Here is a 114,503-nt window from a genome sequence, read left to right on the forward strand (position 1 = left end):
CTTCTCCGGCAGCCCGTGGACGCTGGCGACCTATATGGTTGAAGGAGGCAGCAGCAAAGCCTTCACCATGATTAAAAAGATGATGTACGCCGAGCCGCTGGCCCTGCATGCGCTGCTCGACAAGCTGGCGAAGAGCGTCACCCTCTACCTGAACGCGCAGATTAAGGCGGGTGCGCAGTCGGTGATGATTTTCGATACCTGGGGCGGCGTGCTGACCGGGCGCGATTATCAGCAGTTCTCCCTGTACTACATGCACAAAATCGTCGACGGCCTGCTGCGTGAAAACGAAGGCCGTCGCGTGCCGGTGACGCTGTTCACCAAAGGCGGCGGTCAGTGGCTGGAAGCGATGGCGGCAACCGGCTGCGACGCGCTGGGCCTCGACTGGACGACCGATATTGCCGATGCGCGCCGTCGCGTGGGCGACAAAGTGGCGCTGCAGGGCAATATGGACCCGTCCATGCTCTATGCGCCGCCAGCGCGCATTGAAGAAGAAGTGTCGACTATACTGTCTGGTTTCGGCCAGGGTGAAGGCCACGTCTTTAACCTCGGCCACGGCATTCATCAGGATGTGCCGCCAGAACACGCAGGCGTATTTGTGGAGGCGGTGCATCGGCTTTCTGCCCAGTATCACAAGTAAGGAGTGGTTATGGATCTCGCGTCGCTACGCGCTCAACAAATCGAACTGGCCTCATCGGTGATCCGCGAGGATCGTCTGGATAAAGATCCTCCGCAGTACATTGGCGGAGCAGACGTCGGATTCGAGCAGGGTGGGGAAGTGACGCGAGCGGCGATGGTGGTACTGAAATACCCTTCGCTTGAGCTGGTGGAGTTCAAGGTTGCGCGTATCGCGACCACCATGCCGTACATTCCAGGCTTTCTCTCCTTCCGCGAATATCCCGCGCTGCTGGCAGCGTGGGAGCAACTCTCGCAAAAACCTGACCTGCTGTTTGTCGATGGACACGGTATCTCACACCCGCGCCGTTTAGGCGTTGCCAGCCACTTTGGGCTGCTGGTGGATGTGCCGACCATTGGCGTTGCCAAGAAACGCCTGTGCGGCGCGTTTGAACCTCTTTCAGCCGAGCCGGGCGCGCTGGCGCCGCTTATCCATAAAGGTGAGCAGCTAGCGTGGGTCTGGCGCAGCAAGGCACGCTGTAATCCGCTCTTTATCGCCACGGGGCACCGGGTGAGCATGGACAGCGCCCTGGCGTGGGTGCAGCGCTGCATGAAGGGCTACCGCTTGCCGGAGCCGACGCGCTGGGCAGACGCCGTGGCCTCTTCGCGTCCGGCTTTTGTTCGTTGGCAGGAAATTCAGCGATGATTCAGGTAAACTGCGCCTAATTTTCGATTCGAGAGATCATCATGCTACAAAACCCGATTCACCTGCGCCTTGAGAAAGTTGAAAGCTGGCAGCACGTGACGTTTATGGCTTGCCTGTGCGAGCGCATGTATCCCAACTATGCCGCGTTCTGTAAGGAGACGGGCTTTGGTGATGGCCATATCTACCGCCGCATTCTGGATCTGATCTGGGAAACGCTGACGGTGAAAGACGCGAAGGTGAACTTCGACTCCCAGCTGGAAAAGCTGGAAGAGGCGATTCCGGCTGCGGATGATTTTGACCTGTACGGTGTCTACCCGGCGATTGATGCCTGCGTGGCGTTAAGCGAACTGCTCCACTCCCGTCTGAGCGGTGAAACGCTGGAGCACGCTATTGAAGTGAGCAAGGCATCTATTACGACCGTCGCGATGCTGGAAATGACCCAGGAAGGTCGCGAGATGACCGACGAAGAGCTGCGTGCGAACCCGGCGGTTGAGCAAGAATGGGACATTCAGTGGGAAATTTTCCGCCTGCTGGCAGAGTGTGAAGAACGCGATATTGAGCTGATAAAAGGGCTGCGCGCGGACTTACGAGAGGCTGCGGAGAGCAACATTGGTATAATTTTTAACCAATGAGACAAGAAAACTTGAGATAACGCCCGTTTTGTCGCTCCTCGACTCTTCCCTTTCGCCCCTTGTCTGGTCTACATTTGGGGGGCGAAAAAAAGTGGCTATCGGTGCGTGTATGCAGGAGAGTGCTTTTTTGGCATTTTCGTCGCACTCGATGCTTAGCAAGCGATAAACACATTGAAAGGATAACTTATGAACAAGACTCAACTGATTGATGTAATTGCGGACAAGGCTGATCTGTCTAAAGTGCAGGCTAAAGCTGCTCTGGAATCTACCCTGGCTGCTATTACTGAGTCTCTGAAAGAAGGCGATGCTGTGCAACTGGTTGGTTTCGGTACCTTCAAAGTGAACCACCGCGCTGAGCGTACTGGCCGCAACCCGCAGACCGGTAAAGAAATCAAAATCGCCGCAGCTAACGTGCCGGCATTTGTTTCTGGTAAAGCACTGAAAGACGCTGTTAAGTAAGACGCGTGGCAGTGAACAGTTTTAGCGAAGGGGCGGCAACGCCCCTTTTGTCTTTCTGGCGTGGAACGCTCGCGCTGGCAGGCATGCTGCTGCTGTCAGCCTGCAGCCACGACACCTCCCTGCCGCCGTTTACCGCCAGCGGCTACGCGGACAACCAGGGTGCGGTCAGGATCTGGCGCAAAGATTCCGGCGGCGAAGTGCATCTGCTTTCTGCCTTCAGCCCGTGGCATAACGGCAATACGTCGACTGCGGAATATCGCTGGCAGGGAGATGACCTGTCGCTGATTGAACTGAACGTCTACAGCAAGACCCCCGAACACGTGAAAGTGCGTTTTGACGACCATGGCGAGCTGAGCTTTATGCAGCGCGAAGTCAGCGGCCAAAAACAGCAGCTTTCCAGCGATCAAATCGCTCTCTACCGTTATCGTGCCGAACAAATCCGCCAGACCAGCGATGCGCTTCGTCTGGGACGCGTTGTGCTGCGCCAGGGGCGCTGGCATGCCGATGGGACGGTGACAACCTGCGAAGGACAGACGGTCAAGCCTGAGCTCGAATCCTGGGCAACAGAACACATTCAACGCCGTCAGCGTCATTCATCAATGGAGGTGAGTGTGGCGTGGCTGGAAGCGCCGGAAGGCTCTCAGCTGCTGTTGGTGGCGAACGAAGACTTCTGCACCTGGCAACCGACGGAAAAAAGTTTTTGATTTAAGTCCCCTCTCCCTTGAGGGAGAGGGTTAGGGTGAGGGTGTGAAATTACTCGCCCTGCTCGCGCGCAATTGCACGATAACCGATATCCTGACGGCTAAAGCTGCCGTTCCAGTGAATATCCGCCATCAGCGCGTAGGCGCGTTTCTGCGCTTCTGCCACGGTATGGCCCAGCGCGGTTGCACACAGCACGCGTCCGCCGTTGGTGAGGACGCGATCGTCTTCAGCCAGCTTCGTACCCGCATGGAACACCTTCGCACCGTCAATCTCTTCCAGCGGCAGGCCGTGGATCTCATCCCCGGTGCTGTAGTTGCCCGGGTAACCACCCGCCGCAATCACCACGCCCAGAGACGCACGCTCGTCCCACTCGGAGGTTTTCTCGTCGAGCTTGCCTTCGCAGGCTGCCAGACACAGTTCCACCAGATCGGATTTCATGCGCAGCATGATGGGCTGCGTTTCCGGATCGCCAAAGCGGCAGTTGAATTCGATGACCTTAGGGTTACCCTGCTTGTCGATCATCAGACCCGCATAGAGGAAACCGGTGTAGGTGTTGCCTTCCGCCGCCATCCCTTTCACGGTTGGCCAAATGACGCGATCCATGGTGCGCTGGTGGACTTCATCAGTCACTACCGGAGCAGGGGAGTAAGCGCCCATTCCGCCAGTATTCGGGCCGGAATCGCCATTGCCCACGCGTTTGTGATCCTGGCTGGTGGCCATCGGCAGAACGTGCTCGCCGTCGACCATCACGATAAAGCTCGCTTCTTCACCGTCGAGGAACTCTTCGATCACGATGCGGTGGCCCGCATCGCCAAAGGCGTTGCCCGCCAGCATATCCTGAACCGCGGCTTCTGCTTCTTCGAGGGTCATCGCGACGATAACGCCTTTACCCGCTGCCAGACCGTCGGCCTTGATGACAATCGGCGCGCCTTTTTCACGCAGGTAGGCCAGGGCTGGCTCCACTTCGGTGAAGTTCTGATATTCCGCCGTCGGGATGTTATGACGGGCGAGGAAATCTTTGGTGAAGGCTTTGGAGCCTTCCAGCTGCGCGGCGCCTTCCGTTGGCCCGAAGATTGTCAGGCCAGCAGCGCGGAACGCATCCACCACGCCAATCACCAGTGGTGCTTCCGGGCCCACAATCGTCAGATCGATTTTCTCGCTCTGGGCAAAGCTCAGCAGCGCCGGGATATCGGTCACGCCAATAGCCACGTTCTGCAGCGCGGGTTCCAGCGCGGTACCGGCGTTGCCCGGTGCCACGAAGACTGTTTTCACCAGCGGAGACTGCGCCGCTTTCCACGCCAGAGCGTGCTCGCGTCCGCCGTTACCAATCACTAATACTTTCATTTTCTGCTCCGGGAATTAATGGCGGAAGTGGCGCATGTCGGTGAAGATCATTGCAATGCCATGTTCGTCGGCAGCGGCAATCACTTCGTCGTCGCGAATTGAGCCGCCAGGCTGGATCACACAGGTGATGCCCACTGCAGCAGCCGCGTCGATACCGTCACGGAACGGGAAGAAGGCGTCAGAAGCCATGGCGGAGCCTTTTACTTCCAGACCTTCATCGCCTGCTTTAATGCCCGCGATTTTCGCGGAGTAAACGCGGCTCATCTGGCCTGCGCCTATCCCGATAGTCATGTTTTCTTTGGCGTAGACGATGGCGTTGGATTTGACGAACTTCGCGACCTTCCAGCAGAACAGCGCGTCACGCAGTTCCTGTTCGGTCGGTTGACGTTTGGTTACCACGCGCAGGTCGGCTTCTGTCACCATACCCAGATCGCGGTCCTGAACCAGCAGGCCGCCGTTCACACGCTTGAAGTCCAGGCCCGGCACGCGTTCTGCCCACTGGCCGCAAACCAGCACGCGCACGTTCTGTTTTGCCGCGGTGATTTTCAGCGCCTCTTCGGATGCGGATGGCGCGATGATCACTTCAACGAACTGGCGGGAGATGATGGCCTGTGCGGTTTCAGCATCCAGCTCGCGGTTGAAGGCGATAATGCCGCCAAACGCGGAGGTCGGGTCGGTTTTGTAGGCGCGATCGTAGGCATCGAGAATAGAGGTGCTCACGGCAACGCCGCATGGGTTCGCATGCTTAACGATAACGCAGGCCGGCTCGCTGAACTCTTTCACGCATTCCAGCGCGGCGTCGGTGTCAGCAATGTTGTTATAGGAGAGCGCTTTGCCCTGAACCTGCTGAGCGGTCGCAACAGAGGCTTCTTTTACCTCTTCTTCTATATAGAAGGCAGCCTGCTGGTGGCTGTTCTCACCGTAACGCATATCCTGCTTCTTAATGAAGTTCAGATTCAGGGTGCGCGGGAAGCGGCCAGAAGGATCTTTGCTTTCACCGTGGTAAGCAGGCACCAGGCTACCGAAGTAGTTGGCGATCATGCTGTCGTACGCCGCGGTGTGCTCGAAGGCTTTGATGGCGAGGTCGAAACGCGTTTCCAGAGTCAGGGACCCTTCGTTGGCATCCATCTCATTAATAATGGTGTTGTAATCGCTGCTCTTTACGACGATGGCCACATCTTTATGGTTCTTGGCCGCGGAGCGCACCATGGTTGGGCCGCCGATATCAATATTCTCTACGGCATCTTCCAGAGAACAGCCTTCGCGAGCAACGGTCTGGGCAAAAGGGTAGAGGTTAACGACAACCATGTCGATTGGGGCGATGTCATGCTGTTCCATAATGGCGTCGTCCTGACCGCGACGGCCAAGAATACCGCCGTGCACTTTCGGATGCAGGGTTTTGACGCGTCCATCCATCATTTCCGGGAAACCGGTGTAATCGGACACTTCGGTTACCGGCAGACCTTTATCTGCTAACAGGCGAGCGGTACCGCCTGTAGAAAGCAGCTCCACACCGCGTGCGGAAAGTGCCTGAGCGAATTCGACGATACCGGCTTTATCAGAAACACTGAGCAGAGCGCGGCGGACTGGACGACGTTGTTGCATGGTAAATCCCCTGGATTTCACGATTACAGAGAGCGTTAGATGAATTTTCCTGCGAAAAACTCATCTAACACACCTGACGGGGCATCCTTATTAAGCGCGAGCATTTTAACGAAAACGTTTGCGCAACGCTCGCACATTTTCACTTTTTCGTATCATTGTGGATAAGTCTGTGTGTAAAAAGGTATAAGGCGGGGTTTTGCTGTGGAATGCAGCAGTCAGTCATTTTTCTGTCATTTAGCGGTTGCGGCCAGCTGAGAACTCCCTATAATGCGCCTCCATCGACACGGCGGATGTGAATCACTTCACACAACAGCCGGTTCGGTTGAAGAGAAAAAATCCTGAAATAACGGGTTGACTCTGAAAGAGGAAAGCGTAATATACGCCACCTCGCAACGGTGAGCGAAAGCCGCGTTGCAACTGCTCTTTAACAATTTATCAGACAATCTGTGTGGGCACTCAAAGTGACATGGATTCTTAACGTCGCAAGACGAAAAATGAATACCAAGTCTCTGAGTGAACATACGTAATTCATTACGAAGTTTAATTCACGAGCATCAAACTTAAATTGAAGAGTTTGATCATGGCTCAGATTGAACGCTGGCGGCAGGCCTAACACATGCAAGTCGAGCGGTAGCACAGGAGAGCTTGCTCTCCGGGTGACGAGCGGCGGACGGGTGAGTAATGTCTGGGAAACTGCCTGATGGAGGGGGATAACTACTGGAAACGGTAGCTAATACCGCATAACGTCGCAAGACCAAAGAGGGGGACCTTCGGGCCTCTTGCCATCAGATGTGCCCAGATGGGATTAGCTAGTAGGTGGGGTAACGGCTCACCTAGGCGACGATCCCTAGCTGGTCTGAGAGGATGACCAGCCACACTGGAACTGAGACACGGTCCAGACTCCTACGGGAGGCAGCAGTGGGGAATATTGCACAATGGGCGCAAGCCTGATGCAGCCATGCCGCGTGTATGAAGAAGGCCTTCGGGTTGTAAAGTACTTTCAGCGGGGAGGAAGGTGTTGAGGTTAATAACCTCAGCAATTGACGTTACCCGCAGAAGAAGCACCGGCTAACTCCGTGCCAGCAGCCGCGGTAATACGGAGGGTGCAAGCGTTAATCGGAATTACTGGGCGTAAAGCGCACGCAGGCGGTCTGTCAAGTCGGATGTGAAATCCCCGGGCTCAACCTGGGAACTGCATTCGAAACTGGCAGGCTAGAGTCTTGTAGAGGGGGGTAGAATTCCAGGTGTAGCGGTGAAATGCGTAGAGATCTGGAGGAATACCGGTGGCGAAGGCGGCCCCCTGGACAAAGACTGACGCTCAGGTGCGAAAGCGTGGGGAGCAAACAGGATTAGATACCCTGGTAGTCCACGCCGTAAACGATGTCGACTTGGAGGTTGTGCCCTTGAGGCGTGGCTTCCGGAGCTAACGCGTTAAGTCGACCGCCTGGGGAGTACGGCCGCAAGGTTAAAACTCAAATGAATTGACGGGGGCCCGCACAAGCGGTGGAGCATGTGGTTTAATTCGATGCAACGCGAAGAACCTTACCTACTCTTGACATCCAGAGAACTTTCCAGAGATGGATTGGTGCCTTCGGGAACTCTGAGACAGGTGCTGCATGGCTGTCGTCAGCTCGTGTTGTGAAATGTTGGGTTAAGTCCCGCAACGAGCGCAACCCTTATCCTTTGTTGCCAGCGGTTAGGCCGGGAACTCAAAGGAGACTGCCAGTGATAAACTGGAGGAAGGTGGGGATGACGTCAAGTCATCATGGCCCTTACGAGTAGGGCTACACACGTGCTACAATGGCGCATACAAAGAGAAGCGACCTCGCGAGAGCAAGCGGACCTCATAAAGTGCGTCGTAGTCCGGATTGGAGTCTGCAACTCGACTCCATGAAGTCGGAATCGCTAGTAATCGTAGATCAGAATGCTACGGTGAATACGTTCCCGGGCCTTGTACACACCGCCCGTCACACCATGGGAGTGGGTTGCAAAAGAAGTAGGTAGCTTAACCTTCGGGAGGGCGCTTACCACTTTGTGATTCATGACTGGGGTGAAGTCGTAACAAGGTAACCGTAGGGGAACCTGCGGTTGGATCACCTCCTTACCTTAAAGAACCTGCCTTTGCAGTGCTCACACAGATTGTCTGATGAATGATGAACTTCTGAATGTACTTTTGAGTGCATTAAGAAGTTTTGCTCTTTAAAAATCTGGATCAAGCTGAAAATTGAAACGACACATCTTTAATGGTGTGTTCGAGTCTCTCAAATTTTCGCAATCAGAAGTGAAACATCTTCGGGTTGTGAGGTTAAGCGACTAAGCGTACACGGTGGATGCCCTGGCAGTCAGAGGCGATGAAGGACGTGCTAATCTGCGAAAAGCGCCGGCGAGGTGATATGAACCTTTGACCCGGCGATGTCCGAATGGGGAAACCCAGTGCAATTCGTTGCACTATCGTTAACTGAATACATAGGTTAACGAGGCGAACCGGGGGAACTGAAACATCTAAGTACCCCGAGGAAAAGAAATCAACCGAGATTCCCCCAGTAGCGGCGAGCGAACGGGGAGCAGCCCAGAGTCTGAATCAGCTTGTGTGTTAGTGGAAGCGTCTGGAAAGTCGCACGGTACAGGGTGACAGTCCCGTACACGAAAGCACACAGGTTGTGAACTCGAAGAGTAGGGCGGGACACGTGGTATCCTGTCTGAATATGGGGGGACCATCCTCCAAGGCTAAATACTCCTGACTGACCGATAGTGAACCAGTACCGTGAGGGAAAGGCGAAAAGAACCCCGGCGAGGGGAGTGAAAAAGAACCTGAAACCGTGTACGTACAAGCAGTGGGAGCACCCTAGTGGTGTGACTGCGTACCTTTTGTATAATGGGTCAGCGACTTATATTCTGTAGCAAGGTTAACCGTATAGGGGAGCCGAAGGGAAACCGAGTCTTAACTGGGCGTTAAGTTGCAGGGTATAGACCCGAAACCCGGTGATCTAGCCATGGGCAGGTTGAAGGTTGGGTAACACTAACTGGAGGACCGAACCGACTAATGTTGAAAAATTAGCGGATGACTTGTGGCTGGGGGTGAAAGGCCAATCAAACCGGGAGATAGCTGGTTCTCCCCGAAAGCTATTTAGGTAGCGCCTCGTGAACTCATCTTCGGGGGTAGAGCACTGTTTCGGCTAGGGGGCCATCCCGGCTTACCAACCCGATGCAAACTACGAATACCGAAGAATGTTATCACGGGAGACACACGGCGGGTGCTAACGTCCGTCGTGAAGAGGGAAACAACCCAGACCGCCAGCTAAGGTCCCAAAGTCATGGTTAAGTGGGAAACGATGTGGGAAGGCACAGACAGCCAGGATGTTGGCTTAGAAGCAGCCATCATTTAAAGAAAGCGTAATAGCTCACTGGTCGAGTCGGCCTGCGCGGAAGATGTAACGGGGCTAAACCATGCACCGAAGCTGCGGCAGCGACACTTAGGTGTTGTTGGGTAGGGGAGCGTTCTGTAAGCCGTTGAAGGTGTGCTGTGAGGCATGCTGGAGGTATCAGAAGTGCGAATGCTGACATAAGTAACGATAAAGCGGGTGAAAAGCCCGCTCGCCGGAAGACCAAGGGTTCCTGTCCAACGTTAATCGGGGCAGGGTGAGTCGACCCCTAAGGCGAGGCCGAAAGGCGTAGTCGATGGGAAACAGGTTAATATTCCTGTACTTGGTGTTACTGCGAAGGGGGGACGGAGAAGGCTATGTTAGCCGGGCGACGGTTGTCCCGGTTTAAGCATGTAGGCGGAGGTTCCAGGTAAATCCGGTACCTTTTAACGCTGAGGTGTGATGACGAGGCACTACGGTGCTGAAGTAACAAATGCCCTGCTTCCAGGAAAAGCCTCTAAGCATCAGGTAACATCAAATCGTACCCCAAACCGACACAGGTGGTCAGGTAGAGAATACCAAGGCGCTTGAGAGAACTCGGGTGAAGGAACTAGGCAAAATGGTGCCGTAACTTCGGGAGAAGGCACGCTGATATGTAGGTGAAGCCCCTGCGGGTGGAGCTGAAATCAGTCGAAGATACCAGCTGGCTGCAACTGTTTATTAAAAACACAGCACTGTGCAAACACGAAAGTGGACGTATACGGTGTGACGCCTGCCCGGTGCCGGAAGGTTAATTGATGGGGTTAGCGGCAACGCGAAGCTCTTGATCGAAGCCCCGGTAAACGGCGGCCGTAACTATAACGGTCCTAAGGTAGCGAAATTCCTTGTCGGGTAAGTTCCGACCTGCACGAATGGCGTAATGATGGCCAGGCTGTCTCCACCCGAGACTCAGTGAAATTGAACTCGCTGTGAAGATGCAGTGTACCCGCGGCAAGACGGAAAGACCCCGTGAACCTTTACTATAGCTTGACACTGAACACTGGTCCTTGATGTGTAGGATAGGTGGGAGGCTTTGAAGCGTGGACGCCAGTCTGCGTGGAGCCGACCTTGAAATACCACCCTTTAATGGCTGGTGTTCTAACGTAGACCCGTAATCCGGGTTGCGGACAGTGTCTGGTGGGTAGTTTGACTGGGGCGGTCTCCTCCCAAAGAGTAACGGAGGAGCACGAAGGTTAGCTAATCCTGGTCGGACATCAGGAGGTTAGTGCAATGGCATAAGCTAGCTTGACTGCGAGAGTGACGGCTCGAGCAGGTGCGAAAGCAGGTCATAGTGATCCGGTGGTTCTGAATGGAAGGGCCATCGCTCAACGGATAAAAGGTACTCCGGGGATAACAGGCTGATACCGCCCAAGAGTTCATATCGACGGCGGTGTTTGGCACCTCGATGTCGGCTCATCACATCCTGGGGCTGAAGTAGGTCCCAAGGGTATGGCTGTTCGCCATTTAAAGTGGTACGCGAGCTGGGTTTAGAACGTCGTGAGACAGTTCGGTCCCTATCTGCCGTGGGCGCTGGAGAATTGAGGGGGGCTGCTCCTAGTACGAGAGGACCGGAGTGGACGCATCACTGGTGTTCGGGTTGTCATGCCAATGGCACTGCCCGGTAGCTAAATGCGGAAAAGATAAGTGCTGAAAGCATCTAAGCACGAAACTTGCCCCGAGATGAGTTCTCCCTGACCCTTTAAGGGTCCTGAAGGAACGTTGAAGACTACGACGTTGATAGGTCGGGTGTGTAAGCGCAGCGATGCGTTGAGCTAACCGATACTAATGAACCGTGAGGCTTAACCTTACAACGCCGAAGCTGTTTCGGCGAAGAGAAAGACACGATTTTCAGCCTGATACAGATTAACAGAATTTGCCTGGCGGCTTTAGCGCGGTGGTCCCACCTGACCCCATGCCGAACTCAGAAGTGAAACGCCGTAGCGCCGATGGTAGTGTGGGGTCTCCCCATGTGAGAGTAGGGAACTGCCAGGCATCAATTAGAAGAACCCCGTACCGTAAGGTGCGGGGTTTTTTGCTTTTGTTTTTCCCTCTCCCCCCTCCTTGAAACTTTCTCACCTTCCGCTTGCAGGCTCGACATTATGCCCGTTTCTGGGTATCGTTAGCTATCTGGATGTCTAAACGTTTATACGTATGCTGTGAGGATATAAAGCTATGCCGATTCGGGTGCAGGACGAGCTACCAGCCGTCAATTTCTTGCGTGAAGAAAACGTCTTCGTCATGACGGCTTCGCGTGCGACAGGTCAGGAAATTCGCCCGCTGAAGGTGCTTATTCTCAATCTGATGCCAAAAAAGATCGAAACAGAAAACCAGTTCCTGCGTCTTCTGTCGAACTCTCCGCTGCAGGTGGATATCCAGCTGCTGCGAATCGATGCCCGTGAATCACGTAACACGCCATCTGAGCATCTGAACAACTTCTACTGTAACTTCGATGACATTCAGGGGGAAAACTTCGACGGACTGATCGTGACCGGCGCGCCGCTCGGCCTGGTTGAATTTAACGATGTCGCCTACTGGCCTCAGATCAAACAGGTTCTGGAGTGGGCAAAAGATCACGTTACCTCCACATTGTTTGTCTGTTGGGCGGTACAAGCCGCACTGAATATTCTTTATGGCATCCCCAAGCAAACCCGCACTGAAAAGCTCTCTGGCGTATACGAACACCACATTCTTCACCCGCACGCTTTGCTGACGCGTGGTTTCGATGACTCTTTCCTGGCCCCGCATTCGCGCTACGCCGATTTCCCGGCCCAGCTGATTCGTGATTACACCGATCTGGAGATCCTGGCCGAAACGGAAGACGGAGATGCTTACCTGTTTGCCAGCAAGGATAAACGCATTGCTTTTGTGACCGGACATCCTGAGTACGATCCGCATACCCTCGCGTCAGAGTATTTCCGCGATGTCGAAGCGGGTCTTAATCCGGATGTACCGTACAACTATTTCCCGAAAGACGATCCGCAAAACAAACCGAGAGCAACCTGGCGCAGCCACGGGAATTTGCTTTTCACTAACTGGCTCAACTATTACGTCTACCAGATCACGCCATACGATCTGCGCCACATGAATCCGACGCTGGAGTAATCTTCTGCACTAAACGATCCTAAAGCGTTTCAGCTATTCAAATCAGGCACCTTCGGGTGCCTTTTTTATTTCCGAAATGTCACTCACCGTTCGATCCAACTTTAATCTCAATGAAATCAATCAATTAATCACAATTAATAATTAAAATGGAAATTGTTTTTGATTTTAGAAAAAATATAGATAGTCTTAATTCTGCTGAGCGAAAACTACCCAACGATCTTTCGTTCGCATCGGGGGCGTGATTTTGGATCTTTGATGAGGAGCAGAGTAATGACTCAACAGGCAACGACGGTCGATGAACTGGCCTTTACCCAGCCGTATGGCGAGCAAGAACAGCAAGTGTTGACGGCGGAAGCGGTAGAGTTTCTGACTGAACTGGTGACCCGCTTTACGCCGCAGCGTAATAAGCTGCTGGCGGCGCGCATTCATCAGCAGCAGGAAATTGACGATGGCAAGTTGCCTGGCTTCATTTCGGAAACCGCTTCCATTCGTCGCGGTGAGTGGAAAATCCGCGGCATCCCTGAAGATTTACAGGATCGTCGCGTTGAGATCACCGGTCCGGTAGAGCGCAAAATGGTGATCAACGCCATGAACGCCAACGTTAAAGTCTTCATGGCCGATTTTGAAGACTCTCTGGCGCCGGACTGGCGTAAGGTCATCGAGGGGCAGATCAACCTGCGCGACGCCGTGAACGGCACCATCAGCTATACCAACGAAGCCGGCAAAATTTACCAGCTCAAACCAAACCCTGCGGTGCTGATCTGTCGCGTGCGCGGCCTGCACCTGCCTGAAAAACATGTCACCTGGCGTGGGGAAGCCATTCCGGGCAGCCTGTTTGATTTCGCGCTCTATTTCTTCCACAACTACAAGAACCTGCTGGCAAAAGGCAGCGGCCCTTATTTCTATCTGCCAAAAACGCAGGCCTGGCAGGAAGCGGCCTGGTGGAGCGAGGTCTTCAGCTATGCGGAAGATCGTTTCAACCTGCCGCGCGGCACCATCAAAGCCACGCTGCTGATTGAAACGCTGCCTGCCGTGTTCCAGATGAATGAAATTCTGCACGCCCTGCGCGACCACATCGTCGGCCTGAACTGCGGACGCTGGGACTATATTTTCAGCTACATCAAAACCCTGAAAAACTATCCCGACCGCGTGTTGCCGGATCGCCAGGTCGTGACCATGGATAAACCGTTCCTGAGCGCTTACTCGCGCCTGCTGATCAAAACCTGCCACAAGCGCGGCGCCTTTGCGATGGGCGGCATGGCGGCATTTATCCCGAGCAAAGACGCAGAGCGCAACAATCAGGTGCTCAATAAGGTTAAAGCCGACAAAGAGCTTGAAGCCCGTAACGGTCACGACGGCACGTGGATTGCCCATCCTGGTCTTGCCGATACGGCGATGGAGGTCTTTAACCGCGTTCTCGGCGACAACAAAAACCAGCTGTTTGTCACGCGTGAAGACGATGCCCCAACGGCTGAAGAACAGCTGCTGGCACCGTGCGCGGGCGAGCGTACGGAAGAGGGCATGCGTGCCAATATCCGCGTCGCGGTCCAGTACATCGAAGCGTGGATCTCCGGCAACGGCTGCGTACCTATCTACGGCCTGATGGAAGATGCCGCGACGGCGGAGATCTCACGTACCTCCATCTGGCAGTGGATCCACCATCAAAAAACGCTCAGCAACGGCAAACCGGTGACCAAGACCCTGTTCCGCCAGATGCTGGCCGAAGAGATGCGGGTGATCCAGGACGAGCTGGGCGAGCACCGCTTCAGCAGCGGACGTTTTGACGACGCCGCGCGCCTGATGGAGCAAATCACCACATCAGATGACTTAATCGACTTCCTGACCCTGCCGGGCTACCGCTTCCTGGCGTAACTCACCACATAACAATATGGAGCATCTGCACATGAAAACCCGTACCCAACAAATCGAAGAGTTGAAGAAAGAGTGGACACAGCCTCGCTGGGAAGGCATCCGCCGTCCTTACAGCGCGGAGGAAGTGGTGAAATTACGCGGCTCGGTCAATCCGGAATGCACGCTGGCACAGAACGGTGCGGCGAAAATGTGGAAGCTGCTGCACGGTGGCTCTAAAAAGGGTTACATCAACAGCCTCGGCGCGCTGACCGGCGGTCAGGCGCTGCAGCAGGCGAAGGCGGGTATTGAGGCGATTTATCTCTCCGGCTGGCAGGTCGCGGCGGACGCCAACCTGGCCTCCAGCATGTACCCGGATCAGTCGCTCTATCCGGCTAACTCCGTACCGTCGGTGGTGGATCGGATCAACAATACCTTCCGCCGCGCGGATCAGATCCAGTGGGCCGCCGGAATCGAACCTGGCGATCCGCGCTTTACTGACTACTTCCTGCCGATCGTCGCGGATGCGGAGGCGGGCTTCGGCGGCGTGCTGAACGCCTTCGAGCTGATGAAATCGATGATTGAGGCCGGTGCAGCGGCCGTTCACTTCGAAGACCAGCTGGCGTCAGTGAAAAAATGCGGACACATGGGCGGTAAGGTGCTGGTTCCTACACAGGAAGCCGTACAGAAGCTGGTTGCCGCGCGTCTGGCCGCTGACGTGCTCGGCGTGCCGACGCTGGTGATTGCCCGTACTGATGCCGATGCGGCGGACCTGATCACCTCTGACTGCGACCCGTACGACAGCGAGTTCATCACCGGCGAGCGTACCAGTGAAGGCTTCTACCGCACCCATGCCGGCATTGAACAGGCGATCAGCCGCGGCCTGGCGTACGCGCCTTACGCGGACCTGGTCTGGTGTGAAACCTCTACGCCGGATCTGGCGCTGGCAAAACGCTTTGCCGACGCCATCCACGCGAAGTATCCGGGCAAACTGCTGGCCTATAACTGCTCGCCGTCCTTCAACTGGCAGAAAAAGCTGGATGACAAAACCATCGCCAGCTTCCAGCAGCAGCTGTCCGACATGGGCTACAAATACCAGTTCATTACCCTGGCCGGTATCCACAGCATGTGGTTCAACATGTTCGACCTGGCGCACGCCTATGCGCAGGGTGAGGGCATGAAGCACTACGTTGAGAAGGTGCAGCAGCCGGAGTTTGCGGCGGGCAAAGACGGTTACACCTTCGTGTCTCACCAGCAGGAGGTGGGAACCGGCTACTTTGACAATGTGACCACGATTATCCAGGGCGGAACCTCCTCCGTCACCGCCTTAACGGGTTCAACGGAAGAAGCACAGTTCTAATCTTTTCCCCCTCTCCCCTCTCGGGGAGAGGGTTGGGGTGAGGGGGAATATATGTCGCGTGGCCTGGAATTGCTGATTGCCCAAACTATTTTGCAGGGCTTCGATGCCCAGTATGGTCGTTTTCTTGAAGTGACATCCGGCGCGCAGCAGCGCTTCGAACATGCAGACTGGCATGCGGTTCAGCAGGCCATGAAGCAGCGTATCCATCTCTACGATCACCACGTGGGTCTGGTGGTGGAGCAGCTGCGCTGTATTACCGACGGTAAAAGTCCCGACGCGGATTTTTTACTGCGCGTGAAAGAGCACTACACCCATTTGTTACCCGATTACCCGCGCTTCGAGATTGCGGAGAGCTTTTTCAACTCCGTCTATTGCCGGTTATTTGACCACCGCTCACTATCTCCTGAGCGGTTATTTATCTTCAGCTCCCAGCCCGAGCGACGCTTTCGAACCATTCCCCGTCCGCTGGCGAAAGATTTCTTTCCCGATCGCGGATGGGAAAAGCTCCTGCACCGCGTGCTAACGGATCTGCCGCTGCGCCTGCCCTGGGAGAATAAAACCCGGGATATCGGCTATGTCCACGCCCATCTCAACGAAACCTTCGGCGCTGAGGTGCTCAGCCACAGCCATTTGCAGGTTGCCAACGAGCTTTTCTACCGCAATAAAGCCGCCTGGCTGGTGGGCAAACTGGTTACGCCGACCGCCATTGTGCCGTTTCTGCTGCCCATTCACCGTACCGACGACGGGGAACTGTTTGTCGATACCTGCCTGACCACCAGCGCCGAGGCCAGCATCGTGTTTGGCTTCGCTCGCTCCTATTTCATGGTGTACGCCCCGCTGCCTGCCGCGCTGGTGGAGTGGCTGCGCGAAATCCTGCCGGGCAAAACCACCGCCGAGCTGTATATGGCGATTGGCTGCCAGAAGCACGCCAAAACGGAAAGCTACCGGGAGTACCTGCGCTATGTCACCGCGGCCGATGAGCAGTTTATCGAAGCGCCCGGCATTCGCGGTATGGTGATGCTGGTCTTTACGCTGCCGGGTTTCGACCGGGTCTTTAAGGTGATTAAAGACAGATTCGCACCGCAGAAAGAGATGACCGCCGCGCACGTTCGCGCCTGCTATCAGCTGGTTAAAGAGCACGACCGCGTCGGGCGCATGGCGGATACCCAGGAGTTCGAAAACTTTGTGCTGGATAAACAGCAGATCGACCCGGCGCTCATGGCGCTGTTAATGCAGGAAGCACCTGCGAAAATCACCGATCTTGGCGACAAAATTGCCATTAGCCATCTCTACATCGAACGCCGTATGGTGCCGCTGAATATCTGGCTTGAGCAGTCCGAAGGTCAGGCGCTGCGGGATGCCATTGAAGAATACGGCAACGCGATTCGCCAGCTTGCCGCCGCCAATATTTTCCCGGGCGACATGCTGTTTAAAAACTTCGGCGTCACCCGTCACGGGCGGGTGGTGTTCTACGACTACGACGAAATTTGCTACATGACCGAGGTGAATTTCCGCGATATACCACAGCCCCGCTACCCGGAAGACGAGCTTTCCGGCGAGCCGTGGTACAGCGTCTCGCCGGGCGATGTGTTTCCGGAGGAGTTTCGCCACTGGCTGTGCGCCGACCCGCGCATCGGGCCGCTATTCGAAGAGATGCATGAGGATCTGTTCCGCGCCAGCTACTGGCGCGGGCTGCAAACGCGGATCAAAAATGGGCATGTCGAAGATGTGTACGCTTACCGCCGCAAGCAGAGGTTTTGCATTAGGTTTGCACCCTCTCTAGCAGGGTGAGGGCATCAGATTTTCTCCCTCTCCCTGTGGGAGAGGGCCGGGGTGAGGGAATCAGGCCGCACTCAATCTCAACGAATCCCACCGTACGCCAGCGTCACCTCTTTCGCCGCCTTAATCACCAGCGCGCCCAGCTCGGTCACGCGGTCGTCGGTCATGCGCGAAATCGGCCCGGAGATGGAGATGGCGGCAAACGGCTCGCGGTGCTCGTCAAAAATACAGGCCGCGAGGCAGCGCAGGCCCAGGGCATGTTCTTCATCATCAAACGAATAGCCGCGCTTGCGGGTCAGGGCCAGATCTTCTTTCAGATGCACGGGCGATACCAGCGTGGCGTGGGTATAGGCGTGCAGACCTTTACGGTGCAGCAGTCCCGTCACCTGCTCTTCGCTCAGCTGCGAGAGAAACGCTTTCCCCGCCCCGGAGGCATGCATCGGCAGCTTGCCGCCAATCGGTGCGGACATGCGCATCAGCTGCGTGCACTGCACCTGGTCGATGATAATCGCCTGGTGGTCGCTCTGGTCCAGCACCGCCAGGTTTACGGTCTCGCCGGACTCCTCCATCAGCTTACGCAGAATCGGGTGCACAATTGCCAGCAGGTTGCGGCTCTGCAGGAAGCTGCTGCCGACGATAAACGCGTGCGCGCCCACCGCCCAGTGCCCCAGCTCGCCGACCTGGCGGACAAAGCCCAGCTGCTGCATGGTGGTCAGCAGGCGGTGCGTCGTGGAGTTCGGCAGGCCAGCCTGCTGGGCCAGCTCGGTCAGGGCCACGCTGCTGTGCGACTCGGCTATCCACTCCAGCAGCTTCAAACCGCGCGTGAGCGATTGAACCTGTCCGCCCTGTTGTGCGGCGGCGGTGGTGGCAGCAGGTTTTCTGCCGCGTTTAGCGGGAACGGTCGCGACCATGACGATCTCCTTTTTCTGTATCGTGGAAATCATTTTCGTTTTATTTGGTGAATTTGCAACCGTTATCCTGACTGATCGGAGGAGTGATGGTGAACATGTCTCATGTTACCGCTGTGCGGCTTTTCCACCCTGCGAGATTGTGCCAGTATGGAACGCAGCCTTTTGGCCTTGTTGAGCGTTGTCGGGAGCAAGTGTGAGCAGCAAAGTAGAGCAACTGCGTGCGCAGTTAAATGAACGAATTCTGGTGCTGGACGGCGGCATGGGCACCATGATCCAGGGGTATCGTCTGAGTGAAGACGATTTCCGCGGCGAACGCTTTGCCGACTGGCCCTGCGACCTGAAAGGGAACAACGACCTGCTGGTGCTCAGCAAGCCGTCCGTTATTAAGGATATCCACAACGCCTACTTCGAAGCGGGTGCGGATATCGTTGAAACCAATACCTTTAACTCGACAACCATCGCCATGGCGGATTACCAGATGGAATCCCTGTCGGCGGAAATCAACCTGGAAGCCGCGAAGCTGGCGCGCGCCTGCGCCGACGAGTGGACGGCCCGCACGCCGGACAAGCCTCGCTACGTTGCCGGGGTGCTTGGCCCGACGAACCGCACCGCGTCGATTTCACCGGACGTCAACGACCCGGCGTTTCGTAATATCACCTTCGATCAGCTGGTCGCGGCCTACCGTGAATCGACCAAAGCGCTGGTGGAAGGCGGTTCCGATCTGATCCTGATTGAAACCGTATTCGACACCCTCAATGCCAAAGCCGCGATTTACGCGGTGAAAGAGGAGTTTGAAGCGCTGGGCGTTGACCTGCCGATCATGATTTCCGGCACCATCACCGACGCCTCCGGCCGTACCCTGTCCGGTCAGACAACCGAAGCGTTTTATAACTCCCTGCGCCACGCCGAAGCGCTCTCCTTTGGCCTGAACTGCGCGCTGGGGCCGGATGAGCTGCGTCAGTACGTGCAGGAGCTTTCCCGTATCGCGGAATGCTACGTCACCGCCCACCCGAACGCCGGTCTGCCGAACGCGTTCGGTGAATACGATCTCGATGCCGACACCATGGCGGCGCAAATCCGCGAGTGGGCCGAGTCTGGCTTCCTGAACATCGTCGGCGGCTGCTGCGGCACCACGCCGGAGCACATCGAGGCCATGAGCAACGCCGTGGCCGGTCTGCCGCCGCGCAAGCTGCCCGAGCTTCCGGTTGCCTGTCGCCTTTCCGGCCTCGAGCCGTTGACCATCGGCGAGGACAGCCTGTTTGTGAACGTGGGTGAGCGTACTAACGTCACCGGTTCTGCAAAGTTCAAGCGCCTGATCAAAGAAGAGAAATACAGCGAAGCGCTGGACGTTGCCCGCCAGCAGGTGGAAAGCGGCGCGCAGATTATCGATATCAACATGGACGAGGGGATGCTCGACGCCGAAGCGGCGATGGTGCGTTTCCTCAACCTGATCGCCGGCGAGCCGGACATCGCCCGCGTGCCGATCATGATTGACTCCTCCAAGTGGGAGGTCATCGAAAAAGGGCTGAAGTGCATTCAGGGTAAAGGCATCGTCAACTCCATCTCGATGAAAGAGGGTGTCGATATCTTTATCCACCACGCGAAGATGGTCCGCCGCTACGGTGCCGCCGTGGTGGTCATGGCCTTCGACGAAGTGGGTCAGGCGGATACCCGCGAGCGCAAAATCGAGATATGCCGCCGCGCGTACAAGATTTTGACCGAAGAGGTGGGCTTCCCGCCGGAAGACATCATCTTTGACCCGAATATCTTCGCCGTTGCGACCGGGATTGAAGAGCACAACAACTACGCCCAGGACTTTATCGGCGCATGTGAAGACATCAAGCGCGAGCTGCCGCATGCGCTGATCTCCGGCGGCGTATCGAACGTGTCGTTCTCGTTCCGCGGCAACGACCCGGTGCGCGAAGCGATCCACGCCGTGTTCCTCTACTACGCCATCCGCAACGGCATGGACATGGGGATTGTTAACGCCGGCCAGCTGGCGATATACGACGACCTTCCTGCCGAGCTGCGAGATGCCGTCGAGGACGTGATCCTTAACCGCCGCGACGACGCTACCGAGCGCATGCTGGACCTGGCGGAGAAATACCGCGGCAGCAAATCGGATGAGGCGGCAAACGTTCAGCAGGCCGAGTGGCGTTCCTGGGACGTGAAAAAGCGCCTGGAATACTCGCTGGTAAAAGGCATCACCGAATTTATCGAGCTCGATACCGAAGAGGCGCGCCAGCAGGCAGCCCGCCCGATTGAGGTGATCGAAGGCCCGCTGATGGACGGCATGAACGTGGTCGGCGATCTGTTCGGCGAGGGCAAAATGTTCCTGCCGCAGGTGGTGAAATCCGCCCGCGTGATGAAGCAGGCAGTGGCCTATCTGGAGCCCTACATCGAAGCCAGCAAAGAGAAAGGCTCCAGCAACGGCAAGATGGTTATCGCCACCGTGAAGGGCGACGTGCACGACATCGGCAAGAATATCGTCGGCGTAGTGCTGCAGTGTAATAACTACGAAATTATCGACCTCGGCGTGATGGTCCCGGCGGACAAAATCCTCAAGACAGCGCGCGAAGTGAACGCCGACCTGATTGGCCTCTCCGGGCTGATTACGCCGTCGCTCGACGAAATGGTCAACGTGGCAAAAGAGATGGAGCGACAGGGCTTCACCATTCCGTTATTGATTGGCGGGGCGACCACCTCGAAAGCGCACACGGCGGTGAAAATCGAGCAGAACTACAGCGGCCCGACGGTCTACGTGCAGAACGCCTCGCGCACGGTGGGCGTGGTCTCAGCGCTGCTCTCCGACACCCTGCGCGATGACTTTGTGGCGCGCACCCGCAAAGAGTACGAAACCGTTCGCATCCAGCACGGCCGTAAGAAGCCGCGCACCCCGCCTGTTTCACTTCAGGCGGCGCGCGACAACGATCTGGCCTTCGACTGGTCCAGCTACACGCCGCCGGTCGCACACCGTCTGGGCGTGCAGGACGTGACGGCCAGCATCGAGACGCTGCGCAACTACATCGACTGGACGCCGTTCTTTATGACCTGGTCGCTGGCGGGCAAATATCCGCGCATCCTGGAAGACGAGGTGGTTGGCGAGGAGGCGAAGCGCCTGTTTAAAGATGCCAACGACATGCTCGACACGCTGAGCGCAGAGAAAAGCCTCAACCCGCGCGGCGTGGTGGGCCTGTTCCCGGCGAACCGCGTGGGCGACGACATCGAAATCTATCGCGATGAAACCCGCACCCACGTGCTGGCGGTCAGCCGCCATCTGCGCCAGCAAACCGAGAAAGTGGGCTTTGCCAACTACTGCCTGGCCGATTTTGTCGCGCCGAAGCTGAGTGGTAAAGCCGACTATATCGGCGCTTTTGCGGTAACCGGCGGTCTCGAAGAAGACGCGCTGGCGGACGCGTTTGAAGCGCAGCACGATGATTACAATAAAATCATGGTGAAAGCGATTGCCGACCGCCTGGCGGAAGCCTTCGCCGAGTACCTCCACGAGCGCGTGCGTAAGGTGCACTGGGGCTACGCGGCGAATGAAAACCTCAGCAATGAGGATCTGATCCGCGAAAACTACCAGGGGATTCGCCCGGCGCCGGGATACCCGGCCTGTCCGGAACACACCGAAAAAGGCACCATCTGGAAGCTGCTGGACGTGGAAGCCCATACCGGCATGAAGCTCACCGAGTCGTTCGCCATGTGGCCAGGCGCGTCCGTTTCCGGCTGGTACTTCAGCCATCCGGACAGCAAGTACTTTGCCGTGGCGCAGCTGCAGCGGGATCAGATTGAAGATTACGCCCTGCGCAAAGGCATGAGCGTGTCTGAAGTGGAGCGCTGGCTGGCGCCTAATCTCGGCTACGACGCCGACTAAAATCACTTTTCCTTACAACAAACAGGGCGCTCATTGGGCGCCCTGTCTCTTTCTTACGTTTAAACCCTTATACTGAACCTATGGAAAACGAATAACGATAAGGAGGAAAACCTTCCGTGCTGACCCTGTTACACCTGCTTTCTGCAGTCGCACTGCTCGTATGGGGCACCCATATCGTCCGTACCGGCGTGATGCGCGTATTTGGCGCGCGCTTGCGTACCGTTCTCAGCAGCAGCGTTGAGAAGAAGCCGCTCGCCTTCTGCGCGGGCATTGGCGTAACGGCACTGGTGCAGAGCAGTAACGCCACGACACTGCTTGTGACCTCCTTTGTGGCGCAGGATCTGGTGGCGCTGGCCCCGGCGCTGGTGATTGTGCTGGGGGCGGATGTAGGTACCGCGCTGATGGCGCGTGTTCTGACCTTCGATCTCTCCTGGCTGTCGCCGCTGCTGATTTTTCTCGGCGTCATCTTCTTCCTCGGCCGCAAACAGACGCGCGCCGGGCAGCTCGGGCGCGTAGGAATTGGCCTCGGGCTGATCCTGCTGGCGCTGGAGCTGATTGTGCAGGCGGTCACGCCAATCACCGAGGCCAATGGCGTTCAGGTCATCTTCGCCTCCCTGACCGGGGACATCATGCTGGACGCGCTCATTGGCGCGGTGTTTGCTATCGTCAGCTACTCCAGCCTGGCGGCGGTTCTGCTGACGGCCACGCTTACCGCCGCAGGGGCGATCTCTTTCCCGGTAGCGCTGTGTCTGGTGATCGGGGCCAACCTCGGCTCAGGCCTGCTGGCGATGCTTAACAACAGCGCCGCCAACGCCGCCGCCCGCCGCGTGGCGCTGGGCAGCCTGCTGTTTAAGCTGGTGGGCAGCCTGATTATCCTGCCCTTTATCCACCCGCTGGCGAACCTGATGGACAATCTCCCGCTGCCGAAGGCGGAGCTGGTGATCTACTTCCACGTGTTCTACAACCTGGTGCGCTGCCTGGCGATGGTGCCGTTTGCCGCGCCAATGGCCCGCTTCTGCGAACGCCTCATTCAGGACGAACCGGAGCTGGATGCGCGCCTGAAACCGAAGCACCTGGATACGTCCGCGCTGGATACCCCGGCGCTGGCGCTGGCGAATGCCGCGCGCGAGACGCTGCGCATGGGCGACGCAATGGAAACCATGCTCGAAGGCCTGCAAAAGGTGATGCACGGCGAGCCGCGTGAAGAGAAAGAACTGCGCAGACTGGCGGACGATATCAACGTGCTCTATACCGCCATTAAACTTTACCTGGCGCGTATGCCGCAGGACGAGCTGGCGGAAGAGGAGTCCCGCCGCTGGGCGGAAATCATCGAGATGTCGCTTAACCTTGAGCAGGCCTCGGATATCGTTGAGCGTATGGGCAGCGAGATCGCCGACAAATCCCTTGCCGCGCGTCGTGCGTTTTCAGGTGAAGGCCTGAAGGAGCTGGAAGCGCTGCACGAACAGCTGGTCAGCAACCTCAAGCTGGCGATGCTGGTCTTCTTCTCCAGCGACGTGCCGAGCGCGCGCCGCCTGCGCCGCAACAAGCATCGTTTCCGTATTCTGAACCGTCGCTACTCGCACGCCCACGTTGAGCGTCTGCACCAGCAGAACGTGCAGAGTATCGAGACCAGCTCCCTGCATCTGGGGCTGCTGGGGGATATGAAGCGTCTCAACTCGTTGTTCTGCGCGGTGGCGTACAGCGTGATGGAACAGCCGGATGAAGACGACGAGCGGGATGAGTATTAATCTCCAGCGTGTTTGATTGTTAGCCCAAGACCCAATGCTTTCATGACCGCCAGAGTGGTTTTAAGCGTTGGGTTTCCTTTATCACTGAACGATCGATACAGTTGCTCTCGTGATAGGCCAGTTTGCTGTGAAATGGTCGACATTCCTTTCGCGCGCGCGATGACGCCCAGCGCTTTAGCAATATACGCTGAGTCGCCCGTTTCTAAGGCATCAGCCATAAACACGGCGATTTCCTCGTCATCCACCAGCGCATTGGCTGGATCGTAGGGTGTTAATTTATGCATGCTCATTCACTCCTGCCATTGGGATACATTGCTCAGCATTTTTGCCATAAGTATGTCTCTGGCCTGGCTGCTTTTGTCACCACCACACAACAGCACGATGATGCAATTGCCCTGGTCTTTAAAATAGATTCTGTAGCCCGGACCATAGTGGATCCTCAGCTCACTTATACCTTCGCCCACGGGTTTAATGTCGCCCGCTAAACCATTTGCCAACCGAAAGAGGCGGGAAGCGATAATGGTTTTCGCTCGCCGATCTTTTAAGTTTTGCTCCCAGCGTTGGAAGGATTCTGTCTGAACGATCTCCTTCATATTACTCCATGTGATTTATAAACTACAAATAGTTGTCTCTGGAGAGTAAAGCTAAAAGGAGGTAGCTCAAGGATAAATGGCCTGACGCTAAATCCTGAAAGCGTCTCGCAAAATAAAAAACCCGTCTCAGTAACCGTCGGCTAATCTTTTTTTCCAGCCCATACCTAAGGTATATTTCGCCCTTCACAGGAGAAACTATGCTGCAAACTCAATCAACCCGATTAAACAAATACATTAGCGAGAGCGGGATCTGCTCACGTCGCGAGGCTGACCGTTACATTGAACAAGGTAACGTGTTTCTTAACGGCAAACGCGCCACCATCGGCGACCAGGTGGTCCCTGGCGATGTGGTTAAAGTGAATGGTCAGGTCATCGAACCGCGTGATGCTGAAGACCTGGTGTTTATCGCGTTGAACAAACCGGTTGGGATTGTCAGCACCACGGAAGACGGTGAGCGGGACAACATCGTTGATTTCGTGAACCACAGCAGCCGTATCTTCCCGATTGGCCGTCTGGATAAAGACTCTCAGGGGCTGATTTTCCTCACCAACCACGGCGATCTGGTCAACAAAATTCTGCGTGCCGGTAATGACCACGAGAAAGAGTATGTCGTTACGGTGAACAAGCCGGTGACGGACGAATTTATTCGCGGCATGGGCGCGGGCGTGCCGATCCTCGGTACCGTCACGAAAAAGTGTAAGGTGAAGAAAGAAGCGCCGTTCGCGTTCCGCATTACGCTGGTGCAGGGCTTAAACCGCCAGATCCGCCGTATGTGCGAGCACTTCGGTTATGAAGTGACGAAGCTGGAACGCACGCGCATCATGAACGTCAGCCTGTCCGGTATCCCGCTGGGCGAGTGGCGCGATTTAACGGATGACGAGCTGATTGAGCTCTTCAAGCTTATCGAGAATTCCTCGTCCGAAGCGAAGCCGAAGGCCAAAGCCAAACCGAAAACCCAGGCGATTAAGCGCCCGGTGGTGAAGGCGCCTCAGGCGGAAGATAAGGGGCGAGGCAAGCCGGGTAATGGAAAACGCTTTACCCAGCCGGGGCGCAAAAAGAAAGGGCGCTGATTAGCGCCTTCCACGGGTAGACGTTGTGGCGGACCAGGAAAAGGTCGCCTCTGCATCGGGTTTATAAGCCTGCTCTTTTTTAAGCTTGCGGGCTTTTTTCGCCGCGGCGTCACGCTGCGCCATCAGCTTATCGATGTACTCTTTTTTCACCTGATTGGTTTCGGCGTTCGTCAGCGTGCGGCCATGTGCGATACGGGCGCGGTCGAGAAGCGTTTTCAGTTCGCGCTGCTCGGCTTCCGTCATGTCTTTCTGGGTCAAACGTGGTGTAGCCATTGCTGAAGCCTCCTGATAGAGAGGCTTCAGTGTAAAGCAAGCCGCGTAAATTAACCCTGCTTCACCGCATCTTTTTTCGTTTGTTCATCAATCGGTTTGCCGGACCAGTAGCCCGCCAGCAGCGAGCCGGAGAGGTTATGCCAGACGGAGAACAGCGCGCCGGGCAGGGCCGCCAGCGGGGAGAAGTAAATTTTACCGAGTGCCGCCGCCAGGCCGGAGTTCTGCATGCCTACCTCGATTGCCAGCGTGCGGCAGGTCGACTCGTCAAAACCAAAAAGCTTGCCGCCCCAGTAGCCGCCCAGCAGGCCAATAGTGTTATGCAGCACCACGGCGATAATCACGACAAAGCCCACGGAAGCAATGTGCGATGCGGAACCCGCCACCACGGCACTGATGATCGCCAGAATGCAGACCATCGAAAACGCGGGCAGGTACGGCTCAACGGCCTTCACCACGCGCGGGAAAAGATGGTGAATGACCAGCCCCAGCGCAATCGGGATCACCACAATCTGCAGAATGCTGAGCAGCATGCCCGTCACGTCCACCTGAATATGCGCGTCCACGTACAGGCGGGTTAACAGCGGCGTGGCAACGACGCCAACCAGCGTTGAAACGGAGGAGATGGTGACGGAGAGCGCCACATCTCCTTTTGCCAGGTAGATCATGACGTTGGAGGCCGTGCCGCTGGCCACGCTGCCCACCAGCACCATCCCGGCGGAGAGATCGGGCGGCATCTTAAAGGCCATCGCCAGCAGCCACGCCGCAAGCGGCATCACCAGGTAGTGCAGGAAGATCCCTGCCGCGACGGGCGCAGGGCGAGACAGCACGCGTTTAAAGTCGTCGACTTTCAGATGCACGCCCATACCGAACATGATCAGCATCAGCAGCGTGGCGACCCACGGACCAATGCCCGTGAACGTGGCGGGGGTGTAATACGCGAGTACGGAGAGCAGCAGCGCCCATAACGGGAACAGCCGCGTAACGGCGGATAACATAGTGGATTCCTTGCAGTATTGTCGTGTTGTTTAGTTATGAAAAAGCCGGGTCTGTGCCCGGCTTATAGGTATTGTTTATCCTGCTAACGAATTTTATTCAAACAAATTCTGATGAAGTTTCTGCACGACCTGCTCGGCCTGATCGGCAGGCACCAGGAAGCAGAGGTTGTAGCTGGATGCGCCGTAGCAGATCATGCGGATGCTGAACGGGTCGAGCACGCCGAACACCTCTTTACCCACGCCGCAGGCGCGCGACAGCTTGTTGCCGATGATGGCAACCAGCGCCAGGTCTTCTTCTACTTCCACGCGGCACAGCTCAGACAGCTCAATCAGCAGCGACTGCGTCAGCAGCGTGTCGCCGGTGGAGGTAGAGCCGGTGGTGTCCAGCGTAAGCGCAATGCTCACTTCAGAGGTGGTGATCAGATCCACCGAGATATTGTGGCGCGCCAGAATGCCAAACACTTCCGCCAGGAAACCGCGTGAATGCAGCATATTGTGGCTGTGGAGCGTCACCAGCGTCTGGCGACGGCGCAGGGCCAGGGCGCGGAACAGCGGTGGGTTTTCCGTTTTCTTGCAGACCAGCGTCCCGCCCGCTTTCGGATCTTTGCTGGAGCCGACGAAGACCGGAATATCGCTGCGTACGGCCGGCAGCAGCGTTGCCGGGTGGAGCACTTTTGCACCGAAGGTGGCCATTTCAGCCGCTTCTTCAAAGGCGATCACATCAATACGTTTAGCCGCAGAAACGACGCGCGGGTCGGTGGTGTAAATGCCCGGAACATCCGTCCAGATATCCACGCGCGTTGCATGCAGGGCTTCGCCCAGCAGCGCGGCGGTGTAGTCGCTGCCGCCGCGGCCAAGCGTGGTGGTGCGGCCTTTCGCTTCACTGCCGATAAAGCCCTGGGTAATCACGATACCGTCTGCCAGGCGTGGTGCCAGCTGCTGATTGGTCAGCTCCGCCAGCGTCTCAACGTCCGGCTCGGCACGACCAAAGCGATCGCTGGTACGCATCACTTTACGCACGTCAAACCACTGCGCCTGAACGTTACGCTCGCGCATGATTTCGACAAACAGCAGGGTGGACATCAGCTCGCCGTGGCTGACCAGTTCGTCGGTCAGGGCGGTGGAGGTAGCCAGAGACGCCGCTTCTGCCAGAGTGGTGATATTTTCCAGCAGACGTTCCACTTCCTCGCGGATGACGTTTGGGTTCTGCAGACGTTCAAGGATGTCGAACTGAATTTTGCGCAGTGCATCCAGCTTCACGAAACGTTCTGTCGCTTCCAGTCCTTCAGACAGAGAAACCAGCAGGTTCGTCACGCCGGCGGAGGCAGACAGCACCACCAGGCGGGTATTCGGATCGGCCAGCACCACATCGGCGCTGCGGTTCATGGCATCGTAATCGGCCACACTGGTGCCGCCAAATTTGGCGACCACAAAACTCGTCATAACAACCTCGTGTCAGGGAATGAATAAGCGACCATGGCACAAGAATGAAATGAAAACAGGTGCAGGCGCAAAATACGGCCCTATAAATAAAATGCGGGGGAGGTCCTGTCAATGCTGGGATTATGCGGATTTTTTATGGGGGGGTACCCCTGAGAAACAGGACTTATAACAGCGCCAGATTTTATGCTCCGTTTTAGGGCTTTTTGACCGACATTTCGCCGCCCCGGGAGAGCGCTTCAGCAGCTATACTTTTCGGGTCTTTTCACCTGTGTTTGATGCAGGCCAGGGCAATGGCATAAAAACCATCACAATTTTTATTTGCAGGCGCTACAATCGACCGCAGTCACAATTCTCAAATCAGAAGAGTATTGCTAATGAAAAACATCAACCCAACGCAGACCGCTGCCTGGCAGGCACTCCAGAAACATTTTGATGAAATGAAAGACGTCACCATCGCGGACCTGTTCGCGAAAGATGCCGATCGTTTCTCTAAGTTCTCCGCGACCTTCGACGACCTGATGCTGGTGGATTTCTCCAAAAACCGCATTACCGAAGAAACGCTGGCAAAACTGCAGGATCTGGCGAAAGAGACTGAGCTTGCCGACGCCATCAAATCCATGTTCTCCGGCGAGAAGATCAACCGTACCGAAGACCGTGCCGTGCTGCACGTGGCCCTGCGTAACCGTAGCAATACGCCAATCATCGTTGACGGCAAAGACGTCATGCCGGAAGTGAACGCGGTGCTGGAAAAGATGAAAACCTTCTCCGAAGCGATCATCTCCGGTAGCTGGAAAGGCTACACCGGTAAAGCAATCACCGACGTGGTGAACATCGGTATCGGCGGCTCTGACCTCGGTCCGTTCATGGTGACCGAAGCGCTGCGCCCGTACAAAAACCACCTCAATATGCACTTTGTGTCTAACGTCGATGGTACCCACATCGCCGAAGTGCTGAAGAACGTGAACCCGGAAACCACCCTGTTCCTGGTTGCGTCCAAAACCTTCACCACTCAGGAAACCATGACCAACGCCCACAGCGCGCGCGACTGGTTCCTGAAAACCGCGGGCGACAACAAGCACGTGGCGAAACACTTCGCGGCGCTGTCTACCAACGGTAAAGCCGTCAGCGAGTTCGGCATTGATACCGCGAACATGTTCGAGTTCTGGGACTGGGTTGGCGGCCGCTACTCCCTGTGGTCTGCGATCGGTCTGTCCATCATCCTGTCCGTGGGCTTCGACAACTTCGTCGAGCTGCTCTCCGGCGCGCACGCGATGGACAAACACTTCTCCACCACCGCACCAGAGAAAAACCTGCCGGTGCTGCTGGCGCTGATCGGTATCTGGTACAACAACTTCTTCGGCGCTGAAACCGAAGCGATTCTGCCATACGACCAGTACATGCACCGCTTTGCTGCTTACTTCCAGCAGGGCAACATGGAATCTAACGGTAAGTACGTTGACCGTAACGGCAACGCGGTGGATTACCAGACTGGCCCAATCATCTGGGGCGAGCCGGGCACCAACGGCCAGCATGCTTTCTACCAGCTGATCCACCAGGGCACCAAAATGGTACCGTGCGATTTCATCGCCCCGGCTATCACCCATAACCCGCTGTCCGACCACCATCCGAAGCTGCTGTCGAACTTCTTTGCGCAGACCGAAGCGCTGGCGTTCGGTAAATCCCGCGAAGTGGTTGAGCAGGAATACCGTGACCAGGGTAAAGATCCGGCAACCCTGGACCACGTTGTGCCGTTCAAAGTGTTCGAAGGCAACCGCCCAACCAACTCCATCCTGCTGCGCGAAATCACGCCGTTCAGCCTGGGCGCGCTGATTGCCCTGTACGAGCACAAGATCTTCACGCAGGGCGCCATCCTGAACATCTTCACCTTTGACCAGTGGGGCGTTGAGCTGGGCAAACAGCTGGCAAACCGTATTCTGCCAGAGCTGGGTGACGATAAAGCGATTGGCAGCCATGACAGCTCGACAAATGGTTTGATCAACCGTTATAAAGCCTGGCGTGCGTAATTAAAACGTCATGAAAACGTGCCGGCTTAATGCCGGCATTTTTTTATCGGATAATTCCTGATGTCTGTTAGTTAACTCAAATTCTGAATCTGAGTTTAATCCGAAAAAGACGCTTAACCCGTTAATTCCTGCGGTTTATTTTAAGAAAATACGTAGTGGTTCATTAATATGCTTATATTATAAGTTCTTGATTTATAGTCATTATATATTTATGTCATTTGTCTTTCATTTCCCTTTTAACCATTAGTCCGAAAACTCCATCCCTATTTCCCCTTACGGCAAACCCACGGCAGTAGTTGTGTATACTCGATTCCGCCTGAAATTCTTTTCGGGCAAATCTCCATTCATTCATTGAAGGGAAATTGTTATGAAGAAAGTACTGTATGGCATTTTTGCCATATCTGCGCTTGCGGCGACATCTGTCTATGCAGCTCCGGTTCAGGTCGGGGAAGCGGCAGGTTCGGCTGCGACGTCTGCGTCTGCGGGAAGTTCTACCGCAGCCAGCGCCAGCACCGTAAGTTCAGCCGTGGGTGTCGCGCTGGCGGCAACCGGTGGCGGTGATGGCTCCAATACCGGAACCACGACCACCACGACAACCAGCACCCAGTAATAGCGGGTGTTTTAATCATAACCACACTTCGGTGTGGTTATTTCGCCCCTTCGGAGAAGAGTCGTGAAGCGACCTGCAATCATTCTGATTTGCCTGCTGCTGCAGGCGTGCTCGGCCACCACCAAAGGGCTGGGAAACTCACTGTGGGAAAGCATGTTTGGCACACCGGGCGTGCATTTGACCGATGACGAACTTCAAAACATGCCCTATGCCAGTCAGTACATGCAGCTTAACGATGGCCCGCAGCTGTTTGTGGTGCTCGCTTTCGATGAAAACGGGCAGCAGAAATGGGTGACGCAGGATCAGGCCACCATCGTGACGCAGCATGGTCGTATCGTGAAAACCCTGTTGGGCGGCGACAACCTGCTGGAGGTGAATAACATCGCTGCCGATCCGCTGATCAAGCCGAACCAGATCGCCGACGGCGCAAGCTGGACGCGCACGATGGGCTGGACCGAACATAAGCAGGTGCGTTACGCCACGGCACGCTCGACCTTCCGCTGGGACGGCACGGACAGCGTGAAAGTCGGCAGCGACGAAACGCAGGTTCGCGTGCTGGATGAAGAAGTCACTACCGACCAGGCCACCTGGCACAACCGCTTCTGGATCGACGAGGAAGGGCAGATCCGCCAGTCCCTGCAGTATCTCGGTGCCGGATTCTTCCCGGCGAAAACCACCCTGATCAAGGCGGCGAAATCATGAAAACGCTCATCCACGTTGCGCTTCTCGCCAGCCTTGCCGCGCCGCTGGCATGGTCCGCAGGGACGGTGAAGGTCTACACGCCGGACAGTGAAAAACCCAAAACCTTAACCCACGCCGAGCATCTGCTCGATCTCGTCGGACAGCCAAGGCTCGCCAACAGCTGGTGGCCGGGGGCAGTCATCGCTGAACGTCAGAAGACAGCTGAAGCGGAACAACGGCACAAGGCGCTCCTTGCCAGGCTGACGGGGTTAGCGGAGCAGGAAGATGGCGACGACGCGGCGGCGATTAACAGCGTTCGCCAGCAGCTGCAGGCGCTGAAGGTGACTGGCCGTCAGAACGTGAACCTTGATCCCGACGAAGTGCGCGTCACGGAAAAGGGCAACCCCACGCTTGAAGGGGAGTATACGCTCTGGCTGCCGGAGAAGCCGACGACGGTGACCGTAATGGGGCTTATCAGCAGCCCGGGTAAAAAGCCCTTTACGCCCGGTCGTGACGTGGCGAGCTACCTCGACGAGCAGAGCCTGCGGAGCGGTGCCGATAACAGCTACGCCTGGGTGGTTTACCCTGACGGGCACACACAAAAAGCCCCCGTCGCTTACTGGAATAAACGGCATATCGAACCTATGCCGGGCAGCATCATTTTTGTCGGTTTTGCCGACCATTTCTGGACGAAGGCGTATGACGGGCTTAACGCCGATATCCTTCACTCCCTGATTCAGCGGATACCGGAATAATGAAAAGAACCTATCTCTACAGCATGCTGGCGCTCTGCGTGAGTGCCGCCTGCCATGCAGAAACGTATCCGGCACCCATTGGCCCGTCTCAGTCAGACTTCGGCGGCGTCGGTTTACTGCAAACGCCCACCGCGCGGATGGCGCGCGAAGGCGAAATTAGCCTTAACTACCGTGATAACGACCAGTATCGCTACTACTCCGCCTCGGTGCAGCTGTTCCCGTGGCTTGAAACCACGCTGCGCTATACCGACGTGCGTACGAAACAATACAGCAGCGTAGAGGCGTTCTCCGGCGATCAGACTTACAAAGATAAAGCCTTCGACGTCAAGCTGCGCCTGTGGGAAGAGAGCTACTGGATGCCGCAGGTGTCCGTGGGCGCCAAAGATATCGGTGGTACCGGTCTGTTTGATGCGGAATACATCGTGGCCAGTAAAGCCTGGGGGCCGTTCGACTTCTCGCTCGGTCTGGGATGGGGCTATCTGGGCACCAGCGGAAACGTGAAAAACCCGTTTTGCTCCTACAGCGATAAATACTGCTACCGCGATAACAGCTATAAGAAAGCGGGCTCCATCAACGGAGACCAGATGTTCCACGGTCCGGCATCGCTGTTTGGCGGCGTGGAGTATCAAACGCCCTGGCAGCCATTACGCCTGAAGCTGGAATATGAGGGGAATGACTACTCGCAGGACTTCGCCGGAAAGATTGAGCAGAAGAGCAAGTTTAACGTCGGCGCCATTTATCGCGTCACCGACTGGGCCGACGTTAACCTCAGCTACGAGCGCGGCAATACGGTGATGTTTGGCTTCACGCTGCGCACCAACTTTAACGACATGCGGCCGCACTACAATGATAACGCGCGCCCTGCATACCAGCCGGAGCCGCAGGATGCGATTCTGCAGCACTCCGTGGTGGCAAACCAGCTGACGCTGCTGAAATACAATGCCGGCCTGGCGGATCCGAAAATTCAGGTGAAAGGCGATACGCTGTACGTGACCGGCGAGCAGGTGAAATACCGCGACTCGCGCGAAGGGATCGAACGCGCTAACCGGATCGTTATGAACGATCTGCCGGAGGGGATCCGCACGATCCGCGTGACGGAGAACCGTCTCAACCTGCCGCAGGTCACAACCGAAACGGATGTTGCCAGCCTCAAGCGCCATCTGGAAGGTGAGCCGCTCGGGCATGAAACCGAGCTGGTGCAAAAACGCGTAGAGCCGATCGTGCCGGAAACCACCGAGCAGGGCTGGTATATCGACAAATCGCGCTTCGATTTCCATATCGATCCGGTGCTGAACCAGTCCGTCGGCGGGCCTGAAAACTTCTACATGTATCAGCTGGGCGTCATGGCGACGGCGGATCTGTGGCTCACCGACCACCTGCTGACCACTGGCAGCCTGTTCGGCAACATCGCCAATAACTACGACAAGTTCAACTACACCAACCCGCCAAAAGACTCGGCGCTGCCGCGCGTGCGTACCCGCGTGCGTGAGTACGTACAAAACGATGCCTACGTGAATAACCTGCAGGCCAACTACTTCCAGTACTTTGGCAACGGCTTCTACGGCCAGGTGTACGGCGGGTATCTGGAAACCATGTACGGCGGCGCGGGGGCGGAAGTGCTTTATCGTCCTGTCGACAGCAACTGGGCGTTCGGGGTGGATGCCAACTACGTCAAACAGCGTGACTGGCGCAGCGCGCAGGACATGATGAAGTTCACCGACTACAGCGTCAAAACGGGCCATCTGACCGCCTACTGGACGCCGTCGTTCGCGCCTGACGTGCTGGTGAAAGCCAGCGTCGGCCAGTACCTGGCGGGCGATAAGGGCGGTACGCTGGACATCTCTAAACACTTCGACAGCGGCGTCGTGGTGGGTGGCTATGCCACCATCACCAACGTTTCGCCGGACGAGTACGGGGAAGGGGACTTCACCAAAGGGGTCTACGTGTCGATTCCGCTGGATCTGTTCTCGTCAGGCCCAACCCGCAGCCGTGCGGCAGTGGGCTGGACGCCGCTGACGCGTGACGGGGGTCAGCAGCTTGGACGTAAGTTCCAGCTGTATGACATGACGAGCGATAAGAACATTAACTTCCGCTGATGCTTCTTTGCCCGGTGGCGCTGCGCTTACCGGGCCTACGTTAGTGTTTTTGTAGGCCGGGCAAACGCAGTGCCGCCCGGCAAGAATGCTCATGCGGACAAAACATAAACAAAAAATATAGATCCCCGTCACATTTTTGCGTTATACAGGAACCTCGCCCTGGAGAATGAGGTGCTGTATGACATCCCTGACTCGCCCGCGCGTTGAGTTTATCTCAACGATCCTCCAGACCGTGCTGAACCTCGGTCTGTTGAGCCTTGGCCTGATACTGGTCGTCTTTTTGGGTAAAGAGACGGTGCATCTTGCGGATGTACTGTTCGCCCCTGAACAAACCAGCAAATATGCGCTGGTGGAAGGCCTGGTGGTCTACTTTCTCTACTTTGAATTTATCGCCCTGATTGTGAAGTACTTTCAGTCCGGCTTTCACTTTCCGCTGCGTTATTTTGTCTACATTGGGATCACTGCGATAGTGCGGCTGATCATCGTCGATCATAAATCCCCGCTCGACGTGCTGATCTACTCGGCGGCGATCCTGCTGCTGGTGATCACCCTCTGGCTGTGCAACTCGAAGCGGCTGAAACGCGAATAAAAAAATGGCGCTCCGAAGAGCGCCTAACAACAGTCACAAGTTGGGTCAATACAATACGTCTAAAGTTGAGGGTTGCAGTGGCATAACAAAATGAAACTTAACCTTTCACACCGCCCGCCGTCAGGCCGTTGACCAGCCAGCGCTGCGCCAGCAGGAACACCACGGTAATCGGGATGGCGGAAAGTACGGCCGCCGCGGCAAAGTCGCCCCACAGGTAGTTTTGCGGGTTGAGGTATTGCTGCATACCTACGGCCAGGGTGTAGCTGTTCACATCACGCAGTAACAGTGAGGCAACCGGTACTTCGGTGATCGCAGCGATAAACGACAGGATAAACACTACCGCCAGAATCGGCACCGACAGCGGCAGCAGCACCAGGCGGAACGCCTGCCACGGGGTTGCGCCATCCAGCGCGGCCGCTTCTTCCAGCGAGCCGTCGATAGTTTCGAAATAGCCTTTGATGGTCCACACATGCAGTGCGATACCGCCAAGATAGGCGAAGATCACGCCGCCGTGGGTGTTCAGGCCGATAAACGGTACGTACTGGCCCAGACGGTCAAACAGGGCATACAACGCCACCAGCGACAGCACGGCCGGGAACATCTGGAAAATCAGCATCCCTTTCAGCAGCGTCGCTTTGCCCGGGAAACGCATGCGGGCGAAGGCATAAGCACAGGTGGTGGACAGCGCCACGATACCAATGGCGGTAATGCCTGCGATTTTCACCGAGTTCCACAGCCACAGCAGGACCGGGAACGGCGGCGGCGTGACGCGGCCATCCGCGTGTTCCACGCTGAAGCCCAGCGCGAGCTTCCAGTGCTCCCAGGAGATTTCGTCCGGGATCAGGCTCCCTGTCGCGAAGTTACCCGAACGCAGGGAGATGGCGATAACCATCAGCAGCGGGAACATGATCGCCGCGATGAAAATCAGCAGGCCTAAGTGCGTCGCCAGGAGGCGCAACTTCTGAGATTTGGGTTGTACCATTGCCATGATTGATGCCCTCCTTAATCAAATTTCATACGTGTGGCTTTCAGGTTCACAATCGCCAGAGCGCCTACCAGCAGGAAGATCAGGGTGGCAATCGCTGCCGCCAGACCGAAGTCCTGGCCGCCGCCGCCTTCGAAGGCGATACGGTAGGTGTAGCTCACGAGCAGGTCGGTATAGCCTGCTGGCGTCGTGGTGCCAAGGCGGTCCGGGCCGCCGTTGGTCAACAGCTGAATCAGCACGAAGTTGTTAAAGTTAAAGGCGAAGCTGGCAATCATCAGCGGCGTCAGCGGCTTAATGAGCAGCGGCAGCGTAATTTTAAAGAAGTTCTGGAACGGGCCAGCGCCGTCCATCGCCGAGGCTTCGTACAGATCGTCCGGGATAGCCTTCAGCAGGCCCATGCACAGGATCATCATGTACGGATAACCGAGCCAGGTGTTCACGATGATAATCATCGAGCGAGCGGTGGTCGGGTCGCTGAACCAGGCCGGTTTGATGCCGAACAGGGCGCTCAGCATCATGTTGATTTCACCGAAGCTCTGGTTAAACAGCCCTTTGAAAATCAGAATCGAGATAAACGACGGTACGGCATACGGCAGGATCAGCAGCACGCGGTAAATCGCTTTGCCTTTCAGGGATTCCCACTGGACCAGACAGGCCAGAACCATGCCCACGGCCACGGTCAGGATCACCGTCAGCACCGAGAAGACCACCGTCCAGACGAAGATGGCGAAGAACGGTTTCTGAATGCCTTCATCGGTAAACACGCGGGTAAAGTTGTCCCAGCCGATGGTGACGGTATAGCCCGGGCTGAGCTTGTCATCACCCCATTTGCCGTCGGCAGTAATGGACTGATAGAAACCAATGTCGTTATTCGGACGATATTTCACGCCGCTCTGGTTGTTGGTCAGCGTGCCGTCGTCCGCCAGGGTATACAGCGGCTGCGTGCCGGAGAACTGGCGCAGCGAGCTCATGGTCACCTTGCTTTCGTCTGGCAGCACGGCGGTGAGCTGTGTCAGCGCCTGACGATTCTGGGTAATAACGCGCAGGTTGGCACGTTCACCTTCCGGCAGGGCCTGTGCCTCTTTTAAGGCCAGCTTCTGCTCGCCGCCAAATTTGAACGCGTCGGAGACATAGTATTTGCTGCTTGCTTCGTCAGTAAGCGCTAACTTCCAATCGTTCCCGGCAGGATAGAGGCCGAAGTTAAAGGTCTTGCCTGCCTGATATGAGCGATCCAGCAGGACCTGCTGCGCACGTTCCTGCGCAAGCTGGTTGGTGCTGCTGTAGTTGGTAAACGCAATGGCGATGGTACAAATCAGCGGGAACAGGACAAACAGCCCCATCCCGGCCACGCCCGGGTAGACATAGCGCCAGGCATAGGCTTTACGATTAGCGAAAATATACAGGCCAGCAGAGCTTAAAATCAGCGTCATGATGGCAAACAGATATTCCCCTTGTACGTACATTAAAACAACAAGGTAACCCACCAGCAGGCACAGCAGACCTATCGCTGACCACTTCAGCGCGTCGCTTTGCCACCAGCGTTTCTTTTTAATGACATCCATGGGGTTTTTCCTCTACAACGTTTGATCTTTTCTCCCTCTCCTGGGGGAGAGGGCCGGGGTGAGGGCGTGCGGATAGCGCCAACCCTCACCCTAACCCTCTCCTAAAGGGAGAGGGGACTACGTCATTACTTAGTAATACGACCCTGAGCATCTTTCAGCGCGGCATCGACAGTCTGACGACCGCTTGCAGCGTTGATGACCGCGGTACGCGTGGCGTACCAGAACGCAGCCATCTGTGGGATGTTCGGCATGATTTCGCCTTTCTGGGCGTTATCCATGGTGGCCGCGATACGTGGATCTTTCGCCAGCTGATCCTGGAAGGATTTCAGCGCGACGGCGCCCAGCGGTTTGTCCTTGTTCACTTCATCCAGACCCTGATCGGTCAGCAGGTAGTTTTCCAGGAACTCTTTCGCCAGCTCTTTGTTCGGGCTGGCGGCGTTGATGCCCGCGCTCAGCACGCCAACGAACGGTTTAGACGGCTTGCCTTTGAAGGTTGGCAACAGCGTCACGCCGTAGTTGACTTTGCTCTTGTCGATGTTGGTCCAGGCCCACGGACCGTTGATGGTCATCGCGGTTTCGCCTTTGTTGAACGCCGCTTCCGCGATGGAGTAGTCAGTATCCGCGTTCATGTGTTTGTTCTTGATCAGATCAACCAGGAAGGTCAGACCCGCTTTCGCGCCCGCGTTGTCCACGCCCACGTCTTTCACGTCATATTTGCCGTTTTCAAACTTGAACGCGTAACCGCCGTCGGCAGCAATCAGCGGCCAGGTGAAGTACGGCTCTTGCAGGTTGAACATCAGCGCGGATTTACCTTTCGCCTTCAGCTCTTTATCCAGTTTCGGGATCTCTTCCCAGGTTTTCGGTGGGTTTGGTACCAGGTCTTTGTTGTAAATCAGAGACAGGGCTTCAACCGCGATAGGGTAAGCGATCAGCTTGCCGTTATAGCGAACGGCATCCCAGGTGAACGGGAACAGTTTGTCCTGGAAGGCTTTATCTGGCGTCACTTCAGCCAGCAGGCCAGACTGCGCGTAACCCCCGAAACGGTCATGCGCCCAGAAGATGATGTCCGGGCCGTCGCCGGTTGCTGCAACTTGCGGGAACTTCTCTTCCAGCTTGTCAGGGTGTTCTACGGTAACTTTGATGCCGGTATCTTTTTCGAATTTTTTGCCCACTTCGGCCAGGCCGTTATAGCCCTTGTCGCCGTTAATCCAGATAACCAGTTTGCCTTCTTCAATTTTGGCGAGCGCCGGTGCGGAAATCATCATTGCTGCGAGGGCGGACAATGCGAAAACGCGTGCGCCAGTCTTGATATTCATAGCTGCCATCCTTTTTGGTGATGTCTCATGGTATGACTTCAGTGGTTCAACGTGTCTCAGTCTCCTTATTTGACATCCTCTTTCCATCCTCCCAACCCCTACGCCCCACCCCCCGTTTGTGTGATCTCCGTTGCATAAATTTAAGTTATGAGTGCTGGCGCACATAAAAACCCACCGAATTTTGCAGGCGGCTTCACGAATTTTGCCTCAGCCCGCCCACGGCGGTCGCAGAGCCTGCTCCCTCATCCTCCCGCCTCCTCCCCCATAAAAAAGGCGGGGGGTGGAGGATTCGGGAAAGTAATGGATACCCCATAGTGAACTTATCTTGAATGTTTCTGTCGGTGACAGGTTGTAACGAAGGGAGAAGGGCATGGCGAGCGTACAGCTGCGTAATGTAACGAAAGCCTGGGGTGACGTTGTGGTGTCGAAAGACATCAATCTGGACATCAACGAAGGTGAATTCGTGGTGTTTGTTGGCCCATCAGGCTGCGGTAAATCTACTCTGCTGCGTATGATTGCCGGTCTTGAAACGATTACCAGCGGCGACCTGCTGATTGGTGATACCCGAATGAACGACATCCCGCCTGCCGAACGTGGCGTCGGTATGGTGTTCCAGTCTTATGCACTCTATCCACACCTTTCCGTTGCCGAAAATATGTCCTTCGGCCTGAAGCTGGCCGGCGCGAAGAAAGAGGTCATTAACCAGCGCGTGACGCAGGTAGCGGAAGTGTTACAGCTGGCCCACTTGCTGGAGCGTAAACCAAAAGCGCTTTCCGGTGGTCAGCGTCAGCGTGTGGCGATTGGCCGTACGCTGGTGGCCGAACCGCGCGTGTTCCTGCTCGATGAACCTCTTTCTAACCTGGATGCCGCCCTGCGCGTCCAGATGCGCATTGAAATCTCCCGTCTGCACAAGCGTCTTGGCCGCACGATGATTTACGTCACCCACGATCAGGTGGAAGCGATGACCCTCGCCGACAAAATCGTGGTGCTGGATGCCGGCCGCGTGGCGCAGGTGGGTAAACCGCTGGAGCTGTACCACTACCCGGCAGACCGCTTTGTTGCGGGCTTCATTGGCTCGCCAAAGATGAACTTCCTGCCCGTCAAAGTGACCGCGACAGCCATTGAACAGGTTCAGGTGGAGCTGCCAAACCGCCAGCAGGTCTGGCTGCCGGTCGACAGCGCCAACGTACAGGTCGGGGCAAACATGTCCCTCGGTATTCGTCCTGAGCACCTGCTGCCGAGCCACATCGCTGATGTGACCCTGGAAGGTGACGTTCAGGTCGTCGAACAGCTTGGTCACGAAACACAGATTCATATCCAGATCCCCGCCATCCGTCAGAACCTGGTCTACCGCCAGAACGACGTGGTGTTGGTAGAAGAGGGTGCCACATTCGCTATCGGCTTGCCGCCAGAGCGTTGCCATCTGTTCCGTGAGGATGGCACTGCATGTCGTCGGTTGCACAAAGAGCCAGGCGTTTAAGCAATCCCAAAAGAAGACACGAAACCGACAGGTGAAGTGTTCAAAGAAAAGCAATGATCTCAGGAGATAGAATGATGATTACTCTGCGCAAACTTCCTCTGGCAGTTGCCGTCGCAGCGGGCGTAATGTCTGCTCAGGCAATGGCCGTGGATTTCCATGGTTATGCTCGTTCCGGTATCGGCTGGACGGGTAGTGGCGGCGAACAACAGTGCTTCCAGGCAACCGGTGCTCAAAGTAAATACCGTCTGGGTAACGAATGTGAAACCTATGCGGAACTGAAACTGGGCCAGGAAGTGTGGAAAGAGGGCGATAAGAGCTTCTACTTCGACACCAACGTCGCGTATTCCGTGGCGCAACAGAACGACTGGGAGGCCACTGACCCGGCGTTCCGTGAAGCCAACGTGCAGGGTAAAAACCTGATTGAGTGGCTGCCAGGTTCGACTATCTGGGCCGGTAAGCGCTTCTATCAGCGTCATGACGTCCACATGATCGACTTCTACTACTGGGATATTTCAGGTCCTGGTGCAGGTCTGGAAAACATCGACGTAGGTTTTGGTAAGCTCTCTCTGGCTGCAACCCGTTCTTCTGAAGCCGGCGGTTCTTCATCCTTCGCCAGCAACAGCGTTTATGACTACACCACTCGCACGGCGAACGATGTCTTTGACGTGCGTTTAGCCCAGATGGAAATTAACCCGGGCGGTACCCTGGAGCTGGGGGCTGATTACGGCCGTGCAAACCCACGTGATGATTATCACCTGATCGACGGCGCATCTAAAGATGGCTGGATGTTCACCGCTGAACACACGCAGAGCATGCTGAAAGGCTACAACAAATTCGTTCTGCAATATGCAACTGACTCTATGACCTCTCAGGGTAAAGGTCTGTCGCAAGGTTCGAACATTGGCACCACTGACGATATCAACTACGGCATCAACAACAATGGGCACCTGTGGCGCGTACTTGACCACGGTGCTATCTCGCTGGGCGATAGCTGGGATCTGATGTACGTCGGTATGTACCAGGATATCAACTGGGATAACAACAACGGTACGAAATGGTGGACCGTAGGCGTTCGTCCTATGTACAAATGGACGCCTATCATGAGCACTCTGCTTGAAGTGGGCTACGACAACGTCAAATCTCAGGAAACTGGCGAAACCAACAACCAGTATAAAATCACCCTGGCACAACAGTGGCAGGCTGGCGACAGCATCTGGTCACGTCCAGCAATCCGCGTCTTCGCCACCTATGCCAAGTGGGATGAGAAATGGGGTTATGCGCCTTCAGGTAAAAACTCCGTTGCGGGTTACACCCCAGGCATGGCCTATAGCGATACCACTGCGAAAAGCTTCAGCCGCGGCGACAACGATGAGTGGTCCTTCGGCGCTCAGATGGAAATCTGGTGGTAATCCCGTCTTAACCTGACGTAATGACCAAACTGAGGGGCGCAAGCCCCTCAATCCTTGGAACGGCGCGCTATTGCCTGGCTACCGCTGAACCTGTGCATTTTGAGGTGATAACAATGAAAATGAACAAAACTCTCCTTGCCCTTTGTTTAACCGCAGGGCTGCTGGCAAGCGCGCCTGCTGTAACGCTCGCTAACGTCAATTTCGTTCCGCAAAACACAACATCCGCGCCAGCCATTCCGACAGCTGCATTGCAACAGCTTGTCTGGACCCCTGTCGATCAGTCTAAAACCCAGACCACCCAGCTCTCAACGGCTGGTCAGTCACTTAATGTTCCGGGTATTACCGGCCCTGTCGCTGCGTATAGCGTACCCGCCAATATTGGTGAACTGGCCATTACCTTGACCAGTGAAGTTAATAAGCAGACGAGTGTATTTGCACCAAACGTGTTAATTCTCGATCAGAACATGACGCCATCTGCCTTTTTCCCAAGTGAATACTTTACGTATCAGGAACCCGGCGTGATGAGCGCTGACCGTCTGGAAGGCGTCATGCGCCTTACGCCAGCGCTGGGCCAGCAAAAACTCTACGTTCTGGTCTTTACCACTGAGCAAGATCTTCAGAAGACCACCACGTTGCTCGATCCGGCTAAAGCCTACGCAAAAGGTACCGGTAACGCGATTCCTGATATTCCAGACCCGATTGCTCATCACGTCACCGACGGAACGTTAAAGCTGAAGGTGAAAACGAACAGCGGTTCAAGCGTGCTGGTCGGCCCGCTGTTTGGCTCTTCCGGTTCCGGCCCTGTCACTGTAGGTAACACAGCTGCTCCTGCCTATACCGCGCCAGCTGCCACGGCAGCCGCACCGGTAGCGACCGCAGCGCCTGCCCCGGCGAAGAAAGCCGAGCCGGTACTGAACGACACCGAAGAGTACTTCAACAACGCCATTAAGCAGGCGGTGAAGCGCGGCGATGTCGATAAAGCGCTGAAACTGCTTGATGAAGCCGAACGTTTAGGTTCAACCACTGCCCGTTCCACCTTTATCAGCAGTGTAAAAGGCAAGGGGTAACCGTTTCCCCACAGTGCTGATTTGTTAGTAGTTTGGTGCGCCTGAGTGGGCGCACTTTTTTTCGTATCCGCCAGGCTGTTGCGCCCATGTTGCGATCGTGATCGTTAAATAACGTTTGGCCCCCCTCAATCCGTGTTTCTGCGATACAATGCCATTACGTTATGTATCGGAGAGTCTGGCATGTCACACCCTGCGCTAACGCAACTGCGTGCGCTGCGCTATTTCGACCAAATACCTGCGCTTGATCCGCAGCAACTGGACTGGCTGTTGCTGGAAGATTCCATGACGAAACGTTTTGAGCAACAGGGTAAAACGGTCACGGTGACCCTGATTCAGGAAGGGTTTGTCTCGGGCGATGAGATCGCCAGCGAGCTGCCGCTGCTGCCGCAAGAGCCACGCTACTGGCTGCGCGAAATTTTACTCTGTGCTGATGGTGAGCCGTGGCTTGCCGGGCGGACGGTGGTCCCCGAGTCCACCCTTTCCGGGCCAGAGCTCGCGCTGCAACGTCTGGGGAAAACGCCTCTGGGGCGTTACCTTTTTACCTCGTCTGAGCTTACCCGGGATTTTATTGAGATTGGTCGTGATGCCGAACTCTGGGGGCGTCGTTCCCGCCTTCGCCTGAGCGGTAAACCGTTAATTCTGACGGAGCTTTTTTTACCGGCATCACCGTTGTACTAAGAGGAAGAAAAAAATGGAGTGGAGCCTGACGCAGAATAAGCTGTTGGCGTATCACCGCTTAATGCGTACCGATAAACCCATTGGCGCGTTACTGCTGCTGTGGCCGACCCTGTGGGCGCTGTGGCTCGCCACGCCGGGCGTGCCGCCGCTGTGGATCCTGGCCGTGTTCGTTGCCGGCGTCTGGCTGATGCGCGCGGCGGGCTGCGTGGTGAATGACTATGCCGATCGTAAATTCGACGGTCATGTTAAGCGTACTGCCGGACGTCCGTTACCCAGCGGGCAGGTCACCGGGAAAGAAGCCCGCGTGCTGTTCATTGTTCTGGTGCTGCTCTCTTTCCTGCTGGTGTTAACCCTCAACACCATGACCATTCTGCTTTCCGTTGCGGCGCTGGCGTTGGCCTGGGTATATCCCTTTATGAAGCGCTATACCCACCTGCCTCAGGTGGTGCTGGGCGCGGCGTTTGGCTGGTCGATTCCGATGGCGTTTGCGGCGGTTAGTGAGTCCTTACCGCTAAGCTGCTGGCTGATGTTCCTGGCGAACATTCTCTGGGCCGTGGCGTATGACACGCAATACGCGATGGTAGACCGCGACGATGACCTGAAGATTGGCATTAAATCCACCGCCATCCTCTTTGGTCGTCAGGACAAGCTGATTATCGGTATCCTGCAGGTCGCGGTACTGGCGCTGATGGTCGCCATCGGTCGCCTGAACGGGCTGAACTGGGAGTTTTACTGGTCCGTGCTGGTGGCGGGGCTGCTGTTTGCTTATCAGCAAAAGCTGATTGCGAAGCGTGAACGTGAAGCCTGTTTTAAAGCGTTTATGAACAATAACTACGTTGGTCTGGTGCTGTTTTTAGGCCTGGCGATGAGCTATTTCTTATAAAAAAGTCGGGTGGCGGCTTCGCCTTACCCGACCGATGAGTTAGCAGGACATGGAGGCCCGGTAAGCGTTAGCGCCACCGGGCTTTTTTTATCGGCGACGCAGCAGCCGGAGCGCGTTCGCCGTCACCAGCACCGTTGCCCCGGTATCCGCCAGCACCGCCAGCCACAGTCCGGTCATGCCGAGCAGGGTCGTCACCAGGAAAATCCCTTTCAGCCCGAGCGCAATGCCGATGTTCTGACGGATGTTGGCCCGCGTCGCCCGCGCCAGGCTAATCATCTGCGCCAGCCCGGTCAGGCGGTTGTGCGTCAATGCCGCGTCGGCCGTTTCCAGCGCCACGTCGGTCCCGCTGCCCATCGCAATACCAATGGTGGACGCTTTCATCGCCGGGGCGTCGTTAATCCCGTCACCGACCATTGCCAGCGGCCCGCGAGCGTTCAGTTCCGTCACGGCGCTGACCTTATCCGCAGGCAACAATCCGGCTTTAAACTCCAGCCCCAGCTCACCGGCAATCGCTGCCGCCGCGCGAGGGTTATCACCGGTGAGAATAACGCCCTGCACGCCCAGCTTGTGCAGCGCCGCCACGGCTTCTTTTGCGTCATCGCGCAGGGTATCGCGCAGCGCCAGCATCCCTTTCGCGACGCCGTCCTGCAGGACGGTCACGACGGTTTGTCCGGTCTGTTCTAACGCCTCAACCTCTGGATTGGAAGACTTGCCTGCCGCGACAATCAGCACCTTTTTACCGTCAACGGTGGCCTCAATCCCTGACCCGACAAGCGCCCGCTGGGCGGTTGCCGGAGGGATATTCAGCCCGCGCGACTGCGCTTCTCGCACAATCGCCTGCGCCAGCGGGTGAGTGGACCCCTGCTCAACGGCGGCGGCCAGTGTAAGCAGCTCATTTTCACTGATTTCCTGCGGATATACGCCGGTCACCTGCGGCTTGCCCACAGTTAACGTACCGGTTTTATCGAAGGCGATATGCTGGACCTGGCTCAGCTGTTCCAGCGCCGCGCCGCCCTTAATCAGCGCGCCGTGACGCGCCGCCGCCGCCAGACCTGAGGTAATTGCCGCCGGGGTGGAAATCACCAGCGCGCACGGGCAGCCAATCAGCAGCAGCGTCAGCCCTTTATAAATCCAGCCCTCCCACTGCGCGCCAAAGAACAGCGGCGGGACGACGGTGACCAGCAGGGCAACCAGCATGATGGCAGGGGTATAAATCCGGCTGAAGCGATCGATAAAGCGTTCGACCGGCGCGCGGCGCTCTTCGGCCTCTTCAATCAGCTTGAGGATACGGTCGATGGCGCTGTCGCCCGGCTCGGAAAGCACGGTGAGCTGCACCAGACGGTCGACGCTGGTGGCGCCAGCAGGCACTTTTTCACCCGCGGCACGCTCTACCGGAATGGATTCCCCGGTCAGGGCGCTTTCATCAAAGCTCGCGGTGGCGGTAAGCAGCGCGCCGTCTGCGGGCAGACGCCCCCCTGCGGCCACCTCAATCACGTCGCCCGGGCGCAGCGTGTTGATAGCGACCGTTTCACGCGTGCCGTTTATCACGCGAGTGGCGGTTTCCGGCTTCAGCGCCATCAGCGCGCTGACCCCTTTACGCGCCCGGCTCGCTGCCCAGCCCTCAAGACGTTCGCCGATTAAGAACAGCAGCAGCACCATCGCCGCTTCTGCCGTCGCGCCAATAAACAGCGCGCCGATTGCAGCCACGCTCATCAGCGTTTCGATGGCAAACCAGCTGCCGCTTTTCATCAGGCGCAGCGCCTGACGGGCAATCGGGAACAGCCCGACCAGCGTGGTGGCGATAAACGCCAGATTGCCGAACGGATGGTTAACCTGCTCCAGAGCCCAGCTCAGGGCCATCATGATGATGAGGGTAATGAGCGGCAGGTTTTCTTTCAGGGAGGAGGCTTTTTCAACGGGCGCCGTTTCGCTACGCAGGGTATAGCCCGCCTGGCTGACGGCGGCTTCAACCTGCTTGCTGACGTCGCTATCGGCGCTGACCAGCAGCTTTTCGGTGGCGAACAGCACCTGAACGTGACTCACGCCCGGCACCTGCTTGACGGCGTTTTCCACCTTGCGGGCGCAGGCCGCGCAGTCCATGCCGTTGACGACCCAGCTGAAGCGGTTGCCGCTTTCAGGAAGGGGTTGAGCTGGCGTTTCGCACGCGCCTTCGCAGCAGCAGTCGTCTTTCGACGGAGCCGGGATGAGCTTAAGTGCCGAGAATTTAGGAACTTTTTTAGGTATTTCTGGAGTCGACATGGCAGTCTCCGGCAATGATAATTTTCTCATTAACCGCAGCATACACTCTGGAGTCGACTCCAGAGTCAAGCGCTATTTAGATATACAGCGAACGCACAATCAGGAAATGCCCGGCAAAGTAACAGGCGGCTGCAATCGCGTTATCCGCCCGGAAGCGGCGGCGATAGTGGCTGCCCAGCCAGACGACGTTGCCGATCAGCAGCAGCGCGGCGCCGAAGAACGCTGACATCGCCGGAGCGGTCGGGCGGAAGAACCACAGTTCACCTGCCAGCCACACCATCACCAGCGTCATGGCGATAAAGGTACAGACCGGCAAACGCATCTCTTCCAGACGCGACCAGATCACCGCAATCAGCAGGGCGCCAATCACCAGCAGCACCAGCGGCAGCGGCCAGAAGAAGGAGAGCGTCATCTGGCTGGCAAAGTAGATGGTATACAGCAGATGGGAGAGGAAGAACGCCCCAACGGCGTACAGCAGGCGCTGGCGCGGCAGCAGGGTTAAGGCATCGCCAATCAGGGATGCACACAGCCCGGCGAGCACCAGATAGCTGACGGCGTTAAACATCGGCGCTTGCCAGGCCAGCAGCAGCAGGAGCAACAGCGTGACCGGTTTAAACAACCAGCGCTGCCAGGTGGGACCGCGGTACGATGCATCGACATAAAGCCATGCGGAAAAACAGACAGCGATAAATGACCAAAGCATATTAACTCCCTGTATCTGTTAAGTCTGAATAATCAGTTTCTGATCCAGTGTAGTGACGCGGGCGGGCGTTTGGCAATGGCGGGGGAGGCAAGGTATCCTGAATTCCGCAAAATCTGATGGGATTGTCGAATGAGCAAGATGCCGCTTTTTTTCATTATCGTGGTGGCGATTATCGTCATTGCCGCCTCGTTCCGTTTCGTGCAGCAGCGCCGCGAGAAGGCGGATAACGATGCCGCACCGCTGATGCAAAAGCGCGTGGTGGTGACCAACAAACGCGAGAAACCGCTCAATGACCGCCGCTCGCGCCAGCAGCAGGTGACGCCTGCGGGCACAGCAATGCGCTATGAAGCGAGCTTTAGGGCGGAAACGGGCGGCCTGGAGATGACCTTCCGCCTGGAGGCGCAGCAGTACCATCAGCTGATGGTGGGTGAGAAAGGAACGCTGAGCTACAAAGGGACGCGGTTTGAAGGGTTTGAACCGGAGCGGTAATTTTCCCCTCACCCCGGCCCTCTCCCACAGGGAGAGGGTGTAATCATTCCCTCTCCCTGTGGGAGAGGGTTAGGGTGAGGGCATCAGACCGCGCCTTACTTCTTCACCTGCGCCTTAAACTTCTTCATCCACACCAGCAGTTCAAACACGCCGAAAATAAACACGCGCAGCTGCTGCCAGCCCGTCATCTGCGGGCCGTCTTTCGGCAGGCCGTTTTTCAGCATCACCATCTGCAGGGCATGCATAAACGACGTGAAAATCAGCGCGACGTTAACGAAAATATTCATCGGGCGCGGGAAGGGGTGTACCAGGTTGAGAATTAAAAACGCCCAGACGCCCAGCATCAGCAAACGTCCCAGGTTAATCAGTACCGGCATCGGAGCCTCCTTGTGCCTGACGGTGATAAAGACGGTAAGCGACCTGGCCTGCGACCTTTTCGCGGTGCAGATCCCAGTGGGCGGGAACCGGCGGTAAACCGTTTTCCACTTCGCTTTCAACGTAAATTAGCGCGTCATCCGCCAGCCAGCCGTTTTGCTCCAGCAGGGATAACGTCTCTTCCAACAGCCCCTTGCGGAACGGCGGATCGACAAACACCACGTTATGCGGCGTGCCTTTCTGCGCAAGAAAACTCAGCGTGTTGGTGTTCACGACTTTGGCGTTGCTCGCTTTCAGCGTCGCCAGATTTTGCTGCAGCGTCTGCGCAACGCCGCGCTCCATCTCCAGCAGCGTGGCGCTGGCGGCATAGCGCGACAGCGCTTCCAGGCCGAGCGCGCCGCTTCCGGCGAAGCAGTCCAGGCAGTGGGCGTCTACCATTGACGGGGCCAGCCAGTTAAACAGCGTCTCGCGCACGCGGTCGGTAGTAGGGCGTAAACCGGGGCTGTCCGGCACCGGTAATTTCCGGCCTCGCCACTGACCGCCGATAATACGAATTTGACCGGCCGGGGCGCGGTTGGGTTTCTTCATCTCAGGAAAGCTCTGTTAACAATTGGCCTGCGATTGCGGGCGGTGATGTCAATTAAGTAAAGTGTTAGACTATTTCATCATTTTTTTAGCTTCCATGTATATAGCGCCGCGAGGAGTGTAGTCGCAGATGGCAAAACAAAAAAAACGTGGCTTCTTTTCCTGGCTGGGCTTCGGTGAAAAAGAGCAAGAAACAGAACAGAAAACCGAAGAGCAACAAGCCGTTGAAGAGCAGTCACAGCCTGAAACGCCTGTAGAAACCGCCGCGGTTGTCGAAGCGGAAGAAACGGCGCACAGCAAAGAAGAGATTGAAGCCTTTGCTGAAGAGGTGGTTGAGGTCACTGAACAGGTTCAGGAGAGCGAGAAGCCAGAACCGGTTATCGTTGAGGATATTACCGAAACGCCACAGGCCGTTATCGAGCACGAAGAGCTGCCGCTGCCGGAAGAGGTGAAAGCCGAAGAGGTTTCTGCCGAAGAGTGGCAGGCGGAAGCGGAAACCGTTGAAATTGTTGAGGCGGTGGAAGAAGAAGCGGCACTCGAGCCAGAGCTGACCGACGAAGAGCTGGAAGCCCAGGCGCTGGCGGCAGAAGCCGCGGAAGAGGCGATTATCGTCGTGCCGGTAGAAGAGCAGGCCGAAGAAGAGAGCGTCCAGGAGCAGGAAAAACCGACCAAAGAAGGTTTCTTCGCGCGCCTGAAGCGCAGCCTGCTCAAAACCAAAGAAAACTTAGGTTCCGGATTTATCAGTCTGTTCCGCGGCAAGAAGATCGACGACGATCTCTTTGAAGAGCTGGAAGAACAGCTGCTGATTGCGGACGTCGGCGTGGAAACCACCCGTAAGATCATCGCCAATCTGACCGAAGGGGCGAGCCGCAAACAGCTGCGCGACGCCGAAGCGCTGTACGGCCTGCTGAAAGACGAGATGGGTGAAATTCTCGCAAAAGTTGACGAACCGCTTAATATTGAAGGCAAAACGCCATTTGTTATTCTGATGGTTGGCGTGAACGGCGTGGGTAAAACTACCACCATCGGCAAGCTGGCGCGTCAGTTCGAACAGCAGGGCAAATCGGTGATGCTGGCGGCGGGCGATACCTTCCGCGCGGCAGCGGTTGAGCAGCTGCAGGTTTGGGGCCAGCGCAACAACATTCCGGTGATTGCCCAGCATACCGGCGCGGACTCCGCGTCCGTGATCTTCGATGCCATCCAGGCGGCGAAGGCGCGCAACGTGGACGTGCTGATTGCCGATACCGCAGGGCGTTTGCAGAACAAATCGCACCTGATGGAAGAGTTGAAGAAAATCGTCCGCGTTATGAAGAAGCTGGACGAAGACGCACCGCATGAAATTATGCTGACCATTGATGCCAGCACCGGACAGAACGCCATCAGCCAGGCGAAGCTGTTTAATGAAGCGGTAGGACTGACCGGGATCGCGCTGACCAAGCTGGACGGCACCGCGAAAGGCGGGGTGATCTTCTCCGTGGCCGACCAGTTCGGCATTCCTATCCGTTACATCGGTGTGGGCGAGCGTATTGAGGATTTGCGTCCGTTTAAGGCGGACGACTTTATTGAGGCATTATTTGCCCGAGAGGACTAACAATGATTCGCTTTGAACACGTCAGCAAGGCCTATCTCGGTGGGAGACAAGCGCTGCAGGGGGTGACATTCCACCTGCAGCCGGGCGAGATGGCATTCCTGACCGGCCATTCCGGCGCGGGGAAAAGTACCCTGCTCAAGCTTATCTGTGGGATCGAGCGGCCAAGCGCCGGGAAAATCTTTTTCGGCGGCCATGAGATCAGCCGCCTGAAAAACCGCGAAGTGCCGTTCCTGCGTCGTCAGATCGGCATGATTTTCCAGGATCACCACCTGCTGATGGATCGCACCGTTTTCGATAACGTGGCCATTCCGCTGATTATTGCCGGCGCCAGCTATGACGATATCCGCCGCCGCGTTTCTGCGGCGCTGGATAAGGTCGGGCTGCTGGACAAAGCGAAGAACTTCCCGATCCAGCTCTCCGGCGGTGAGCAGCAGCGCGTGGGCATCGCCCGTGCGGTGGTGAACAAGCCTGCCGTACTGCTGGCGGATGAACCAACCGGTAACCTGGACGATGCCCTGTCCGAAGGGATTTTGCGTCTGTTTGAGGAATTTAACCGCGTAGGAGTCACCGTATTGATGGCGACGCACGACATCGGGCTCATTTCCCGTCGTTCGTACCGCATGCTGACCCTGAGCGACGGGCATTTGCACGGAGGCCACGGTGAATAAGCGTGATGCAATAAACCAGATTCGGCAGTTCGGAAACCGGTTTGACCGTTTCCGTAAGCCGCAGGGCGGTGGTGACGGCAATCGTAATGCGCCGAAGCGCCAGAAGGCCGCGCCAAAACCGGCCTCCCGTAAAACCAACGTGTTTAACGAGCAGGTGCGCTACGCCTTCCATGGCGCGCTGCAGGACCTGAAAAGCAAACCGCTGGCGACGTTCCTGACGGTGATGGTGATCGCCATCTCCCTGACGCTGCCAAGCGTCTGCTATATGGTCTATAAAAACGTCAACCAGGCGGCCTCACAGTATTATCCGTCTCCGCAGATCACGGTCTATATGGATAAAGCGCTCGACGATAACGCCGCGGCACAGGTGGTCGGGCAAATCCAGGCCGAGCAGGGCGTGGAGAAGGTCAACTATCTCTCCCGTGAAGACGCGCTGGGCGAGTTCCGTAACTGGTCTGGTTTTGGCGGCGCGCTGGATATGCTCGAAGAGAACCCGCTGCCCGCCGTGGCGGTGGTGATCCCGAAGCTGGATTTCCAGGGGACCGATTCGCTTAACACCCTGCGCGATCGCATCACGCGCATTAAGGGCATTGATGAAGTGCGCATGGACGACAGCTGGTTTGCGCGCCTTGCTGCCCTGACCGGGCTGGTAGGACGCGTCGCGGCGATGATTGGCGTGCTGATGGTGGCGGCGGTCTTCCTCGTCATCGGTAACAGCGTGCGCCTGAGCATCTTTGCCCGTCGCGATACCATTAACGTGCAGAAACTGATTGGTGCGACGGATGGTTTCATCCTCCGACCGTTCCTTTACGGTGGCGCATTGCTCGGTTTTTCCGGTGCATTTCTTTCACTGATATTGTCAGAAATTTTGGTGATGCGGCTCTCTTCTGCCGTGACTGAAGTGGCGCAGGTTTTCGGAACGAAGTTTGATATCAGTGGCTTAGGCTTCGATGAGTGTCTGTTGCTGCTGCTGGTTTGTTCGATGATTGGGTGGGTGGCAGCCTGGCTGGCAACCGTTCAACATTTACGTCACTTTACTCCCGACTAATAAAAGCGTGATATAATCTTTCCCTGCACCGAGATGCTCGCTCTGCAGGGAAAGCGTCCCTGTTGTCGCTTCCCCTGTTATCATCTTCATGTCACAATTTGTGCGTAATTTATTCACCGTTGCACCTGGAACTTGTGGATAAAATCACTGTCTGATAAAAGAGTGAATGCTAATCTCGTTGCTCAAACGCTTTGGCATGGTTGTTGCCTGACGGGGACGACCAGGACCAGAAGAAACATTGAGAGGAATGAATGACCAAAGAAATGCAAACTTTAGCTTTAGCCCCTGTTGGTAACCTGGAATCTTATATCCGGGCTGCGAACACCTGGCCGATGTTAACGGCCGAGGAAGAAAAGGAGCTTGCTGAAAAGCTGCATTACCAGGGCGATCTGGAAGCAGCGAAAAAGCTGATCCTGTCTCACCTGCGCTTTGTTGTTCACATTGCTCGTAACTATGCGGGCTATGGCCTGCCGCAGGCGGACTTGATTCAGGAAGGCAACATCGGCCTGATGAAGGCTGTGCGTCGCTTTAACCCGGAAGTGGGTGTGCGACTCGTCTCCTTCGCTGTGCACTGGATCAAAGCAGAAATTCATGAATACGTGCTGCGCAACTGGCGTATCGTGAAAGTCGCCACGACAAAAGCGCAACGCAAACTGTTCTTCAACCTGCGTAAAGCCAAGCAGCGTCTGGGCTGGTTCAACCAGGATGAAGTGGAAATGGTGGCGCGCGAGCTGGGCGTAACCAGCAAAGACGTGCGTGAGATGGAATCCCGTATGGCCGCGCAGGACATGACCTTTGATATGTCCTCCGACGACGACGCATCTGACAGCCAGCCAATGGCGCCGGTTCTGTATCTGCAGGATAAAACCTCTAACTTTGCTGATGGCATCGAAGAGGATAACTGGGAAGATCAGGCCGCGAACAAGCTGACCCATGCGATGGAAGGCCTCGACGAACGTAGCCAGGATATTATTCGCGCCCGCTGGCTGGACGAAGACAACAAGTCCACGCTGCAGGAGCTGGCCGACCGCTACGGCGTTTCTGCGGAACGTGTCCGTCAGCTTGAAAAGAACGCCATGAAAAAACTTCGCGCCGCTATCGAAGCGTAATTTCCGCGAAGTACACCGAGAACCCCTGGATGAAAGTCTGGGGGTTTTGTTTTTTTAGCGCCCGCTCTGGCGAATTCCCTCCCCCTGGCAAACACTTACTGATGCGCTAAGCAGGCGACTTTCTCAGGGGGACAGGGTGAAAAATAACGAACTGAACGACCGGCGTTTACAGGCGACGCCGCGCGGCATCGGCGTGATGTGTAACTTCTACGCCGATAAAGCTGAAAACGCCACGGTGTGGGACGTGGAAGGTAACGAGTATATCGACTTCGCCGCCGGGATCGCGGTGCTGAATACCGGCCATCGCCATCCAAAAGTCATTTCCGCCATTGAAAAACAGCTCCACGCGTTTACCCATACGGCGTACCAGATTGTGCCGTACGAAGGCTATGTGGCGCTTGCCGAGCGCATCAACCAGCGCGTGCCCGTTGACGGTCCGGCCAAAACCGCGTTCTTCTCCACGGGGGCAGAGGCGGTCGAAAACGCGGTCAAAATTGCCCGGGCGTATACCAAACGTCCCGGCCTTATCACCTTCGGCGGCGCGTTCCACGGCCGCACCTTTATGACCATGGCGCTGACCGGCAAAGTTGCGCCGTACAAGCTCGGCTTTGGCCCGTTCCCCGGTTCGGTGTATCACGCGCAGTATCCGAATGAACTGCACGGCGTCAGCACGGCGGAAGCGTTGAAAAGCCTGGAACGCATCTTTAAAGCGGATATCGCACCCGACCAGGTCGCGGCCATTATTCTCGAACCGGTTCAGGGAGAGGGCGGTTTCAACATTGCGCCAGCTGATTTTATGCAGGCGCTGCGCGCCCTGTGCGACACCCACGGTATTTTGCTGATTGCCGACGAGGTGCAAAGCGGCTTCGCCCGTACCGGCAAGCTGTTCTCGATGGAACACCACTGCGTGAAGCCCGATCTGATCACCATGGCGAAAAGCCTGGCGGGCGGGATGCCGCTCTCAGCGGTTTCTGGCCGTGCGGAGGTGATGGATGCCCCTGCACCGGGCGGGCTGGGCGGTACCTACGCCGGAAACCCGCTGGCGATTGCGGCGGCGCATGCCGTGCTCGACGTGATTGATGAAGAGGATCTCTGCACGCGCTCGGCGCATCTTGGCCATCACCTGGTGGAAGTGCTGAACAAGGCGAAAGAACACTGCCCGTATATCGCTGACATTCGCGCGCAGGGATCGATGGTGGCGGTGGAATTTAACGACCCGCAAACGGGCCAGCCTTCGCCGGAATTTACCCGCCAGGTGCAGGAGCGTGCGTTGCAGGAAGGGCTGCTTCTTCTGAGCTGCGGCGTCTACGGCAACGTCATTCGTTTCCTGTATCCGCTGACTATCCCTGAAGCGCAGTTCCGTAAAGCGCTGGACATTATCTCCGCGTCGCTGACACGTTAAAGCCACATGCCCGGCGAAAATCCCTGCCGGGCTTATCATATATTCATTTCAAATTAGCTATTCCAAAATCATAAAAATCGGGTATGTTTTAGCAGAGTATGCTGAAAAAGCGCGGACAGCACACCTATAACTGATATAAAGCGCTGCACAACAACATCACAACAATCGTAATAACCATAATAATGGGGAATCTCAGGATGAACATGAAGGGTAAAGCGTTACTGGCAGGATGTATCGCGTTGGCATTCAGCACCATGGCACAGGCAGATATCAAGGTGGCTGTAGTTGGCGCAATGTCCGGTCCGGTAGCACAGTACGGCGACCAGGAATTTACCGGCGCTGAACAGGCGGTCGCAGACATTAATGCCAAGGGCGGTATCAAGGGCGAAAAACTGCAGATCGTAAAATATGATGATGCCTGTGACCCGAAACAAGCGGTCGCGGTCGCGAACAAAGTGGTGAACGACGGGATCAAATACGTTATCGGTCACCTGTGCTCTTCCTCTACTCAGCCAGCGTCTGACATCTACGAAGACGAAGGTATTCTGATGATCACCCCGGCAGCGACCGCACCGGAGCTGACCGCGCGCGGCTACAAGCTGACCCTGCGCACCACCGGTCTGGACTCTGACCAGGGCCCAACCGCGGCGAAATACATCGTTGAAAAAGTGAAGCCAAAGCGCATTGCCATCGTTCATGACAAGCAGCAGTACGGTGAAGGTCTGGCGCGTTCAGTGCAGGATAACCTCAAGAAAGCGAATGCCGACGTGGTGTTCTTCGACGGGATCACCGCCGGTGAGAAAGACTTCTCCACCCTGGTGGCGCGTCTGAAGAAAGAGAATATTGATTTCGTTTACTACGGTGGCTACCACCCGGAAATGGGCCAGATCCTGCGCCAGGCGCGCGCTGCGGGCCTGAAAACCCAGTTTATGGGCCCGGAAGGCGTGGCGAACGTTTCCCTGTCTAACATTGCGGGTGAATCAGCCGAAGGCCTGCTGGTGACCAAACCGAAGAACTACGACCAGGTTCCTGCGAACAAACCTATCGTAGATGCCATCAAGGCGAAGAAACAGGATCCAAGCGGCGCGTTCGTCTGGACCACCTACGCGGCGCTGCAGTCTCTGCAGGCGGGCCTGAACCAGTCAGCCGATCCGGCTGAGATTGCCACCTGGCTGAAAGCGAATACCGTCGAGACCGTCATGGGACCACTCTCCTGGGACGCGAAGGGCGACCTGAAGGGCTTCGAGTTCGGCGTGTTTGACTGGCATGCGAACGGCACGGCGACAGACGCCAAATAATTTTCCCGTCGCCTTTCGCGCCGCAGGTGCGTTGGCTGCGTTATTCAACCCCGGTCACTTACTTATGTAAGCTCCCGGGGATTTCATAACTTGCCGCCTTCCTGCAACACGAAATGCTTGGGAAAATACGGTGGAGAATGTAGGCCGGGTAAGGCGCAGCCGCCACCCGGCTTTCTTTTAGCGCTTCTCCCACCCGCTCTCCTGCGCCGTAAACCCTAACGCCTGCATAAACGCCGCCATCACGCCGCGGTCTTCCACGCCCACGTCAGCCATCCACCATGAGGTCACGCTCGGGTTTTCGCGGATCACTTCTTCAATTAAATACTGTCCCACACCGCGACGACGGGTGACGTCACGCACGCGCAGCGAGTCCAGCGCCCCTTCCGTACCGCTCAGGGTTACGCGAACCGCTGCCAGCAGGCGTTCGTTAAAACGCGCGGCATAAATGCGGTGGGTCTCATCAACGCGCAGCGACGAAGGGGAATATTCCGGCCAGATCTTGCCCAGGTCGATATGATCCTGGTCGCTAAAGGTCACCAGACGCACGATAGTCAGTTTCATTAGCCACTTGTCCAAATCAGATTGAGTAGGGGCAGTGTACTCAATTTATTCACTCAGCGGCTTCCTCTTTTTATTCTCATTAACCAGGTGATTAGTTTTTTGGCAACGCGATGGGCAGTTTGAAAACACATGGATCGAAAAATAAGCAGAATTTTAACCTGAACGGTAGTGATTTATTCGGCGCTTTGTACCGTTATTTTATGCTGCAAACTGCACTTTTATTTGTTTATCTCTGCCTGATTTCAGAATATTATCTTTGCTTAATCGCCTGAAAAATAGAGATTTTAGTCTGGTTTTTGACAAAAAACTGCGCTAAACCATTAAAGGCACTGGTAAAAATAGCGTTGTTCATTAAAAGTACAGAATGCTTTTTAACCATAATAAAACAAAATATAAACACGACATCACGAATGGGGATTCAGAGATGAAAAGGAACGCGAAGACGTTAATCGCGGGGATGGTCGCACTGTCGATCTCGCATGCCGCTATGGCAGACGACATTAAAGTTGCGGTAGTGGGCGCGATGTCCGGCCCTGTTGCCCAGTGGGGTGACATGGAGTTCAACGGCGCGCGCCAGGCCATCAAAGACATCAACGCTAAGGGCGGCATCAAAGGCGACAAGCTGGTGGGCGTGGAATATGACGACGCCTGCGATCCGAAACAGGCCGTCGCGGTCGCCAACAAAATCGTCAACGACGGGATTCAGTATGTGATCGGCCACCTGTGCTCATCCTCCACGCAGCCGGCGTCTGATATCTACGAAGACGAAGGCATTCTGATGATCACCCCAGGCGCAACGAACCCGGAACTGACCCAGCGCGGCTACCAGCACATTATGCGTACCGCCGGTCTGGACTCCTCGCAGGGCCCCACCGCCGCCAAATATATCCTCGAGACCGTTAAGCCACAGCGCATTGCCATTATTCATGACAAACAGCAGTACGGCGAAGGCCTGGCGCGCTCCGTGCAGGACGGCCTGAAAAAAGGCGGCGCGAACATCGTCTTCTTCGACGGCATTACCGCCGGTGAGAAAGACTTCTCCGCGCTGATTGCTCGCCTGCAAAAAGAGAATATCGACTTCGTTTACTACGGCGGCTACTACCCGGAGATGGGCCAGATGCTGCGTCAGGCGCGCGCCACCGGTCTGAAAACCCAGTTTATGGGGCCAGAGGGCGTGGGCAATGCCTCCCTGTCAAACATCGCGGGGGATTCTGCCGAAGGCATGCTGGTGACGATGCCAAAACGCTATGACCAGGATCCGGCCAACAAGGCTATCGTGGATGCGCTCAAGGCGCAGAAGAAAGATCCGAGTGGTCCGTACGTCTGGATCACCTACGCGGCCGTACAGTCTCTGGCCACCGCGCTGGATCGCTCCGGCAGCAAAGAACCGCTGGATCTGGTGAAAGATTTAAAAGCACACGGGGCGAACACCGTGATTGGGCCGCTGAACTGGGATGAGAAAGGCGATCTGAAGGGATTTGAGTTTGGTGTCTTTAAGTGGCACGCCGACGGTTCATCCTCGGCCGCCAAATAATTATCCCACCGCCCGGCATGACGGGCGGGTATAAAAAGGTTTGCATATGTCCGAGCAGTTTCTCTATTTCCTGCAGCAGATGTTTAACGGCGTTACGCTGGGAAGCACCTACGCGCTGATCGCCATCGGCTATACGATGGTTTACGGCATTATCGGCATGATCAACTTCGCCCACGGCGAGGTGTACATGATCGGTAGCTACGTCTCCTTTATGATTATCGCCGCCCTGATGATGATGGGCATCGACAGCAGCTGGCTGCTGGTCGCCGCCGGGTTTGTCGGCGCGATTGTGATTGCCAGCGCCTACGGCTGGAGCATTGAGCGCGTGGCCTACCGGCCGGTGCGCAGCTCCAAGCGCCTGATTGCGCTTATTTCCGCGATCGGGATGTCGATCTTCCTGCAAAACTACGTCAGCCTGACCGAAGGCTCGCGCGACGTGGCGCTGCCAAGCCTGTTTAACGGCCAGTGGATTGTGGGGGCCAGCGAAAACTTCGCGGCCTCTATCACCACCATGCAGCTGGTTATCTGGGTCGTGACCTTTATTGCGATGCTTGCCCTGACGCTGTTCATCCGCTACTCGCGTATGGGACGCGCCTGCCGCGCCTGCGCGGAAGACCTGAAGATGGCGAGCCTGCTCGGCATCAACACCGACCGCGTGATTGCCCTGACCTTCGTGATTGGCGCCGCGATGGCGGCGGTGGCGGGCGTCCTGCTCGGCCAGTTCTACGGCGTGATCAACCCATACATCGGCTTCATGGCCGGGATGAAAGCCTTCACCGCGGCGGTTCTGGGCGGTATCGGCAGTATTCCGGGCGCGATGATCGGCGGCCTGATCCTGGGCGTGGCCGAAGCGCTCTCCTCGGCGTACCTGAGCACGGAGTATAAAGACGTGGTGTCGTTTGCCCTGCTGATTCTGGTTCTGCTGGTGATGCCTACCGGTATTCTGGGCCGTCCGGAGGTAGAGAAAGTATGAAACCGATGCATTTTGCAATGGCGCTGCTCTCTGCCGCCATGTTCTTCGTGCTGGCCAGCGTCTTTATGGGAGTCCAGCTTGAGCTGAATGGCACCAAACTGGTTGTCGATACCGCAGCTGACATCCGCTGGCAGTGGGTATTTATCGGTACGGCCGTGGTGTTCCTGTTCCAGCTGCTGCGTCCGCTGTTCCAGAAGACGCTGAAAAACGTCTCCGGTCCGAAATTCGTCCTGCCGGCAATCGACGGTTCTACGGTTAAGCAGAAGCTGTTCCTCGTGGCGCTGCTGGTGGCCGCCGTGGCGTGGCCGTTCGTGGTGTCGCGTGGCACCGTGGATATCGCCACTCTGACCATGATCTACGTGATTCTCGGTCTCGGTCTGAACGTGGTCGTGGGGCTCTCGGGCCTGCTGGTGCTGGGCTACGGCGGCTTCTACGCCATCGGCGCCTATACCTTCGCATTGCTGAACCACTATTACGGTCTCGGCTTCTGGACCTGCCTGCCGCTGGCGGGGCTGGTCTCTGCCGCTGCAGGCTTCCTGCTTGGCTTCCCGGTACTGCGCCTGCGCGGTGACTACCTGGCGATTGTGACCTTAGGCTTCGGCGAAATCGTCCGTATCCTGCTGCTCAATAACACCGAAGTGACCGGCGGCCCGAACGGCATCAGCCAGATCCCGAAACCGACCTTCTTCGGGCTGGAGTTCAGCCGTACCGCCCGCGAAGGCGGCTGGGATACCTTCAGCAACTTCTTCGGCGTGAAGTATGACCCGTCCGACCGCGTGATCTGGCTCTATCTGGTGGCGCTGCTGCTGGTGGTGATTACCCTGTTCGTGATCAACCGCCTGCTGCGCATGCCGCTGGGCCGCGCGTGGGAAGCGCTGCGTGAAGATGAGATTGCCTGCCGCTCCCTGGGCCTGAACCCGACCCGCATCAAGCTGACCGCGTTCACCATCAGCGCCGCGTTTGCCGGTTTCGCCGGAACGCTGTTTGCCGCGCGTCAGGGCTTCGTTAGCCCGGAATCGTTCACCTTCGCCGAATCCGCCTTTGTGCTGGCGATTGTGGTGCTCGGCGGGATGGGCTCGCAGTTCGCCGTTATCCTCGCGGCCATCCTGCTGGTGGTCTCGCGCGAGCTGATGCGCGACTTTAACGAATACAGCATGCTGATGCTGGGTGGTTTGATGGTGCTGATGATGATCTGGCGTCCGCAGGGTCTGCTGCCGATGACCCGTCCACAGCTGAAGCTGAAGAACGGGCAAGCGAAAGGAGAGCAGGCATGAGTCAGCCATTATTATCCGTTAACGGTCTGATGATGCGTTTTGGCGGCCTGCTGGCGGTCAACAACGTGAATCTGGATTTGCACAAGAAAGAGATTGTCTCCCTGATTGGTCCGAACGGCGCAGGGAAAACCACGGTCTTTAACTGTCTGACCGGCTTCTACAAGCCAACGGGCGGCACCATCATGCTGCGCGACCAGCATCTGGAAGGGCTGCCGGGCCAGCAGATCGCCCGTATGGGCGTGGTGCGTACCTTCCAGCACGTGCGTCTGTTCCGCGAGATGACGGTGATTGAGAACCTGCTGGTGGCCCAGCATCAGCAGCTGAAAACCGGGCTGTTCTCCGGCCTGCTTAAAACCCCGGCCTTCCGCCGCGCGCAGGATGAAGCGCTTGACCGCGCCGCCACCTGGCTCGACCGAATTGGCCTGCTGCAGCACGCCAACCGTCAGGCGAGCAACATGGCCTACGGTGACCAGCGTCGCCTGGAGATCGTGCGCTGCATGGTGACGCAGCCGGAAATCCTGATGCTCGACGAACCGGCGGCAGGGCTCAACCCGAAAGAGACCAAAGAGCTGGACGAGCTAATTGCCGAGCTGCGCGACAGTCACGACACCACCATCCTGCTGATTGAGCACGACATGAAGCTGGTGATGGGCATTTCGGACCGTATCTACGTGGTAAACCAGGGCACGCCGCTGGCAAACGGCACGCCGGAAGAGATCCGCAACAACCCGGACGTGATCCGCGCATACCTTGGTGAGGCATAAGATGGAAAAAGCGATGTTAACGTTCGACAAGGTCAACGCGCACTACGGCAAGATCCAGGCGCTGCACGACGTCAGCCTGCATATCAATCAGGGTGAAATCGTGACCCTGATTGGCGCCAACGGCGCGGGCAAAACCACGCTGCTCGGCACCCTGTGCGGCGACCCGCGCGCCACCAGCGGGCGGATTGTGTTCGATGGTAAAGACATTACCGACTGGCAGACCGCCAGAATCATGCGCGAGGCGGTGGCTATTGTTCCGGAAGGGCGCCGCGTCTTCTCCCGCATGACGGTGGAAGAGAACCTGGCGATGGGCGGGTTCTTCGCTCACCGTGATGAATACCAGACCCGCATCAAGTGGGTATATGAACTCTTCCCGCGCCTGTGGGAGCGCCGCATCCAGCGTGCGGGCACCATGTCCGGCGGTGAACAGCAGATGCTGGCGATTGGCCGCGCGCTGATGAGCCAGCCGCGCCTGCTGCTGCTGGACGAACCGTCGCTCGGTCTGGCGCCGATCATCATCCAGCAGATTTTCGACACCATCGAGCAGCTGCGCAAAGAGGGGATGACCATCTTCCTCGTCGAGCAGAACGCCAACCAGGCGCTGAAGCTCGCCGACCGTGGCTACGTGCTGGAGAACGGCCGCGTGGTGCTGGAGGATACCGGCGACGCGCTGCTGGCGAACGAAGCGGTGCGGAGCGCGTATCTGGGCGGATAGGTAAAAGCAAAAAGGCAACGCAAGTTGCCTTTTTTAGTGTTTTCTCCCTCTCCCCGTGGGAGAGGGCGGGGTGAGGGCACCAGACAGCACCCAAACCACACCGCCAACCCCCTTCACACAACCATCATCCCCCTGACGCCTGGCTGTCACTTATCTGTAAACAAACAGTTATTTTTCTGTAATTCGAGCATGTCATGTTACCTCGCGAGCATAAAACGCGTGATATCGCGCATCCGGCACAATAAGAGAGATGACAATGACATCGTTACGACACACAGCTTTGGGTCTGGCACTGGGTCTGGCTTTTGCGACGAACGCAATGGCTGTCACCACCATTCCGTTCTGGCATTCCATGGAAGGGGAGTTGGGTAAAGAAGTTGACTCCCTGGCGCAGCGTTTCAACGACACCCATCCGGATTACAAAATTGTGCCGGTGTACAAAGGCAACTACGAGCAGAGCCTGAGCGCGGGCATCGCCGCCTTCCGTACCGGTAACGCACCTGCGCTGTTGCAGGTTTATGAAGTGGGTACCGCCACCATGATGGCCTCCAAAGCCATCAAACCGGTCTATGAAGTGTTCAAAGAGGCGGGCATCAACTTCGACGAGTCGCAGTTCGTGCCGACCGTAGCGGGTTACTACACCGATTCCAAAACCGGCCACCTGCTGTCCCAGCCGTTTAACAGCTCTACGCCGGTGCTCTACTACAACAAAGACGCCTTCAAAAAAGCCGGTTTAGACCCGGAGCAGCCGCCAAAAACCTGGCAGGACCTGGCGGAGTACACCGCGAAGCTGAAAGCGGCGGGGATGAAGTGCGGCTACGCCAGCGGCTGGCAGGGCTGGATCCAGATTGAAAACTTCAGCGCCTGGCACGGCCTGCCGGTGGCGACCAAAAACAACGGCTTCGACGGCACCGACGCGGTCCTGGAGTTCAACAAGCCTGAGCAGGTGAAGCATATCGCGCTGCTTGCCGATCTGAACAAGAAGGGCGACTTCAGCTACTTCGGACGTAAAGACGAATCCACCGAGAAGTTCTACAACGGCGACTGCGCCATTACCACCGCCTCTTCCGGCTCGCTGGCGGATATCCGTCACTACGCCAAATTCAACTACGGCGTGGGCATGATGCCGTACGACGCTGACGTGAAGGGCGCGCCGCAGAACGCCATCATCGGCGGGGCGAGCCTGTGGGTGATGCAGGGTAAAGACAAGGGCACCTACAAAGGCGTAGCCGAATTCCTCGACTTCCTGGCCAAGCCTGAAAACGCCGCCGAATGGCATCAGAAGACCGGGTACCTGCCGATCACCAAAGCCGCGTACGACCTGACCCGCGAGCAGGGCTTCTACAGCAAGAACCCGGGCGCGGACATTGCGACGCGTCAGATGCTGAACAAGCCGCCGTTGCCGTTCACCAAAGGCCTGCGTCTGGGCAACATGCCGCAGATCCGCACCATCGTGGATGAAGAGCTGGAAAGCGTGTGGACCGGGAAGAAAACGCCACAGCAGGCGCTGGACTCTGCGGTAGAGCGCGGGAATCAGCTGCTGCGCCGCTTTGAGCAGTCGACTAAATCGTAAAAAATGCCCGGTGACGCGCAGCGTTCCGGGCTTACGGATTAATGCGGCCTGATGCCCTCACCCCAACCCTCTCCCACGGGGAGAGGGAGAAAACCGAAATCGCCAGGAACCAAATCTCAATGTCATCATCCCGTCCGGTGTTCCGTTCCCGCTGGCTGCCCTATCTTCTGGTCGCGCCGCAGCTGGTCATCACCGTTATCTTCTTTATCTGGCCTGCGGGCGAAGCGCTGTGGTACTCGGTACAAAGCGTCGACCCGTTCGGGCTTTCCAGCCAGTTTGTTGGCCTGGACAACTTTACCGCGCTGTTCCATGACAGCTACTACCTGGACTCCTTCTGGACGACGATGAAGTTCAGCGCGCTGGTGACCGTCAGCGGTCTGGTTGCCTCACTGTTTTTCGCCGCGCTGGTGGACTACGTGGTGCGCGGCAGCCGTATTTATCAAACCCTGATGCTGCTGCCTTACGCCGTGGCTCCCGCCGTCGCCGCCGTGCTGTGGATCTTCCTGTTTAACCCCGGTCGCGGGTTGATTACCCACTTCCTGGCAGAGTTCGGCTACGACTGGAACCACGCCCAGAACAGCGGTCAGGCCATGTTCCTGGTGGTGTTCGCCTCGGTGTGGAAGCAGATCAGCTACAACTTCCTGTTCTTCTTTGCCGCGCTGCAGTCCATTCCGCGCTCGCTGGTGGAAGCCGCGGCCATCGACGGGGCAGGGCCCATTCGTCGCTTCTTCAGGCTGTCGCTGCCGCTGATCGCCCCGGTGAGTTTCTTCCTGCTGGTGGTTAACCTCGTGTACGCCTTCTTCGACACCTTCCCGGTGATCGACGCGGCGACCGCAGGCGGCCCGGTGCAGGCGACCACGACGCTGATTTACAAAATCTACCGCGAAGGCTTTGCAGGGCTGGATCTCTCCGCCTCCGCCGCGCAGTCGGTCGTGCTGATGTTCCTCGTCATCATCCTCACGGTGGTGCAGTTCCGCTATGTCGAAAGTAAGGTGCGCTACCAATGATTGAGAACCGTCGCGGGCTGACGATTTTCAGCCATACCATGCTGATTTTAGGGATTATCGTCATCCTCTTCCCGCTGTACGTGGCGTTTGTCGCCGCCACGCTGGACACCAAAGCGGTGTTCGACACGCCGATGACGCTGATCCCAGGCACACATCTGTTCGAGAACATGAAGACCATCTGGACTCAGGGCGTGGGCGCCAACAGCGCGCCGTTCTGGCTGATGATGCTCAACAGCTTCATCATGGCGTTTGGCATTACGGTCGGCAAAATTACGGTGTCGATGCTTTCGGCCTTCGCCATCGTCTGGTTCCGCTTTCCGCTGCGTAACCTCTTCTTCTGGATGATCTTCATCACGCTGATGCTGCCGGTAGAGGTGCGTATCTTCCCGACGGTTGAGGTGATTGCCAACCTGAAGATGCTCGACAGCTACGCGGGCTTAACGCTGCCGCTGATGGCCTCGGCGACCGCCACCTTCCTGTTCCGCCAGTTCTTTATGACTCTGCCGGACGAGCTGATTGAAGCGGCGCGCATCGACGGCGCGTCGCCGATGCGCTTCTTCCGCGACATCGTGCTGCCGCTGTCGAAAACCAACCTTGCGGCGCTGTTTGTGATCACCTTTATCTACGGCTGGAACCAGTACCTGTGGCCGCTGCTGATTATTCAGGACGTTAACCTCGGTACCGCCGTGGCGGGCATCAAAGGCATGATCGCCACCGGCGAAGGCACCACCCTCTGGAACCAGGTGATGGCGGCGATGCTGCTCACCCTTATCCCACCCGTAGTCATTGTTTTAGCCATGCAGCGTGCGTTTGTCCGCGGCCTGGTCGATAGCGAGAAATAAGATGGCAGGTTTAAAACTTCAGGCAGTAACCAAAAGCTGGGACGGCAAAACCCAGGTGATTCAGCCGCTGACGCTCGACGTGGCGGACGGGGAATTCATCGTGATGGTCGGCCCGTCCGGCTGCGGCAAATCCACCCTGCTGCGCATGGTGGCGGGGCTGGAGCGCGTGACCTCCGGGGATATCTGGATTGATCGTCAGCGCGTCACCGAGATGGAGCCGAAAGACAGAGGCATCGCGATGGTGTTCCAGAACTACGCACTCTATCCGCACATGAGCGTGGAAGAGAACATGGCCTGGGGGCTGAAAATCCGCGGCATGGGCAAAGGCCATATCGACGAGCGGGTGAAAGAGGCGGCACGCATTCTCGAGCTGGACGGCCTGCTGAAGCGCCGCCCGCGCGAGCTCTCCGGCGGCCAGCGCCAGCGCGTGGCGATGGGGCGCGCCATCGTGCGCGATCCGGCGGTATTCCTGTTCGACGAGCCGCTCTCTAACCTCGACGCCAAGCTGCGCGTGCAGATGCGTCTTGAGCTGCAGCAGCTGCACCGTCGCCTGAACACCACCTCCCTGTATGTGACCCACGATCAGGTCGAAGCCATGACCCTCGCCCAGCGCGTGATGGTGATGAACAAAGGCATCGCCGAACAGATTGGCACTCCGGTGGAAGTGTACGAGAAACCGGCCACCCGCTTTGTGGCGAGCTTTATCGGCAGCCCGGCAATGAACCTGCTGGAAGGGCGTATCAGCAGCGCGGGCACGCATTTTGAGCTGGAAAGCGGGATGGCGTTGCCGATCAACTGGTACTATCGTGGCTACGCCGGGCGTAAGATGACGCTCGGTATCCGCCCCGAGCATATCGTTTTAACCTCTCAGGCGGACGGCGGCGTGCCGCTGGTGATGGACACGCTGGAGATGTTGGGTGCAGATAACCTGGCGCACGGGCGCTGGGGCGAACAAAAAATGGTGGTGCGCCTGCCGCATCAGGAGCGCCCGAAAGCAGGCAGCACGCTGTGGCTGCACCTGCCGGAAAACCATCTGCACCTGTTTGACGGTGAAACAGGACAACGAGTATGAGCAACTGGCCTTATCCCCACGTCGTCGCCCACCGGGGCGGCGGTAAGCTGGCGCCGGAGAACACCCTGGCGGCGATTGACGTTGGCGCGCGCTACGGTCACACGATGATCGAGTTCGACGCCAAGCTGTCGAAAGACGGCGAAATTTTCCTGCTGCATGACGATAACCTCGAACGCACCAGCAACGGCTGGGGCGTGGCGGGCGAGCTGCCGTGGCGCGATCTGCTGAAGGTGGACGCCGGAAGCTGGTACAGCGGCGAATTCAAAGGCGAACCGCTGCCGCTGCTGGTGGAAGTGGCGGACCGCTGTCGCCAGCACGGCATGATGGCCAATATCGAAATCAAACCGACCACCGGTACCGGGCCGCTGACGGGCAAAGTCATTGCCCTGGCCGCGCGCGAGCTATGGGAAGGGATGACCGCTCCGCTGCTGTCATCATTTGAAATCGATGCGCTGGAGGCCGCACAGGCGGCCGTACCTGAGCTGCCGCGCGGGCTGCTGCTTGACGAGTGGCGCGAGGACTGGCGCGAGCTGACGACACGCTTAGCGTGCGTTTCTATCCATCTCAACCACAGGCTGCTGGATGAAGCGCGGGTGAAGATGCTGAAGGACGCAGGCCTGCATATTCTGGTCTACACGGTTAACAAACCCCAGCGCGCAGCCGAACTGCTGCGCTGGGGCGTGGACAGCATCTGTACCGATGCAATCGACCTGATCGGCCCGGACTTTAGTTCTGCGGATTAAGCATACTGCCATTCGACTGCGGCGGCAGCATGTGCTGCTGTCCGCTGCCTGACGACGTCATTCCTCCTAACATCCCGCCGTTTTTATTCGGCAGCGGCTGCTCGCGCACCTGCCCCTGCTGCACGCGCTGGGTGTTGGCGTTCATCTGATTTTGCAGGGTTTGCTGCTGCATCTGGGTCTGCGTTTTAAGCTGCTGATTGAGCATTCCTTTCTGCTGCTGTTGCTGGCTCATCATCTCCGTCTGCATACGCTGCTGGCTCGGGATAACGTAACCCTGCTGGTTCGGGTTGTTCATGGTGTTGAGTGGCTGTGCGAGCGCGGCAAACGGGATCAGCGCCGTAAGGATCCATAAGCGTTTCATTGTCATTTCCTCCTTTTGAGGTCTCTCTTAAGTTTACCCCGATTTCACCATGACGATGATTTTTTAGGAGTTGTGAACCAGGCTTAAGCGGGGAATATGGATCCCTTCACCTGGAGAACAATAATGATGAAACCAACGTTTTTGCGCTGGGTCGCCATCGCCGCGCTGATGGCTGGCGGTACATTTAGCGTGGCGGCCAACCCGCCAGCGGCGCCTCCGGTCTCTTACGGCGTGGAGGAAGATGTTTTTCATCCCGTGCGGGCAACCCATGGCATGGTGGCGTCGGTGGATGCGCTGGCAACAAAAGTGGGCGTCGATATTCTCAGGCAGGGCGGTAACGCGGTGGATGCAGCGGTCGCCGTCGGCTATGCGCTGGCGGTGACGCATCCGCAGGCGGGGAACCTGGGCGGCGGCGGCTTTATGATGCTGCGTACCAAAGACGGCAAAACCACCGCCATCGATTTCCGCGAAATGGCGCCTTCTCAGGCGTCCCGCGATATGTTCCTCGACGATCAGGGTAACCCTGACAGCAAAAAATCCCTGACTTCGCACCTCGCCACCGGCACGCCGGGCACCGTTGCGGGCTTCTCGCTGGCGCTGGAAAAATACGGCACGATGCCGCTGAACAAGGTGGTGCAGCCTGCCATCAAGCTGGCGCGCGACGGCTTTGTGGTAAACGATGCGCTGGCGGACGATCTCAAGACCTATGGCAGCGAAGTCATTCCGAATCACGAAAACAGCAAGGCCATCTTCTGGAAAGACGGTGAGCCCCTGAAGAAGGGCGATAGGCTGGTGCAGAAGAACCTCGCCAAAAGCCTGGAGCTGATTGCTGAGCACGGTCCGGATGCCTTCTACAAAGGGGCAATTGCCGACCAGATTGCCGAAGAGATGCAGAAGAACGGCGGGCTCATCACCAAAGCGGATCTGGCGGAATACAAGGCGGTGGAGCGCGAGCCGATTAGCGGCACCTATCGCGGCTACGAGGTCTTCTCCATGCCGCCGCCGTCCTCCGGCGGGATCCACATCGTGCAGATCCTCAATATTCTCGAAAATTTCGATATGCACAAGTTCGGCTTCGGCAGCGCGGACGCCATGCAGGTGATGGCGGAAGCGGAAAAACGCGCCTACGCCGACCGGTCGGAATATCTCGGCGATCCGGACTTCGTGAAGGTGCCGTGGCAGGCGCTGACCAACAAGGCATATGCCAAATCCATTGCCGATCAGATCGACATCAACAAGGCCAAACCGTCGAGCGAGATCCGCCCCGGCAAGCTGGCGCCGTATGAAAGCAACCAGACCACCCACTTCTCGGTGGTGGATAAAGACGGTAACGCAGTGGCGGTGACGTACACGCTCAACACCACCTTCGGCACCGGGATTGTGGCGGGCAACAGCGGTATTCTGCTGAACAACGAGATGGATGATTTCTCTGCCAAACCGGGCGTGCCGAACGTCTACGGTCTGGTGGGCGGCGATGCGAATGCGGTAGGGCCGAAGAAACGTCCGCTGTCGTCCATGTCGCCCACCATTGTCGTGAAAGACGGAAAAACCTGGCTGGTAACCGGCAGCCCTGGCGGCAGCCGTATTATCACCACCGTGCTGCAGATGGTGGTGAACAGCATCGACTTTGGGATGAACGTCGCCGAAGCGACCAACGCACCGCGTTTCCATCACCAGTGGCTGCCGGACGAGCTGCGCGTCGAGAAGGGCTTTAGCCCGGACACCATCAAGCTGCTGGAACAGCGCGGGCAGAAGGTGGCGGTGAAGGAGGCGATGGGCAGCACCCAAAGCATTATGGTCGGGCCGGACGGGGCGCTGTTTGGCGCGTCGGATCCGCGTTCGGTAGATGATTTGTCGGCGGGGTATTGATGGTTTGCCGGGTGGCGGCTTCGCCTTACCCGGCCTAGGTTTTTCATTCCCTCTCCCTGTGGGAGAGGGTTAGGGTGAGGGCAACAAACTACTTCATTCGCGCCATATAATACGCATCCACATACTCGCCGTTGCGCAGGGCATAGCGTTTGCCGGTGCCTTCAATTTCGAACCCGTGTTTTTTGTACACCGCAATCGCCGGTTCGTTATCGACAAATACCGTCAGCTCAATGCGGTCAACGCGCAGCCAGTTATCGCACATATCAATCATGGTGCGCATCAGAGCGCTGGCAACGCCCCGGTTTTGCCACTGCGCGCCGACACAAATCCCAAAATCAGCCACATGGCTGCGGCGCGGGCGTTGCGCGACGACGATGCACAGATGGCCGGCAACATGACCGTCTATGCAGGCGACGAGCTGCTTGATTCCGGGCTGGTCGGATAGCCGTTCTTTCCACATTTGCTCAGAGGGATGAGGAACCTGTAGTGTGTTGTGGTACACCTCCGGCTGGGCGTGGATCTGACGAATGGCGTCATAATCTTTCGGTTCCGCATGGCGTATCACTATCTCACTCATTCCTTATTCCTCAGTCAGTTAAACGTCCCTTTCAACATCAATGACTTTAAAATTTGAGTCAACCGCTATTTTTTGCAAAAAGTATTGGACAAGTGCGAATGAGAATGATTATTATTGCTCTGCATTCAGGAAGACCGCTACGGGAACCTGAAAGCACGACATTGCTCACATTGCTTCCAGTATTACTTTAGCCAGCTTTTAGCTGGCTTTTTTTTTGTTATGGTTAGACTCAGTAACCTTCCAAAAGGACTGAGCCATGACACTGCATTGCGCATTTATTGGATTTGGTAAAAGTACGACCCGCTACCACCTGCCGTATGTTCTCAACCGTAAAGACAGCTGGCACGTTGCGCACATCTTCCGCCGCCGCGCGAAGCCGGAAGAGCAATCCCCGCAGTATTCTCATATCCATTTCACCAGCGATCTTGATGAAGTACTTAACGATCCGCAGGTCAAACTGGTTGTTGTCTGCACCCACGCCGACAGCCATTTTGACTATGCGAAACGCGCGCTGGAAGCGGGTAAAAACGCGCTGGTGGAAAAGCCGTTCACCCCAACTATCGCCGAAGCAAAAGAGCTGTTCACGCTGGCGAAAAGTAAAGGCCTGACCGTTACGCCGTATCAGAACCGTCGCTTTGACAGCTGCTTCCTGACGGCGAAAAAGGCGATTGAAAGCGGCAAGCTGGGCGACATTGTGGAAATCGAAAGCCACTTCGATTACTACCGTCCGGTGGCGGAAACCCAACCCGGCCTGCCGCAGGACGGCTCGTTCTATGGTCTGGGCGTGCATACGATGGACCAGATCATCTCCCTGTTTGGCCGACCGGACCACGTGGCGTATGACATCCGCAGCCTGCGTAACAAAGCCAACCCGGACGACACCTTTGAAGCGCAGCTGTTCTACGGCGATCTGAAGGCCATCGTCAAAACCAGCCATCTGGTGAAAATCGACTATCCGAAATTTATCGTTCACGGCACCAAAGGATCGTTCATTAAGTACGGCATCGACCAGCAGGAGACCAGCCTGAAGGCCAACATCATGCCGGGTGAACCGGGCTTTGCGGCGGATAATTCCGTGGGCGTGCTGGAGTATGTGAACGATGAGGGCGTAACGGTCAGGGAAGAGCTGAAACCGGAAATTGGCGACTATGGCCGCGTCTACGATGCGCTATACGAAACCCTCACAACCGGCACGCCGAATTACGTCAAGGAATCTGACGTTCTGACCAACCTGGAAATCCTCGAGCGGGCCTTTGAGCAGGCTTCTCCTGCCACGGTAACCCTCGCGAAATAAGCAAAAACGGCTCCTCTGCGCTTGTTCATAATTTTTGAACAGAGGAGTCAATTTTCACCCTCTATGATCCCAGGCGGTTTGCGTCCACACTTACTCCATCGAAACGAACTGAGGGTGAAACAATGATCTACTTACGCAAAGCAAACGAACGTGGTCACGCGAATCATGGCTGGCTGGACTCATGGCATTCATTCTCGTTTGCCGACTACTACGACCCGAACTTCATGGGCTTCTCCGCACTGCGCGTGATTAACGACGACGTGATTGATGCAGGCCAGGGCTTCGGTACCCACCCGCACAAAGACATGGAAATCCTGACCTATGTGCTGGAAGGGGCGGTGGAACACCAGGACAGCATGGGCAACAAAGAGCAGGTTCCGGCGGGCGAGTTCCAGATTATGAGTGCGGGTACCGGGGTGCGTCACTCCGAGTACAACCCGAGCAAAACGGAAAAACTGCACCTGTATCAAATCTGGATCATTCCAGAAGAGACCGGCATCACGCCGCGCTACGAGCAGCGCCGCTTCGACGCGAAACAGGGCAAACAGCTGGTGCTGTCGCAGGATGCGCGTGAAGGTTCTCTGAAGGTGCATCAGGATATGGAACTGTACCGCTGGGCGCTGGCGAAAGACGAACAGTCTGTGCACCAGATTGCCGCCAACCGCCGCGTCTGGATCCAGGTGGTGAAAGGTGAAGTATCCATCAACGGCACCAAAGCGACAACCGCCGATGGCCTCGCCGTCTGGGATGAGCAGGCGCTTTCCGTGCATGCCGACAGCGAAAGTGAAATTCTGCTGTTTGACCTGCCGCCGGTGTAATAAATCATAAATAAATGCCCATCCTTCCCTTTGACAGGGGAAGGATGGGCTTTGTCCGTGATAAACTGAGCAAATCTCTCACTTCAAGATTTCTCAGGACGATGAAAAAGAAACGCCCCGTACTTCAGGATGTCGCCGATCGCGTCGGTGTGACCAAAATGACGGTCAGCCGTTTTTTACGTAACCCGGAACAGGTTTCCGTGGCGTTGCGTGGCAAGATTGCCGCGGCCCTTGATGAACTGGGTTATATCCCCAACCGCGCGCCCGATATTCTCTCCAATGCGACCAGCCGTGCGGTGGGCGTCCTGCTTCCTTCCCTGACCAACCAGGTTTTCGCCGAAGTTTTGCGCGGCATTGAAAGCGTCACCGATGCTTTTGGCTATCAGACCATGCTCGCCCACTACGGGTACAAGCCGGAACTGGAAGAGGAACGTCTTGAATCGATGCTTTCCTGGAACATCGACGGCCTGATTTTAACGGAACGTACCCACACTGCCCGCACGCTCAAAATGATTGAAGTGGCCGGTATCCCGGTGGTGGAGCTGATGGACAGCCAGTCGCCGTGCCTCGATATCGCCGTGGGGTTCGATAACTTCGAAGCGGCGCGCCAGATGACGGCGGCGATCATCGCTCGCGGTCATCGTCATATCGCCTATCTGGGTGCGCGTCTTGATGAACGTACTATCATCAAACAGAAGGGATACGAGCAGGCGATGCTCGACGCGAACCTAACCCCGTACAGCGTGATGGTGGAACAGTCCTCTTCCTATACGTCGGGTATTGAGCTGATGCGTCAGGCACGACGCGAGTATCCGCAACTGGACGGTATTTTCTGTACCAACGATGACCTTGCGGTTGGCGCGGCGTTTGAGTGCCAGCGTCTGGGGCTCAAGATCCCGGATGATATGGCAATTGCCGGTTTCCACGGCCACGACATTGGCCAGGTGATGGAGCCGCGTCTGGCGAGCGTCCTGACCCCGCGTGAACGTATGGGCCGCATTGGCGCAGAACGCCTGCTGGCGCGCATTCGTGGCGAGACGGTTACCCCAAAAATGTTAGATTTAGGTTTCACCTTGTCACCGGGTGGATCTATTTGAACTGACAAATTTGAAGTAGCTCACACTTATTCACTTCGCGCACGTTTGGATATTGCTTCTCTTTTGCCCCGGCAGGACAATGTTACCGATAACTGTTACCCGTAACAATTGACTGAGGGACACCCTTTGAGCACGACTAATCACGATCACCACGTCTACGTCCTGATGGGCGTTTCCGGTAGCGGGAAATCAGCCGTAGCCAGCGAAGTGGCGCATCAACTCCAGGCTGCGTTCCTTGATGGCGACTTCCTCCATCCGCGCAGCAACATCATGAAAATGGCCTCCGGCGAGCCGCTGAACGACGACGACCGCAAACCGTGGTTGCAGGCGCTGAATGACGCCGCGTTCGCCATGCAGCGCACCAACAAAGTCTCCCTGATCGTCTGCTCTGCGCTGAAAAAAACCTACCGCGACCTGCTGCGCGACGGTAACCCGAACCTCTCTTTCATCTACCTGAAAGGGGACTTCGAGGTGATTGAAAGCCGCCTGAAGGCGCGTAAAGGTCACTTCTTCAAAACCCAGATGCTGGTGACGCAGTTCGAAGCGCTGCAGGAGCCGGGTGAAGATGAGAAAGACGTCTTAGTGGTTGATATCGATCAGTCACTGGAAGGTGTTGTTGCCAGCACCATCGAGGTCATTAATAAAAGGCAGTAAGTTTTGAGTACATTAACGCTAGTTTTGACAGCAGTGGGTTCCGTGTTGCTGCTGCTGTTTTTAGTGATGAAGGCGCGTATGCACGCTTTTGTCGCTTTGATGGTGGTTTCTATAGGTGCAGGTCTCTTTTCCGGTATGCCGCTCGACAAGATCGCCGCGACGATGGAAAAAGGGATGGGCGGTACGCTGGGCTTCCTGGCGATTGTGGTCGCCCTTGGCGCGATGTTTGGCAAGATTTTGCACGAGACGGGCGCGGTCGACCAGATTGCCGTCAAGATGCTGAAATCCTTTGGCCACAGCCGCGCGCACTACGCGATTGGTCTGGCTGGCCTGATTTGCGCGCTGCCGCTGTTCTTCGAAGTGGCCGTTGTGCTGCTGATAAGCGTCGCGTTCTCCATGGCGCGCCATACCGGCACTAACCTCGTGAAGCTGGTTATTCCGCTGTTTGCGGGCGTGGCGGCAGCCGCAGCGTTTCTGCTGCCGGGGCCTGCGCCGATGCTGCTGGCGTCCCAGATGCACGCTGACTTTGGCTGGATGATCCTGATTGGCCTGTGCGCGGCAATCCCGGGGATGATTATTGCCGGTCCGCTGTGGGGCAACTTCATCAGCCGTTACGTTGAGCTGCATATTCCGGACGACGTCACCGAGCCGCACCTCGGCGAGGGCAAAATGCCGTCCTTCGGCTTCAGCCTGTCGCTGATCCTGCTCCCGCTGGTTCTCGTGGGTCTGAAAACCATCGCCGCGCGCTTTGTGCCGGTGGGTTCCAGCGCCTACGAATGGTTCGAGTTCATCGGCCACCCGTTCACGGCGATCCTGGTGGCCTGTCTGGTGGCGATTTACGGCCTGGCGATGCGTCAGGGAATGCCGAAAGACCGGGTGATGGAGATCTGCGGTGCCGCGCTGCAGCCGGCGGGCATTATCCTGCTGGTGATCGGCGCTGGCGGCGTGTTCAAGCAGGTGCTGGTGGATTCCGGCGTAGGCCCAGCTCTGGGCGAAGCGCTGACCGGGATGGGCCTGCCGATTGCGGTCACCTGCTTCGTGCTGGCCGCGGCGGTGCGCATCATCCAGGGTTCCGCAACCGTGGCGTGTTTAACCGCCGTGGGTCTGGTGATGCCGGTGATTGAACAGCTGAACTATTCCGGTGCGCAGATGGCGGCGCTGTCTATCTGTATCGCGGGCGGTTCGATTGTGGTCTCTCACGTTAACGACGCGGGCTTCTGGCTGTTCGGTAAATTTACCGGCGCCACCGAAGCGCAAACCCTGAAAACCTGGACGCTGATGGAAACCATCCTTGGCACAACGGGCGCCATTGTCGGGATGATTGCTTTCACACTGCTGAGCTGAATGCGGTGATTTAACAAGGCTCAAAAATAAGGCCCGGTAGCGTTAACGCTTACCGGGCCTTTATATTATGCAGAACGCCAGGCCGGGTCAGGTGAAACCACCAACCTGGCTTTTTCACATCACTCGCCCTGCGTCGCGCTCTCGATCGTCAAACGCACATCCGACGTAATGAGTTCGGCCAGCATCTGGTACACCTTCAGCGTCTCTTCCGGCTCGGCATCGCCCGTATCGCTGATGTAGCCTTCGTCACGCAGCGTCAGGACCAGAGAGCTGAAGACCGCTTTGTCGAAGAACTCCGGGGCGTTAATGCCGTGCAGAACGGACAGGCGCTGTGCCAGCGTCCGGCTCTCTTTCTCCAGCGTGCCGCGGTTGATAGACGGGTTCGCACTCAGCAGCCAGAACGTAATGGCGTAGCGCTGCAGCGTTTCGCGCGCACCGGCCGCAAGCAGTTGCAGGGTTCGGGAACGCGACGGATTGATGTGCAGCTCGTCGTTTGAGACGGTGATCAGCCCCTGACGACGCAGCTCTTCCGTCAGTTTGTCCAGTTCGCCCGCCAGCTCGTCTTTGCTCCAGCGCAGGAACAGCTCCGCTTTCAGCATCGGATAGAGCGTCTCAACGTGACGCAATAGCTCCTGACGCGAAATACGGCGATGCTGGGTGATGATAGCCGCCATGAGTGACGGCAGCATCAGCATATGGGTGATGTTGTTGCGGTAGTAGGTCATCAGCACTGCCTGCTCGCGCGGCAGAATGATGATGTCGCCGATCGTGTCCTTTTCGACTTCAAACTTGTTCATCTGCAGCGCGTGATCGATAAGCTCACTGGCGGTAGCAGAAGGCACGGTTGAATCAACGGAATACGGCACGTTGCGCATCATGTCCAGATAGCAATCCAGCTGCTCCGTGAGCTGTTCGCGGGTCAGCGAGCGCTGACGCGAAGCCAGAAGCGCCGTACAGCACAGGTTCATGGCGTTAGCCGCACCGGCGTTGTTAATGCGCACCATCAGCTCGGACGCGATGCCGTTGACCGTTGGCGTCAGCCAGGCCGGACGAATCGCTTCGATAGGATCGATGGACTCGCGCCACTCGGGAACGTGATGGTTCAGATACGTCATCAGCGGCATCGGTTCGCCGAAGTTCACGTAGCCCTGACCGAGGTTGCGTAGCTTGCTCAAGCCGCGCAGCATCTGCGGAAGGCTCTCTTTCTCTTTGGTCGCACCGCGCAGCTCTTTGGCGTACGTGCCCACTTCCATCACGTGCTCATAGCCAATGTAGATTGGCACCAGCGTGATTGGACGGGTTCCTCCGCGCAGCATCGCCTGAATGGTCATCGACAGCGTGCCGGTCTTCGGATCGAGCAGACGTCCGGTACGGGAACGACCGCCTTCCACGAAGTACTCGACGGAATAGCCGCGGCTGAACAGCTCGCCGAGATACTCGCGGAACACGGTGGAGTAGAGCTTGTTGCCCTTGAAGGTGCGACGGATAAAGAACGCGCCCAGGCGGCGGAAAATCGGACCTGCTGGCCAGAAATTCAGGTTGATACCGGCAGCAATGTGCGGCGGTACCAGCCCCTGGTGATAGAGCACGTAGGAAAGAAGCAGGTAGTCCATGTGGCTGCGGTGGCAGGGAACATAGACAATCTCATGGCCATCGTGCGCCAGCTGACGCACACGTTCGGCATTATGAACGTTGATGCCCTGATACAGGCGGTTCCAGGTAAAGCCGAGAATACGATCGGACAGGCGAATCATCTCGTAAGAGAAGTTCGCTGCAATCTCTTCCATCAGCGCAATGGCGTTCTGCTGGGCTTTCTCATGCGATATTTTCTTGCTGCGCGCTTCGTCTTCAACGGCGCGGGCAATCGCTTTGGAGGCCAAAAGCTTGTTGAACAGATCCTGACGCGCCGGGAGACGCGGCCCTACGGCAGCGAGGCGCTGGCGCGCGAAGTGCATACGCGCCACGCGCGCCAGTTTTTGCGCGATGATCTTGTCGGTACCGTGCTCGTCCGCCATTCGACGCAGCGAAACGGAAGGGGAGAAACGCACAAAGCTGTCGCGTCCCAGCCAGGAGACCGCGAAGAACTTCTGGATGCCGTTAAGCATGCGCAGCGGCGGGTTCTCTTCACCTTTTTCACGGCCCGGACGACGACCAAACATCACCGATACCGGCACCATCTGTACATCCAGATCGGGGTTGCTGCGGTGCAGGTCGAGATAGTCGTGGAACAGCTTGATGGACTCTTCTTTTGGCGTGTAGTAGGTAAACACGCGCGGTCCACCGTGAATGAACACGTAGCGCGGCAGCAGCGTACCGTCAACTTCAAGCGGTTCAAGCGGGTCCGGTAAGTCATGCGCCAGACACTGGGCGCGAAGCGTCAGTAAGTCTGCCTTCGAGTTATAAGGCAAAACGTACATAATAGGACGCGAGGTATCGAGCCCCAATTCCAGCGCGGGTTCTGCTGGGATAGACTTGCTTTTTACCAGGATGCTTAATGGTAAATTAAGTAATTTGTAGTAAATTCGTGGCCAGCCGGACATAAACGATGTAAAGCCTCTGGTTAATAATGCAATTGCGGCGCAAGGATAACAGAAAGCGCGCAAAATTTCTGTTGTTACCCGTCATACTTCAGGCTGTAGCGAAACGCGCTACAGTTCCTGTTACTGACGCTTTTTTTCATAAAAGGTTCTTTTAATGGCCAATAATACCACTGGGTTAACGCGTATCATCAAAGCCGCCGGCTATTCATGGAAAGGTTTCCGTGCCGCGTGGATCAACGAAGCCGCCTTTCGCCAGGAGGGCGTCGCCGCTATCATCGCGGTGATCATCGCCTGTTTCCTTGATGTTGATGCTATTACCCGCGTACTTCTAATCGGTTCCGTGCTTCTGGTGATGATAGTGGAAATTCTTAATAGCGCTATTGAAGCCGTTGTTGATCGCATTGGTTCAGATTTCCACGAGCTTTCTGGCCGCGCAAAAGACATGGGCTCTGCTGCCGTGTTGCTGGCGATTATCACTGCCGTTATCACCTGGGTCACGCTGCTTTGGTCACATTTCCGATGAGCCTCGAGGAATAATTAAGTCCCTGGTTTTTTGTGCAGTTTTTGGTTCCAAAATCGCCTTTGACTGTATATACTCACAGCATAACTGTATATACACCCAGGGGGCGGAATGAAAGCGTTAACGACCAGGCAGCAAGAGGTGTTTGATCTCATCCGGGATCATATCGGCCAGACGGGTATGCCACCCACGCGTGCGGAAATCGCGCAGCGTCTGGGCTTCCGTTCTCCGAATGCTGCCGAAGAACACCTGAAAGCGCTGGCGCGTAAAGGCGTGATTGAGATAGTTTCAGGCGCGTCACGCGGTATCCGCCTGCTGGTGGAAGAAGAGACGGGCATTCCGCTGATAGGCCGTGTTGCCGCCGGTGAGCCTTTACTGGCACAGCAACATATTGAAGGCCACTACCAGGTCGATCCTGGCATGTTCAAACCGAGCGCAGATTTCCTGCTGCGCGTTAGCGGTATGTCGATGAAAGACATCGGTATTCTTGATGGCGATCTGCTTGCGGTGCACAAAACGCAGGATGTGCGTAACGGCCAGGTAGTTGTCGCGCGCATTGATGATGAAGTTACCGTCAAGCGTCTGAAAAAACAGGGTAACACCGTTCAGCTGCTGCCTGAAAACAACGAGTTCTCCCCGATTGTGGTCGATCTCCGCGAACACAACTTCTCTATCGAAGGACTGGCGGTTGGGGTCATTCGCAACGGTGAATGGCTGTAATCTCTTCCTGACAGGCTATGGCGCCGCTGTAGCCTGCTTCATTCTCCACTCCCGGTATTTTTCATGTCACTGCTGACGGAATCAGATAAGGCATTGTGGCGTCTCGCTCTGCCGATGATTTTCTCCAATATCACCGTGCCCTTGCTGGGGCTGGTCGATACTGCCGTTATTGGTCATCTTGATTCGCCTGTTTATCTTGGCGGCGTGGCGATTGGCGCGACGGCAACCAGCTTCCTGTTTATGCTGCTGCTCTTTTTGCGCATGAGCACCACCGGGCTCACGGCACAGGCTTATGGTGCAAAAGATCCGCTGCGTCTGGCGCGCGCGCTGGTCCAGCCGCTGATCCTTGCGCTTGGCGCGGGAGTGTTAATCGTTTTATTACGTACGCCCCTGATCGACCTTGCGCTCCATGTTGTCGGCGGCAGCGAGGCGGTACTGGCTCAGGCGCGCCGTTTCCTTGAAATTCGCTGGCTCAGCGCGCCCGCCTCGCTGGCAAACCTGGTTCTGCTGGGGTGGCTACTGGGCGTGCAGTACGCCCGTGCGCCAGTGATTTTGCTGGTGGCAGGCAACCTTCTCAACATTGTGCTGGATGTCTGGCTGGTAATGGGCCTGCATATGAACGTGCGGGGCGCGGCGCTGGCGACGGCGATTGCCGAATACGGAACCTTGATTATCGGTCTGTGGATGGTCTGGCGCGTGCTGGCGATGCGCGGGATCTCCCTGGCACTGCTCAAAACCGCATGGCGCGGCAATATCCGTAAGCTGCTGGCGCTCAATCGTGACATCATGCTGCGCTCGCTGCTGCTTCAGCTCTGCTTCGGCGCGCTGACGGTTTTCGGGGCCCGACTGGGGCCAGAAATCGTCGCGGTCAACGCGGTATTGATGACGCTGCTGACCTTTACCGCCTACGCGCTGGACGGATTTGCCTATGCGGTAGAAGCGCATTCCGGGCAGGCGTACGGGGCGCGCGAAAGCGAGCAGCTTAGGGACGTCTGGCGGGCAGCCTGCCGCCAGTCTGGGCTGGTGGCGCTGGCGTTCGGCCTGGTTTACGCCTGCTTTGGTGAGCAAATAGTCGCGTTGCTTACGTCTATCCCTGCGCTGCGCGAGCTGGCGAGTCACTATCTCATCTGGCAAGTCATCTTACCGGTGGTCGGCGTCTGGTGTTATCTGCTGGACGGCATGTTCATTGGTGCGACGCGCGGAGCGGAAATGCGTAACAGCATGGCGGTCGCGGCGGCCGGGTTTGGTCTGACGCTGCTGACGCTTCCCTGGCTGGGTAATCACGGTTTGTGGCTGTCCCTGGCCGTTTTCCTCTCGCTGCGAGGGATATCGCTGGCTTTTATCTGGCACCGCCACTGGCAAAACAATACCTGGTTCCCTTCACGTCACGATATATCGTGACGGTTAAAGATTCCGAATATGAAATCAACTGCCGAATCCTTAACTACAATAATTATCACGTCCAGCAGAAAAGAACGTAACGGACGTTACGAACCGACGCTTAACTAAGAGGACACGATGATGAATAAAGACGAAATCGGCGGCAACTGGAAGCAGTTCAAGGGTAAAGCGAAAGAACAGTGGGGTAAGCTGACCGATGACGATATGACCGTCATTGAAGGTAAACGCGATCAGCTTGTCGGTAAAATCCAGGAGCGTTACGGCTACGCAAAAGACCAGGCGGAAAAAGAAGTGGGCGACTGGGAAAAACGCAACGACTACCGCTGGTAACCGGGCTATACCCGCAAGTACAAGGAAGTACACCCTGAGGGCGGCCATGAGCCGCCTTTGCTTTTACTGCTAACGCGGTTTTTTCTTCACAAGAATAGAGTGGTCGTGCTGACATGCGTCCTGATGGCGGCAGGCTTCCACTTCCACGCAGGCAGAGCACAGCCCGTGCGCTTCAATCACGTTATGACGCAGGGCAAAACCCATTTTCGCCGCCAGCGTATGCATAATATCTTCCACGCCTTCCGCAGCTTCTTCTTTCACCACGCCGCAGCGGTCACAGATAAACATCGCCGATGTGTGGGTGGGCTGATCGAACAGATGGCACAACACGTAGCTGTTTGTGGACTCAACTTTATGCACGAATCCTTGTTCCAGCAGGAAATCCAGGGCGCGATACACGGTCGGTGGTTTCGCCTGCGGCTCGCTTTCGCGGAGCAGGTCCAGCAGATCGTAAGCGCTGATGGCACCCTGCTGCAGGCTCATCAGACGTAAGACTTCAAGGCGCTGCGGAGTCAGGCGCACATTGCGTTGCGCACACAGCTTTTCGGCCTGCGCTAACAGCTCTTTTGTGGACTTATCCATTTAGCACCCCGGATGTTATAGGACGGAAACCCCCACTTTATCATGTTCTGGTAAAAACGCCGAGATCCGCCAGTCTGTGCTATACCTGACCCATTGCAAAACGGGAAATAAACAATGAAAAAACCTGACTGTATTCGGCACTGGCGCGACGTTGAAGGCGCGGATAATTCGACCTACCCAGATAGCGATGAGCGTTTTTCTATCGGCGCCCCGTTGGCTCGCAAGCTTGGGCTCGGGCGCATTGGTATCCATCATGAGCGTTTACCGCCCGGGCGCAGGACATCCTATCCGCATGCGGAAAGCGATGAAGAAGAGTTCGTTTATGTGCTCGAAGGTCATCCAGAAGCGTGGATTAATGGCTATTTATGGAAACTTGAACCGGGCGACAGCGTGGGGTTTCCTGCCGGAACTGGTATCTGCCACACCTTTATCAACAACACGGACGAAGAGGTGCGGTTACTGGTCGTTGGCGAGGCCAACAAGAAGCACAACCGCATCTACTATCCGCTCAACCCCGTTTATGCCGCCACGCGTGAGGATCGCTGGGTAGACCACCCGCCCCAGTTTTTTGGACCGCATGATGGAAAACCTGGGAAAAAATAATTTCCTCTTCTATAAATATTGAGGGCCGTCACAAAATATAACAGGCCGTAAGGGAGTTTTACTTAGGGATAGAAATAGCGGGTCTTTTACTACTTATTCACAGCAATAGTTCGTTCCTGTTTGGGTGATAACAGACAGGGGTTATTTCATAACAGACTATAACGGGCATACTGTGAAAAAAAATTTTAAATTTTCGGTGGTTAGTATCGCTGTTTCCTTGTTTATGGCAAATCAGGCGGGAGCAGCCAATACCTGGACAGAATCACGTAGCGACGCAATGGGTGGCACTGGCGTTGCCTCCGGGAACTATGGTAGCGGGGCGTTAATCAACCCCGCGTTGCTGGCAAAGGCAAAACCGGACGATGATGTGACGGTCATTTTGCCGTCCGTTGGCGTACAGGTAACGGATGAGGACAATCTTCAGGACGAGATTGATACCATCAACGACAAAATCAATCACTATAAGGATGTGGTTGATGACCTCACGCCAAGGGAGATCATCACCAATCCGTTAGGTTCCATTAATCAATTCCAGGGCGCGGCCAAAGATCTGGCCGATGAGCTGGACTACCTGAAGGGCAAAACCGCACGCGCGACGGCAGGTGCAGGGCTTGCCGTGAGTATCCCTAACGATGTGCTTTCCGTGGCCTTTATGGCGAAAGGCTATGCCCATGGCCGGGTGAGCTCGTCTATCGATCAGCAAGATATTGATTATCTGCGCGGTATTCAACAAAGCAAAGTGGTGGCTGCCGGTGTTGCCCTGGACGCTGCGCTGAACGGCACGGATCAGATCACTAAAAACCTTAACTCAACGGCGTCTGGCCGGGCAGCGATTGTGTCCGACTATGGTGTTGCCGTTGCCCGTCAGTTTGACCTCGGCGGCGTCCCGGTTTCCGTAGGCGTGACGCCAAAGCTGCAAAAAACCTGGGTCTATAACTACACCACGTCAATCTACGATTACGACAGTAATAAGTGGAACGACAGCCGCTACCGCACGGACGACACGGGCTTTAACGTCGATGCCGGTATCGCGGCTGATTTCGGCGAACACTGGACGGTTGGCGTGAGCGGTCAAAACCTGATGTCGCGCGATATCGACACCAAAGATATCCGTATCCGCAACGGCCGGACGGGAGAAGTGGTGAGCTACAAAGACACCTACCAGATCCGTCCGCTGGTGACCGCCGGCGCCGCCTGGCATAACGACCTGGTGACGCTGACCGCCGATGGCGATCTGACGGAAACCAAAGGCTTCAAGAGCGAAGATACGTCGCAGTACGTTGGCGTCGGTGCCGAGGTTACGCCGCTCAGCTGGCTGGCGGTGCGTGCGGGTTATCGCGCGGACGTGAAGGGTAACGACAGCAATGTCTTTACCGGCGGTGTCGGCTTCGCACCGTTCAGTACCGTTCATGTTGACCTGATGGGCCTGTACGGCGAGGACGAAACCTGGGGTGCCGGGGCTCAGCTGAGCATGACGTTCTAAAGTCCACCGGAGGCGCTGCGCCTCCGGCTTTTCTTTGTGCTATAGTAGCGCCCCTTTTCCACCAGATGCTTAAAACTTCGCCATGTCGTCAGAATTACAGACCGCTTTCCCTGCACACCGTTTCTCCATTGCGCCGATGCTCGACTGGACGGACAGACACTGCCGCTACTTCCTGCGCCAGCTCTCCCGCCATACGCTGCTGTACACCGAAATGGTGACCACGGGCGCAATCATTCACGGGAAGGGCGACTATCTGGCCTATAGCGAAGAAGAGCATCCGGTTGCCCTGCAGCTGGGCGGTAGCGATCCGGCCGCGCTGGCGCAGTGCGCGAAGCTGGCGGAAGAACGCGGCTACGACGAGATCAACCTGAACGTTGGCTGCCCGTCCGACCGCGTGCAGAACGGCATGTTTGGCGCCTGTCTGATGGGGAATGCACAGCTGGTAGCGGACTGTATCAAGGCGATGCGCGATGTGGTCTCCATTCCGGTCACGGTCAAAACCCGTATCGGCATTGACGACCAGGATAGCTACGAATTCCTGTGCGACTTCATCAACACGGTATCCGGGAAAGGCGAGTGCGAGATGTTCATCATCCACGCGCGAAAAGCCTGGCTCTCCGGCCTCAGCCCGAAAGAGAACCGTGAGATCCCGCCGCTGGACTATCCGCGCGTGTATCAACTGAAGCGTGACTTCCCGCTCCTGACGATGTCCATCAACGGCGGCATCAAGTCGCTGGAAGAGGCCAAAGCGCATCTGGCGCATATGGATGGTGTGATGGTCGGCCGCGAGGCGTATCAGAACCCGGGCATTCTGGCGACGGTGGATCGCGAAATCTTTGGTATCGAAGGCGCGGACACCGATCCGGTTGCCGTCGTGCGTGCGATGTACCCCTACATTGAGCATGAGTTGAGCAATGGCACGTATCTCGGCCATATCACTCGCCATATGCTTGGCCTGTTCCAGGGTATTCCGGGCGCGCGTCAGTGGCGCCGCTACCTGAGCGAGAATGCGCATAAAGCCGGTGCCGATATTGAGGTGCTGGAACATGCGTTGCGACTGGTGGCAGACAAGCGATAACTTTCGCTAAAAGTTCGTCAAATTCACCACGCCCTGCGAACGTTCGCGGGGCGTTTTGCTTTAATAACAACAGCTTAATGCTGGCATGATTCTTGTAATGCTGAGTGCATTACTCGGGAACTCGTGGGAGAGCACCATGCTGGAACTACTTTTTGTGATTGGCTTTTTTGTCATGCTGTTAGCGACTGGCGTTTCGCTGCTCGGCATTCTGGCGGCTATCGTGGTGGCGACGGTGGTCATGTTTATTGGCGGACTGTTTGCGCTGACGATCAAACTGTTGCCGTGGCTACTGCTGGCCATTGCGGTCGTGTGGGTGATTCGGGCGATTAAAGCGCCAAAAGTGCCCAATTATCAGCGCAATAACCGCTTCCGTTACTAAGGTATTGAGGGGTTCGTCACATACTTGTAACTTTTCCGGCGGCATGGCTTAGAACAGAATAGGATTTAGTTATCGAATCTGTCACTATGACTGCCGTTAAAGAATTCATCGAGCTGTACCCTACATACAGCCGAACTAAAAAAAGAAAGGGCTTCCCACGGGAAGCCCAATTTCTTTTTGGGGCTCAGGGAATCAACAAGCTCGACCCCTGCGTCGCCCGGCTCTCCAGCACCTCATGCGCGCGCTGCGCATCGGTCAGCGCGAATTTCTGCGCATCTGCCACATCCACTTTGATGACGCCGCTGGCGATCAGCGAGAACAGCTCGTTGCTGGCTTCCTCAAGTTCTTCCCGGTTGGTGATGTATCCTTGCAGGGAAGGGCGAGTCACATACAGCGAACCTTTCTGATTCAGAATACCGAGATTAACGCCGGTGACCGCGCCAGACGCATTGCCGAAGCTGACCATCAGACCACGGCGCTGCAGACAGTCCAGCGACGCTTCCCACGTGTCTTTCCCCACCGAGTCATACACCACGCGCACTTTTTTGCCGCTGGTGATCTCCTTCAGCCGCTCAACAATGCTCTCTTCACGATAGTTAATCACCTGCCAGGCGCCCGCCTGCAGCGCGCGCTGCGCTTTTTGTGCATTTCCGACCGTGCCGATCAGCTTCGCGCCCAGCGCTTTTGCCCACTGACAGGCGATGAGCCCGACGCCACCCGCTGCGGCATGAAACAGAAACTGCTCGTCGGGCTTAATTTCATAGGTTTTGCGCAGCAGGTAGTAAACCGTCAGACCTTTCAGGAACGAGGCCGCCGCCTGCTCGAAGGAGATAGCGTTAGGCAGCAGGGCGGCTTTATCCGCCGGAACGTTGTGGACGGAGCTGTAAGCGCCCAGCGCAGACTGCGCGTACACCACGCGGTCGCCCTCTTTAATATGCTTAACCGCGCTGCCCACTTTGACGACGACCCCGGCTGCCTCGGTGCCCAGGCCGCTCGGCATTGACGGCGGCGGGTAGAGACCGCCGCGAATATAAGTGTCGATGTAGTTTATGCCTATGGCTTTGTTTTCAACCTGCACTTCGTTTTCGCCAGGCGCGGCAGGGGTGAACTCCACCGCTTTCAGTACGTCTGGCCCACCGTGTTTCTGGAATTCAATGCGCGTTGCCATGCTCCCTCCGTAAGAAAAATATGGTAATCTTTCGACCCACTCTTTATCTCGGTAACTCCATTCACTATGGCAGGAAACAAACCCTTCAACAAACAGACTGAACCTCGCGAGCGTGATTTCCAGGTCGCAGGGTTAAAGGTCCCGCCGCACTCGATTGAAGCGGAACAGTCGGTGTTGGGCGGTTTAATGCTGGATAACGAGCGCTGGGACGACGTCGCCGAGCGCGTCGTGGCGGAAGATTTCTACACCCGCCCGCACCGCCACATCTTTACTGAAATGGCGCGCCTGCAGGAGTCGGGCAGCCCAATCGACCTGATCACGCTCGCGGAATCGCTGGAGCGTCTTGGTCAGCTCGACAGCTGCGGCGGGTTTGCCTATCTGGCGGAGCTGTCAAAAAACACGCCTAGTGCGGCGAACATCAGCGCGTATGCCGATATCGTGCGCGAACGTGCCGTCGTCCGCGAGATGATTTCGGTGGCGAATGAGATCGCCGAAGCCGGTTTTGATCCACAGGGGCGTACCAGCGAAGACCTGCTCGATCTGGCTGAATCCCGCGTCTTTAAAATCGCCGAAAGCCGCGCCAATAAAGACGAAGGTCCAAAAAACATCGCCGATGTCCTCGACGCCACCGTTGCCCGTATCGAACAGCTGTTCCAGCAGCCGCACGACGGTGTGACCGGGGTAAACACCGGCTATGACGATTTGAACAAGAAAACCGCTGGTCTGCAGCCGTCGGATTTGATTATCGTCGCCGCGCGTCCGTCGATGGGTAAAACTACCTTTGCGATGAACCTCGTCGAAAACGCGGCGATGTTGCAGGATAAGCCGGTGCTGATCTTCAGCCTTGAGATGCCCTCCGAGCAGATTATGATGCGTTCTCTGGCGTCACTGTCGCGCGTGGATCAGACCCGCATTCGTACCGGCCAGCTCGATGATGAAGACTGGGCGCGCATTTCCGGCACCATGGGCATTCTGCTGGAAAAACGTAACATCTATATCGATGACTCCTCCGGCCTGACGCCGACGGAAGTGCGCTCCCGCGCGCGCCGTATCGCCCGTGAACACGGCGGCATCGGCCTCATCATGATCGACTACCTTCAGCTGATGCGCGTCCCGTCGCTTTCCGACAACCGTACGCTGGAAATCGCGGAGATTTCCCGCTCGCTCAAGGCGTTAGCCAAAGAGCTGCACGTACCGGTCGTCGCGCTGTCTCAGCTGAACCGCTCTCTGGAACAACGTGCCGACAAGCGCCCGGTCAACTCTGACCTGCGTGAGTCCGGCTCCATTGAGCAGGATGCCGACTTAATCATGTTTATCTACCGTGATGAGGTTTATCACGAGAACAGCGACCTGAAAGGGATCGCCGAAATTATTATTGGTAAACAACGTAACGGCCCAATCGGGACGGTGCGTCTGACCTTTAACGGACAGTGGTCGCGTTTCGACAACTATGCCGGTCCTCAATATGATGATGAGTAATTTCTAAGGAATTCAAATGCAAGCGGCAACTGTTGTTATTAACCGCCGCGCTCTGCGACACAACCTGCAACGTCTGCGTGAACTGGCGCCTGCCAGCAAGCTCGTTGCAGTCGTGAAAGCGAACGCTTACGGACACGGTCTTCTTGAGACCGCGCGAACGCTCCCCGATGCCGACGCCTTTGGCGTCGCCCGTCTTGAAGAAGCCCTCCGCCTGCGCGCGGGCGGCATTACCCAACCCATTCTGCTCCTCGAAGGCTTTTTCGAAGCCAGCGATCTGCCGACCATTGCTGACCAGCATTTGCATACCGCGGTACATAACGAAGAACAGCTCGCCGCACTGGAAACCGCCGAGCTGAGCGAGCCGGTGACCGTCTGGATGAAGCTCGACACGGGCATGCACCGTCTGGGCGTGCGTCCGGAAAGCGCGGAAGCGTTTTATCAGCGTTTATGCCGGTGCAAAAACGTGCGTCAGCCGGTGAATATCGTCAGCCACTTCGCCCGTGCCGATGAGCCCGAGTGCGGTGCGACCGAGCGCCAGCTGGATATCTTTAACACCTTCTGCGAAGGCAAGCCGGGGATGCGCTCGATTGCGGCATCCGGCGGGATTCTGCTGTGGCCGCAGTCGCATTTCGACTGGGCGCGACCGGGCATTATTCTCTACGGCGTGTCTCCGCTGGAGAACAAACCCTGGGGGCCGGACTTTGGCTTCCAGCCGGTTATGTCGCTGGTCTCTAACCTGATTGCCGTCCGTGACCATAAAGCGGGCGAGCCGGTCGGCTACGGCGGTACCTGGACCAGCGAGCATGATACCCGTCTCGGCGTGGTGGCGATGGGCTATGGTGACGGTTATCCGCGCGCCGCGCCGTCGGGTACGCCGGTTCTGGTCAACGGTCGCGAGGTGAAGATCGTCGGCCGCGTGGCGATGGACATGATTTGTGTCGATCTGGGGCCTGAAGCCCAGGATAAGCCCGGCGACGATGTCGTGATGTGGGGTGAAGGTTTGCCCGTCGAACGCATTGCTGAAATTACGAAAGTGAGTGCTTACGAACTTATCACGCGCCTGACGTCAAGGGTGGCGATGAAGTACATCGACTGAGACTCGCAGATAGTCGTCCAACGGCATTAGCTGCCGTTGGACGCGTAACGCTTATTTCAACACGTTATAGATCGCCTGATTAGTCAAATAATCCGACGCGAGCCCTGACTCCGGACTGAAGCGCGAACCCTGGATGGACGAGAACCGTTTTCCGGTGCTGCCCAACGAGACATAACGCTCCCCCCCATCGTTTTCCGAAATGGTGTACACCGTTTTCTGCATCTCGGCGAATAGCGGAGCGTTACGCTGAATGGCCTGATGCAATTCCAGAAGCTGCACTCCATCCAGATTGAGCTTTTTATCCAGCGTGACGCCCCATCTTTGCAGGCAAACTTCTGCAAAATGACGCACGATCGTGCCGGGCTCATGGACCACTTTTTCCCCGCTATTCCCATTGGCCGAAGCATTCCCTACCAGCGTAGCGTGGCGACCAGACATGGGATAAATATGGACTTTTGTCGCGCTATCGGTCTGCGGAATGACGCACGAGAAACCTTTTGATCGCTCATGTCTGGCATAGAAAGCCACATACTCCTTAACGTTGCTGCCCAGAGTGACTTTGTCCGCCTGGAAATTACCCATACCCGGAACCGGATCGACCGCAAAAATATTCACCGGAATCGTCGTTAAAAGGGGGTCGGCCAGCATTGCATTGGCAAGCATATGGCAGCTAATTCCGCCCCGGCTCCACCCAACAAGGTTCACCTGAGTGGGCAGGATCTGACCCTGGCGGAAGGTTTTGATGATTTGCTGCTGCAGCGCCTGCTGGGTCACTTTACGATCGCCATAGTCATATTTGCGCCACCAAAATGAGCCGGTAACCTCAACGTCCTGAATCGGTACGCCCGCCTTTTTAAGCTGCTCATAGTTTTCTTTTGTGAGCTTCTCACGCTGCCAGTCAACGTGTCCTTTGATAATATTGATCGCATGCTGAACATTCTCATTCCAGCCGCTGCCCAGAAGCTGGGCGCGAAGCTGAGAATATTCTCCGCTTTTGACCCAAAGCTCATCGCTTTGTAGATTGCCGCTCCCCGGACCATCAAGAATGACCCATTCGGCGAACTCTTTACCCTTGTTATTGGCTGCCAGAGAAGAGATGAGCTCGCCGTTCCAGTAATTAGCATGAGACTCATCAAATTTATTAGATCCAGTACCACAGAAATACACTGTTAGTATTGTCATAAATGACCTCATTGAAATATTAATATGTAGGTAGATGGCACGCGTGCAGTAAAATAATAAGTGCCAGCAATATTTCTGGGAATATGCTATTGAGCCCAGGCTGTTTTTGATAATGATAAGATCGCTTTTAATTAAATATGGCTATGTCTAATGTGTAGTACTGCTTAACTTTTTGCTTTGGGTATATGACGTTTGCCTTATGCCGAATGCTGTTTTTACAGTTTTGTAATAGCACGCATACTTAATTTCGGAATAAGTTGGTTGAATAACCTAAGAAAATAGATTTCACACGGGGTTATGCTACGATGAATATATTAATGATCGATGAATTACCGATCTTCATTCACGGTATGAAAACAGAGCTGGAACGCGTAATGCCGGAATGCACTGTTTTTGCAGCGAGCAATTTTGAAGATGCACACGCAATTTTAACCTCTATGCCCGTCAGCATTATTTTGCTGGATGGTGAAATGAAGTGCCGTGATTTTATCACTAATTTAATGACAAACTGGCCTGAGCTACCGATCGTGGTGATGTTACGAAAAACGACGGATAAGATATTCAACTTCTACATCCGCCAAAGCATTAAGGGCATTTTTACCAAGGATCTCCCCGCGGAGAAAATCAGCCAGATACTTTGCATGGTTTCCTCGGGGGTGGTCTGTTTTCCGGAGCAAGCCGTGGTCCAGCGAGAACAACCCACTGGCGGTTTGCCAATCTATTCCCTGAGTCGTCGGCAGAAGGAAGTTCTTAAGCTGCTGGCGAATGGAGGAACAAATAAGCAGATCAGCCGGCAATTGAATATCAGCGCAGGTACGGTCAAAGTGCATCTGGAATCCATCTTTCACCGACTACAGGTCAACAATCGGACACAGGCCGCAATGCTCTATTTTAAATATATGTCTAATTAGCCGATTTTCAGCAAAGCGAAGGGCTGCAGTCAAAATGCGTTAAAAGAAAAGCGCAACAGACAGACCTCTGTTGCGCTTTGTTTTTTTAACGGTACTGAGATTTGAAATAATATATCACCACCACCAGCGTTCCGAAGTCCTGCAATAGCCAAAATGGAAAGCTGTCACTCAGTATATCAGCACCGGTAAGAATAAATTTCATGTTTAAGCTGCTCTCACCAAAAAAACCAAAGGCGAGGGCGGCTAAGCCAATTTTACACATTACCGGCAGGGCATGGACTCTTCGGCTATAGGCGGCAAACAAAATCAGCAGCGATGTTATCAGGTCGACGAAGATAATAAAGGGAAGCACCCAGCCATTCATTATGTTAAGCATTTATTCTCCATCGGGTTTGTTGTGGGTTAAATCAGGCGGAGAAAGTGATTCATGTCTGACTTTACTTTTGATGACGCTTGCAACATCAAAAATATCGCGCTGTTCATGCCGGCGAAAAAAGTTTGCCAGCCAGACGATCAGGCCATTACTCATTGCCCCGAGGATATACCCTAAACCAAGCGTGATATCGGCCTGATTAAGGTCTATCTTTAACCAGCGGGCTGCTAATCCACCTAATGCGACGGCCGCGCCCATGCTGATTCCACCAAAAATAATGCCTGCCATAAATCGGCTGTGCTGGTGCAATCGCTGCGGTTGCCAGAAAAACGAGATACTGACGCCGCCAAATAAACCTGAAAAAGCCAGCAAGGCTTCACTGATAAGGGTCGGGAGATAGATGTCAGACATACGTTCATCCTCTGCAAGGATAAATCCCCTCGGAAAAGGGGATTTATTATCGTAACGGGCGCTTATTATTGGCAGGGATCCAGCTCAACAATATGCTGATACTTATCGGTCGTAATAAAACGCTGTTGCCCTGACAGGCTGTAAATCAAACGCTTGGGAGAGCGATATCCCTTCACGACATCAACATCCGCGCTAAGCCAGGGCTGACTGGCAGGAAGAGCGCGATGGCTGTATTTATCGCCACCGATCCATTTTTGATTGGTGGGTTTAAGACCCCAAAGCGATTCGCTTTCACTTCCCGACCAGCCGAGGCGTTTGGCCTCATCCGAGGTGATATAGCGGTCGGGCAGGCGCCCAAAATTTTTTATATGACGAAGCGTTGTCGCCAGATCGGTCACGTTATTGACGGGCACCATACCCTGAGAAGATAAAAAGGCGTTGGCTTCCTTTATTTCCTCTTCGCAGGTTGGCATGGCGGCGGTTGCCTGTAACACGTTGAATAACGAAACAGACAGTACGGCCATTTTCACTATGGATAGTGGTTTCATTGTAATTTTCCTGTTGAATTAACTAAGAAATAGCTTCATTTCCGCCTCGCGGCGTCGGGTAAGCCCGGTCAAAACCTTACCGCCTGCCTTATTCCAGCTTTTGAACTGCAGTGCGGCGCCCTGGATATCGCCTGCGTTGAATTTTTTGAGCAGCGTTGATTTCTTTAAATTGCCCACGCCAAGGTTGAAGGCGAACGAAACCAGCGCGTCGAATTGGTTCTGTGTCGAAGCGCTGTTCAGCAGTTTTTTCACGCCGTCCTCGGTGCGTTTCAGATCTTTGCGCAGCAGATCTTTGGCTTCACCGGTGGTAATTTTGGTGAGCTTTTCCATCTCCTCTTTGAGGATCAAATGGCCGTAGCCGATGGTCCATAAACCTACGGCATCGCGATAACGCTCCAGCCTCAGCCCTTCAAACTGGCAAATAAGCTGAATGCCCTTGTCACCTGTACGTTCTGGTTTTTTTTGCATTACGGAGTCTCCTCTGCTTTCGGGCGGGGAATCACCTTGTTGGTGTATTCGTCAATCAAACGCATGACGCTTTCCGGTGGCTCAAGTGCGGTAAATTGCATCTCTACATCGACGTGGCGGCTGTCACGCCCGCCTTTGTTATCGCTGGAAGGCGAAAGGCTGACGTGAAAGCGGCCAAATTCGTTTTCACCGGACTGGCGGGAAGGCGCCTGCATGCCTTCCGTACGGATCGTCAGGTTGACCTTCATCTTTTCCAGCATCAGCCCGCGCGGTGTCGAAAGCGCGACTAAGGGCAGGTCAAAGTAGTGCTTTTCATCCAGCGCCAGCTGTACCGTGCGTGGAATTAACGAACCGTCTTCTGCGGGTTCGAAAAAGGGATCCAATGCCTTCATATACTGCTGAGCAATCAGTTCGTTGGCCGCAGTGGCCGCGTACTGCATCCCACGCGTGATATCTTCAAGCGAGATCGGCACGCCGGGAATATCGGCTGGAGGCGCTGGAGGCGTGTTTTCCTGTACCGGTGGCGTGCCTTCATCCTCTTTGCCCGCCCTGTTTTCCGGCTCCTCATCCTTGCCGCCGCGCAGCCATTTTTTAAAAGACATATTTCGCTCCTGGAAAAAGGGCTACCCGGGTAGCCCCTGCGTTACGGAATCGCACGTATGTCGCGGCGTGGAAGATTATTGCGCGGCGACAGGCTTGGTTTTGGCGTTGGTCAGGTAATCAATCACGCGCTGCAGAGCTTCAGGTGGCTCCTGGCGTTTAATCTGGGTATGAATGGAATATTTCGCGCGTGTATCGGTCGAACGGGTCTGCTCCGATTTATGGGAGACCTTGCCGGTCATTTTCGCTTTGAAAACGCCCCAGCCGACGGACGCTTCCACGGAGGCCTCCGCTTCGGTGCTGCTGGAACTGGCTTCGCTCTGGCTCACTTCCAGCTCAAAGTCGATAGTGCCGTCCTCAATGCAGATGATAGGGTGGGTGACCGCCGCCAGGAGCGGAATACTCATCTTGCGAGTCACGCTGCCTTTATTGACCCCCTGTTCGTCTACCACGGTTTCGTCGTAATCGAACTCGATCGCGACAGCTTTGCCGTCTTTAATACAGACTGAGAGCAGGAAGTCGGTATAGGCCTTGCTCGCCTGGACCTGTGCTTTGATCATCGCCTGCAGCGGACCGCCGATCATATGTTCCAGCGGCAGGGCGTTAATAACTGAACCAATAAATTGTGAATCCATGATGGGAACTCCTTGAATCAGTGAATGCGCGGTTGCGCAGGAGCCACATTACGGAAAGCGAGAAGGGGAAAATATTGGGTAAATGTCATGGCGAGAGGACGCAAAAAACCTATGCCGATCGCAGGATAATCTTAAGGGGTGGTGTTGAGTGATGTTCCGGTTTATTGTTGAAATCCCTGCCTCATCGAATTCCGGAGAACCATCGCGTGTTTCAGAAAGTTGACGCCTATGCCGGCGACCCTATCCTCTCCTTAATGGAGCGTTTCAAAGAAGATCCTCGCAGCGACAAAGTGAACCTCAGCATCGGTCTGTATTACAACGAGGATGGCATCATTCCTCAATTAAAAGCCGTTGCCGAAGCCGAAGCGCGTCTGAACGCTGTTCCACACGGTGCTTCTCTTTATCTGCCGATGGAAGGGTTAAACGCCTACCGCAACACCATCGCTCCGCTGTTATTCGGTGCCGATCACGCGGTGCTCGCGCAAAAACGCGTGGCGACCATCCAGACGCTGGGCGGCTCGGGTGCGCTGAAAGTGGGTGCAGACTTCCTGAAAAAATACTTCCCGGATTCAGGCGTATGGGTCAGTGACCCGACGTGGGAAAACCACGTTGCGATCTTCGAGGGCGCAGGTTTCAACGTGGCGACCTATCCGTGGTTCGACAGCGAAACGAACGGCGTGCGCGTTGAAGCGCTGCTGGAAAAATTGAACACCCTGCCGGCGCGCAGCATTGTGCTGCTGCACCCATGCTGCCATAACCCGACCGGGGCAGATCTCACCAACGCCCAGTGGGATGCGGTGATTGAGGTACTGAAGGCCCGCGACCTGATTCCGTTCCTCGACATCGCCTACCAGGGCTTTGGCGCGGGCATGGAAGAAGATGCTTACGCCATCCGCGCCGTGGCCAGCGCCGGGCTGCCTGCTCTGGTGAGTAACTCCTTCTCTAAAATCTTCTCCCTGTACGGTGAACGCGTTGGCGGTCTGTCCGTGGTCTGTGAAGACACCGAAGCGGCGGGTCGCGTGCTCGGCCAGCTGAAGGCGACGGTGCGCCGCATTTACTCCAGCCCGCCAAACTTTGGTGCGCAGGTGGTGGCGACGGTTCTCGGTGACGAACAGCTGAAAGCGTCCTGGCTTGCCGAAGTGGAAGCGATGCGTAAGCGCATCCTGTCCATGCGTCAGGAGTTGGTTAACGTGCTGAAAGAGGCCGTGCCGGGACATAACTTCGACTATCTGCTCAAGCAGCGCGGGATGTTCAGCTATACCGGTCTGAGCGCGGCGCAGGTCGATCGCCTGCGGGAAGAGTTCGGCGTCTACCTGATCGCCAGCGGCCGTATGTGCGTGGCGGGCCTGAATGCCAGCAACGTTCATCGCGTGGCGCAGGCGTTTGCTGCTGTAATGTAAGCGCTTACCAACCAGCCCTCTCCCTGTGGGAGAGGGCTGGGGTGGGGGCATCAGGCCGCACAAATACGTTGCCCGGCATTCTGTGATCGTCTTCTTTTTATTCCGCTTCATAAGCAAAAACTCCTTCCCTTCACCTCCCGCTGGGGTTATGGTCGGATAGTTTTTTGACCATCCGCTCAAATTAAAACGATAACAAACTGAATATTCAGGGGAAAATATGCGCAAGATCACACTGGCGCTCAGCGCCGCCTGCTTATTGTTCTCGCTTAACAGCGCCGTCGTGGCGCGAGCTTCTGCCCCGACGCCGCTTTACACCGGCACCACCGCCGCCATTCTTGCCGAGCAGGCACCCATTCACTGGGTTTCCGTGGCCCAAATCGAAAACAGCCTGATCGGCCGCGCGCCAATGGCCGTGGGTTTTGACATTGACGATACCGTGCTGTTCTCAAGCCCCGGCTTCTGGCGCGGGAAGAAAACGTATTCACCCGACAGCGAAGCGTATCTGAAGAACCCGGAATTCTGGGAAAAAATGAATAACGGCTGGGACGAATTCAGCATCCCGAAAGAGGTTGCCCGTGCGCTTATTGCTATGCACGTGAAGCGCGGTGACAGCATCTACTTTGTTACCGGCCGTAGTCAGACCAAAACGGAAACCGTCTCTAAAACGCTGCAGGATGATTTCCAGATCCCGGCGACCAGCATGAACCCGGTCATTTTTGCCGGTGACAAAGAGGGGCAAAACACCAAAACCCAGTGGCTGGAAAAGAAAAATATCAAAGTATTCTACGGCGATTCGGATAACGACATCACCGCCGCGCATGACGTGGGAGCCAGAGGGATCAGGGTGTTACGTGCCTCTAACTCGACCTATCGACCGCTTCCGATGGCCGGAAAGTTTGGCGAAGAGGTGATCGTCAACTCGGAGTATTAAGTACCCAGCAGCGTGTTTGACTCTTTTTTAATCAAATCTCGCTGCTGCGGGTTTTACCTTTCGTCTTCTTGCTGCACACTTAGAAAGATTCATCTTTCATCACGGAGCAGCACATGTGGTACCAACAGACCCTGACCTTAAGCGCTAAACCACGCGGATTTCACCTGGTGACGGATGAAGTCATCGGGCAACTCCGCGACCTGTCGCGGGTGAAAACGGGTTTGCTGCATCTGCTGCTTCAGCACACGTCAGCCTCTCTCACGCTTAATGAAAATTGCGATCCTACCGTCCGGTCCGACATGGAGCACCATTTTCTGAAGAGCGTCCCGGACAACGCGCCTTACGAGCATGACTATGAGGGGGCGGACGATATGCCTTCCCATATTAAATCTTCCCTGCTGGGCGTGTCGTTGATGCTGCCGGTTCACAATGGCCGACTGCTGTTGGGTACGTGGCAGGGGATCTGGCTGGGAGAGCATCGCATTCACGGTGGTTCGCGTAAAATTATCGCCACGCTACAAGGGGAATAAAGATGACAATTTCGGAGATACTTCAGTACTGCATGAGCAAGCCCGGCGCGGAGCAGAGCGTTCATAGCGACTGGAAAGCCACGCAGATAAAAGTGGGAGATGTGCTGTTTGCGATGGTGAAAGAGGTGGAAGGCCGTCCGGCGGCGTCGCTGAAAACCAGCCCTGAACTGGCGGATTTGCTACGTCAACAGCATGATGACGTGAGGCCGAGCAAGCACCTCAATAAGGCGCACTGGAGCACCGTCTATCTGGATGGATCGATTCCTGGCTCGCAGATTTACTACCTGGTGGACGCGTCCTATCAGCAGGCGGTTGAGCTGCTGCCGGAAACCACCCGACAGCAACTCTCCGTGTGACAATTACAGCAACGGTTTAAGGAAGCGCGCGGTGTGCGAGGCTTCGCACTCTGCAACGGTCTCTGGCGTACCGGAGACGAGAATTTCACCGCCGCCGCTGCCGCCTTCCGGGCCGAGATCGACAATCCAGTCCGCGGTTTTAATCACGTCCAGGTTATGTTCGATGACCACGATGGTGTTGCCCTGATCGCGCAGCTGATGCAGAACCTCGAGCAGCTGCTGGATATCGGCAAAGTGCAGGCCCGTGGTCGGCTCGTCCAGAATGTAGAGCGTCTGACCGGTGCCGCGTTTTGACAGCTCACGCGCCAGCTTCACGCGCTGCGCTTCACCGCCGGATAGCGTGGTGGCCGACTGCCCCAGACGAATGTAGGTCAGGCCGACGTCCATCAGCGTCTGCAGCTTACGCGCCAGCGCAGGGACGGCGTCAAAGAACTCGCGCGCCTCTTCGATGGTCATGTCCAGCACTTCGTGGATGGTCTTGCCCTTGTACTTAATCTCCAGCGTTTCGCGGTTATAGCGTTTGCCTTTGCACTGGTCGCACGGCACGTAGATATCCGGCAGGAAGTGCATTTCAACCTTGATCACGCCGTCGCCCTGGCACGCTTCGCAGCGGCCGCCGCGCACGTTAAAGCTGAAACGTCCTGGCGTATAGCCGCGGGAGCGCGCTTCCGGCACACCGGCAAACAGTTCACGTACGGGCGTGAAGACGCCGGTATAGGTTGCCGGGTTAGAGCGCGGGGTACGGCCAATCGGGCTCTGGTCAATGTCGATAACTTTATCGAAATGCTCCAGACCCTGGATGTCGCGGTACGGCGCAGGCTCGGCCAGCGTCGCGCCGTTCAGCGCCGTCTGCGCAATCGGGAACAGCGTATCGTTGATCAGCGTCGATTTACCGGAACCGGACACGCCGGTGATGCAGGTAAACAGGCCAACCGGCAGCGTCAGGGTGACGTCTTTCAGGTTGTTGCCGCGCGCGCCGGTCAGCTTCAGCACTTTTTCCGGATCTGCCGCTACGCGCTGTTTCGGCACCTCAATCTTACGCTTGCCGCTCATGAACTGACCGGTCAGCGACTCGGGCACCGCCATGATGTCCTTCAGCGTCCCTTCCGCGACCACCTGGCCGCCGTGTACGCCAGCGCCAGGGCCAATGTCGATGACGTGGTCAGCCGCGCGGATCGCATCTTCATCGTGCTCGACCACGATCACCGTGTTGCCGAGGTCGCGCAGGTGGACCAGCGTGCCGAGCAGGCGCTCGTTGTCGCGCTGGTGCAGGCCGATGGACGGCTCATCCAGCACGTACATCACGCCTACCAGACCCGCGCCAATCTGGCTTGCCAGACGGATACGCTGGGCTTCACCGCCGGAGAGCGTTTCTGCCGAGCGGGAAAGCGTCAGGTAGTTCAGGCCGACGTTCACCAGGAACTTCAGGCGATCGCCAATCTCTTTCAGCACTTTTTCGGCGATTTTCGCGCGCTGGCCAGAGAGCTTCAGGTTGTTGAAGAAGTCCATCGCGTGGCCGATGCTCATGTCTGAGATGGTCGGCAGCGCCGTGTTTTCCACAAACACGTGGCGCGCTTCGCGACGCAGACGCGTGCCTTCACAGGTGGCGCAGGAGCGGTTGCTGATGAACTTCGCCAGCTCCTCGCGCACCGCGCTGGATTCGGTCTCTTTGTAGCGGCGCTCCATGTTGTGCAGCACCCCTTCGAACGGGTGGCGGCGCACGGAGGTATCGCCGCGATCGTTCATATACTTGAACTCGATGTTCTCTTTGCCGGAACCGAACAGGATCACTTTGTGCACGTTCGGGCTCAGGCTCGCCCACGGGGCTTCGACGTCGAACTTGTAGTGCTCCGCCAGCGATTTCAGCATCTGGAAGTAGTAGAAGTTACGCTTGTCCCAGCCGCGAATGGCCCCGCCCGCCAGCGACAGCTCCGGGTTCTGAATCACACGGTCCGGATCGAAATATTGTTGAACACCCAGGCCGTCACACGTCGGGCACGCGCCCGCCGGGTTGTTGAATGAGAACAGGCGCGGCTCGAGCTCGCGCATGCTGTAGCCGCAAATCGGGCAGGCGAAGTTGGCGGAGAAGAGCAGCTCTTCCGCTTTTGGGTCGTCCATGTCGGAGACCACGGCCGTGCCGCCAGAGAGTTCCAGCGCCGTTTCAAAAGATTCCGCCAGGCGCGTGGCGAGATCGTCGCGTACCTTAAAGCGGTCAATCACCACTTCGATGGTGTGCTTCTTCTGCAGCTCCAGCTTTGGCGGGTCGGACAGGTCACACACCTCGCCGTCGATACGGGCGCGGATATAGCCCTGGCTTGCCAGGTTTTCCAGCGTTTTGGTGTGTTCGCCTTTTCGCTCTTTAATGATCGGCGCCAGCAGCATCAGGCGTTTCCCTTCCGGCTGCGACAGCACGTTATCCACCATCTGGCTTACGGTCTGGGCCGCCAGCGGGACGTCGTGGTCCGGGCAGCGCGGCTCACCCACGCGGGCATACAGCAGACGCAGGTAGTCATGAATTTCGGTAATGGTACCGACCGTTGAACGCGGGTTATGCGAGGTGGACTTCTGCTCAATAGAGATAGCAGGGGACAACCCTTCAATGTGGTCGACATCCGGTTTTTCCATCAGCGACAGGAACTGACGCGCGTACGCAGAGAGCGATTCAACGTAACGACGCTGTCCTTCGGCATACAAAGTGTCGAAAGCCAGTGAGGATTTGCCAGACCCCGAAAGCCCGGTCACGACAATGAGTTTGTCGCGAGGGATTATGAGGTTGATATTCTTGAGATTGTGGGTGCGGGCGCCCCGAACTTCGATCTTATCCATTCACCTTTCCCGGTTGGAACACGGATTGCCTGATTTGTTTGAAGGACAAACGGCTGTCAGAAACGGCTAATTATGACACAATTTGACCTGTTTGAATATACAGTATTGGAATGCATTTTCTGATTGGTTGTGTAACAATGTCGAGTCCGCGAGAGATTTCTGAACCGACTACGCAACTATGCAAATTGCCGCGTGGAAATGGTACACTCGCGCGTTTACACTATTAAGAAACGTATTCAGGAGACACGAACATGGCCAGCAGAGGCGTAAACAAGGTGATTCTCGTCGGTAATCTGGGCCAGGACCCGGAAGTACGCTACATGCCGAGTGGTGGCGCAGTTGCCAACATTACGCTGGCTACTTCCGAATCCTGGCGTGATAAAGCGACCGGTGAGATGAAAGAGCAGACCGAATGGCACCGTGTAGTGCTGTTTGGCAAACTGGCCGAAGTGGCCGGTGAGTATCTGCGTAAAGGTTCTCAGGTCTATATCGAAGGCCAGCTGCGTACCCGCAAATGGACCGATCAGGCCGGCGCTGAGAAGTACACCACAGAAGTCGTGGTCAACGTGGGCGGTACCATGCAGATGCTGGGTGGCCGTCAGGGCGGTGGTGCACCGGCAGGTGGCGGTCAGAGCCAGCAGCAGGGCGGTTGGGGTCAGCCTCAGCAGCCGCAGGGCGGCAACCAGTTCAGCGGCGGCGCACAGTCTCGTCCGCAGCAGCAGTCTGCTCCGGCGCCGTCTAACGAACCGCCAATGGATTTCGACGACGACATTCCGTTCTGATTTCCGCGTGCTGAAAACAAAAAACCCAGACTATCGTCTGGGTTTTTTTATTCCGTCAGGGATCAGGTAATCACCATCGGCCAGTCTGGCGGCGTGTGGCTCATCGCCTCAACCATCACCACTTTAATATTTTCCCAGACGGCGGCGATATCCAGCAGGGTGATGCCAAGCAGGCCCGTTGCAAACCAGCAGGCCGCACCCAGCCCCAGCAGGGTGCTGATGACAGCAAGACCCGCATAGTCAGATTTACGAAACTGAATGTTCAGCGTGCTGGCTAGAAACATCAGTACCGCACTCAACAAAGGCCAGCGCAGGAGAACCATGCTGGTAGTAATGGTTGCCATAAACCCCATCCTCTATAAAACAGACGAACTGAATGAAACGGTGTTTCTCGTTACAAAATATGTGTGAACTATATCACGTTTGTTGATTTATTCGCCAGTGTCTGAGCAATCAAAAAAGAGGATTTTATTCCTCAGAAAAGACTATTGTGCGGGCTGGTTCTGCCTTCGGCGCACGAGGAGGTGGAGCCACAGCTTGCCGAAAATGCCCTTCGGGCAAGTGGGGATAGCGCAAATTGAGTTTTTATAAGAGGGGCGTTATTCTCCGCCAATACTCAAAATATTGTGGTGTAGGCTGACTATTTATAAATCAACGGACACAATGCCTCAGAGCAAATAGCATAAAACGTCATGATGAAATTGTACTTTTTTCATGCTGTCAGACGTTTGGCTTAATCAACGATTGTCTGTTGTGTTATCTTCCCGTCTGCCTGACGGGCTGGATAATTATTTTCCTTAATTGAAACGGAACGAATACTTACAGTTTAACTTACGGGAAAATATTATCGGCATAACGAAATTTAAGATTTTTAATACTAAAAGTCAGTTGCTAACTTCGCATGATTCATGCAACGTAATCACCTGTTTAACAAAGCATCCGGCCTTAAGTACTACAGGCGTACAACATGCAGGGATATAGGGCGGGAAATGAATCGTAGCGCGCGGCGCAAAATGCTCAGGGTGGTAGGGATCATCATGGTAGTTATGCTGCCGGTGATGCTTGCGCTATGGTTTGCCCAACTGCGTGCCGTGTCTGAAACAAGCGCCCAGCTACGCACATTTGCTGAACTGGCTTTAGACAAAACAGAGCTGGTTATTCAACAGGTTGAGCTGGCCAGGGACGAGGCGGTAAAATATCAGGGCGAGCTTTGCACGCCGGGACACCGTCAATATATGCTGAACGTTGTTCGTGGTCGCCTGTTTGTCGCCGATTTAATTTACGCTGAAGGTCAGAATTTTCTTTGTTCGACCGTTTTTACACCGGATCACCCCTACGCCATTCCTGTCGCTAATTACACGCGCAAACCTGACGTCGCTATCTATTATTATCGCGATACCCCATTTTATACTGGCTATAAAATGACATATATGCAGCGCGGAAATTATGTGGTGGTCGTCAATCCGCTTTCATACAGCGAAGTCATGTCCGCGGATCATTCTCTCTCCTGGGGTGTGTACGACACGGTAACCAATGCTTTCTTTTCCGTCAGCCAGAAAGCCAATGTTTCTTTATTAAATTCGATGATTCGGGATAAGGAATCGGTATTTCAAAAAGATAACCGCTTTTATACGATCGTAACATCCCCCAAAAGGCCGATTGCGGCCATTGTCTCGACATCGAATAAACGCTTTTATGAAACGCTTTATCACCAGGCGACGTTGACGCTGCCGCTGGGCATGATCTGCAGCATTATTATTTTGCTGGTATGGTCGCGTACCCATCGTGAGCTTAATTCGCCGGGGCGCTTACTGCACCGCGCGCTGAACAAACGACAGCTTTGCGTCCACTATCAGCCGATTATTGATATTAAGAATAATCAGTGTGTGGGCGCGGAGGCGCTGTTGCGCTGGCCTGGCTTTAACGGGCAGGTGATGAGCCCGGCTGAGTTTATCCCGCTGGCGGAAAATGAGGGAATGAGCGAGCGGATTACGGACTATGTCGTTGAGGAGGTGTTCAACGATCTGGGCCATTTCCTGGCCGAGCATCCGCATCTCTATATTTCGATTAACCTGTCGGCCACGGATTTCCACTCCTCGCGGCTGATCGCCATGATTTCCGACAAGGCCCGCCACTACGCCGTCCGTGCGCAGCAAATCAAAATAGAAGTGACGGAACGCGGTTTTATCGATGTGCCAAAAACCACCCCGGTGATTCAGGCTTTCCGTCAGGCGGGTTATGAAGTCGCGATCGATGATTTTGGTACCGGCTACTCGAACCTGCACAACCTCTACTCGCTGAACGTGGATATTCTGAAAATCGATAAATCGTTTATCGATACCTTAACGACCAACAGTACCAGCCACCTGATCGCCGAGCATATTATCGAGATGGCGCAAAGCCTGCGGCTGAAAACCATTGCGGAAGGGGTGGAGACGGCAGAGCAGGTGAGCTGGCTGTTGAAGCGCGGCGTCCAGTTTTGTCAGGGATGGCACTTCGCGAAAGCGATGCCGCCCCAGGAATTTATGACCTGGCAGCAGCAGCCTTTGCACTGAGGGCGATTAATTCAACTGGTGGCGATAGTCGCTCGGCGTGCGGTCAAACTCGCGGCGAAACACGCGGGAAAAGGTTTGTTGCGACACATAGCCCAGATCCATCGCGATATCAAAAATGGGCCGCTGCGTTGAGCGTAGCGCCTGCGCCGCCAGCAGCAGTCTGCGCTGGCGAATGTACTCGCCCAGCGTCTGATGCATGACCGTGCGGAACATTCTCTGTAAATACCATTTCGAATAGCCCGACTTTTTAGCGACCACATCAATGTTCAACGGTTGGTCGATATGTTCATCAATCCATTCAATAAGCGTCTGAATAATCTGCTGATGCGACATAAGGTTGCCCCTCTGTAGATACAACTATCTCGGTTAATTCGTCGTTTTCTCTGCGGGCGAGTATAATTCCTCAAGTTAACTTGAGGTAAAGAGGTTTTATGGAAAAGAGATTGCCGCGCATTAAAGCGCTGTTAACCCCCGGTGAAGTGGCGAAGCGAAGCGGCGTTGCGGTATCCGCGCTCCACTTCTATGAAAGCAAAGGGTTAATTAAAAGCATCCGCAACGGGGGCAACCAGCGTCGCTATACCCGCGACGTGCTCCGCTACGTGGCGATTATCAAAATTGCGCAACGAATCGGAATTCCCCTGGCCACGATCGGCGAGGCGTTTGGCGTGCTGCCGGAAGGGCATACGCTTAGCCCGAAAGAATGGAAAGAGCTGTCGTCCCAGTGGCGTGAAGAGCTGGACAGGCGTATTCATACGCTGGTCGCGCTGCGTGACGAGCTGGATGGCTGCATCGGCTGCGGCTGCCTGTCGCGTAGCGATTGTCCGTTGCGTAACCCCGGCGACAGGCTGGGCGAGCAGGGGACGGGGGCGCGGTTGCTGGAAGAGGAATGAGATTGTGCGGCCGGCAAAAAGCATAATAAAGAACTAAAGCGCCACATAAGGGCGCTTTAGTTTTTCCCGGTCTTTGTCTTTCACTCTATCCCGCTGGTTCACGGGAGGGTTTCCCCCGACATCAGCACCCCTCAGTGTCGAGCTGGTTGGGGAGGTTCCGGATTGTGCTGACACTTTAATTCTATGCAAGACCCGTTTTTTCGCCAGCCTCACCGACCGTTTTTTAGACGAATTTTTTTCGCGGTGTTGTTCAATTTTCTATAGTTAAAAAGTATGAATAACAGGAGAAAGCCATGCTCACGGTACACCACCTTAACCAGTCGCGCTCGCACCGCGTGATTTGGGCGCTGGAAGAACTTGACCTGCCTTATGAGATTGTTCACTACCAGCGCGAAAAGAACATGCTGGCGCCGGAGGCTCTTAAAAAGGTGCATCCGTTGGGCAAATCGCCGGTTATCGAAGATAACGGACTGATCCTTGCGGAATCGGGCGCCATCCTGGAGTACCTGCAGGAAACGTACGATCCCGAGTCACGCCTTAAGCCTTTAGACCCGTCGCATAAGGTGCAATACCGCTTCTGGCTGCATTACGCCGAAGGATCGCTGATGCCGCTGCTGTTAATGAAGCTGGTCTTCAACAGCCTCGGCAAGCCGCCGGTGCCGTTTGGTATCAGAACCCTGGGCAAAGCGCTGGGGCAGGGGGTGCAGAAAGCGTATCTCAACCGTCAACTGGAAACCCATGCGCGCTTTATTGAGTCACATCTTGCCGAAAACAGCTGGTTTGCCGGGGATTCGCTCAGCATGGCCGATATCCAGATGAGCTTCCCGATCTTTGCGCTGCTGGCGCGCGGCGGTATCGCTAATCTGCCGCATATTCAGGCGTGGAAGACAAAAGTTGAGAACACCCCAGGCTGGCAAAGAACCCTGGAACAGGGGGGACCGTTATCTATCCCGGGCGAGGACTGAAATGTAAACAAATTGCGCATAGACGATAACGTTTGCGCATCCTCTGTTTATTTCTTCAGCGCCATAAGTGAATTTTAGCGAAAAACGATAAAGTTCAGTTGAAAAGGGCGGGGATTACGCTAGATAATCGTTTGCCTTAATTTGACCACCCGTTTGTAAGCGCGGAGCTAAACGTTTGCTTTTTTTGTGACGCCCTTTCGTCGCAAACGCAACACAAGGATTTGACGTTTAGCTGGCAGTGGCGTCTCCACCTCGCTTACGGACTTCCTAAAAAACTCTCAGGGGATGTTTTCTATGTCTACGCCATCTGCGCGTACTGGCGGTTCACTTGACGCCATGTTTAAAATTTCGGCCCGCGGCAGCACCGTGCGCCAGGAAATTGTTGCCGGTTTGACAACGTTTCTGGCGATGGTTTATTCCGTCATCGTTGTGCCGGGCATGCTGGGCAAAGCAGGCTTCCCGCCAGCGGCTGTCTTTGTGGCGACCTGCCTTGTGGCCGGCGTGGGCTCCATCGTGATGGGCCTGTGGGCGAACCTGCCGCTGGCGATTGGTTGCGCCATCTCTCTGACCGCGTTTACCGCGTTCAGCCTGGTGCTGGGTCAGCACATCAGCGTACCGGTTGCGCTGGGTGCCGTGTTCCTGATGGGTGTGCTGTTTACCGTGATTTCGGCGACCGGCATTCGTAGCTGGATTTTGCGCAACCTGCCGCAGGGCGTGGCGCACGGTACCGGTATCGGTATCGGCCTGTTCCTGTTGCTGATCGCCGCCAACGGCGTCGGTCTGGTTATCAAGAACCCGCTGGACGGTCTGCCGGTAGCGCTGGGCCACTTCGCCAGCTTCCCGGTGATCATGTCGCTGATCGGTCTGGCGGTGATTATCGGTCTGGAAAAACTGAAGGTGCCTGGCGGCATTCTGCTGACCATTATCGGCGTTTCTATTGTCGGCCTGATTTTCGATCCAACCGTACACTTCTCCGGTATCTTCGCTATGCCGTCGCTGAGCGATGACAAAGGCAACTCCCTGATTGGCAGCCTGGATATCGTTGGCGCGCTGAACCCGGTGATCCTGCCAAGCGTGCTGGCGCTGGTGATGACCGCCGTGTTTGACGCGACCGGTACCATTCGTGCGGTGGCCGGTCAGGCGAACCTGCTGGATAAAGACGGTCAGATTATTGATGGCGGCAAAGCGCTGACCACTGACTCCCTGAGCAGCGTCTTCTCCGGCCTGGTGGGCGCGGCGCCTGCGGCGGTGTACATCGAGTCCGCAGCGGGTACGGCGGCAGGCGGTAAAACCGGCCTGACGGCGATCACCGTCGGCGTGCTGTTCATGCTGATCCTGTTCCTCTCTCCGCTCTCCTATCTGGTTCCGGCGTATGCGACCGCGCCAGCGCTGATGTACGTTGGCCTGCTGATGCTGAGCAACGTAGCGAAAATCGACTTTGCGGACTTCGTGGACGCGATGTCTGGCCTGATTACCGCGGTCTTCATCGTCCTGACCTGTAACATCGTGACCGGCATTATGATCGGCTTCGCGTCGCTGGTGATTGGTCGTCTGGTCTCCGGTGAATGGCGCAAGCTGAACGTTGGCACCGTGATTATCGCCGTTGCGCTGGTAGCGTTCTACGCGGGCGGCTGGGCAATCTAAGTTGTCCATTGATGCGAAAACGGGTGGCTCAGGCCGCCCGTTTTTATTTTCAGGACTCATCCTGTTGCCTTTTGCGTTACTCTGGAGAAGATAGAATAAAAGGCACGACGCCTTCCGGAGTACATAAGCAACACAGCAAACAGGGAACGCATGGAAATCTTCTTCACAATACTCATCATGACCCTTGTGGTCTCGCTATCCGGGGTGGTTACACGCGTACTGCCCTTTCAGGTCCCCCTGCCATTAATGCAAATTGCCATCGGCGCGCTGCTGGCGTGGCCGACGTTTGGCCTGCACGTGGAATTTGACCCCGAACTGTTCCTCGTACTGTTTATCCCGCCGCTGCTGTTTGCCGATGGCTGGAAAACGCCCACGCGAGAATTCCTTGAGCACGGGCGCGAGATCTTCGGCCTGGCGCTGGCGCTGGTGGTGGTCACCGTCGTCGGGATTGGTTTTCTGATCTACTGGGCGGTACCGGGTATTCCATTAATACCGGCCTTTGCGCTGGCCGCCGTGCTATCGCCAACCGATGCCGTGGCGCTGTCCGGCATTGTGGGTGAAGGCCGTATTCCGAAGAAAATCATGGGAATTTTACAGGGTGAGGCGCTGATGAACGACGCCTCTGGCCTGGTTGCCCTGAAGTTTGCCGTGGCCGTTGCGATGGGCACGATGGTCTTTACCATCGGCGGCGCAACCCTGGAATTCTTCAAGGTGGCGATTGGCGGTATTCTGGCGGGCTTCGTGGTGAGCTGGCTGTACGGCCGCTCATTGCGCTTCCTCAGCCGCTGGGGCGGCGATGAACCCGCTACGCAGATCGTACTGCTGTTCCTGCTGCCGTTTGCCTCCTATCTGATTGCCGAACATATCGGCGTGTCGGGCATTCTGGCTGCGGTTGCGGCAGGGATGACCATCACCCGTTCCGGCGTAATGCGCCGCGCGCCGCTGGCCATGCGCCTGCGTGCCAACAGCACCTGGGCCATGCTGGAATTTGTCTTTAACGGCATGGTGTTCCTGCTGTTGGGCCTGCAGCTGCCGGGCATTATGGAATCCTCGCTGGTGGCGGCCGAAGCCGATCCGAACGTTGAGGTCTGGATGCTGTTTACCGACATCGTGCTGATCTACATGGCGCTGATGCTGGTGCGTTTCGGCTGGCTGTGGACGATGAAAAACTTCAGCGTACGTTTCCTGAAGAAAAAGCCGATGGAGTTCGGCTCGTGGACAACGCGTGAGCTGCTGATCGCCTCTTTTGCGGGCGTACGCGGGGCGATCACCCTTGCCGGTGTGCTCTCCATTCCGCTGCTGCTGCCCACGGGCGACGTCTTCCCGGCGCGCTACGAGCTGGTCTTCCTGGCGGCGGGCGTGATTCTGTTCTCCCTGTTTGTCGGCGTGATTATGCTGCCGATTTTACTCCAGCATATTGATGCCGGTGATTCGACCCAGCAGCATAAAGAGGAGCGTATTGCCCGGGCGGCCACCGCCGAAGTGGCAATTGTCGCGATTCAGAAGATGGAAGAGCGTCTGGCCGCGGATGCGGAAGAGAACATCGATAATCAGCTGCTGACGGAAGTCAGTTCCCGCGTGATTGGTAACCTGCGCCGCCGCGCGGACGGGCGTAACGACGTGGAAAGCTCGCTGCAGGAGGAGAACCTGGAGCGCCGGTTCCGCCTGGCGGCGCTGCGCTCCGAGCGCGCCGAGCTGTACCATCTGCGCGCCACGCGCCAGATCAGCAACGAAACGCTGCAAAAGCTGCTGCACGATCTGGACCTGCTGGAAGCGCTGTTGATAGAGAATCAGTAGCGCGCTTTTGCCCCTCACCCTGGCCCCATGTACGATCCGGGGACATAGTGAACACTTGTTCGGGGACATGGTAGACACTTACAACTAAGGCATAAGAACCCGTTTATGGAGTCGCTTATGCCCTGGGATGCGAGAGATACCATGTCATTACGTACCGGGTTTGTTTTGTTCGCCTCGCAGGACGGGGCGAACATCCGTTACTTCTGCCGTCACTACGGCATTTCACCTGCCACCGGCTACAAGTGGCTTCAGCGCTGGGTTCAGGGAGGCCCGTCCGGCCTTCAGGACCGCCCCCGCATACCCCGTCATTCCCCGAACCGCTCGTCAGACGACATTACAGCCCTGTTGCGCATGGCACATGACCGTCATGAACGCTGGGGAGCCCGCAAGATTAAGCGCTGGCTCGAAGACCAGGGGCACCGCATGCCCGCCTTCAGCACCGTCCATAACCTGATGGCCCGCCATGGTCTGCTGCCGGGCGCTTCACCGGGCATTCCCGGCACGGGCCGCTTCGAACACGACGCGCCGAACCGCCTCTGGCAGATGGATTTTAAGGGCCACTTTTCCTTTGGCGGTGGCCGCAGCCATCCGCTCACCCTGCTGGACGACCACTCCCGTTTTTCCCTGTGCCTCACACACTGTACCGATGAACGGCGCGAGACCGTGCAGCAGCAGCTGGTCAGCGTGTTTGAACGCTACGGCCTGCCGGACCGGATGACGATGGACAACGGCTCACCGTGGGGCGACACCACCGGTACCTGGACGGCGCTGGAGCTGTGGCTGATGCGCCAGGGTATCCGGGTGGGCCATTCCCGGCCTTATCATCCGCAGACGCAGGGCAAGCTGGAGCGTTTTCACCGCAGCCTGAAGGCCGAAGTGCTGCAGGGAAAATGGTTCGCGGACAGCGGTGAGCTGCAGCGCGCCTTCGACCACTGGCGGACGGTTTACAACCTTGAACGCCCGCACGAGGCGCTGGATATGGCGGTACCGGCCTCGCGGTATCAGCCGTCAGCGCGGCAGTACAGCGGTAACACAACGCCACCGGAATACGATGAAGGGATGATGGTCAGGAAAGTGGACATCAGTGGCAAGCTGAGCGTGAAAGGCGTGAGTCTGAGCGCAGGCAAGGCGTTCAGGGGAGAGCGGGTCGGGCTGAAGGAGACGGAGGAAAATGGCTGCTATGAAGTGTGGTGGTACAGCACGAAAGTGGGGGTGATCGACCTGAAGAAAAAGTCGATCACCATGGGTAAAGGGTGTTAAAAAGTGTTCACCATGTCCCCGGACCGTACAGTGGTGCGTGCTCCAGACCGAAAAACCGGGTTATTCGTGGGTTACTTGCTTCAGTAAGGGTTACTCTTGTATACGGAGATAACGTCTATGAGACAAGGATGGTGGGTTAACTGGCTGTGCTGTGGATGCACCTGGAAATGAGTGCGATCTTAGTTGGCGTTTCGGAAAGAATGCTGAGATAACGCGATCTTTTTAACTATTTGAAATTTCTGTTAAAATCGTGTTTTCGTGATTAGGGTAATGGTTAGATCCTGCGATCAATACAGCTTATCCGCAGGCTTCATGTCTGGCAGCGCTGAAATAGCCTGGCGTTTTACTTCCGCAGCGTCGATGGCTGCACCGATCCCATCGTCAATCATCGGGGTCACGCCGTCATCAAGTCGCCAGATCTGCCGTAGCTCCGAACTGATTTTCTTCTGGGCATCGGCAATCAAGGCCAGTTTCTTCACTTCCTCCATTGAAGCCGGTCCTGGGATATTGCGCTGGTTGGTGAGCTTATTCAGCGTCAGACGCAAATCACGGGAAAGGATTGATGCCACCCGGTTGCGTTCTTTGTGATGCGCGAGCATGGCAAGGGCGCGAAGCTGTCCGTCATCCAACTCCCCGCCGTTAAACTTCATTGCGCGCTTAACAATAGCCACCGACCGTTTCGGCAGGCCGGTGAGCGTCTTCACCTCTACCGCTCGCCAGCGTTCCTCTGCTGACCAGCAATAGATAAATCAAACTGCTTTGCAACATCCGGCACGGTCGCCTTCGGGTTGCTTTCGTAAAACACCCTAGCGGCTGCTTTTCGGGCTTGGCGGTCTTCATCGTCGGCAGTGGTGATGGATTGGTCGCTCATAAAAGGTTCCTTCTTGTAGGGCAACGCAGGGTACTCCCTGCGCCTCAATGTCTGCTAATTTACCATCACGCTACGACAGGGCATCAAACGACCGTTAAAAGCCCTGTAAAAACATCCCCGCCCAAGCAGGGCATCAATATATCTTTTGTAATTTATGCCCTGCATGTTGATATGCCCTCACGTTAAATGTCCTGTTCGAAAGGAACCACACTATGAAGCGCATTATCACCATTGCCGCAGTCCTGTTCCTGGTGGGGTGCGCCCATCAAGGCCGCGAAAACTACAACGCGCAGCACAATCCCGCCGCGACCACCCCCAACGAGTACGCCCAGCAAATGCGCGAATACATGAGCGGTGCAATGGCGGGTATAGAGCATGGTAAGACTTGCCATATCGCCCTCAAATATGACGTTTCAGGGCTGCTGATGGACGTGAAATCACAGGGTGGAGATCCGGCACTCTGTTCCCAGATTTTGCATTACATGACCGACCCTCGCTATCCCGTGCCTGCGGCACCGGCTGAAATGCGCAGCGCACCAATCGTGCTGGACTTCAACTCATGAGCCGGGTCTTTGCTTACTGCCGCGTGTCTACCACTGAACAGACCACGGTCAACCAGGTTATCCAGATCACCAATTCTGGCTTCGCTGTAGAACCGCATCGAATAGTGGAAGAAGTAATTAGTGGTTCGGTTCAGGCATCCAAGCGCCCCAAGTTCAATGCGCTGTTCGATAAGCTAGAGAAAGGCGACCGCCTGATAGTAACCAAAATCGACCGCTTAGGCCGTGACAATATCGACGTGCAACAGACCATTGATAAGCTGCTGGCTGCTGGCTGCTGGCTGCTGGCTGCTGGCTGCTGGTATTTCCGTTCACTCATTAGACATTGGCGCAATCGATCTGGCAAGCGCAGAAGGGAAGATGATCCGCAACATGTTGAGCGTCTTTGCGCAGTTTGAACGCGATAAATTGATTGAGCAAACCAAGGCAGGATTAGTGCGCGCTCGCGCTGAAGGTAAGAGGCTTGGCCGTCCGGTAGCTACAGGCACCAGGGAGGACGTGCAGCGCATGAAAGAACAGGGAATGACACAAGAGCAAATAGCTAAAGAGCTGGGAATTAATGTACGGACGGTACGCCGTCACTGGAAATAAAGAAGTCGCCCCACGCCGTCAGTTTCGAAGCCTACGGCGTACGGCGCAGCTCCTGATGCGTAATGCGATGCGCATATGATCCCCTTCGTGCTGGCTTGTTATGATGCGGACGCCCAGAAAGGGCTGGACCTGCAACAATGGGAAGCAGCGCCTGCAGCGTTCGCTGTGGCTCCAGTGGAGGACAACACGGCGCTGGTGAAGCTGCTTAACATGTGCGGCATCACAAGCGATGTAAAATTGATGAAGTTTTTAGCTGCCGCAGAACGTGAACGCGGTATTCCGAAACGCTGGGTTGATAAGCGGCCTAAGGTTGCGCGCGCGAGCATGCTGGCTTGATGGGTAGCCGAAACCCACACTATTGTGCGGGTTTCCCCTGGCGTTACTCCCCGCGCTTATGTAAACTGCGCGGCTGGATTCTTCCCAGCGACTTATGCGCAGAGCAATTCATGACCTGCAAACACAAGGTATTTACCTCTCTTTCACGCCGCCAGCGTCGCGCGCGCACCCAATACATCGAGACCCTGATCCACCGTGAGCGCCACCGCTGCGGAGGGCTGCACTATGATGACTGTGAGCCAGCAGAAGGGCATAACTGGATCTGGAGCGACATTCTGTTCCTGGACAAAGACTCCGCCACATAATTGAATGCGGAGATCATCACCGCCGAGCTGGCGCGCGCGGACATTGTGGAGGGTATCGCGTTCGATGAAGCCTACGCGCTCCTTAGCGAAGCTGAGAAGACCGTGGAATTCGATATCGAGCGAATCAACGACCCTAGCCGCACTTACCCTCAATTCGGTGGAGTGACGTTTTCTGAATACCTGAGTAAACGCGAGGCGGAGATCGCCCGTGACACCATCCCACCTGTTCAGTGCGGCTATCAAGTCCACCTTGGCTATCGTGGCGGCATCGGTTTAAAAATCGTCGTGGCAGAGCCGGTGCTCACACGCGAGATTATCGACAACTCGATTCGTTCCTTCCTGAAGGGCGACATGCCCAAAATAAGAGCTCACTGAAAGGCCACGATTATGCGGGTGCTATATTAAAGCTATAAATCCCGCAGACCGCCCATTCCACGCCGCCTTACGGCGAAATCCTAAACAAAAAAGTTGCAAAATAGTATACTATTATTATCATGCTTAAACTGGCAACCGCTTGCACCACAAAGGTTTTCGGTATCCCAATGAATACTAAGAATACTTTGGACACTGGAGGTGAATATGATTACACATACTCGATTCACTATCGCTGATGACTATGCCCTTTTAGGGAGTTTTGGCGTACCCGGCGTTCAAGGTAAATTCGAAGTACGCTCAAACAAGACCCGTAAAAGTCGCCCTCTGCTGATTGTCGTTCATGAGAATTGGCGCGATGCTGGCTGTCGTGAGCGCGTCGAACCAGTCGTTGTTGTGCAACTTGAAGCTGATGGCCGCAAAAAAGTCACCAAGCAAGAAGATTCAGCCTTTGCTAAGAAGATGAATCTGAGTGATTTCGGTCGTCGCGCGATTGAACTGTTTCAACTCAATGGAATGGAACACACGGCGCAATGTCACCACGGCTAATCGACGGGCACGATAAGAATCTCATTTGGCTTGAACCTGATGATGCTTGCCTGGAGTTTGCCAATATCATTGATGACGCTGGCGACGAGCATATAGCCATCCTTTCTGATGAAGATGGCATAGCTCGTCTTTACCTCCGCCATATCACCTCGGGTCAAATCTCCGCGAATTTTGTTTTTGAATTCGAACTGGTCCCACCTGGCGGGTTCCCTGCGCGTATCCCGCAGGTTGTTTCTGCATTCGTTGGTGAAGATTTCCGTAGCGTCAAACTTGCGCAACATGCTTATCAAACCGTCATGGAACACTATGGGGTTATTGTTAGCGATGTTCGCCAGACCGCAGGTGGAATGTTTATCTGGCTGCTGATGGCTGAAAACGACAATGTAAAGATAAACGTCATGGAAATTCATGGCGAGAACCTGGAATATCGCATGATCGGTGATGAGCCAGAAGCGTACACGGGCGCAGCCGAATCCCTACAACAAATTAGCGATACCATCTGGGGTGACCCAGATACGGTCATTTCTCCTGACACTTTAGATCGAATTGGCTTCCGACCGACACACCAGAACATGGAACACGTTGTTCTGGCGGCGCGCATCGCCTTCCCTACTGCATAACCTTCTTCCTTGTAGGGCAATCCAGACGCTATACTGCTTGCCACATAAGCATTCGCGCAGGAAATAATATACTCTGGTTTCTCGCTTTTCTGGCCGCTTTAGGCTTCTGTCTCGCATTCAATCTCGACCGACAAAGTAAACGCTACGAAGTAATGTGGCGCAGCTCTGGCGCAGCCTTTTAGCGCGCAGATGAAATAATCCAGGAGCTGGAAGAAATGGCTGAAAGTCATCTGCTGGGCGATTCTGATGATGAAGCCCTGGCTGAACGCGTGATTGCCCACGTTAATGATTAAAGACGCGAGAAAGAAATAAGGTACGGAGTTTAATGCTGCCGCATAAAGCGTGATGCAATGGTATGCGCTTACCCAAGCGTATTGTGCTGCGTAAATGGGATCTCTATGGCCGTCACTGAGGATAGTTCATGGCTTTTGAACACCTAAAACATCTTACCGATAACAACCGAAGCCCCCTTTTACTGGCCGCTTGTATTACAGGTCACGACTACAATGATGCGTTGATGATTCTGCGTGAGCAGGGCTGCAAGCTGGCAGACACAATTAAGGCCGGGAAGCGAATTGAAACGGGGCTGATGGCGCTAACGTGCGAAGCCCTGGAGCACAAAGCCTATAAGACTATTGGCGAGTATCTGGCCTTTGCCGGAG

General features: G+C 56.1%; 108 protein-coding genes, 3 rRNA genes and 1 pseudogene (2 of these 112 running past the window's edge). 79 read left to right on the forward strand and 33 right to left on the reverse strand.

The genetic code is table 11. The annotated features are described in order from the left end of the window. From hemE to NI40_RS01055, 5 genes are all read left to right on the forward strand, one after another. On the forward strand, positions 1-637 hold the 3' portion of the coding sequence (gene hemE, locus NI40_RS01035) for a uroporphyrinogen decarboxylase (RefSeq protein ID WP_029742041.1). It extends 428 nt beyond the left edge of the window; 637 of the gene's 1,065 nt are visible here — the last part of the coding sequence; the start codon falls outside the window, past its left edge; it ends in the stop codon at positions 635-637. Positions 638-646: 9 nt separating this feature from the next. After that, positions 647-1,318 carry a deoxyribonuclease V gene (gene nfi, locus NI40_RS01040; protein WP_033146984.1) on the forward strand — a complete coding sequence of 224 codons (672 nt, stop codon included), beginning with the start codon at positions 647-649 and terminating at the stop codon, positions 1,316-1,318. 41 nt (positions 1,319-1,359) lie between these two features. Beyond that, positions 1,360-1,950: a YjaG family protein gene (locus NI40_RS01045; RefSeq protein WP_029742042.1), complete on the forward strand. Its 591-nt coding sequence runs from the start codon at positions 1,360-1,362 to the stop codon at positions 1,948-1,950. 186 nt (positions 1,951-2,136) lie between these two features. Then, complete coding sequence (gene hupA, locus NI40_RS01050; RefSeq protein WP_002445246.1) at positions 2,137-2,409, forward strand: nucleoid-associated protein HU-alpha; 273 nt, start codon at positions 2,137-2,139, stop codon at positions 2,407-2,409. Positions 2,410-2,420: 11 nt separating this feature from the next. Further along, positions 2,421-3,113, forward strand: coding sequence for a DUF1481 domain-containing protein (locus NI40_RS01055; protein ID WP_033146981.1), 693 nt, complete (start codon positions 2,421-2,423; stop codon positions 3,111-3,113). 49 nt (positions 3,114-3,162) lie between these two features. On the opposite strand, the gene purD is transcribed toward NI40_RS01055, so the two are convergent. Both purD and purH read right to left on the reverse strand, forming a co-directional pair. Then, complete coding sequence (gene purD / locus NI40_RS01060) at positions 3,163-4,455, reverse strand: phosphoribosylamine--glycine ligase (protein ID WP_039262364.1); 1,293 nt, start codon at positions 4,453-4,455, stop codon at positions 3,163-3,165. A gap of 15 nt (positions 4,456-4,470) precedes the next feature. Further along, positions 4,471-6,060: a bifunctional phosphoribosylaminoimidazolecarboxamide formyltransferase/IMP cyclohydrolase gene (purH, locus tag NI40_RS01065; RefSeq protein WP_033146979.1), complete on the reverse strand. Its 1,590-nt coding sequence runs from the start codon at positions 6,058-6,060 to the stop codon at positions 4,471-4,473. Positions 6,061-6,622: 562 nt separating this feature from the next. On the opposite strand from purH, the gene NI40_RS01070 reads away from it, so the two are divergent. From NI40_RS01070 to aceK, 7 genes are all read left to right on the forward strand, one after another. Continuing rightward, a 16S ribosomal RNA gene (locus NI40_RS01070) occupies positions 6,623-8,164 on the forward strand. Between the two features lie 199 nt (positions 8,165-8,363). Next, positions 8,364-11,268, forward strand: a 23S ribosomal RNA gene (locus NI40_RS01075). Between the two features lie 69 nt (positions 11,269-11,337). Next, positions 11,338-11,453 (forward strand): 5S ribosomal RNA (gene rrf, locus NI40_RS01080). The 16S, 23S and 5S rRNA genes sit together here, the layout of an rRNA operon. Before the next feature lie 180 nt (positions 11,454-11,633). Next, the gene (metA, locus tag NI40_RS01085; RefSeq protein WP_024906663.1) at positions 11,634-12,563 is read left to right on the forward strand and encodes a homoserine O-acetyltransferase MetA; all 930 of its coding nucleotides are present in this window, start codon (positions 11,634-11,636) and stop codon (positions 12,561-12,563) included. 270 nt (positions 12,564-12,833) lie between these two features. Beyond that, on the forward strand, positions 12,834-14,435 hold the full coding sequence (gene aceB / locus NI40_RS01090) for a malate synthase A (protein ID WP_039264171.1): 1,602 nt from the start codon (positions 12,834-12,836) through the stop codon (positions 14,433-14,435). A 31-nt stretch (positions 14,436-14,466) separates the two neighbouring features. Beyond that, positions 14,467-15,771 carry an isocitrate lyase gene (gene aceA, locus NI40_RS01095; RefSeq protein WP_023309986.1) on the forward strand — a complete coding sequence of 435 codons (1,305 nt, stop codon included), beginning with the start codon at positions 14,467-14,469 and terminating at the stop codon, positions 15,769-15,771. A 51-nt stretch (positions 15,772-15,822) separates the two neighbouring features. Continuing rightward, a complete protein-coding gene (gene aceK, locus NI40_RS01100; protein WP_039264170.1) occupies positions 15,823-17,562 on the forward strand; it encodes a bifunctional isocitrate dehydrogenase kinase/phosphatase in 1,740 nt (579 codons plus the stop codon). A 68-nt stretch (positions 17,563-17,630) separates the two neighbouring features. On the opposite strand, the gene iclR is transcribed toward aceK, so the two are convergent. After that, positions 17,631-18,461: a glyoxylate bypass operon transcriptional repressor IclR gene (iclR, locus tag NI40_RS01105; protein ID WP_045888359.1), complete on the reverse strand. Its 831-nt coding sequence runs from the start codon at positions 18,459-18,461 to the stop codon at positions 17,631-17,633. Between the two features lie 193 nt (positions 18,462-18,654). On the opposite strand from iclR, the gene metH reads away from it, so the two are divergent. Together metH and NI40_RS01115 are read left to right on the forward strand one after the other, a co-directional pair. Further along, positions 18,655-22,338 (forward strand): methionine synthase, encoded by a 3,684-nt coding sequence (gene metH, locus NI40_RS01110; RefSeq protein WP_039264169.1) that lies wholly within the window; start codon positions 18,655-18,657, stop codon positions 22,336-22,338. 116 nt (positions 22,339-22,454) lie between these two features. Continuing rightward, positions 22,455-24,086 carry a Na/Pi cotransporter family protein gene (locus tag NI40_RS01115; protein WP_039264168.1) on the forward strand — a complete coding sequence of 544 codons (1,632 nt, stop codon included), beginning with the start codon at positions 22,455-22,457 and terminating at the stop codon, positions 24,084-24,086. Here NI40_RS01115 and NI40_RS01120 read toward each other — a convergent pair. Together NI40_RS01120 and NI40_RS01125 are read right to left on the reverse strand one after the other, a co-directional pair. Further along, positions 24,083-24,370 carry an addiction module antidote protein gene (locus NI40_RS01120; protein WP_033144375.1) on the reverse strand — a complete coding sequence of 96 codons (288 nt, stop codon included), beginning with the start codon at positions 24,368-24,370 and terminating at the stop codon, positions 24,083-24,085. The genes NI40_RS01115 and NI40_RS01120 overlap by 4 nt on opposite strands. Positions 24,371-24,376: 6 nt before the next feature. Beyond that, positions 24,377-24,679 (reverse strand): type II toxin-antitoxin system RelE/ParE family toxin, encoded by a 303-nt coding sequence (locus NI40_RS01125; RefSeq protein ID WP_039264167.1) that lies wholly within the window; start codon positions 24,677-24,679, stop codon positions 24,377-24,379. A gap of 197 nt (positions 24,680-24,876) precedes the next feature. On the opposite strand from NI40_RS01125, the gene rluF reads away from it, so the two are divergent. After that, positions 24,877-25,749 (forward strand): 23S rRNA pseudouridine(2604) synthase RluF, encoded by an 873-nt coding sequence (rluF, locus tag NI40_RS01130; RefSeq protein WP_039264166.1) that lies wholly within the window; start codon positions 24,877-24,879, stop codon positions 25,747-25,749. On the opposite strand, the gene NI40_RS01135 is transcribed toward rluF, so the two are convergent. From NI40_RS01135 to lysC, 3 genes are all read right to left on the reverse strand, one after another. Next, entirely contained in the window at positions 25,750-26,022 is a 273-nt protein-coding gene (locus tag NI40_RS01135) for a DUF3811 domain-containing protein (protein WP_023309994.1), read from the reverse strand. 50 nt (positions 26,023-26,072) lie between these two features. Continuing rightward, the gene (gene panS, locus NI40_RS01140) at positions 26,073-27,017 is read right to left on the reverse strand and encodes a ketopantoate/pantoate/pantothenate transporter PanS (protein ID WP_039264165.1); all 945 of its coding nucleotides are present in this window, start codon (positions 27,015-27,017) and stop codon (positions 26,073-26,075) included. 93 nt (positions 27,018-27,110) lie between these two features. After that, a complete protein-coding gene (gene lysC / locus NI40_RS01145) occupies positions 27,111-28,460 on the reverse strand; it encodes a lysine-sensitive aspartokinase 3 (RefSeq protein ID WP_039264164.1) in 1,350 nt (449 codons plus the stop codon). Between the two features lie 374 nt (positions 28,461-28,834). Here lysC and pgi point away from each other — a divergent pair, with 374 nt between their 5' ends. The 6 genes from pgi to psiE all read left to right on the forward strand — a co-directional run bounded on the left by pgi (position 28,835) and on the right by psiE (position 35,215). After that, on the forward strand, positions 28,835-30,484 hold the full coding sequence (gene pgi, locus NI40_RS01150) for a glucose-6-phosphate isomerase (protein ID WP_039264163.1): 1,650 nt from the start codon (positions 28,835-28,837) through the stop codon (positions 30,482-30,484). A gap of 367 nt (positions 30,485-30,851) precedes the next feature. After that, positions 30,852-31,094 carry an exopolysaccharide production protein YjbE gene (yjbE, locus tag NI40_RS01155; RefSeq protein ID WP_008503423.1) on the forward strand — a complete coding sequence of 81 codons (243 nt, stop codon included), beginning with the start codon at positions 30,852-30,854 and terminating at the stop codon, positions 31,092-31,094. A 63-nt stretch (positions 31,095-31,157) separates the two neighbouring features. Beyond that, a complete protein-coding gene (locus NI40_RS01160) occupies positions 31,158-31,796 on the forward strand; it encodes a YjbF family lipoprotein (protein WP_039264162.1) in 639 nt (212 codons plus the stop codon). Continuing rightward, positions 31,793-32,530 carry a capsule biosynthesis GfcC family protein gene (locus tag NI40_RS01165; protein ID WP_039264161.1) on the forward strand — a complete coding sequence of 246 codons (738 nt, stop codon included), beginning with the start codon at positions 31,793-31,795 and terminating at the stop codon, positions 32,528-32,530. Before NI40_RS01160 ends, NI40_RS01165 begins: the two co-directional genes overlap by 4 nt. Further along, positions 32,530-34,626: a YjbH domain-containing protein gene (locus tag NI40_RS01170; protein ID WP_039264160.1), complete on the forward strand. Its 2,097-nt coding sequence runs from the start codon at positions 32,530-32,532 to the stop codon at positions 34,624-34,626. Before NI40_RS01165 ends, NI40_RS01170 begins: the two co-directional genes overlap by 1 nt. Before the next feature lie 178 nt (positions 34,627-34,804). Continuing rightward, complete coding sequence (psiE, locus tag NI40_RS01175) at positions 34,805-35,215, forward strand: phosphate-starvation-inducible protein PsiE (protein ID WP_000202963.1); 411 nt, start codon at positions 34,805-34,807, stop codon at positions 35,213-35,215. Between the two features lie 97 nt (positions 35,216-35,312). Here psiE and malG read toward each other — a convergent pair whose 3' ends face one another. The 3 genes from malG to malE all read right to left on the reverse strand — a co-directional run bounded on the left by malG (position 35,313) and on the right by malE (position 39,078). Further along, positions 35,313-36,203: a maltose ABC transporter permease MalG gene (gene malG, locus NI40_RS01180; protein ID WP_023310002.1), complete on the reverse strand. Its 891-nt coding sequence runs from the start codon at positions 36,201-36,203 to the stop codon at positions 35,313-35,315. Positions 36,204-36,217: 14 nt separating this feature from the next. Further along, positions 36,218-37,762, reverse strand: a complete 1,545-nt coding sequence (malF, locus tag NI40_RS01185; protein WP_039264158.1) for a maltose ABC transporter permease MalF — start codon at positions 37,760-37,762, stop codon at positions 36,218-36,220. A 125-nt stretch (positions 37,763-37,887) separates the two neighbouring features. Further along, positions 37,888-39,078 (reverse strand): maltose/maltodextrin ABC transporter substrate-binding protein MalE, encoded by a 1,191-nt coding sequence (gene malE, locus NI40_RS01190; RefSeq protein ID WP_039264157.1) that lies wholly within the window; start codon positions 39,076-39,078, stop codon positions 37,888-37,890. A 370-nt stretch (positions 39,079-39,448) separates the two neighbouring features. Here malE and malK point away from each other — a divergent pair, with 370 nt between their 5' ends. The 5 genes from malK (at position 39,449) to ubiA (ending at position 44,595) form a co-directional block, all read left to right on the forward strand. Further along, positions 39,449-40,558, forward strand: coding sequence for a maltose/maltodextrin ABC transporter ATP-binding protein MalK (malK, locus tag NI40_RS01195; RefSeq protein ID WP_023310005.1), 1,110 nt, complete (start codon positions 39,449-39,451; stop codon positions 40,556-40,558). Positions 40,559-40,629: 71 nt separating this feature from the next. Next, positions 40,630-41,967, forward strand: coding sequence for a maltoporin (locus tag NI40_RS01200; protein WP_072210885.1), 1,338 nt, complete (start codon positions 40,630-40,632; stop codon positions 41,965-41,967). A 113-nt stretch (positions 41,968-42,080) separates the two neighbouring features. Next, positions 42,081-43,034, forward strand: coding sequence for a maltose operon protein MalM (gene malM, locus NI40_RS01205; protein WP_039264155.1), 954 nt, complete (start codon positions 42,081-42,083; stop codon positions 43,032-43,034). Between the two features lie 180 nt (positions 43,035-43,214). After that, entirely contained in the window at positions 43,215-43,712 is a 498-nt protein-coding gene (ubiC, locus tag NI40_RS01210; RefSeq protein WP_023334136.1) for a chorismate lyase, read from the forward strand. 13 nt (positions 43,713-43,725) lie between these two features. Next, positions 43,726-44,595 carry a 4-hydroxybenzoate octaprenyltransferase gene (gene ubiA / locus NI40_RS01215; protein WP_039264154.1) on the forward strand — a complete coding sequence of 290 codons (870 nt, stop codon included), beginning with the start codon at positions 43,726-43,728 and terminating at the stop codon, positions 44,593-44,595. An 87-nt stretch (positions 44,596-44,682) separates the two neighbouring features. Here the strand turns inward: ubiA and zntA are convergent, their stop codons facing one another. Then, positions 44,683-46,854, reverse strand: a complete 2,172-nt coding sequence (gene zntA / locus NI40_RS01220; RefSeq protein ID WP_039264153.1) for a Zn(II)/Cd(II)/Pb(II) translocating P-type ATPase ZntA — start codon at positions 46,852-46,854, stop codon at positions 44,683-44,685. A gap of 76 nt (positions 46,855-46,930) precedes the next feature. Next, a complete protein-coding gene (locus tag NI40_RS01225; protein ID WP_024906687.1) occupies positions 46,931-47,557 on the reverse strand; it encodes a lysoplasmalogenase in 627 nt (208 codons plus the stop codon). A 129-nt stretch (positions 47,558-47,686) separates the two neighbouring features. On the opposite strand from NI40_RS01225, the gene NI40_RS01230 reads away from it, so the two are divergent. Continuing rightward, on the forward strand, positions 47,687-48,046 hold the full coding sequence (locus NI40_RS01230; RefSeq protein ID WP_039264151.1) for a DUF2500 domain-containing protein: 360 nt from the start codon (positions 47,687-47,689) through the stop codon (positions 48,044-48,046). 95 nt (positions 48,047-48,141) lie between these two features. Here NI40_RS01230 and NI40_RS01235 read toward each other — a convergent pair whose 3' ends face one another. Together NI40_RS01235 and rsmD are read right to left on the reverse strand one after the other, a co-directional pair. After that, a complete protein-coding gene (locus NI40_RS01235) occupies positions 48,142-48,423 on the reverse strand; it encodes a DUF1145 family protein (protein ID WP_010436509.1) in 282 nt (93 codons plus the stop codon). Beyond that, complete coding sequence (rsmD, locus tag NI40_RS01240; protein ID WP_023310014.1) at positions 48,407-49,009, reverse strand: 16S rRNA (guanine(966)-N(2))-methyltransferase; 603 nt, start codon at positions 49,007-49,009, stop codon at positions 48,407-48,409. Before rsmD ends, NI40_RS01235 begins: the two co-directional genes overlap by 17 nt. A gap of 127 nt (positions 49,010-49,136) precedes the next feature. On the opposite strand from rsmD, the gene ftsY reads away from it, so the two are divergent. The 6 genes from ftsY to livJ all read left to right on the forward strand — a co-directional run bounded on the left by ftsY (position 49,137) and on the right by livJ (position 56,122). Further along, the gene (gene ftsY, locus NI40_RS01245) at positions 49,137-50,597 is read left to right on the forward strand and encodes a signal recognition particle-docking protein FtsY (RefSeq protein WP_039264149.1); all 1,461 of its coding nucleotides are present in this window, start codon (positions 49,137-49,139) and stop codon (positions 50,595-50,597) included. A gap of 2 nt (positions 50,598-50,599) precedes the next feature. Continuing rightward, complete coding sequence (gene ftsE, locus NI40_RS01250; RefSeq protein WP_025758973.1) at positions 50,600-51,265, forward strand: cell division ATP-binding protein FtsE; 666 nt, start codon at positions 50,600-50,602, stop codon at positions 51,263-51,265. Then, positions 51,258-52,313, forward strand: a complete 1,056-nt coding sequence (gene ftsX, locus NI40_RS01255; protein ID WP_032662628.1) for a permease-like cell division protein FtsX — start codon at positions 51,258-51,260, stop codon at positions 52,311-52,313. The genes ftsE and ftsX overlap by 8 nt, the downstream gene beginning before the upstream one ends. 251 nt (positions 52,314-52,564) lie before the next feature. Then, on the forward strand, positions 52,565-53,422 hold the full coding sequence (rpoH, locus tag NI40_RS01260; protein WP_023310018.1) for an RNA polymerase sigma factor RpoH: 858 nt from the start codon (positions 52,565-52,567) through the stop codon (positions 53,420-53,422). Between the two features lie 136 nt (positions 53,423-53,558). Beyond that, complete coding sequence (locus NI40_RS01265; protein WP_029741816.1) at positions 53,559-54,824, forward strand: 4-aminobutyrate--2-oxoglutarate transaminase; 1,266 nt, start codon at positions 53,559-53,561, stop codon at positions 54,822-54,824. 197 nt (positions 54,825-55,021) lie between these two features. After that, positions 55,022-56,122 carry a branched chain amino acid ABC transporter substrate-binding protein LivJ gene (livJ, locus tag NI40_RS01270; RefSeq protein ID WP_072163886.1) on the forward strand — a complete coding sequence of 367 codons (1,101 nt, stop codon included), beginning with the start codon at positions 55,022-55,024 and terminating at the stop codon, positions 56,120-56,122. Between the two features lie 177 nt (positions 56,123-56,299). On the opposite strand, the gene panM is transcribed toward livJ, so the two are convergent. After that, positions 56,300-56,683: an aspartate 1-decarboxylase autocleavage activator PanM gene (gene panM, locus NI40_RS01275; protein WP_023334145.1), complete on the reverse strand. Its 384-nt coding sequence runs from the start codon at positions 56,681-56,683 to the stop codon at positions 56,300-56,302. Positions 56,684-57,107: 424 nt separating this feature from the next. Between panM and livK the strand changes: the two genes are divergently transcribed. From livK to ugpQ, 10 genes are all read left to right on the forward strand, one after another. After that, positions 57,108-58,217, forward strand: a complete 1,110-nt coding sequence (gene livK, locus NI40_RS01280; protein ID WP_039264148.1) for a high-affinity branched-chain amino acid ABC transporter substrate-binding protein LivK — start codon at positions 57,108-57,110, stop codon at positions 58,215-58,217. A gap of 46 nt (positions 58,218-58,263) precedes the next feature. Next, entirely contained in the window at positions 58,264-59,190 is a 927-nt protein-coding gene (gene livH, locus NI40_RS01285; protein WP_008500099.1) for a high-affinity branched-chain amino acid ABC transporter permease LivH, read from the forward strand. Next, entirely contained in the window at positions 59,187-60,464 is a 1,278-nt protein-coding gene (gene livM, locus NI40_RS01290) for a branched chain amino acid ABC transporter permease LivM (protein WP_023310023.1), read from the forward strand. The genes livH and livM overlap by 4 nt, the downstream gene beginning before the upstream one ends. Further along, positions 60,461-61,228 (forward strand): high-affinity branched-chain amino acid ABC transporter ATP-binding protein LivG, encoded by a 768-nt coding sequence (livG, locus tag NI40_RS01295; protein WP_039264146.1) that lies wholly within the window; start codon positions 60,461-60,463, stop codon positions 61,226-61,228. Before livM ends, livG begins: the two co-directional genes overlap by 4 nt. 1 nt (position 61,229) lies before the next feature. After that, positions 61,230-61,943, forward strand: a complete 714-nt coding sequence (gene livF, locus NI40_RS01300; protein ID WP_008500102.1) for a high-affinity branched-chain amino acid ABC transporter ATP-binding protein LivF — start codon at positions 61,230-61,232, stop codon at positions 61,941-61,943. Between the two features lie 256 nt (positions 61,944-62,199). Then, positions 62,200-63,516: a sn-glycerol-3-phosphate ABC transporter substrate-binding protein UgpB gene (ugpB, locus tag NI40_RS01305; protein ID WP_023310025.1), complete on the forward strand. Its 1,317-nt coding sequence runs from the start codon at positions 62,200-62,202 to the stop codon at positions 63,514-63,516. Between the two features lie 119 nt (positions 63,517-63,635). Then, positions 63,636-64,523 carry a sn-glycerol-3-phosphate ABC transporter permease UgpA gene (gene ugpA / locus NI40_RS01310; protein WP_033144396.1) on the forward strand — a complete coding sequence of 296 codons (888 nt, stop codon included), beginning with the start codon at positions 63,636-63,638 and terminating at the stop codon, positions 64,521-64,523. Next, complete coding sequence (gene ugpE / locus NI40_RS01315; protein WP_013099125.1) at positions 64,520-65,365, forward strand: sn-glycerol-3-phosphate ABC transporter permease UgpE; 846 nt, start codon at positions 64,520-64,522, stop codon at positions 65,363-65,365. The genes ugpA and ugpE overlap by 4 nt, the downstream gene beginning before the upstream one ends. Position 65,366: 1 nt before the next feature. Continuing rightward, complete coding sequence (locus NI40_RS01320; protein ID WP_033144398.1) at positions 65,367-66,437, forward strand: sn-glycerol-3-phosphate import ATP-binding protein UgpC; 1,071 nt, start codon at positions 65,367-65,369, stop codon at positions 66,435-66,437. Further along, complete coding sequence (gene ugpQ / locus NI40_RS01325; RefSeq protein WP_039264144.1) at positions 66,434-67,180, forward strand: glycerophosphodiester phosphodiesterase; 747 nt, start codon at positions 66,434-66,436, stop codon at positions 67,178-67,180. The genes NI40_RS01320 and ugpQ overlap by 4 nt, the downstream gene beginning before the upstream one ends. Here the strand turns inward: ugpQ and NI40_RS01330 are convergent. Beyond that, positions 67,164-67,541 carry a DUF2756 family protein gene (locus NI40_RS01330; RefSeq protein ID WP_039264143.1) on the reverse strand — a complete coding sequence of 126 codons (378 nt, stop codon included), beginning with the start codon at positions 67,539-67,541 and terminating at the stop codon, positions 67,164-67,166. The two genes, ugpQ and NI40_RS01330, sit on opposite strands and share 17 nt — an antisense overlap. 123 nt (positions 67,542-67,664) lie before the next feature. Between NI40_RS01330 and ggt the strand changes: the two genes are divergently transcribed. Next, positions 67,665-69,410 (forward strand): gamma-glutamyltransferase, encoded by a 1,746-nt coding sequence (ggt, locus tag NI40_RS01335; protein ID WP_073001667.1) that lies wholly within the window; start codon positions 67,665-67,667, stop codon positions 69,408-69,410. Between the two features lie 88 nt (positions 69,411-69,498). On the opposite strand, the gene yhhY is transcribed toward ggt, so the two are convergent. Beyond that, positions 69,499-69,987 (reverse strand): N-acetyltransferase, encoded by a 489-nt coding sequence (gene yhhY, locus NI40_RS01340; RefSeq protein WP_039264142.1) that lies wholly within the window; start codon positions 69,985-69,987, stop codon positions 69,499-69,501. 256 nt (positions 69,988-70,243) lie between these two features. On the opposite strand from yhhY, the gene NI40_RS01345 reads away from it, so the two are divergent. The 5 genes from NI40_RS01345 (at position 70,244) to gntU (ending at position 75,194) form a co-directional block, all read left to right on the forward strand. Further along, on the forward strand, positions 70,244-71,281 hold the full coding sequence (locus tag NI40_RS01345) for an oxidoreductase (protein ID WP_039264141.1): 1,038 nt from the start codon (positions 70,244-70,246) through the stop codon (positions 71,279-71,281). A gap of 122 nt (positions 71,282-71,403) precedes the next feature. Beyond that, positions 71,404-72,099, forward strand: coding sequence for a pirin family protein (locus NI40_RS01350; RefSeq protein ID WP_039264140.1), 696 nt, complete (start codon positions 71,404-71,406; stop codon positions 72,097-72,099). A 101-nt stretch (positions 72,100-72,200) separates the two neighbouring features. Then, the gene (gene gntR / locus NI40_RS01355) at positions 72,201-73,196 is read left to right on the forward strand and encodes a gluconate operon transcriptional repressor GntR (protein WP_021242747.1); all 996 of its coding nucleotides are present in this window, start codon (positions 72,201-72,203) and stop codon (positions 73,194-73,196) included. Positions 73,197-73,322: 126 nt separating this feature from the next. Then, complete coding sequence (gene gntK / locus NI40_RS01360; RefSeq protein WP_008503362.1) at positions 73,323-73,850, forward strand: gluconokinase; 528 nt, start codon at positions 73,323-73,325, stop codon at positions 73,848-73,850. Positions 73,851-73,853: 3 nt separating this feature from the next. Next, entirely contained in the window at positions 73,854-75,194 is a 1,341-nt protein-coding gene (gntU, locus tag NI40_RS01365) for a gluconate transporter (protein WP_023310036.1), read from the forward strand. A gap of 119 nt (positions 75,195-75,313) precedes the next feature. Here gntU and plsB read toward each other — a convergent pair whose 3' ends face one another. Then, on the reverse strand, positions 75,314-77,734 hold the full coding sequence (gene plsB / locus NI40_RS01370; protein WP_033144402.1) for a glycerol-3-phosphate 1-O-acyltransferase PlsB: 2,421 nt from the start codon (positions 77,732-77,734) through the stop codon (positions 75,314-75,316). Between the two features lie 154 nt (positions 77,735-77,888). On the opposite strand from plsB, the gene NI40_RS01375 reads away from it, so the two are divergent. The 4 genes from NI40_RS01375 to NI40_RS01390 all read left to right on the forward strand — a co-directional run bounded on the left by NI40_RS01375 (position 77,889) and on the right by NI40_RS01390 (position 80,705). Continuing rightward, positions 77,889-78,257, forward strand: coding sequence for a diacylglycerol kinase (locus NI40_RS01375; protein ID WP_023334158.1), 369 nt, complete (start codon positions 77,889-77,891; stop codon positions 78,255-78,257). A 108-nt stretch (positions 78,258-78,365) separates the two neighbouring features. Next, positions 78,366-78,974: a transcriptional repressor LexA gene (gene lexA, locus NI40_RS01380; RefSeq protein WP_023310039.1), complete on the forward strand. Its 609-nt coding sequence runs from the start codon at positions 78,366-78,368 to the stop codon at positions 78,972-78,974. Positions 78,975-79,037: 63 nt separating this feature from the next. After that, positions 79,038-80,375, forward strand: coding sequence for an MATE family efflux transporter DinF (dinF, locus tag NI40_RS01385; RefSeq protein WP_039264138.1), 1,338 nt, complete (start codon positions 79,038-79,040; stop codon positions 80,373-80,375). Positions 80,376-80,495: 120 nt separating this feature from the next. Next, entirely contained in the window at positions 80,496-80,705 is a 210-nt protein-coding gene (locus NI40_RS01390; protein ID WP_014830284.1) for a CsbD family protein, read from the forward strand. A gap of 69 nt (positions 80,706-80,774) precedes the next feature. On the opposite strand, the gene zur is transcribed toward NI40_RS01390, so the two are convergent. Then, positions 80,775-81,287: a zinc uptake transcriptional repressor Zur gene (gene zur, locus NI40_RS01395; RefSeq protein ID WP_008503369.1), complete on the reverse strand. Its 513-nt coding sequence runs from the start codon at positions 81,285-81,287 to the stop codon at positions 80,775-80,777. 114 nt (positions 81,288-81,401) lie between these two features. Between zur and NI40_RS01400 the strand changes: the two genes are divergently transcribed. From NI40_RS01400 to pspG, 4 genes are all read left to right on the forward strand, one after another. After that, on the forward strand, positions 81,402-81,890 hold the full coding sequence (locus NI40_RS01400) for a cupin domain-containing protein (protein ID WP_039264136.1): 489 nt from the start codon (positions 81,402-81,404) through the stop codon (positions 81,888-81,890). Between the two features lie 172 nt (positions 81,891-82,062). Beyond that, positions 82,063-83,373, forward strand: coding sequence for a conjugal transfer protein TraF (locus tag NI40_RS01405; RefSeq protein WP_039264135.1), 1,311 nt, complete (start codon positions 82,063-82,065; stop codon positions 83,371-83,373). Positions 83,374-83,455: 82 nt separating this feature from the next. Next, a complete protein-coding gene (gene dusA, locus NI40_RS01410; RefSeq protein WP_039264133.1) occupies positions 83,456-84,451 on the forward strand; it encodes a tRNA dihydrouridine(20/20a) synthase DusA in 996 nt (331 codons plus the stop codon). A 136-nt stretch (positions 84,452-84,587) separates the two neighbouring features. After that, positions 84,588-84,830: an envelope stress response protein PspG gene (gene pspG / locus NI40_RS01415; protein ID WP_039264132.1), complete on the forward strand. Its 243-nt coding sequence runs from the start codon at positions 84,588-84,590 to the stop codon at positions 84,828-84,830. 184 nt (positions 84,831-85,014) lie between these two features. On the opposite strand, the gene NI40_RS01420 is transcribed toward pspG, so the two are convergent. After that, positions 85,015-85,998 (reverse strand): quinone oxidoreductase, encoded by a 984-nt coding sequence (locus tag NI40_RS01420; protein ID WP_039264131.1) that lies wholly within the window; start codon positions 85,996-85,998, stop codon positions 85,015-85,017. Between the two features lie 66 nt (positions 85,999-86,064). On the opposite strand from NI40_RS01420, the gene dnaB reads away from it, so the two are divergent. Beyond that, positions 86,065-87,477, forward strand: a complete 1,413-nt coding sequence (dnaB, locus tag NI40_RS01425) for a replicative DNA helicase (protein WP_023310046.1) — start codon at positions 86,065-86,067, stop codon at positions 87,475-87,477. A gap of 16 nt (positions 87,478-87,493) precedes the next feature. Beyond that, positions 87,494-88,573 carry an alanine racemase gene (gene alr, locus NI40_RS01430; protein WP_039264130.1) on the forward strand — a complete coding sequence of 360 codons (1,080 nt, stop codon included), beginning with the start codon at positions 87,494-87,496 and terminating at the stop codon, positions 88,571-88,573. A 51-nt stretch (positions 88,574-88,624) separates the two neighbouring features. Here alr and NI40_RS01435 read toward each other — a convergent pair whose 3' ends face one another. Then, a complete protein-coding gene (locus tag NI40_RS01435) occupies positions 88,625-89,755 on the reverse strand; it encodes a hypothetical protein (protein WP_032662597.1) in 1,131 nt (376 codons plus the stop codon). A 317-nt stretch (positions 89,756-90,072) separates the two neighbouring features. On the opposite strand from NI40_RS01435, the gene NI40_RS01440 reads away from it, so the two are divergent. Then, on the forward strand, positions 90,073-90,666 hold the full coding sequence (locus tag NI40_RS01440) for a response regulator transcription factor (RefSeq protein WP_224435039.1): 594 nt from the start codon (positions 90,073-90,075) through the stop codon (positions 90,664-90,666). Positions 90,667-90,751: 85 nt separating this feature from the next. On the opposite strand, the gene NI40_RS01445 is transcribed toward NI40_RS01440, so the two are convergent. The 6 genes from NI40_RS01445 to NI40_RS01470 all read right to left on the reverse strand — a co-directional run bounded on the left by NI40_RS01445 (position 90,752) and on the right by NI40_RS01470 (position 93,701). Further along, positions 90,752-91,042, reverse strand: coding sequence for a hypothetical protein (locus NI40_RS01445; protein ID WP_032662594.1), 291 nt, complete (start codon positions 91,040-91,042; stop codon positions 90,752-90,754). Continuing rightward, positions 91,043-91,450 carry a hypothetical protein gene (locus NI40_RS01450; protein WP_033144411.1) on the reverse strand — a complete coding sequence of 136 codons (408 nt, stop codon included), beginning with the start codon at positions 91,448-91,450 and terminating at the stop codon, positions 91,043-91,045. It lies immediately after the preceding gene. Between the two features lie 65 nt (positions 91,451-91,515). Continuing rightward, positions 91,516-91,998 carry a ribonuclease domain-containing protein gene (locus NI40_RS01455; protein WP_033144412.1) on the reverse strand — a complete coding sequence of 161 codons (483 nt, stop codon included), beginning with the start codon at positions 91,996-91,998 and terminating at the stop codon, positions 91,516-91,518. 18 nt (positions 91,999-92,016) lie between these two features. Beyond that, the gene (locus tag NI40_RS01460) at positions 92,017-92,466 is read right to left on the reverse strand and encodes a lysozyme (RefSeq protein WP_039264127.1); all 450 of its coding nucleotides are present in this window, start codon (positions 92,464-92,466) and stop codon (positions 92,017-92,019) included. Next, positions 92,466-93,068 carry a DUF2589 domain-containing protein gene (locus tag NI40_RS01465; protein WP_033144414.1) on the reverse strand — a complete coding sequence of 201 codons (603 nt, stop codon included), beginning with the start codon at positions 93,066-93,068 and terminating at the stop codon, positions 92,466-92,468. The genes NI40_RS01460 and NI40_RS01465 overlap by 1 nt, the downstream gene beginning before the upstream one ends. Before the next feature lie 75 nt (positions 93,069-93,143). Continuing rightward, positions 93,144-93,701, reverse strand: coding sequence for a DUF2589 domain-containing protein (locus NI40_RS01470; protein WP_023334176.1), 558 nt, complete (start codon positions 93,699-93,701; stop codon positions 93,144-93,146). Between the two features lie 206 nt (positions 93,702-93,907). Here NI40_RS01470 and tyrB point away from each other — a divergent pair, with 206 nt between their 5' ends. The 4 genes from tyrB (at position 93,908) to NI40_RS01490 (ending at position 96,918) form a co-directional block, all read left to right on the forward strand. Beyond that, positions 93,908-95,101 carry an aromatic amino acid transaminase gene (gene tyrB, locus NI40_RS01475; protein WP_039264125.1) on the forward strand — a complete coding sequence of 398 codons (1,194 nt, stop codon included), beginning with the start codon at positions 93,908-93,910 and terminating at the stop codon, positions 95,099-95,101. Between the two features lie 217 nt (positions 95,102-95,318). Next, positions 95,319-96,032, forward strand: a complete 714-nt coding sequence (gene aphA, locus NI40_RS01480; RefSeq protein WP_032662578.1) for an acid phosphatase AphA — start codon at positions 95,319-95,321, stop codon at positions 96,030-96,032. A 113-nt stretch (positions 96,033-96,145) separates the two neighbouring features. Beyond that, entirely contained in the window at positions 96,146-96,562 is a 417-nt protein-coding gene (locus NI40_RS01485) for a secondary thiamine-phosphate synthase enzyme YjbQ (protein WP_023310052.1), read from the forward strand. Between the two features lie 2 nt (positions 96,563-96,564). Then, positions 96,565-96,918, forward strand: a complete 354-nt coding sequence (locus tag NI40_RS01490) for an MmcQ/YjbR family DNA-binding protein (RefSeq protein ID WP_023310053.1) — start codon at positions 96,565-96,567, stop codon at positions 96,916-96,918. Positions 96,919-96,921: 3 nt separating this feature from the next. Here NI40_RS01490 and uvrA read toward each other — a convergent pair whose 3' ends face one another. Next, positions 96,922-99,744 carry an excinuclease ABC subunit UvrA gene (uvrA, locus tag NI40_RS01495; RefSeq protein WP_039264124.1) on the reverse strand — a complete coding sequence of 941 codons (2,823 nt, stop codon included), beginning with the start codon at positions 99,742-99,744 and terminating at the stop codon, positions 96,922-96,924. Positions 99,745-99,995: 251 nt separating this feature from the next. Here uvrA and ssb1 point away from each other — a divergent pair, with 251 nt between their 5' ends. Further along, entirely contained in the window at positions 99,996-100,526 is a 531-nt protein-coding gene (ssb1, locus tag NI40_RS01500) for a single-stranded DNA-binding protein SSB1 (protein WP_029740211.1), read from the forward strand. A gap of 62 nt (positions 100,527-100,588) precedes the next feature. Here ssb1 and NI40_RS01505 read toward each other — a convergent pair whose 3' ends face one another. After that, on the reverse strand, positions 100,589-100,870 hold the full coding sequence (locus NI40_RS01505; RefSeq protein ID WP_008503385.1) for a YjcB family protein: 282 nt from the start codon (positions 100,868-100,870) through the stop codon (positions 100,589-100,591). Positions 100,871-101,515: 645 nt separating this feature from the next. Here NI40_RS01505 and NI40_RS01510 point away from each other — a divergent pair. Then, positions 101,516-103,081, forward strand: coding sequence for an EAL domain-containing protein (locus tag NI40_RS01510; RefSeq protein WP_029740210.1), 1,566 nt, complete (start codon positions 101,516-101,518; stop codon positions 103,079-103,081). A 6-nt stretch (positions 103,082-103,087) separates the two neighbouring features. Here NI40_RS01510 and soxS read toward each other — a convergent pair whose 3' ends face one another. Continuing rightward, positions 103,088-103,414 (reverse strand): superoxide response transcriptional regulator SoxS, encoded by a 327-nt coding sequence (gene soxS / locus NI40_RS01515; RefSeq protein ID WP_013095071.1) that lies wholly within the window; start codon positions 103,412-103,414, stop codon positions 103,088-103,090. Between the two features lie 98 nt (positions 103,415-103,512). Here soxS and soxR point away from each other — a divergent pair, with 98 nt between their 5' ends. The 5 genes from soxR (at position 103,513) to NI40_RS01540 (ending at position 109,637) form a co-directional block, all read left to right on the forward strand. Next, the gene (gene soxR, locus NI40_RS01520) at positions 103,513-103,971 is read left to right on the forward strand and encodes a redox-sensitive transcriptional activator SoxR (protein ID WP_014882155.1); all 459 of its coding nucleotides are present in this window, start codon (positions 103,513-103,515) and stop codon (positions 103,969-103,971) included. 293 nt (positions 103,972-104,264) lie between these two features. Beyond that, entirely contained in the window at positions 104,265-104,936 is a 672-nt protein-coding gene (locus tag NI40_RS01525) for a glutathione S-transferase family protein (RefSeq protein ID WP_039264123.1), read from the forward strand. A 294-nt stretch (positions 104,937-105,230) separates the two neighbouring features. Next, positions 105,231-106,580 carry a guanine/hypoxanthine transporter GhxP gene (gene ghxP, locus NI40_RS01530; RefSeq protein WP_023310059.1) on the forward strand — a complete coding sequence of 450 codons (1,350 nt, stop codon included), beginning with the start codon at positions 105,231-105,233 and terminating at the stop codon, positions 106,578-106,580. Between the two features lie 150 nt (positions 106,581-106,730). Next, positions 106,731-108,377, forward strand: coding sequence for a Na+/H+ antiporter (locus tag NI40_RS01535; protein WP_033144417.1), 1,647 nt, complete (start codon positions 106,731-106,733; stop codon positions 108,375-108,377). A 117-nt stretch (positions 108,378-108,494) separates the two neighbouring features. Next, complete coding sequence (locus NI40_RS01540) at positions 108,495-109,637, forward strand: IS481 family transposase (protein ID WP_045143061.1); 1,143 nt, start codon at positions 108,495-108,497, stop codon at positions 109,635-109,637. Positions 109,638-109,924: 287 nt separating this feature from the next. On the opposite strand, the gene NI40_RS01545 is transcribed toward NI40_RS01540, so the two are convergent. Beyond that, positions 109,925-110,341 (reverse strand): hypothetical protein, encoded by a 417-nt coding sequence (locus tag NI40_RS01545; protein ID WP_039262768.1) that lies wholly within the window; start codon positions 110,339-110,341, stop codon positions 109,925-109,927. A 2-nt stretch (positions 110,342-110,343) separates the two neighbouring features. Further along, positions 110,344-110,508, reverse strand: a complete 165-nt coding sequence (locus NI40_RS24055; protein WP_155404078.1) for a hypothetical protein — start codon at positions 110,506-110,508, stop codon at positions 110,344-110,346. A gap of 212 nt (positions 110,509-110,720) precedes the next feature. Between NI40_RS24055 and NI40_RS01550 the strand changes: the two genes are divergently transcribed. The 8 genes and pseudogenes from NI40_RS01550 to NI40_RS01590 all read left to right on the forward strand — a co-directional run. After that, positions 110,721-111,071, forward strand: a complete 351-nt coding sequence (locus NI40_RS01550) for a cell envelope integrity TolA C-terminal domain-containing protein (RefSeq protein ID WP_039262769.1) — start codon at positions 110,721-110,723, stop codon at positions 111,069-111,071. Beyond that, positions 111,068-111,659, forward strand: a pseudogene (locus tag NI40_RS01555) (recombinase family protein). Before NI40_RS01550 ends, NI40_RS01555 begins: the two are co-directional and overlap by 4 nt. A gap of 75 nt (positions 111,660-111,734) precedes the next feature. Next, positions 111,735-111,995, forward strand: a complete 261-nt coding sequence (locus tag NI40_RS01565) for a hypothetical protein (protein WP_039262772.1) — start codon at positions 111,735-111,737, stop codon at positions 111,993-111,995. 110 nt (positions 111,996-112,105) lie between these two features. After that, complete coding sequence (locus NI40_RS23555) at positions 112,106-112,300, forward strand: hypothetical protein (RefSeq protein ID WP_052206742.1); 195 nt, start codon at positions 112,106-112,108, stop codon at positions 112,298-112,300. Then, positions 112,301-112,675 carry a hypothetical protein gene (locus tag NI40_RS01575; RefSeq protein ID WP_052206744.1) on the forward strand — a complete coding sequence of 125 codons (375 nt, stop codon included), beginning with the start codon at positions 112,301-112,303 and terminating at the stop codon, positions 112,673-112,675. Between the two features lie 204 nt (positions 112,676-112,879). Then, complete coding sequence (locus NI40_RS01580; RefSeq protein WP_039262773.1) at positions 112,880-113,221, forward strand: hypothetical protein; 342 nt, start codon at positions 112,880-112,882, stop codon at positions 113,219-113,221. Continuing rightward, a complete protein-coding gene (locus tag NI40_RS01585) occupies positions 113,206-113,841 on the forward strand; it encodes a hypothetical protein (protein WP_039262774.1) in 636 nt (211 codons plus the stop codon). Before NI40_RS01580 ends, NI40_RS01585 begins: the two co-directional genes overlap by 16 nt. Before the next feature lie 421 nt (positions 113,842-114,262). Then, on the forward strand, positions 114,263-114,503 hold the 5' portion of the coding sequence (locus NI40_RS01590; protein WP_039262776.1) for a hypothetical protein. 89 nt of this gene lie beyond the right edge of the window; only the first 241 of its 330 coding nucleotides appear in the window; it begins with the start codon at positions 114,263-114,265; its stop codon lies off the right edge, out of view.

The sequence above is a fragment of the Enterobacter sp. E20 genome (assembly GCF_000801755.2).
Taxonomy (GTDB): Bacteria; Pseudomonadota; Gammaproteobacteria; order Enterobacterales; family Enterobacteriaceae; genus Enterobacter; species Enterobacter asburiae_B.

Coding starts and splice junctions, on each gene's coding strand:
- nfi (WP_033146984.1), top strand. CDS start 647: ATGGATCTCGCGTCGCTACGCGCTCAACAAATCGAACTGGCCTCATCG.
- NI40_RS01045 (WP_029742042.1), top strand. CDS start 1,360: ATGCTACAAAACCCGATTCACCTGCGCCTTGAGAAAGTTGAAAGCTGG.
- hupA (WP_002445246.1), top strand. CDS start 2,137: ATGAACAAGACTCAACTGATTGATGTAATTGCGGACAAGGCTGATCTG.
- purD (WP_039262364.1), bottom strand. CDS start 4,455: ATGAAAGTATTAGTGATTGGTAACGGCGGACGCGAGCACGCTCTGGCG.
- purH (WP_033146979.1), bottom strand. CDS start 6,060: ATGCAACAACGTCGTCCAGTCCGCCGCGCTCTGCTCAGTGTTTCTGAT.
- metA (WP_024906663.1), top strand. CDS start 11,634: ATGCCGATTCGGGTGCAGGACGAGCTACCAGCCGTCAATTTCTTGCGT.
- aceB (WP_039264171.1), top strand. CDS start 12,834: ATGACTCAACAGGCAACGACGGTCGATGAACTGGCCTTTACCCAGCCG.
- aceA (WP_023309986.1), top strand. CDS start 14,467: ATGAAAACCCGTACCCAACAAATCGAAGAGTTGAAGAAAGAGTGGACA.
- aceK (WP_039264170.1), top strand. CDS start 15,823: ATGTCGCGTGGCCTGGAATTGCTGATTGCCCAAACTATTTTGCAGGGC.
- iclR (WP_045888359.1), bottom strand. CDS start 18,461: ATGGTCGCGACCGTTCCCGCTAAACGCGGCAGAAAACCTGCTGCCACC.
- NI40_RS01120 (WP_033144375.1), bottom strand. CDS start 24,370: ATGCATAAATTAACACCCTACGATCCAGCCAATGCGCTGGTGGATGAC.
- NI40_RS01125 (WP_039264167.1), bottom strand. CDS start 24,679: ATGAAGGAGATCGTTCAGACAGAATCCTTCCAACGCTGGGAGCAAAAC.
- rluF (WP_039264166.1), top strand. CDS start 24,877: ATGCTGCAAACTCAATCAACCCGATTAAACAAATACATTAGCGAGAGC.
- NI40_RS01135 (WP_023309994.1), bottom strand. CDS start 26,022: ATGGCTACACCACGTTTGACCCAGAAAGACATGACGGAAGCCGAGCAG.
- panS (WP_039264165.1), bottom strand. CDS start 27,017: ATGTTATCCGCCGTTACGCGGCTGTTCCCGTTATGGGCGCTGCTGCTC.
- lysC (WP_039264164.1), bottom strand. CDS start 28,460: ATGACGAGTTTTGTGGTCGCCAAATTTGGCGGCACCAGTGTGGCCGAT.
- pgi (WP_039264163.1), top strand. CDS start 28,835: ATGAAAAACATCAACCCAACGCAGACCGCTGCCTGGCAGGCACTCCAG.
- yjbE (WP_008503423.1), top strand. CDS start 30,852: ATGAAGAAAGTACTGTATGGCATTTTTGCCATATCTGCGCTTGCGGCG.
- NI40_RS01165 (WP_039264161.1), top strand. CDS start 31,793: ATGAAAACGCTCATCCACGTTGCGCTTCTCGCCAGCCTTGCCGCGCCG.
- NI40_RS01170 (WP_039264160.1), top strand. CDS start 32,530: ATGAAAAGAACCTATCTCTACAGCATGCTGGCGCTCTGCGTGAGTGCC.
- psiE (WP_000202963.1), top strand. CDS start 34,805: ATGACATCCCTGACTCGCCCGCGCGTTGAGTTTATCTCAACGATCCTC.
- malG (WP_023310002.1), bottom strand. CDS start 36,203: ATGGCAATGGTACAACCCAAATCTCAGAAGTTGCGCCTCCTGGCGACG.
- malF (WP_039264158.1), bottom strand. CDS start 37,762: ATGGATGTCATTAAAAAGAAACGCTGGTGGCAAAGCGACGCGCTGAAG.
- malE (WP_039264157.1), bottom strand. CDS start 39,078: ATGAATATCAAGACTGGCGCACGCGTTTTCGCATTGTCCGCCCTCGCA.
- malK (WP_023310005.1), top strand. CDS start 39,449: ATGGCGAGCGTACAGCTGCGTAATGTAACGAAAGCCTGGGGTGACGTT.
- NI40_RS01200 (WP_072210885.1), top strand. CDS start 40,630: ATGATGATTACTCTGCGCAAACTTCCTCTGGCAGTTGCCGTCGCAGCG.
- malM (WP_039264155.1), top strand. CDS start 42,081: ATGAAAATGAACAAAACTCTCCTTGCCCTTTGTTTAACCGCAGGGCTG.
- ubiC (WP_023334136.1), top strand. CDS start 43,215: ATGTCACACCCTGCGCTAACGCAACTGCGTGCGCTGCGCTATTTCGAC.
- ubiA (WP_039264154.1), top strand. CDS start 43,726: ATGGAGTGGAGCCTGACGCAGAATAAGCTGTTGGCGTATCACCGCTTA.
- zntA (WP_039264153.1), bottom strand. CDS start 46,854: ATGTCGACTCCAGAAATACCTAAAAAAGTTCCTAAATTCTCGGCACTT.
- NI40_RS01225 (WP_024906687.1), bottom strand. CDS start 47,557: ATGCTTTGGTCATTTATCGCTGTCTGTTTTTCCGCATGGCTTTATGTC.
- NI40_RS01230 (WP_039264151.1), top strand. CDS start 47,687: ATGAGCAAGATGCCGCTTTTTTTCATTATCGTGGTGGCGATTATCGTC.
- NI40_RS01235 (WP_010436509.1), bottom strand. CDS start 48,423: ATGCCGGTACTGATTAACCTGGGACGTTTGCTGATGCTGGGCGTCTGG.
- rsmD (WP_023310014.1), bottom strand. CDS start 49,009: ATGAAGAAACCCAACCGCGCCCCGGCCGGTCAAATTCGTATTATCGGC.
- ftsY (WP_039264149.1), top strand. CDS start 49,137: ATGGCAAAACAAAAAAAACGTGGCTTCTTTTCCTGGCTGGGCTTCGGT.
- ftsE (WP_025758973.1), top strand. CDS start 50,600: ATGATTCGCTTTGAACACGTCAGCAAGGCCTATCTCGGTGGGAGACAA.
- rpoH (WP_023310018.1), top strand. CDS start 52,565: ATGACCAAAGAAATGCAAACTTTAGCTTTAGCCCCTGTTGGTAACCTG.
- livJ (WP_072163886.1), top strand. CDS start 55,022: ATGAACATGAAGGGTAAAGCGTTACTGGCAGGATGTATCGCGTTGGCA.
- panM (WP_023334145.1), bottom strand. CDS start 56,683: ATGAAACTGACTATCGTGCGTCTGGTGACCTTTAGCGACCAGGATCAT.
- livK (WP_039264148.1), top strand. CDS start 57,108: ATGAAAAGGAACGCGAAGACGTTAATCGCGGGGATGGTCGCACTGTCG.
- livH (WP_008500099.1), top strand. CDS start 58,264: ATGTCCGAGCAGTTTCTCTATTTCCTGCAGCAGATGTTTAACGGCGTT.
- livM (WP_023310023.1), top strand. CDS start 59,187: ATGAAACCGATGCATTTTGCAATGGCGCTGCTCTCTGCCGCCATGTTC.
- livG (WP_039264146.1), top strand. CDS start 60,461: ATGAGTCAGCCATTATTATCCGTTAACGGTCTGATGATGCGTTTTGGC.
- livF (WP_008500102.1), top strand. CDS start 61,230: ATGGAAAAAGCGATGTTAACGTTCGACAAGGTCAACGCGCACTACGGC.
- ugpB (WP_023310025.1), top strand. CDS start 62,200: ATGACATCGTTACGACACACAGCTTTGGGTCTGGCACTGGGTCTGGCT.
- ugpA (WP_033144396.1), top strand. CDS start 63,636: ATGTCATCATCCCGTCCGGTGTTCCGTTCCCGCTGGCTGCCCTATCTT.
- ugpE (WP_013099125.1), top strand. CDS start 64,520: ATGATTGAGAACCGTCGCGGGCTGACGATTTTCAGCCATACCATGCTG.
- NI40_RS01320 (WP_033144398.1), top strand. CDS start 65,367: ATGGCAGGTTTAAAACTTCAGGCAGTAACCAAAAGCTGGGACGGCAAA.
- ugpQ (WP_039264144.1), top strand. CDS start 66,434: ATGAGCAACTGGCCTTATCCCCACGTCGTCGCCCACCGGGGCGGCGGT.
- NI40_RS01330 (WP_039264143.1), bottom strand. CDS start 67,541: ATGAAACGCTTATGGATCCTTACGGCGCTGATCCCGTTTGCCGCGCTC.
- ggt (WP_073001667.1), top strand. CDS start 67,665: ATGATGAAACCAACGTTTTTGCGCTGGGTCGCCATCGCCGCGCTGATG.
- yhhY (WP_039264142.1), bottom strand. CDS start 69,987: ATGAGTGAGATAGTGATACGCCATGCGGAACCGAAAGATTATGACGCC.
- NI40_RS01345 (WP_039264141.1), top strand. CDS start 70,244: ATGACACTGCATTGCGCATTTATTGGATTTGGTAAAAGTACGACCCGC.
- NI40_RS01350 (WP_039264140.1), top strand. CDS start 71,404: ATGATCTACTTACGCAAAGCAAACGAACGTGGTCACGCGAATCATGGC.
- gntR (WP_021242747.1), top strand. CDS start 72,201: ATGAAAAAGAAACGCCCCGTACTTCAGGATGTCGCCGATCGCGTCGGT.
- plsB (WP_033144402.1), bottom strand. CDS start 77,734: ATGTCCGGCTGGCCACGAATTTACTACAAATTACTTAATTTACCATTA.
- NI40_RS01375 (WP_023334158.1), top strand. CDS start 77,889: ATGGCCAATAATACCACTGGGTTAACGCGTATCATCAAAGCCGCCGGC.
- lexA (WP_023310039.1), top strand. CDS start 78,366: ATGAAAGCGTTAACGACCAGGCAGCAAGAGGTGTTTGATCTCATCCGG.
- dinF (WP_039264138.1), top strand. CDS start 79,038: ATGTCACTGCTGACGGAATCAGATAAGGCATTGTGGCGTCTCGCTCTG.
- NI40_RS01390 (WP_014830284.1), top strand. CDS start 80,496: ATGAATAAAGACGAAATCGGCGGCAACTGGAAGCAGTTCAAGGGTAAA.
- zur (WP_008503369.1), bottom strand. CDS start 81,287: ATGGATAAGTCCACAAAAGAGCTGTTAGCGCAGGCCGAAAAGCTGTGT.
- NI40_RS01400 (WP_039264136.1), top strand. CDS start 81,402: ATGAAAAAACCTGACTGTATTCGGCACTGGCGCGACGTTGAAGGCGCG.
- dusA (WP_039264133.1), top strand. CDS start 83,456: ATGTCGTCAGAATTACAGACCGCTTTCCCTGCACACCGTTTCTCCATT.
- pspG (WP_039264132.1), top strand. CDS start 84,588: ATGCTGGAACTACTTTTTGTGATTGGCTTTTTTGTCATGCTGTTAGCG.
- NI40_RS01420 (WP_039264131.1), bottom strand. CDS start 85,998: ATGGCAACGCGCATTGAATTCCAGAAACACGGTGGGCCAGACGTACTG.
- dnaB (WP_023310046.1), top strand. CDS start 86,065: ATGGCAGGAAACAAACCCTTCAACAAACAGACTGAACCTCGCGAGCGT.
- alr (WP_039264130.1), top strand. CDS start 87,494: ATGCAAGCGGCAACTGTTGTTATTAACCGCCGCGCTCTGCGACACAAC.
- NI40_RS01435 (WP_032662597.1), bottom strand. CDS start 89,755: ATGACAATACTAACAGTGTATTTCTGTGGTACTGGATCTAATAAATTT.
- NI40_RS01440 (WP_224435039.1), top strand. CDS start 90,073: ATGATCGATGAATTACCGATCTTCATTCACGGTATGAAAACAGAGCTG.
- NI40_RS01445 (WP_032662594.1), bottom strand. CDS start 91,042: ATGCTTAACATAATGAATGGCTGGGTGCTTCCCTTTATTATCTTCGTC.
- NI40_RS01450 (WP_033144411.1), bottom strand. CDS start 91,450: ATGTCTGACATCTATCTCCCGACCCTTATCAGTGAAGCCTTGCTGGCT.
- NI40_RS01455 (WP_033144412.1), bottom strand. CDS start 91,998: ATGAAACCACTATCCATAGTGAAAATGGCCGTACTGTCTGTTTCGTTA.
- NI40_RS01460 (WP_039264127.1), bottom strand. CDS start 92,466: ATGCAAAAAAAACCAGAACGTACAGGTGACAAGGGCATTCAGCTTATT.
- NI40_RS01465 (WP_033144414.1), bottom strand. CDS start 93,068: ATGTCTTTTAAAAAATGGCTGCGCGGCGGCAAGGATGAGGAGCCGGAA.
- NI40_RS01470 (WP_023334176.1), bottom strand. CDS start 93,701: ATGGATTCACAATTTATTGGTTCAGTTATTAACGCCCTGCCGCTGGAA.
- aphA (WP_032662578.1), top strand. CDS start 95,319: ATGCGCAAGATCACACTGGCGCTCAGCGCCGCCTGCTTATTGTTCTCG.
- NI40_RS01485 (WP_023310052.1), top strand. CDS start 96,146: ATGTGGTACCAACAGACCCTGACCTTAAGCGCTAAACCACGCGGATTT.
- NI40_RS01490 (WP_023310053.1), top strand. CDS start 96,565: ATGACAATTTCGGAGATACTTCAGTACTGCATGAGCAAGCCCGGCGCG.
- uvrA (WP_039264124.1), bottom strand. CDS start 99,744: ATGGATAAGATCGAAGTTCGGGGCGCCCGCACCCACAATCTCAAGAAT.
- ssb1 (WP_029740211.1), top strand. CDS start 99,996: ATGGCCAGCAGAGGCGTAAACAAGGTGATTCTCGTCGGTAATCTGGGC.
- NI40_RS01505 (WP_008503385.1), bottom strand. CDS start 100,870: ATGGCAACCATTACTACCAGCATGGTTCTCCTGCGCTGGCCTTTGTTG.
- NI40_RS01510 (WP_029740210.1), top strand. CDS start 101,516: ATGAATCGTAGCGCGCGGCGCAAAATGCTCAGGGTGGTAGGGATCATC.
- soxS (WP_013095071.1), bottom strand. CDS start 103,414: ATGTCGCATCAGCAGATTATTCAGACGCTTATTGAATGGATTGATGAA.
- soxR (WP_014882155.1), top strand. CDS start 103,513: ATGGAAAAGAGATTGCCGCGCATTAAAGCGCTGTTAACCCCCGGTGAA.
- NI40_RS01525 (WP_039264123.1), top strand. CDS start 104,265: ATGCTCACGGTACACCACCTTAACCAGTCGCGCTCGCACCGCGTGATT.
- ghxP (WP_023310059.1), top strand. CDS start 105,231: ATGTCTACGCCATCTGCGCGTACTGGCGGTTCACTTGACGCCATGTTT.
- NI40_RS01535 (WP_033144417.1), top strand. CDS start 106,731: ATGGAAATCTTCTTCACAATACTCATCATGACCCTTGTGGTCTCGCTA.
- NI40_RS01540 (WP_045143061.1), top strand. CDS start 108,495: ATGCCCTGGGATGCGAGAGATACCATGTCATTACGTACCGGGTTTGTT.
- NI40_RS24055 (WP_155404078.1), bottom strand. CDS start 110,508: ATGAGCGACCAATCCATCACCACTGCCGACGATGAAGACCGCCAAGCC.
- NI40_RS01550 (WP_039262769.1), top strand. CDS start 110,721: ATGAAGCGCATTATCACCATTGCCGCAGTCCTGTTCCTGGTGGGGTGC.
- NI40_RS01565 (WP_039262772.1), top strand. CDS start 111,735: ATGATCCCCTTCGTGCTGGCTTGTTATGATGCGGACGCCCAGAAAGGG.
- NI40_RS23555 (WP_052206742.1), top strand. CDS start 112,106: ATGACCTGCAAACACAAGGTATTTACCTCTCTTTCACGCCGCCAGCGT.
- NI40_RS01580 (WP_039262773.1), top strand. CDS start 112,880: ATGATTACACATACTCGATTCACTATCGCTGATGACTATGCCCTTTTA.
- NI40_RS01585 (WP_039262774.1), top strand. CDS start 113,206: ATGTCACCACGGCTAATCGACGGGCACGATAAGAATCTCATTTGGCTT.